General features: G+C 33.6%; 115 protein-coding genes, 1 tRNA gene, 1 other RNA gene and 2 pseudogenes. 83 read left to right on the top strand and 36 right to left on the bottom strand.

The window, feature by feature from the left end; all coding sequences use genetic code 11:
* Positions 1–256 precede the first annotated feature (256 nt).
* Complete coding sequence (locus tag J2T59_RS00595; RefSeq protein ID WP_259133064.1) at positions 257–835, top strand: hypothetical protein; 579 nt, start codon at positions 257–259, stop codon at positions 833–835.
* 227 nt (positions 836–1,062) lie between these two features.
* Complete coding sequence (locus tag J2T59_RS00590; RefSeq protein ID WP_259133062.1) at positions 1,063–2,685, top strand: methylamine methyltransferase corrinoid protein reductive activase; 1,623 nt, start codon at positions 1,063–1,065, stop codon at positions 2,683–2,685.
* Between the two features lie 47 nt (positions 2,686–2,732).
* Here J2T59_RS00590 and J2T59_RS00585 read toward each other — a convergent pair whose 3' ends face one another.
* From J2T59_RS00585 to J2T59_RS00575, 3 genes are all read right to left on the bottom strand, one after another.
* Entirely contained in the window at positions 2,733–4,664 is a 1,932-nt protein-coding gene (locus J2T59_RS00585) for a hydantoinase/oxoprolinase family protein (RefSeq protein WP_259133060.1), read from the bottom strand.
* 170 nt (positions 4,665–4,834) lie between these two features.
* Positions 4,835–5,635: a DUF1638 domain-containing protein gene (locus J2T59_RS00580; RefSeq protein ID WP_259133058.1), complete on the bottom strand. Its 801-nt coding sequence runs from the start codon at positions 5,633–5,635 to the stop codon at positions 4,835–4,837.
* Positions 5,636–5,681: 46 nt separating this feature from the next.
* Positions 5,682–7,604, bottom strand: coding sequence for a hydantoinase/oxoprolinase N-terminal domain-containing protein (locus J2T59_RS00575; RefSeq protein WP_259133057.1), 1,923 nt, complete (start codon positions 7,602–7,604; stop codon positions 5,682–5,684).
* Positions 7,605–8,182: 578 nt separating this feature from the next.
* On the opposite strand from J2T59_RS00575, the pseudogene mttB reads away from it, so the two are divergent.
* Together mttB and J2T59_RS00565 are read left to right on the top strand one after the other, a co-directional pair.
* Positions 8,183–9,670: pseudogene (mttB, locus tag J2T59_RS00570) on the top strand ([trimethylamine--corrinoid protein] Co-methyltransferase).
* 20 nt (positions 9,671–9,690) lie between these two features.
* Positions 9,691–10,341, top strand: coding sequence for a cobalamin B12-binding domain-containing protein (locus J2T59_RS00565; protein WP_259133056.1), 651 nt, complete (start codon positions 9,691–9,693; stop codon positions 10,339–10,341).
* Between the two features lie 43 nt (positions 10,342–10,384).
* On the opposite strand, the gene J2T59_RS00560 is transcribed toward J2T59_RS00565, so the two are convergent.
* The 12 genes from J2T59_RS00560 to J2T59_RS00505 form a co-directional block, all read right to left on the bottom strand.
* Positions 10,385–11,056, bottom strand: coding sequence for a PHP domain-containing protein (locus tag J2T59_RS00560; RefSeq protein ID WP_310572643.1), 672 nt, complete (start codon positions 11,054–11,056; stop codon positions 10,385–10,387).
* Between the two features lie 47 nt (positions 11,057–11,103).
* The gene (gene hflX / locus J2T59_RS00555) at positions 11,104–12,357 is read right to left on the bottom strand and encodes a GTPase HflX (protein ID WP_259133055.1); all 1,254 of its coding nucleotides are present in this window, start codon (positions 12,355–12,357) and stop codon (positions 11,104–11,106) included.
* Positions 12,358–12,421: 64 nt separating this feature from the next.
* Positions 12,422–12,826, bottom strand: coding sequence for a DUF2209 domain-containing protein (locus tag J2T59_RS00550; protein WP_259133054.1), 405 nt, complete (start codon positions 12,824–12,826; stop codon positions 12,422–12,424).
* Positions 12,827–12,829: 3 nt separating this feature from the next.
* Complete coding sequence (endA, locus tag J2T59_RS00545; protein ID WP_259133053.1) at positions 12,830–13,891, bottom strand: tRNA-intron lyase; 1,062 nt, start codon at positions 13,889–13,891, stop codon at positions 12,830–12,832.
* A 16-nt stretch (positions 13,892–13,907) separates the two neighbouring features.
* A complete protein-coding gene (gene cfbB, locus J2T59_RS00540; RefSeq protein WP_259133052.1) occupies positions 13,908–15,407 on the bottom strand; it encodes a Ni-sirohydrochlorin a,c-diamide synthase in 1,500 nt (499 codons plus the stop codon).
* A gap of 10 nt (positions 15,408–15,417) precedes the next feature.
* A complete protein-coding gene (cfbC, locus tag J2T59_RS00535) occupies positions 15,418–16,212 on the bottom strand; it encodes a Ni-sirohydrochlorin a,c-diamide reductive cyclase ATP-dependent reductase subunit (protein WP_259133051.1) in 795 nt (264 codons plus the stop codon).
* Positions 16,213–17,352, bottom strand: a complete 1,140-nt coding sequence (gene cfbD, locus J2T59_RS00530) for a Ni-sirohydrochlorin a,c-diamide reductive cyclase catalytic subunit (protein WP_259133050.1) — start codon at positions 17,350–17,352, stop codon at positions 16,213–16,215.
* A gap of 38 nt (positions 17,353–17,390) precedes the next feature.
* Entirely contained in the window at positions 17,391–18,773 is a 1,383-nt protein-coding gene (gene cfbE / locus J2T59_RS00525) for a coenzyme F430 synthase (RefSeq protein WP_259133049.1), read from the bottom strand.
* 11 nt (positions 18,774–18,784) lie between these two features.
* Complete coding sequence (cfbA, locus tag J2T59_RS00520; protein WP_259133047.1) at positions 18,785–19,180, bottom strand: sirohydrochlorin nickelochelatase; 396 nt, start codon at positions 19,178–19,180, stop codon at positions 18,785–18,787.
* 135 nt (positions 19,181–19,315) lie between these two features.
* Complete coding sequence (locus J2T59_RS00515) at positions 19,316–19,942, bottom strand: DUF2150 family protein (RefSeq protein ID WP_259133046.1); 627 nt, start codon at positions 19,940–19,942, stop codon at positions 19,316–19,318.
* 59 nt (positions 19,943–20,001) lie between these two features.
* Positions 20,002–20,451, bottom strand: a complete 450-nt coding sequence (locus J2T59_RS00510; protein ID WP_259133044.1) for a UPF0179 family protein — start codon at positions 20,449–20,451, stop codon at positions 20,002–20,004.
* Between the two features lie 27 nt (positions 20,452–20,478).
* The gene (locus J2T59_RS00505; RefSeq protein WP_374761064.1) at positions 20,479–21,555 is read right to left on the bottom strand and encodes an NAD(P)-dependent glycerol-1-phosphate dehydrogenase; all 1,077 of its coding nucleotides are present in this window, start codon (positions 21,553–21,555) and stop codon (positions 20,479–20,481) included.
* Positions 21,556–21,706: 151 nt separating this feature from the next.
* On the opposite strand from J2T59_RS00505, the gene J2T59_RS00500 reads away from it, so the two are divergent.
* From J2T59_RS00500 to J2T59_RS00445, 12 genes are all read left to right on the top strand, one after another.
* Positions 21,707–22,555, top strand: a complete 849-nt coding sequence (locus J2T59_RS00500; protein ID WP_259133042.1) for a DUF63 family protein — start codon at positions 21,707–21,709, stop codon at positions 22,553–22,555.
* Between the two features lie 2 nt (positions 22,556–22,557).
* Entirely contained in the window at positions 22,558–23,157 is a 600-nt protein-coding gene (locus J2T59_RS00495; protein WP_259133041.1) for a stage II sporulation protein M, read from the top strand.
* Between the two features lie 70 nt (positions 23,158–23,227).
* Positions 23,228–24,385, top strand: coding sequence for a formate--phosphoribosylaminoimidazolecarboxamide ligase family protein (locus J2T59_RS00490; protein WP_259133040.1), 1,158 nt, complete (start codon positions 23,228–23,230; stop codon positions 24,383–24,385).
* Positions 24,386–24,571: 186 nt separating this feature from the next.
* Positions 24,572–25,798 (top strand): translation initiation factor IF-2 subunit gamma, encoded by a 1,227-nt coding sequence (locus tag J2T59_RS00485; RefSeq protein WP_259133039.1) that lies wholly within the window; start codon positions 24,572–24,574, stop codon positions 25,796–25,798.
* Positions 25,795–26,160 (top strand): PIN domain-containing protein, encoded by a 366-nt coding sequence (locus J2T59_RS00480; protein WP_259133038.1) that lies wholly within the window; start codon positions 25,795–25,797, stop codon positions 26,158–26,160. The genes J2T59_RS00485 and J2T59_RS00480 overlap by 4 nt, the downstream gene beginning before the upstream one ends.
* A gap of 41 nt (positions 26,161–26,201) precedes the next feature.
* Positions 26,202–26,774 (top strand): DNA-directed RNA polymerase, encoded by a 573-nt coding sequence (locus tag J2T59_RS00475; RefSeq protein ID WP_259133037.1) that lies wholly within the window; start codon positions 26,202–26,204, stop codon positions 26,772–26,774.
* Between the two features lie 16 nt (positions 26,775–26,790).
* Positions 26,791–26,976, top strand: a complete 186-nt coding sequence (gene spt4 / locus J2T59_RS00470; protein WP_259133036.1) for a transcription elongation factor subunit Spt4 — start codon at positions 26,791–26,793, stop codon at positions 26,974–26,976.
* Between the two features lies 1 nt (position 26,977).
* A complete protein-coding gene (locus tag J2T59_RS00465) occupies positions 26,978–27,568 on the top strand; it encodes a GTP-dependent dephospho-CoA kinase family protein (RefSeq protein ID WP_259133035.1) in 591 nt (196 codons plus the stop codon).
* On the top strand, positions 27,552–27,863 hold the full coding sequence (locus J2T59_RS00460) for a 30S ribosomal protein S24e (RefSeq protein WP_259133033.1): 312 nt from the start codon (positions 27,552–27,554) through the stop codon (positions 27,861–27,863). Before J2T59_RS00465 ends, J2T59_RS00460 begins: the two co-directional genes overlap by 17 nt.
* An 11-nt stretch (positions 27,864–27,874) precedes the next feature.
* Entirely contained in the window at positions 27,875–28,024 is a 150-nt protein-coding gene (locus tag J2T59_RS00455; protein WP_259133031.1) for a 30S ribosomal protein S27ae, read from the top strand.
* A gap of 272 nt (positions 28,025–28,296) precedes the next feature.
* The gene (locus J2T59_RS00450) at positions 28,297–29,916 is read left to right on the top strand and encodes a bifunctional N(6)-L-threonylcarbamoyladenine synthase/serine/threonine protein kinase (protein WP_259133030.1); all 1,620 of its coding nucleotides are present in this window, start codon (positions 28,297–28,299) and stop codon (positions 29,914–29,916) included.
* A complete protein-coding gene (locus tag J2T59_RS00445; RefSeq protein ID WP_259133029.1) occupies positions 29,909–30,454 on the top strand; it encodes an XTP/dITP diphosphatase in 546 nt (181 codons plus the stop codon). Before J2T59_RS00450 ends, J2T59_RS00445 begins: the two co-directional genes overlap by 8 nt.
* A 63-nt stretch (positions 30,455–30,517) precedes the next feature.
* On the opposite strand, the gene J2T59_RS00440 is transcribed toward J2T59_RS00445, so the two are convergent.
* Both J2T59_RS00440 and J2T59_RS00435 read right to left on the bottom strand, forming a co-directional pair.
* Positions 30,518–31,153: a cyclase family protein gene (locus J2T59_RS00440; RefSeq protein ID WP_259133028.1), complete on the bottom strand. Its 636-nt coding sequence runs from the start codon at positions 31,151–31,153 to the stop codon at positions 30,518–30,520.
* Between the two features lie 12 nt (positions 31,154–31,165).
* Positions 31,166–31,804, bottom strand: coding sequence for a histidinol phosphate phosphatase domain-containing protein (locus tag J2T59_RS00435; protein ID WP_259133027.1), 639 nt, complete (start codon positions 31,802–31,804; stop codon positions 31,166–31,168).
* Between the two features lie 411 nt (positions 31,805–32,215).
* Here J2T59_RS00435 and J2T59_RS00430 point away from each other — a divergent pair, with 411 nt between their 5' ends.
* Positions 32,216–34,447 carry an amino acid permease gene (locus tag J2T59_RS00430; protein ID WP_259133026.1) on the top strand — a complete coding sequence of 744 codons (2,232 nt, stop codon included), beginning with the start codon at positions 32,216–32,218 and terminating at the stop codon, positions 34,445–34,447.
* A 6-nt stretch (positions 34,448–34,453) separates the two neighbouring features.
* Here the strand turns inward: J2T59_RS00430 and J2T59_RS00425 are convergent, their stop codons facing one another.
* The 3 genes from J2T59_RS00425 to J2T59_RS00415 are packed head-to-tail and all read right to left on the bottom strand — an operon-like array spanning position 34,454 to position 36,841.
* Positions 34,454–35,227 carry a 23S rRNA (uridine(2552)-2'-O)-methyltransferase gene (locus tag J2T59_RS00425; RefSeq protein ID WP_259133025.1) on the bottom strand — a complete coding sequence of 258 codons (774 nt, stop codon included), beginning with the start codon at positions 35,225–35,227 and terminating at the stop codon, positions 34,454–34,456.
* A 4-nt stretch (positions 35,228–35,231) separates the two neighbouring features.
* Positions 35,232–35,810, bottom strand: a complete 579-nt coding sequence (locus J2T59_RS00420; protein WP_259133024.1) for a DUF7109 family protein — start codon at positions 35,808–35,810, stop codon at positions 35,232–35,234.
* A 17-nt stretch (positions 35,811–35,827) separates the two neighbouring features.
* Positions 35,828–36,841 (bottom strand): Vms1/Ankzf1 family peptidyl-tRNA hydrolase, encoded by a 1,014-nt coding sequence (locus J2T59_RS00415; protein WP_259133022.1) that lies wholly within the window; start codon positions 36,839–36,841, stop codon positions 35,828–35,830.
* Positions 36,842–37,034: 193 nt separating this feature from the next.
* Here J2T59_RS00415 and coaBC point away from each other — a divergent pair, with 193 nt between their 5' ends.
* The 28 genes from coaBC (at position 37,035) to J2T59_RS00275 (ending at position 66,847) form a co-directional block, all read left to right on the top strand.
* Positions 37,035–38,279, top strand: a complete 1,245-nt coding sequence (gene coaBC / locus J2T59_RS00410; protein ID WP_259133020.1) for a bifunctional phosphopantothenoylcysteine decarboxylase/phosphopantothenate--cysteine ligase CoaBC — start codon at positions 37,035–37,037, stop codon at positions 38,277–38,279.
* Positions 38,272–39,162 (top strand): pantoate kinase, encoded by an 891-nt coding sequence (locus J2T59_RS00405; protein ID WP_259133301.1) that lies wholly within the window; start codon positions 38,272–38,274, stop codon positions 39,160–39,162. Before coaBC ends, J2T59_RS00405 begins: the two co-directional genes overlap by 8 nt.
* A gap of 23 nt (positions 39,163–39,185) precedes the next feature.
* A complete protein-coding gene (locus J2T59_RS00400; RefSeq protein WP_259133018.1) occupies positions 39,186–39,965 on the top strand; it encodes a 4-phosphopantoate--beta-alanine ligase in 780 nt (259 codons plus the stop codon).
* Between the two features lie 59 nt (positions 39,966–40,024).
* A complete protein-coding gene (locus J2T59_RS00395; RefSeq protein ID WP_259133016.1) occupies positions 40,025–41,332 on the top strand; it encodes an amidohydrolase family protein in 1,308 nt (435 codons plus the stop codon).
* Between the two features lie 36 nt (positions 41,333–41,368).
* Positions 41,369–42,604, top strand: coding sequence for an adenosylhomocysteinase (locus J2T59_RS00390; protein WP_259133014.1), 1,236 nt, complete (start codon positions 41,369–41,371; stop codon positions 42,602–42,604).
* Positions 42,605–42,885: 281 nt separating this feature from the next.
* Positions 42,886–42,959, top strand: a tRNA-Lys gene (locus tag J2T59_RS00385).
* A gap of 56 nt (positions 42,960–43,015) precedes the next feature.
* Entirely contained in the window at positions 43,016–43,252 is a 237-nt protein-coding gene (locus J2T59_RS00380; protein ID WP_259133012.1) for a DNA-directed RNA polymerase subunit H, read from the top strand.
* Positions 43,253–43,366: 114 nt separating this feature from the next.
* Entirely contained in the window at positions 43,367–45,034 is a 1,668-nt protein-coding gene (locus tag J2T59_RS00375) for a DNA-directed RNA polymerase subunit B'' (protein WP_510186663.1), read from the top strand.
* On the top strand, positions 45,035–46,849 hold the full coding sequence (gene rpoB / locus J2T59_RS00370; protein WP_259133011.1) for a DNA-directed RNA polymerase subunit B: 1,815 nt from the start codon (positions 45,035–45,037) through the stop codon (positions 46,847–46,849).
* A gap of 15 nt (positions 46,850–46,864) precedes the next feature.
* Complete coding sequence (locus J2T59_RS00365; protein WP_259133010.1) at positions 46,865–49,507, top strand: DNA-directed RNA polymerase subunit A'; 2,643 nt, start codon at positions 46,865–46,867, stop codon at positions 49,505–49,507.
* 30 nt (positions 49,508–49,537) lie between these two features.
* Positions 49,538–50,665, top strand: a complete 1,128-nt coding sequence (rpoA2, locus tag J2T59_RS00360; protein ID WP_374761063.1) for a DNA-directed RNA polymerase subunit A'' — start codon at positions 49,538–49,540, stop codon at positions 50,663–50,665.
* Positions 50,666–50,757: 92 nt separating this feature from the next.
* Positions 50,758–51,045 carry a 50S ribosomal protein L30e gene (locus tag J2T59_RS00355; RefSeq protein ID WP_259133008.1) on the top strand — a complete coding sequence of 96 codons (288 nt, stop codon included), beginning with the start codon at positions 50,758–50,760 and terminating at the stop codon, positions 51,043–51,045.
* 14 nt (positions 51,046–51,059) lie between these two features.
* Positions 51,060–51,485, top strand: coding sequence for a NusA-like transcription termination signal-binding factor (locus J2T59_RS00350; RefSeq protein WP_259133007.1), 426 nt, complete (start codon positions 51,060–51,062; stop codon positions 51,483–51,485).
* 56 nt (positions 51,486–51,541) lie between these two features.
* Positions 51,542–51,970 carry a 30S ribosomal protein S12 gene (locus J2T59_RS00345; RefSeq protein ID WP_259133006.1) on the top strand — a complete coding sequence of 143 codons (429 nt, stop codon included), beginning with the start codon at positions 51,542–51,544 and terminating at the stop codon, positions 51,968–51,970.
* Between the two features lie 3 nt (positions 51,971–51,973).
* Entirely contained in the window at positions 51,974–52,534 is a 561-nt protein-coding gene (locus J2T59_RS00340; RefSeq protein ID WP_259133005.1) for a 30S ribosomal protein S7, read from the top strand.
* A 36-nt stretch (positions 52,535–52,570) separates the two neighbouring features.
* Positions 52,571–54,763, top strand: a complete 2,193-nt coding sequence (locus J2T59_RS00335; RefSeq protein ID WP_259133002.1) for an elongation factor EF-2 — start codon at positions 52,571–52,573, stop codon at positions 54,761–54,763.
* 114 nt (positions 54,764–54,877) lie between these two features.
* A complete protein-coding gene (gene tuf, locus J2T59_RS00330) occupies positions 54,878–56,146 on the top strand; it encodes a translation elongation factor EF-1 subunit alpha (RefSeq protein ID WP_259133000.1) in 1,269 nt (422 codons plus the stop codon).
* A 39-nt stretch (positions 56,147–56,185) separates the two neighbouring features.
* Positions 56,186–56,497: a 30S ribosomal protein S10 gene (gene rpsJ, locus J2T59_RS00325; protein ID WP_259132999.1), complete on the top strand. Its 312-nt coding sequence runs from the start codon at positions 56,186–56,188 to the stop codon at positions 56,495–56,497.
* Positions 56,498–56,657: 160 nt separating this feature from the next.
* Complete coding sequence (locus J2T59_RS00320; protein WP_259132998.1) at positions 56,658–57,857, top strand: geranylgeranyl reductase family protein; 1,200 nt, start codon at positions 56,658–56,660, stop codon at positions 57,855–57,857.
* A 136-nt stretch (positions 57,858–57,993) separates the two neighbouring features.
* Complete coding sequence (locus J2T59_RS00315; protein WP_259132997.1) at positions 57,994–58,845, top strand: PstS family phosphate ABC transporter substrate-binding protein; 852 nt, start codon at positions 57,994–57,996, stop codon at positions 58,843–58,845.
* Positions 58,846–58,890: 45 nt separating this feature from the next.
* A complete protein-coding gene (pstC, locus tag J2T59_RS00310; RefSeq protein ID WP_259132996.1) occupies positions 58,891–59,790 on the top strand; it encodes a phosphate ABC transporter permease subunit PstC in 900 nt (299 codons plus the stop codon).
* On the top strand, positions 59,790–60,650 hold the full coding sequence (gene pstA / locus J2T59_RS00305; protein WP_259132995.1) for a phosphate ABC transporter permease PstA: 861 nt from the start codon (positions 59,790–59,792) through the stop codon (positions 60,648–60,650). Before pstC ends, pstA begins: the two co-directional genes overlap by 1 nt.
* Positions 60,651–60,685: 35 nt before the next feature.
* Positions 60,686–61,465 carry a phosphate ABC transporter ATP-binding protein PstB gene (gene pstB / locus J2T59_RS00300; RefSeq protein ID WP_259132994.1) on the top strand — a complete coding sequence of 260 codons (780 nt, stop codon included), beginning with the start codon at positions 60,686–60,688 and terminating at the stop codon, positions 61,463–61,465.
* A 4-nt stretch (positions 61,466–61,469) separates the two neighbouring features.
* Positions 61,470–62,132, top strand: coding sequence for a phosphate signaling complex protein PhoU (gene phoU, locus J2T59_RS00295; RefSeq protein ID WP_259132993.1), 663 nt, complete (start codon positions 61,470–61,472; stop codon positions 62,130–62,132).
* 113 nt (positions 62,133–62,245) lie between these two features.
* Positions 62,246–62,962 carry an ABC transporter ATP-binding protein gene (locus tag J2T59_RS00290; protein WP_259132992.1) on the top strand — a complete coding sequence of 239 codons (717 nt, stop codon included), beginning with the start codon at positions 62,246–62,248 and terminating at the stop codon, positions 62,960–62,962.
* A gap of 26 nt (positions 62,963–62,988) precedes the next feature.
* Positions 62,989–63,663, top strand: a complete 675-nt coding sequence (locus J2T59_RS00285) for a heme exporter protein CcmB (RefSeq protein WP_259132991.1) — start codon at positions 62,989–62,991, stop codon at positions 63,661–63,663.
* A 77-nt stretch (positions 63,664–63,740) separates the two neighbouring features.
* A complete protein-coding gene (locus J2T59_RS00280) occupies positions 63,741–64,499 on the top strand; it encodes a cytochrome c biogenesis protein (RefSeq protein ID WP_259132990.1) in 759 nt (252 codons plus the stop codon).
* A 41-nt stretch (positions 64,500–64,540) separates the two neighbouring features.
* Positions 64,541–66,847 carry a DNA topoisomerase gene (locus J2T59_RS00275; protein ID WP_259132988.1) on the top strand — a complete coding sequence of 769 codons (2,307 nt, stop codon included), beginning with the start codon at positions 64,541–64,543 and terminating at the stop codon, positions 66,845–66,847.
* Positions 66,848–67,032: 185 nt separating this feature from the next.
* Here J2T59_RS00275 and J2T59_RS00270 read toward each other — a convergent pair whose 3' ends face one another.
* The 6 genes from J2T59_RS00270 to J2T59_RS00245 all read right to left on the bottom strand — a co-directional run bounded on the left by J2T59_RS00270 (position 67,033) and on the right by J2T59_RS00245 (position 73,535).
* Positions 67,033–67,602 carry a nitroreductase family protein gene (locus J2T59_RS00270; protein ID WP_259132987.1) on the bottom strand — a complete coding sequence of 190 codons (570 nt, stop codon included), beginning with the start codon at positions 67,600–67,602 and terminating at the stop codon, positions 67,033–67,035.
* A 20-nt stretch (positions 67,603–67,622) separates the two neighbouring features.
* Positions 67,623–68,630: a ketol-acid reductoisomerase gene (gene ilvC, locus J2T59_RS00265; RefSeq protein ID WP_259132986.1), complete on the bottom strand. Its 1,008-nt coding sequence runs from the start codon at positions 68,628–68,630 to the stop codon at positions 67,623–67,625.
* Between the two features lie 33 nt (positions 68,631–68,663).
* The gene (gene ilvN / locus J2T59_RS00260; RefSeq protein ID WP_259132985.1) at positions 68,664–69,149 is read right to left on the bottom strand and encodes an acetolactate synthase small subunit; all 486 of its coding nucleotides are present in this window, start codon (positions 69,147–69,149) and stop codon (positions 68,664–68,666) included.
* Positions 69,146–70,834, bottom strand: coding sequence for an acetolactate synthase large subunit (locus J2T59_RS00255; protein WP_259132984.1), 1,689 nt, complete (start codon positions 70,832–70,834; stop codon positions 69,146–69,148). Before J2T59_RS00255 ends, ilvN begins: the two co-directional genes overlap by 4 nt.
* 79 nt (positions 70,835–70,913) lie before the next feature.
* Entirely contained in the window at positions 70,914–72,380 is a 1,467-nt protein-coding gene (locus J2T59_RS00250) for a (R)-citramalate synthase (RefSeq protein WP_445468599.1), read from the bottom strand.
* A 99-nt stretch (positions 72,381–72,479) separates the two neighbouring features.
* Complete coding sequence (locus J2T59_RS00245; protein WP_259132983.1) at positions 72,480–73,535, bottom strand: M42 family metallopeptidase; 1,056 nt, start codon at positions 73,533–73,535, stop codon at positions 72,480–72,482.
* 155 nt (positions 73,536–73,690) lie between these two features.
* Between J2T59_RS00245 and J2T59_RS00240 the strand changes: the two genes are divergently transcribed.
* The 11 genes from J2T59_RS00240 to ftsY all read left to right on the top strand — a co-directional run bounded on the left by J2T59_RS00240 (position 73,691) and on the right by ftsY (position 80,243).
* A complete protein-coding gene (locus J2T59_RS00240) occupies positions 73,691–74,053 on the top strand; it encodes a hypothetical protein (protein WP_259132982.1) in 363 nt (120 codons plus the stop codon).
* Positions 74,054–74,120: 67 nt separating this feature from the next.
* A complete protein-coding gene (locus J2T59_RS00235; RefSeq protein ID WP_259132981.1) occupies positions 74,121–75,395 on the top strand; it encodes an adenylosuccinate synthase in 1,275 nt (424 codons plus the stop codon).
* Between the two features lie 162 nt (positions 75,396–75,557).
* Positions 75,558–76,007, top strand: coding sequence for a 30S ribosomal protein S19e (locus J2T59_RS00230; RefSeq protein ID WP_259132980.1), 450 nt, complete (start codon positions 75,558–75,560; stop codon positions 76,005–76,007).
* 249 nt (positions 76,008–76,256) lie between these two features.
* The gene (locus J2T59_RS00225) at positions 76,257–76,610 is read left to right on the top strand and encodes a DNA-binding protein (protein ID WP_259132978.1); all 354 of its coding nucleotides are present in this window, start codon (positions 76,257–76,259) and stop codon (positions 76,608–76,610) included.
* 15 nt (positions 76,611–76,625) lie between these two features.
* A complete protein-coding gene (locus J2T59_RS00220) occupies positions 76,626–77,222 on the top strand; it encodes a DUF7411 family protein (protein WP_259132976.1) in 597 nt (198 codons plus the stop codon).
* Between the two features lie 107 nt (positions 77,223–77,329).
* Entirely contained in the window at positions 77,330–77,485 is a 156-nt protein-coding gene (locus tag J2T59_RS00215) for a 50S ribosomal protein L39e (protein ID WP_259132974.1), read from the top strand.
* Between the two features lie 12 nt (positions 77,486–77,497).
* Positions 77,498–77,770: a 50S ribosomal protein L31e gene (locus J2T59_RS00210; protein WP_259132973.1), complete on the top strand. Its 273-nt coding sequence runs from the start codon at positions 77,498–77,500 to the stop codon at positions 77,768–77,770.
* Positions 77,771–77,823: 53 nt separating this feature from the next.
* Positions 77,824–78,477 (top strand): translation initiation factor IF-6, encoded by a 654-nt coding sequence (locus J2T59_RS00205; protein ID WP_259132972.1) that lies wholly within the window; start codon positions 77,824–77,826, stop codon positions 78,475–78,477.
* A gap of 71 nt (positions 78,478–78,548) precedes the next feature.
* A complete protein-coding gene (gene rpl18a / locus J2T59_RS00200) occupies positions 78,549–78,728 on the top strand; it encodes a 50S ribosomal protein L18Ae (protein ID WP_259132971.1) in 180 nt (59 codons plus the stop codon).
* A gap of 6 nt (positions 78,729–78,734) precedes the next feature.
* Positions 78,735–79,184 (top strand): prefoldin subunit alpha, encoded by a 450-nt coding sequence (pfdA, locus tag J2T59_RS00195; RefSeq protein WP_259132970.1) that lies wholly within the window; start codon positions 78,735–78,737, stop codon positions 79,182–79,184.
* Between the two features lie 27 nt (positions 79,185–79,211).
* Positions 79,212–80,243, top strand: a complete 1,032-nt coding sequence (ftsY, locus tag J2T59_RS00190; RefSeq protein ID WP_259132969.1) for a signal recognition particle-docking protein FtsY — start codon at positions 79,212–79,214, stop codon at positions 80,241–80,243.
* A gap of 5 nt (positions 80,244–80,248) precedes the next feature.
* Here ftsY and trpA read toward each other — a convergent pair whose 3' ends face one another.
* The 3 genes from trpA to J2T59_RS00175 form a co-directional block, all read right to left on the bottom strand.
* Complete coding sequence (trpA, locus tag J2T59_RS00185) at positions 80,249–81,034, bottom strand: tryptophan synthase subunit alpha (RefSeq protein ID WP_259132968.1); 786 nt, start codon at positions 81,032–81,034, stop codon at positions 80,249–80,251.
* Positions 81,021–82,217 (bottom strand): tryptophan synthase subunit beta, encoded by a 1,197-nt coding sequence (trpB, locus tag J2T59_RS00180; protein WP_259132966.1) that lies wholly within the window; start codon positions 82,215–82,217, stop codon positions 81,021–81,023. The genes trpA and trpB overlap by 14 nt, the downstream gene beginning before the upstream one ends.
* Before the next feature lie 168 nt (positions 82,218–82,385).
* The gene (locus J2T59_RS00175; RefSeq protein ID WP_259132964.1) at positions 82,386–83,177 is read right to left on the bottom strand and encodes an indole-3-glycerol-phosphate synthase; all 792 of its coding nucleotides are present in this window, start codon (positions 83,175–83,177) and stop codon (positions 82,386–82,388) included.
* Positions 83,178–83,459: 282 nt separating this feature from the next.
* Here J2T59_RS00175 and J2T59_RS00170 point away from each other — a divergent pair, with 282 nt between their 5' ends.
* The 20 genes from J2T59_RS00170 to J2T59_RS00075 all read left to right on the top strand — a co-directional run bounded on the left by J2T59_RS00170 (position 83,460) and on the right by J2T59_RS00075 (position 103,632).
* Positions 83,460–84,824 (top strand): histone deacetylase, encoded by a 1,365-nt coding sequence (locus J2T59_RS00170; RefSeq protein WP_259132962.1) that lies wholly within the window; start codon positions 83,460–83,462, stop codon positions 84,822–84,824.
* Between the two features lie 46 nt (positions 84,825–84,870).
* Positions 84,871–85,740, top strand: a complete 870-nt coding sequence (locus J2T59_RS00165) for a GNAT family N-acetyltransferase (protein WP_259132961.1) — start codon at positions 84,871–84,873, stop codon at positions 85,738–85,740.
* Between the two features lie 549 nt (positions 85,741–86,289).
* Positions 86,290–87,189, top strand: a complete 900-nt coding sequence (locus tag J2T59_RS00160; RefSeq protein ID WP_259132960.1) for a V4R domain-containing protein — start codon at positions 86,290–86,292, stop codon at positions 87,187–87,189.
* 88 nt (positions 87,190–87,277) lie between these two features.
* On the top strand, positions 87,278–88,339 hold the full coding sequence (locus J2T59_RS00155; protein ID WP_259132959.1) for an RAD55 family ATPase: 1,062 nt from the start codon (positions 87,278–87,280) through the stop codon (positions 88,337–88,339).
* Between the two features lie 12 nt (positions 88,340–88,351).
* Positions 88,352–89,125, top strand: a complete 774-nt coding sequence (locus J2T59_RS00150; RefSeq protein WP_259132958.1) for a roadblock/LC7 domain-containing protein — start codon at positions 88,352–88,354, stop codon at positions 89,123–89,125.
* A gap of 29 nt (positions 89,126–89,154) precedes the next feature.
* Positions 89,155–90,747, top strand: a complete 1,593-nt coding sequence (locus tag J2T59_RS00145; protein ID WP_259132957.1) for a hypothetical protein — start codon at positions 89,155–89,157, stop codon at positions 90,745–90,747.
* 45 nt (positions 90,748–90,792) lie between these two features.
* Positions 90,793–91,395, top strand: coding sequence for a hypothetical protein (locus J2T59_RS00140; RefSeq protein ID WP_259132956.1), 603 nt, complete (start codon positions 90,793–90,795; stop codon positions 91,393–91,395).
* Between the two features lie 351 nt (positions 91,396–91,746).
* Positions 91,747–92,103, top strand: a complete 357-nt coding sequence (locus J2T59_RS00135; protein WP_259132955.1) for a response regulator — start codon at positions 91,747–91,749, stop codon at positions 92,101–92,103.
* 21 nt (positions 92,104–92,124) lie between these two features.
* On the top strand, positions 92,125–93,237 hold the full coding sequence (locus J2T59_RS00130) for a protein-glutamate methylesterase/protein-glutamine glutaminase (protein ID WP_259132954.1): 1,113 nt from the start codon (positions 92,125–92,127) through the stop codon (positions 93,235–93,237).
* 24 nt (positions 93,238–93,261) lie between these two features.
* On the top strand, positions 93,262–94,089 hold the full coding sequence (locus J2T59_RS00125; RefSeq protein WP_259132952.1) for a CheR family methyltransferase: 828 nt from the start codon (positions 93,262–93,264) through the stop codon (positions 94,087–94,089).
* Positions 94,090–94,109: 20 nt separating this feature from the next.
* Positions 94,110–94,724, top strand: a complete 615-nt coding sequence (locus tag J2T59_RS00120; protein WP_259132950.1) for a chemotaxis protein CheC — start codon at positions 94,110–94,112, stop codon at positions 94,722–94,724.
* 33 nt (positions 94,725–94,757) lie between these two features.
* Entirely contained in the window at positions 94,758–95,234 is a 477-nt protein-coding gene (locus tag J2T59_RS00115; protein WP_259132949.1) for a chemotaxis protein CheD, read from the top strand.
* Positions 95,235–95,254: 20 nt separating this feature from the next.
* Positions 95,255–95,914, top strand: coding sequence for a chemotaxis protein CheC (locus tag J2T59_RS00110; protein ID WP_259132948.1), 660 nt, complete (start codon positions 95,255–95,257; stop codon positions 95,912–95,914).
* 21 nt (positions 95,915–95,935) lie between these two features.
* Entirely contained in the window at positions 95,936–96,511 is a 576-nt protein-coding gene (locus J2T59_RS00105) for a hypothetical protein (RefSeq protein ID WP_259132947.1), read from the top strand.
* A 471-nt stretch (positions 96,512–96,982) separates the two neighbouring features.
* On the top strand, positions 96,983–97,612 hold the full coding sequence (locus J2T59_RS00100) for a hypothetical protein (RefSeq protein WP_259132946.1): 630 nt from the start codon (positions 96,983–96,985) through the stop codon (positions 97,610–97,612).
* Between the two features lie 11 nt (positions 97,613–97,623).
* Positions 97,624–98,229, top strand: coding sequence for a hypothetical protein (locus J2T59_RS00095; protein WP_259132945.1), 606 nt, complete (start codon positions 97,624–97,626; stop codon positions 98,227–98,229).
* A 217-nt stretch (positions 98,230–98,446) separates the two neighbouring features.
* Entirely contained in the window at positions 98,447–100,183 is a 1,737-nt protein-coding gene (gene oadA / locus J2T59_RS00090; protein ID WP_259132944.1) for a sodium-extruding oxaloacetate decarboxylase subunit alpha, read from the top strand.
* 19 nt (positions 100,184–100,202) lie between these two features.
* Positions 100,203–101,696, top strand: a complete 1,494-nt coding sequence (locus J2T59_RS00085) for an acetyl-CoA carboxylase biotin carboxylase subunit (RefSeq protein ID WP_259132943.1) — start codon at positions 100,203–100,205, stop codon at positions 101,694–101,696.
* A gap of 381 nt (positions 101,697–102,077) precedes the next feature.
* The gene (locus J2T59_RS00080; RefSeq protein WP_259132942.1) at positions 102,078–103,064 is read left to right on the top strand and encodes a biotin--[acetyl-CoA-carboxylase] ligase; all 987 of its coding nucleotides are present in this window, start codon (positions 102,078–102,080) and stop codon (positions 103,062–103,064) included.
* 43 nt (positions 103,065–103,107) lie between these two features.
* Positions 103,108–103,632, top strand: a complete 525-nt coding sequence (locus tag J2T59_RS00075) for an S-layer protein domain-containing protein (protein WP_259132941.1) — start codon at positions 103,108–103,110, stop codon at positions 103,630–103,632.
* An 84-nt stretch (positions 103,633–103,716) separates the two neighbouring features.
* Here the strand turns inward: J2T59_RS00075 and J2T59_RS00070 are convergent, their stop codons facing one another.
* Genes J2T59_RS00070 through J2T59_RS00045 form a run of 6 tightly spaced genes read right to left on the bottom strand, consistent with a single transcriptional unit; the run spans position 103,717 to position 108,744 of the window.
* Positions 103,717–104,634, bottom strand: a complete 918-nt coding sequence (locus tag J2T59_RS00070; protein ID WP_259132940.1) for a coiled-coil protein — start codon at positions 104,632–104,634, stop codon at positions 103,717–103,719.
* Positions 104,634–105,290 (bottom strand): hypothetical protein, encoded by a 657-nt coding sequence (locus J2T59_RS00065; RefSeq protein WP_259132939.1) that lies wholly within the window; start codon positions 105,288–105,290, stop codon positions 104,634–104,636. The genes J2T59_RS00070 and J2T59_RS00065 overlap by 1 nt, the downstream gene beginning before the upstream one ends.
* 44 nt (positions 105,291–105,334) lie before the next feature.
* Positions 105,335–105,625 (bottom strand): DUF424 domain-containing protein, encoded by a 291-nt coding sequence (locus J2T59_RS00060; protein ID WP_259132938.1) that lies wholly within the window; start codon positions 105,623–105,625, stop codon positions 105,335–105,337.
* Between the two features lie 32 nt (positions 105,626–105,657).
* Entirely contained in the window at positions 105,658–107,751 is a 2,094-nt protein-coding gene (locus J2T59_RS00055; protein WP_259132937.1) for a minichromosome maintenance protein MCM, read from the bottom strand.
* A 42-nt stretch (positions 107,752–107,793) separates the two neighbouring features.
* A complete protein-coding gene (locus tag J2T59_RS00050; RefSeq protein WP_259132936.1) occupies positions 107,794–108,507 on the bottom strand; it encodes an RNA methyltransferase in 714 nt (237 codons plus the stop codon).
* Positions 108,508–108,546: 39 nt separating this feature from the next.
* Positions 108,547–108,744 (bottom strand): 4Fe-4S dicluster domain-containing protein, encoded by a 198-nt coding sequence (locus tag J2T59_RS00045; RefSeq protein ID WP_259132935.1) that lies wholly within the window; start codon positions 108,742–108,744, stop codon positions 108,547–108,549.
* A 175-nt stretch (positions 108,745–108,919) separates the two neighbouring features.
* On the opposite strand from J2T59_RS00045, the gene J2T59_RS00040 reads away from it, so the two are divergent.
* The 5 genes from J2T59_RS00040 (at position 108,920) to J2T59_RS00020 (ending at position 113,343) form a co-directional block, all read left to right on the top strand.
* A complete protein-coding gene (locus J2T59_RS00040; protein ID WP_259132934.1) occupies positions 108,920–109,579 on the top strand; it encodes a ferredoxin-like domain-containing protein in 660 nt (219 codons plus the stop codon).
* Positions 109,580–109,954: 375 nt separating this feature from the next.
* Complete coding sequence (locus J2T59_RS00035; protein WP_259132933.1) at positions 109,955–110,722, top strand: disulfide reductase; 768 nt, start codon at positions 109,955–109,957, stop codon at positions 110,720–110,722.
* A 2-nt stretch (positions 110,723–110,724) separates the two neighbouring features.
* Positions 110,725–112,008: a (Fe-S)-binding protein gene (locus tag J2T59_RS00030; protein ID WP_259132931.1), complete on the top strand. Its 1,284-nt coding sequence runs from the start codon at positions 110,725–110,727 to the stop codon at positions 112,006–112,008.
* 83 nt (positions 112,009–112,091) lie between these two features.
* On the top strand, positions 112,092–112,730 hold the full coding sequence (locus J2T59_RS00025; protein ID WP_259132929.1) for a DUF116 domain-containing protein: 639 nt from the start codon (positions 112,092–112,094) through the stop codon (positions 112,728–112,730).
* Positions 112,723–113,343 (top strand): DUF116 domain-containing protein, encoded by a 621-nt coding sequence (locus J2T59_RS00020; protein WP_259132928.1) that lies wholly within the window; start codon positions 112,723–112,725, stop codon positions 113,341–113,343. Before J2T59_RS00025 ends, J2T59_RS00020 begins: the two co-directional genes overlap by 8 nt.
* Here the strand turns inward: J2T59_RS00020 and rnpB are convergent.
* An RNA gene (gene rnpB, locus J2T59_RS00015) (RNase P RNA component) lies at positions 113,338–113,705 on the bottom strand. The two genes, J2T59_RS00020 and rnpB, sit on opposite strands and share 6 nt — an antisense overlap.
* A gap of 183 nt (positions 113,706–113,888) precedes the next feature.
* On the opposite strand from rnpB, the gene J2T59_RS00010 reads away from it, so the two are divergent.
* Positions 113,889–115,013, top strand: a complete 1,125-nt coding sequence (locus J2T59_RS00010; RefSeq protein WP_259132927.1) for a methanogenesis marker 9 domain-containing protein — start codon at positions 113,889–113,891, stop codon at positions 115,011–115,013.
* 47 nt (positions 115,014–115,060) lie between these two features.
* Positions 115,061–115,343 (top strand): annotated as a pseudogene (locus J2T59_RS00005) (ISNCY-like element ISMbu2 family transposase); the annotation flags it as partial.

Here is a 115,343-nt window from a genome sequence, read left to right as displayed (position 1 = left end):
GCTATAATTTTTGAATAAGCTTATATTTGGGATGAAAATGTGTTATTTCAATATTTTGTCTCATTTGTGCCATAAAAACATTAGTAAAATATATTGCGTTGTTAGATTATACTGTTAAAGGGTTTAAATTACTCAAGTAGCAAAAATAGATTTGAGCAATCACAAGGATGGATAAATACTTGTAATGCTAACTAATGTCTATATGAATTAAAGTATTAGTAAAATTATACATAACAACTTCTATAGGGGTGTGTTTATGGAAAAAGATGATGTAATTGAGAAAGTAATGGAAGAATTAAAGAAAATAAAAGGTGTTAAAGATACTTACGTTTTAGCTGAAAAAGATAAGGATAGAATTGAAGAACTGGAAAAACAAGCATCTGAAATGACGCTTATGGGACTTGGTTATGGAGATAATCAGGGAGTCAAAGAAGTAATAAAATCAGATATTGTTATTGCATTTACAACAACAATGGAATATGAGTGGCCAGAAGGGCCGAATGTTATTCTGAAGCATTATGATGAGATTATAGGTGAAGAGGTAAATGATCCTGAAGAATTAAAAAGGTGGGAATGTGAGGAGAACACTTTAGTTATTGGTAATTTAGTTATATATGGGAAAAATACATTAAGTTCTGCAATGAAAGATCCTGAAAAAATAGCTGTAGTGATGCCCCCAAAAGATTGTCCCGAAGTTAGTAGAATAACTGAGGTTACTGATGTTAAACTTGGGTCGCCATCACCACCTTCAGATGATTTTATAAAAGATAAAATGGAAGTTACAAAAGAACAAGGTTTGGGAACTTTCATGCTTGGATTTAACTTTGATGATTAAATTAAAGTAGCTTTAATCCATTTTTTCATTTTTAGTTTTAATAAATAGTCAATCTACAGAATAATTTTAATTTAATGCATATACTTCAAAATGGTTATATAATGACAAACTAATGTAATTCTGGAAAGCATAACTGCTAGGGTCAAATAAATCATATATATAGCTAAACTTGAATTTTTCACAATGTACATTTAACACATTTGATTATCTAAATAGGAGAACACAAAATGTATGGGATTGCAATGGATCTGGGTACAAGTGGGTTTAGAGCCCAATTGATTGATTTAGAAAATAACGATATCATTAAAACGGTTATTACAATGAATCATCCATTACCAGGTGGCAATGTGATGGATCACTTAGACTTTGCTATTCAAGCGGGTCCCGACTTGGCACATGGAATTATAATTGAAACCATTGAACGCCTGCTACTAAAACTTAATGTTAACTTTTCTAAGGTTGAAAAAATAGCTGTTTGTGGGAATCCAATACAACTTTCTTTGTTTCAAAATATGGAGATTAGGGATTTAGCGTATGCTGGTAAAAGTAAACAAAAAAAACTTGGGGTAGATAATGTCAAACGTGATGCTAGAATATTATCTGCAAATAGTTTATTCACGAAAAATGTTAAGTTAGAAAATGCTAAGATTTTAATTCCACCTGCGATTAAACATGAAATAGGTGCAGATGCTCTTGCAATGATGCTGAAAACAGATTTCATGGAACAGACAGAGATATCTTTAGTTACTGATTATGGGACTAACGCAGAAATGGCTTTAAAAATAGGATCACGAATAATTACAGGCAGTGCAGCAGCTGGTCCCGCAATAGAGGGTCAAGGTATAGATTGTGGGATGCTAGCAAGTCCTGGTGCTATATCCAATGTCAATATAGAAGATGAATACTGGAGACTTGTGGTATTAGATGAAAATATGGATGAAAGAGATGGCTATCTTATAGATCCTGTAACTGGTGAGATCAAAGAAGAAGGTGAAATTAAACCAAAAGGAATTACTGGTACAGGTGTAATTGCTTCAATCTCATTGGCTTTGAGTACTGGCTTGATAAAAAAACTACCTGAACTACCTAATGGTAAATTAATTTTAGGTGAAGAAATATACATAACTAACAAGGACATTGAAGAGGCAGGAAAAGCCATTGGGGCTATAAGGGCTGCACAAATGGCACTTTTAGTCGAGTCAGGAGTTAATTACGAGGATTTGAGCTATATGTATATGTCAGGTGCTTCTGGAACTTATGTCGACTCGGATAAAGCTAGAAAGCTTGGATTAGTGCCAAACTTTGCAAAAAACATTGTTCAATTTGGTAACACATCCATATCACTTGCAAGGGATTTAGTTATGGATGAATCAAAGTTAGATGAAGTTAGTGAAATTGCTCGTAAGATTACTGCAGATCACCTAATGATGGCATCTAGCAAGGTTTTTACTGACATTTACTTATCTGAACTTTCATACTGGACACATGGAATGCCTATTGAGACATATAAAGAAATGCTTGAGATGTATAATATACCAAAACCACCAGAAATATTTGAAAATGCTGTTCTTGAAAAGAGGACTGTTAAAGATATAGCAGATGTTGGTATTGAAGGACTTGATATTGTTAAAGAAATAGGAACTACTATTACTGAGCTTACAGATGGCTGTATATTTTGTCACAAATGTGAAAAAGAATGTCCAGAAGATGCTATTATTATAGTGGAAAAAGGTGACGATTTCATTGCAGAGTATTCAACTGAAAAATGTTTAGGTACTAGCTGTAAAAGATGTGTAAGTATCTGTCCTGAGAATGCTATCCAGTTGAAAGATATTAAAATTAAATATTGAAATAAAAAAGGCATAGATATCTATTCGATATTATTGTTATTTTATTTTCAGTTATCTTCTGAACCCAATAAAGATAAAGTGCTCTCAATGGGCACGTCTTCATTTGGAAGAAATATCTCATTATTTCTGGTTTTGATAAATATATTGGAATTATCTACATTTATAGAGGACATGTATTCATATATGATGGTCTTTCCAAGTATTTCTCCATATTCCAAGGCTTTTTGATAAGTATCAAATTCTTTTCTCTCACCCTTGCTGAAGACGACCCACTTTGTGGGTCTAACTGAGTATCTCGAATCTGCTTGAATTGACTTAATCAAAATATTCACCATCTTCCGACCTTTTGCAACAGCGGCACCTACAGCATTTCCTACTTCTGCATTATTAGGTATTATAATACTAGCATTTAATAAATTAGAAACTTCTTTTTCATAAGCTTTCACAGATCCACCTATAAATACAATAGGCAACTCAAAAAAAAGATTTCCATAAAATCCACCGTAGAGCACCTTTTCAAGTTCACTTTTGTTTACATCTTTAAAAACAAATTCTGCAATATTGGTTACCATATTTTGTGCAAATCTTTTTTTGAGATCTAGACAAAAAGTAATAACCTCTTTACCTTTATATGTGGCAAGTGTTTCAGTTCCTAAAAAAGCAGCATCATAGCTCCATTCGCTAAATTCATTTAATACATGGAGGATATCAGTTGGTGTTAGTCCAATTGCTTTAATAAGTCTCTTATTTATCAATTTATCTAAAATAATTGGAGAAGGAAAGAAGTCTTTATTCCAATATATTTCATGTATCGATATAGGATTATAGGGAATTTTATTTAAAATCTCTTCTTCATGTTTTGAGATTGACATTTGTGAACTATCAACTTCTGTTCTGAGAAAGAACTTTGTTGGCTGGATATTTTCACCTAGCTGAGATTTTAATATTGTTTTTTTTCTTTTAAGTTCATTAACTAATTGAGGATATTCGTAGGCAGCTTGGCAAAGTGGGATTACTTTTTTTGGGCCGATGTTAATTTCACCATTTTTTATCCATATATGACTATCTCCTCCCATTGCAGATGTTTCTACCTCGATAGATTCAATTTTTGTTGACCAATTACCGACTTTTGCACCATTTGATGCAATAAATGGGATCTTATCTTTAATAATTGAAACATCAGTGCTAGTTCCACCCACATCAATCACAGCACAAGTTTCCTTATTTGCTAAATATGCTGCACCAATAAGGCTTGCAGCAGGGCCTGAAAAAATCAACTCAGCTGGTTTTTTGTACGCATTATCAATATTAGTTATAGATCCATCACACTTTAGGATTGAAATAGTAGCTTTAATATTTCTGCGTCTTATTTCATTAACAAGTGTTTTAATAAAATGAAATGAAATTGGTAGCAATTGAGCATTCAAATATGCAGTATTTGCTCTGTCACTAGCACCTAACGCTTCTGAAAGTTCGTAACCACATACAACAGGCACATTTGTGGCTAGTTTTAATATTCGCTTTTTTATTTCAAGTTCATGAGATGGGTTACGAACGCTAAAATAAGATGAGATTGCAAATGCAGCAACTTTATTTTTAGTCTTCAATATGAATTCATCAGCTGATTGAACATCAAGGGAATTTATTTCTCTTCCTAGGCTATCATGGCCACCATTGATTACAGTGTAAAAGTCAAATTCTGACTTATCAGATATATTATAATCTCCTATTAGTATGACTGCTACTGGGTATCCATTTTTTTCAAGAACTGTATTTGTTGATAAAGTTGTAGAAACTGTTATATTGTTTAATTGGGAAATGAATTCATTATTCAAACAGTCAAAAGTATGTTTTATTCCATCAATTAGTTTAGGATAGGTTGTTTTAGTTTTATTTTTTTGCACAATTTCCCCATAACTATCTATAATTACAGCATCTGTATAAGTACCACCGGCATCAATTCCTAATTTATATTCCATTTAATGTAAAATCTCCATCAATATATCTATCGAATTAAAAAAATAATATTTGTAATTTTTGACTTAATTCTGTTTAATTAAAAAGCAATAGATAGAATCAAAAGTAAATGTTTTATATCCTCTCAAACCACTTTTAAGAAGAGGATAAAATATTTAAGTTTATGTAGAAATCAAGTTAAGAAATTATTTAAAACATCTTCTTTTATTCTGGAATAACATTTTTCTATGAGGTTTAAGTCACCATCAAGTTCTACAATTTGGAAGTCAAACAACTCAGCAAATTCTTGTACCTTTTCATCATAATCTTTTTCGTAAGATAAACCTGTGCAAATTTTACCGACACTCTCGTAACCAGAATAGTCAAAAACAAACTTAGTCATTTCTATGTCATTGGGATCAGGTGTTACTTTTGCTATCTTTAACATTTCTCTCCAATGGGTAGCCTGAACTGGTGTTAAAAAGTAGATACCTTTTCCTTTGAAATCATTCAAAACATTTAGGTATTTATTTCTTCCACCCAAAGAGGCACATATGCAATCATCCACTACATCACCCTGATCATCTTTTAGTATGTGCACTTTGCATGAGATGTCTGCGAAATCATTTTCAACACTCCCTAGAACATTTCCACAAAGTCCATAGAAAATAAGTATTCCATTTGAAAAATCACTTAATACTTCAATTTGACGGTAGACTTCTTCTTTGAGAACATCTGGCTTTGCGTCATAAGCAAATTCCATGATACTAATTACAATAGTAAGTTTGTTAGGGTCCATTTTAGATACTATTTTTTTAATTCCATCAGAATTTTCAGCCATATATCCATAATTGATATCATTTAATTTTTGCATAAAACTATCTGAATCTTTATTATTTGCAATCAGCACATGATCAATGTTCGAATCATTTTCAAGAAGGTGTATTATTTCATCTTCAAAAACCTTGCACCCTATAAGGCTAATAGTTGGCATTTTTAATCTCCAATTTAATGTACTAATTCAGATTAATCTATTGACTTTAATTAACTATTGGTTTACCTATACCTACAAAAGTTAATGTCGTTTCAATAGGGACACCAACTCCACTGACATTGATATCATTTCTAGTTATCTTAATATCAACATCTTGCGTATCAAACCCTGAATCTTTCATATACTCAAGTATTATTTCTTTACCAAGGTTGTATGCATAATCAAGAGCTTCTTTATGATTTTTTATTTTATGTCTTCCTTTTGGTGAGAATATAAGGAAAACTTTATCAGACTTGAAATAGCCACCAGCCCTAATCATGATCTCTATTCTTTTTATTCCTTTTCCAGCTAGTGCACCTACAGCATTACCAACTTCAGCATGCTTTGGTAAAATAATCTCAGCGTCAAATATTTTATTTAATTCATTGACATATGATCTCACAGGACCACCTAAAAGTACAACGGGAACATTAACTTTGAATTCTGTAAAAAAGTCACCTTCAATTATTTTTTTAATTTCATTTTTATCAATACCTTCTAGAAGATAAGACATCAAGTTTAACCCCATATTATAACATACAAGCTCCTTCACGTGCCTACAAAACTCTGACATATTTTTTTCACATAATCTACCAAGTAAAGTAGCACCTATTTCTGAAGCTTCAGTATTCCATTCATTGTATTCGTTCAAAACATGCAATGCATCAGTAGGTGTGAAACCAATACATTGTATCAGTCTTTTTTGTATTAAAGAATCTATTATAGCACTAGATGGAAACTTATTCAACCCCCAAAAAAGATCATTAATAGAGACTGGTTCATCACCCATGAGTTTTAATATTTCTGACTCGTTTTCTGATATTTCAATAGATTCACTTGAATTTTTAACAAAGAACTTGGTGGGCTGAATATTTTCACCAAGTTCTAGGCGGGCGGGTGTTCTACCTTTTTTAACTTGTTCTATAAAACCAGGATATTTATCTGCTGCAACGCAGAGGGGAATCACTCTACGTGGTCCAATGTATACGTTTCTATTTTTGACCCATACATGTGTATCACCACCCATTGCAGAGGTTTCCATTTTTATTGCTCTGACTTTTGTTTTCCATCCACCAACTTTTGCCCCCTCATCTGTGAGTTCAGCTAATCCATCTTTCATTAATGATACATCTGTACTAGTTCCTCCAACGTCAATAACTGCACAATTGCTTTGATTAGCTAGATAAGACGCGCCTATGAGGCTTGCAGCGGGACCTGAAAAAATTGATTCAATTGGTTTTTTTAGTGCTTCTTCAATACTAACTACAGAACCATCACATCTCAACATCATTAATCGAGCATCAATACTTTTTTCTTTAATAACACTAATAACTGTATTGATAAATTGCTGAGCTATTGGGAGGAGTTGTGCATTTAAATATGCAGTATTTCCTCTTTCTAATGCTCCTAATCCTTGGGAAAGTTCATGCCCACAAACTACTGGCAAGTTACATAATTTCTCAATAGCTTCTTTTGCCTCTAATTCATGCGAAGGGTTTCTAACGCTGAAGTAGGAAGAAACTGCAAAAGCAGAAACTTTTTCTTTAGTTTCATCTACAAACTCTTTTATTGCTTCTATATCCAACTTCTCCATTTCAGCACCTGTAGTGGTGTGTCCACCTTGGACTTTTGTATAATATTGGAAAGCAGCTGAATTCTTTGCTTCATAGTCTCCTATTAGAATTAGAGCTACGGGATAGCCTGTTCTTTCAAGAATAGTATTAGTTGCAAGTGTTGTAGAGACTGATACTAATTTTACTGATTTTAATAAATCCGAATCGAGTCCATCAACAGCGCTTTTAATTCCATCGATTAGATCTGGATAGGTTGTTAAGGCTTTGTTTGAAGCCAGTACCTTTCCATTTGAATCATCCATGATTACAGTATCTGTATATGTTCCCCCAGCATCAATTCCTAAACTATATTGCATATTATCGTTTTCTCCTTTGACAATCGATTAGATCTCTTTATGTAAATGACTAAAAATTTAGTTTTTTATTTTTCAATTTAGGTAAATATATGTAAACTTGCTTTGACTTTTTACAAAATAAAGTCAATTCTTTTCTTATATATAGATAATTAATAAGGAAATAAAGTTAATATTTTTAGTAGAACACATATGGATTACAATTTAGCTTTTAGGTGAAATTAAAATAGTTCACCATTGGTGAATAGTTCAGTATTTATAGTTTCCGGTATAAGATATATTTTTAATTATATATCTCTTTGTAAACTAATGGGATAATATACCTTTACTGTTAATGAAAGATATAGCTCAAAGATGTAAATAAAGTGAAGAAGTTTATCGAAATCTATATATATAAACATACTTGAACTAATTCTAATTGGATAATACTTGTTAGCTTAATCTATAAGCAGTTGAGTGCAAGTAATTCCAAAACTGCTACTGTATTTAAGTGGCATTCAGGATATTAGGAATAAAGTTGAGAAACTATGAGTTCTTATTTCCTGATTAGAGCAAGGATTTTAGTAAGGAGGTAAAAAATTATGGCAGAAAATTTCTACCCCGGTAGAGATATTTTAGAGGGAGTTCGCTTAGAATTCTTTACGCAAGATGAACTTCGAACACTTCACTATGCAAGTATGGAGGTTCTCCAAAACCCAGGTATTGAAGTTGAAAGTGCTGAAGCTAGGCAGATATTCAAGGAAAATGGGTGTGATGTTAATGATGATACCCATGTTGTAAAGATTCCAGAATATCTAGTCAATAGGGCACTACAACTAGCTCCATCAAAATTCACATTGTGGGGCCGTGAAAAGAAAAATAATGTAGTCAAAGAGCATAAGGGTAAAGTTCATTGGACCTGTTTTGGAACAGGTGTCCAGATGTGTAATTATCTTGGCCCTGGTAAATATGAAACAGTCGATTCAACAGAACAAGACATTGCAAATACTGCAAAACTCTGTGACTGGGCAGAAAACATCGATTATTTCTCCTTATCCGTATCTGCACGTGACTGGGCAGGCAAGGGAGCACAGGATGTGCATGAAACATATACTCCACTAGTAAATACTTCTAAACACTTCCACCACATTGACCCGGTAGGAGAAAATGTAGAGTTTTATTTTGATCTTGCTAAAGCATATTATGGTGGAGATGAAGAAGAGGCAAGAAAAAAACCAATTTTCTCAATGTTATTGTGCCCAACAAGTCCTCTTGAGCTTGGTGATAACGCATGTCAAGTTATCATGAAAGGTGCAAGGCATTCAATTCCTGTTAATGTATTAAGTATGGCTATGGCAGGAGGTTCTTCACCTGTACATCTAGCTGGAACTCTTGTAACACACAATGCAGAAGTATTATCAGGTATTGTGTTAGCACAACTTACATCTCCTGGTGCTCCTGTAATGTATGGAAGTTCTACTACTACATTCGATTTGAAAAGAGGTACAGCTCCAGTAGGTTCTCCAGAACTTGGTATGATAAGTGCAGCTGTTGCGAAACTAGGACAATATTATGGTTTACCAACATTTGTTGCTGGTTCATAGGCAGACGCCAAGATACCTGACGGACAAGCAGGTCATGAAAAGACAATTACAACATTACTTCCAGCATTGTCCGGTGCAAACACCTTATATGGTGCAGGTATGCTTGAGCTTGGTATGACATTTTCTATGGAACAGCTGGTCATTGACAATGATATGATTGGAATGACAAAGAAAGTTATGGAAGGAATTCCAGTAAATGAAGAATCACTTGGTGTAAAAGCTATTCAAGAAGTAGGTATTGGAAAGAACTTCTTAGCTCACAAACAAACTAGGAAATATATTGACCTACCTTCAAATCCACAACTGATTAACAGATTGATGCTTGGAGATTGGAGAAATGCAGGTTCAAAAGACATTGCAACTGTAGCCAATGAAAAGGTTCAAGATGTAATGAAAAACCATGTAGTTACACCAATTGATGCAGATTTACTTAAAGATATGAAAGCTATTGTAGATAAAGCTGATAAGAAAGTGGCAGGTAACTAATTTTTAAGGAGATATAATTAATGGCAACAAAAGAAGAAATTATCCAAAAAGGAAAAGCTGCAGTCCTTGATTTTGATGAAGATGCAGTAAAAGAAGTAGCAAAAGAAGCAATAGATGCGGGAGTTAACCCAGCTGAGCTTATTGAAGATGGTTTCACAGCTGCAATGAATGAAATAGGGGATCAATTTGAATCAGGTACATTATTCCTTCCACATGTAATTGCAGCTTCTGAGGCAATGAGTGCAGGTGTAGAAGTTTTAACTCCAGAACTTGAAAAATTATCCGCAGAGTCAAAAGCTAGAGGAACTGTAGTTATTGGAACTATTGAAGGAGATATTCATTCAATAGGTAAAGATATTGTGGCTACAATGCTTAAAATTGCAGGCTTTGATATAATTGATTTAGGTAGAGATGTACCAGTGAAAGATTATGTAGATAAAGCAAAAGAGAAAAACGCTGATGTTGTAGCTTCTTCTGCATTAATGACAACAACCATGATTACACAAACACAAATCGAGGAACAGCTAAAAGAAGCTGGACTTAGAGATAATATTAAGACTATGGTTGGTGGTGCACCAGTAACACAAGATTGGGCAAACAAGATTGGTGCTGACATCTACGCTGAAAATTCAGGTGATGCAGTAAACAAACTCAAAGCTCTATTCCCATAATATATTTTAAATTAGATGCATCATAGAGATGTCATCTATTTTTTTATTTTTCATTAACAATTGCTTTTTTCATGTTAGCATATATTTGTCTGAGCACATAAGAACTTGGGGTTAGAGAGCCGCCAGCTTGAACTTTTCCATCTTTAATAGAGTTAAGTATAGAATCTACATCCTTATCTTTTGTGTTTATTTCAGTATAAGCCCTTCCAATCATCTCAGGGATATGTGCGTCACTACCACCAACACCTGGAATATTTAATTTGCCACTCTCGGTCTGAGCTTTCTTGTTTGCAAAATTATTTAGGCATCGCGAATTTATTACCTCAATCGCGTCTATATCGATGCCATGAATATAGCCCAATCCATGGGAGGATCGCTTAAAAGGATGAGGTATTATTATAGTGCCTCCAAGTTCCCTTGCTTTAGAAATAGTTTCATCTACGGTGAGTTTAGGCTTAATATTCTCGTATATTCCTAAGATTAATATGTGCCCACCTAAAGAAGATACTTCTATTGAAGGAATTACTATTACTTCTGAGCCCAATTCCTCTGCTCTTTCAATCGCTTTTATGCTTCCATCTATAGTGTTATGGTCACATATTGCAACACCGTCGAGTCCATTCATTTCAGAATGTTTTAATATATCGTCAATTTTGGAGTCACAATCAGATGAATAGCACGAATGGACATGTAAATCAAATTTCATTGTATTCATATTCATTTTTAAGTTATATAGTTATTTTGAGAACTTGTTTATAAATTTTAAGTCCTATAGTTATCATTAATTTTTTCAGCTTTTTTAATGATTTCGTCTCTTGCTTCAACATCAACTATAATCTTATCAGTATATTTAATCTCATGTACAATTCCCTCATCAAAGAGCCAAGATAAAATAGACATACCATAGCTAGATATTGGCAATTTTAAGGACCTTCGTTTCCATTCTGGCAATAATGATGATATCTTTTCGATTAAGGGCTTGATAGAACCAGGATTTTTAGCTGAAAGCATGATAGGATTAGGGGTTAGATAACTTATCTCAGAGATTTTGTGATTTAAACAATTCGTTGAGACTTTGTCTATTTTGTTTATAACTGTAATGATAGGGACAGCTTCAATTTCTTCCCACAAAGTATTATGGCAAGTAATTAATTTACTCTTTACATCTTCGATATCTTCACTGATATCTACAACTAAAAGAATCATATCAGCTAAGAATATTTCATCTAGAGTTGACTTGAATGAATCAACCAGCCAATGAGGAAGATTTTCAATAAATCCCACGGTATCAGTTACAAGAACTTTTCTTCCATTGACATCAAGTGAACGTGTAGTTGGTGAAAGTGTTGTGAACAGCTTATGCTCTGCTTCAACATCTTCATTAACAATATTGTTGAACAAAGTGCTCTTTCCAGCATTAGTGTATCCTGCTAATGCAATTAACGAAAAACCCTTTTCATGTCTGTGTTGTCTTAGATTTTCATAATCTTTTTGAACTTGTTTCAACTCTTTTTTTATTCTTGAGATTCTGTTTTTAAGATCAGTTTCATATGAGTCCTCATAACCTCCTAAACCCATAAAACCCGGTTTCTCAGATTTTTTAAGAAGAGAAACTATAGTTTTTGCTTTTGGAAGTTCATATTGAAGTTTTGCAAGTTCTACCTGGTATTGCGCCCTTTTAGTACGTGCCTTTAATGCAAAAATTTCTAAAATTAAGTTAAATTTATCAATGGTCTCACATTTACATTTTTCAGAAATATTGTATATTTGCATCACACTTAGCTGATTATAAAATATAATTTTATCAGGGTTGCTTTCAGAGACTAGATTAGCAAGTTCTTCAACTTTTCCAGGGCCTATATTATAATTGCGGTTAGGGTTTCTAGTTTGAGTTAATTTTCCTATAACGGAATACCCTGCAGAATAAGCAAGTTCTTCTAACTCTTTTAATTTTCTAGAGTTATGGTGTTCATTACTCTCTAGCTCATTTCTTTGAACAAGAACAACTTTTTTCATATTAATATCCGTGAAGTAAAATCTAATTATAAATATAGTGAGATTTGGTTACTGAAATATTTAATTAAATCTCTTTGTTTAGTAATAGTTTTCTTGAACTATGTGATATATGATGTGCAAACTGTATAGCTAATCTTTCACTAATAGATTCTTGATATTTGAAATTTCGATTGAACATTTTTGATACCATGTCAACCGGTTTATTGTACAAATCACCCATTTCAGCTACTATAGTACCCCACGTATCTATATTATTAACAGTTTCTTCCATTAGATGAACAACATCCATTATTTCTAAAGATTTTTCTCTAACAAAATATTTAGTATTAACGTGATGCACCCTTTCAATATGATTTGGAGAGATCGATACCGCTACTGCAGCACATACAAGATGATATTTACCGTCTGATGTTTTATGTCTTCCAGAAATATCAACTGCAATTATTTTTCTCATGTTAATTTCCATCATATATTACATCTTAATTCTACTAACTTCTATGTATTCATGAGAGTCATTATATTCAACTGCAAACAACATTTTTTTTCTTACACTATTTGCAAGCCTAACAGCCCTTGAAAGAATGGGTAGTTTGAATATATGATCTAATGATATAGCATGTACTAAGTATTCAGAATGCAATTTATTTTCAAGTGAACAAGTGTTACGATATAGCCTGAAATGTGTACCAAACTTAAATCCAGTTTTTGGTACCATATGTTTTTCTCTTAAATCACGATATACTCTGTATTTAATATTAAACTCAGGCTCAATAGATTCTGCATTCGATTTAAATGAAACATAATCCATATATTCATTAGTGTTTCGATCTTTTACTTGAATCAGATCGTTTTCAAGAAGATAGGCAGCTTCTATAAGTGATAATTGAATTCTTATTTCATCTAAAGGATTACCATAAAATCCATGATTATACAAATATTGAGCATTCTCTTGGCCCCAAACAATCACTCTATCTTCTAGAAAAGTTGAAATTATATTTGAAGAAGTAAAATGTTTTTTCAGCTTTTCTTCTCCATGAAGATGTGTTTTTTTCACTTCATAATAAGTGATATCACTTTCTTCATCAACAATTGCTAATATCATTTGTTTTCTAGCATTACTTGACATTTCTAGATTGTTCATTAACTGTTTTAGACTCATAAGCTCTCTTTCTGAACTTACAAAAATGTAGCTTTTAGCCTGAGATTTTCCAGGGTATCCTCCCCTTGGATATAATCTAAAGTCAGCTAAACTTGGTTGTAAATGATATCCTCTTTCTTTTAAATCTTTATATACAATATATTTCAGTTCAAAATAACGCTGTAGTTTAGAAGCAATTGTAAAAAACTCATTGAAGTCAAGTTGCCTTGTTTCATCTTTGATGCAGATTTTGTTTTTATACACTAAATAAGCTGCTTCAACAAGACTTAATTCTAAAAAATCTCCTTTTGGACGTCCAAAATAATTTGTTTTATAAATAGAGGTTATTGCTTCTGAGGCTAGTTTTATTTTAGTATCAACTAATTGTCCAATCAAAATATATTCTCCAAAATCATTTAATGGTATTTTTAGTGACAAAACTTACAAAAGAGGACGCAAACTCTTTATATGAAACTGCATGGAGATGGGCGTAAGAACCGACTGTATTATTTACTATCAATCCATCTTTTCCATCCATTATTCCTTCTCCTCTTGTAAGTTTAATAGTAAACTCTACATTTTGTGGAAGTCCTACAATCTCAGAATGATGAAATTCATGTCCTTTGAATACATTACCTACTGTACCTATAACATTGTCTATATCTATAATTCCAGTATTGTAACTTACTACTCTTTTATCATTCATTATTGTTTGTCCTGGTAATGCTCCAATCATTTCATATGAACCATTTTCCATATATGAGATGCCATGTGAGTTATTTTGAGGATTCATTGAAGCAGTTGTAATTTGCTCTGTCAAGTACATCAATCCTCCACATTCTGCGTATATTGGAGTACCATTTAGAGATAAGTCATATATTTTGTTCTTAAGTGATTCGTTTTGTTCAAGCTTTTCTCCAAAAAGTTCAGGATATCCTCCACCTATGTATATACCATCCAACTTTGGTATCTTTTTATCATGTAGTGGGCTAAAATACTTTATTTCTGCGCCTGCAAGCCTTAAAAGTTCAATGTTGTCATGGTAATAAAAGTTGAAGGCTTCATCAAGTGCAATCCCGATTACTACTTTTTCATTATTATTATCATCACTTATTTGAAAATTAGTATTATTTGGTCTACTAAGAGATTTTGTATTAGAGGCTATTTCAATAATTCTATCTATATCGATACTTGTAGAAATTATATTTTCAATATCACTAATTTTAGATTCATATTCAGCAACTTTCACTCTACTTTCTAGAGCAGGTATTAGACCTAGATGCCTCATTGATATTTGCATATCACTTTTTCTTGGAACAATTCCTATAACTGGTAACTTAGTGTAATATTCAATTGCATCTTTTGCTTTTTTTGCATGCTTTTCACTACCAACATTATTCAGAATAATTCCTGCAATGTTAACTTGATTATCAAAAGAATCGAATCCTTTAACAAGAGCAGCTGCAGATCGAGTAATGCTCCTTGCATTGATTATTAAGATAACTGGACAATCAAGTATTTTAGCTATTTGGGCTGTACTTCCAGTATCAGTTAAGCTTTCAAGCCCTTCATATAATCCTCTTACACCCTCTATTAATGCAATATCTGCAGTCTCATTAGTTTCATATCCATGGACAAAACAGTCAACTACATCTTCATTTTGCATTAAATACCCGTCAAGGTTTCGAGCTTTTCTTCCCGTAATTTCAGAATGGTAGCTTGGATCAATATAATCCAATCCAACTTTGTATGGCTGAACTGTATAACCTCTTGAAACAAGAGCTGAAAGCAACCCCATCATAATAGTTGTTTTTCCAGATGAGGATCTATCAGCAGAAACTAAAATACGAGGAACGTTTATATCATTGTTATTTTGACGACCTTCAAAGAAGTTTTCAGATTCTCTATTCACTATTTTCAACTCATCGGATCAATTCACGTAATTCTTCGTCTTCAAGAGCAACTGGAATAGAGGATTTCTTTGTAGACATTATTTTATTACCAAGTTCACGATAAATAGCAGCTATTTGAGATCTTGGTTCCTTTTCTATTACAGAGAAACCATCACGTTCACAATCTTGAACGAGCTGTTCTTTTGGTATAAACGCTAACATTTCACTTTTTAACTGTGTTGCAAACTTATTAACAATCTCTTTTTCTCTTGTTACAGATCTTGAGTTGCATATAACTCCACTTAGCTCAGTATTAATTTTACTTAGACCCCTACAAATATTATTTGCGGCATAGAGTGGCATATATTCACCAGAAGTTAAAACGTATGCTTCATTAACAAATCCTTTTTTTATTGGTGCAACAAAGCCTCCACATACAATGTCACCAGGTACATCATATATGATCAAATCCATATCTTTGTGAACTTTAGAGACTTCTTTAAGCTTTTGTATAGCTACAATAATACCTCTTCCAGCACAACCAATGCCAGGTTCAGGTCCACCGACCTCAACACATTTAACACCATTATATCCATTAAAAACGATATCTTTTTCTTCGATATCCTTTTCTTCTTTCAAAAGTCCCAAAATTGTAGGTATACGTTTTCCACCTAAAAGATTTATTGAAGAATCACTTTTAGGGTCACAACCTATAATCATAACTTTGTAACCTTCATCTGCACATGCTGCGGCAATGTTTGAAGCTGTACTGGATTTCCCAATACCACCTTTGCCATAAATTGCGATTATTTTTTTATCCTGCATTTAATTCAGCTCCAAACACTTCTCCATTTTATGATCTTTTGTTACTTCTCTTAAAGTTGCTCCAAATTCGGATTCAACGATTGAACTAACTCCTAATGTTTTTGGATGTAAATCAATTTCAACAATTACGTGTTCATGGCCCATTTCTTTTAGTGGTAGAACTTGTCGTGGTCCATTTGTTACTGAAAATATCTCCATACTTGAAGTAATATCATTTGGAATTGCATGAGGTACACCAACAATTATTGCAAAATCAAAATCAGAATATTTATTTTCTATTAATTTTTTGACCTTGTCACCATTTATAGCGTATTCATCAAGACCACCTATATTTTCATTTAGTTTTATATTGTGTTCAAAAAAGCCTTTTTGAATATTCTTAGCATGTTGACGAACACGTGGTAATCCAACACTGTCATCAATATTTGCGAAATTGATGATGTTTTCAAGAACTGATAGCTGTTCTGCGGCTTGATTAATTGCTAGAAGTATATCTGCGAACATATATCCAGTTTCTTTTTTAACGTTCATGATAATCAAGCCTTTTTTATTATTTGACAAAAGCTCATAAATACGCTTTGCAACTTTGTACTTTAAATCTCCTCTGGAGGGAGCCAGGTATGCTTTACTTGCAGCACCATGTTTTTTCTCAATCTCAGTTGCACTATTTAGTAGGTGCGTTTGTCTTTTCAACTCAGCTTCGGTTATAATTCCCACATTTAGCGCGGACTTAAGTGCTAATAGTACACCTTTTGTATTATCTCTATATCCTGCATGTACTTCTACCTCTACTACAGGAATATCAATATCAGCTTCAATCACCGCATCATGTAGTTCTTCGCCTATGATCATGCTTACACATGTACCAACAATGGCCATCTTTTTAGGATTAAATTGATCAGCTGCTTTCTTGATTAAATCAACAAGCTCATCATGACCACCGAATACAAATCCATTTTCATCAAGAGCTGTTGTAAGGACATGCATACCATCCTCTTCTAATAACCTAGCATGTTTAAAAGAACATCCTGCAGGCCCGTGTAATATAGCTACATCAATATCCAAATCTCTTAAAGTGTATAGAGATGCAACAATAGAACTTGGACGGGGATGAATAATAGCTGTTTTATCTTTTTCCACAGTATCACCTAGTAATTTTATCCATTATGTTATAATAATCATCTAAAACATTTTACACAAGAAAGAACAACATCTCCTGGGTTTGATGCATCATAAGCTTTAACTAATCCTTCTTCACGACAAGGAGCATAAAAAATATTTTCATGTTCTATATGTTCCATTCGAGTACCAACCAAAATCATTTTAGTTATCTTATTAATATTTTTATTTATGAATCTATCAACCTCATTTGGGTTAAGGCCTTCACACACTTGTTTTTTCTCTTCACCGAGCAACATATATATGTTTTTATTATGATACGTTTTTAATGTCGTATCTAAAGCTTTTTGTATCAAATTAAAAGTAAGTCCTGAATTAGAGTTGTCTATAATGATTCTATTATTTATTTTATGTATTTTCATTCTTCCCTCAATTCCTGAGAACTTATAGATTACATTAGCTATGCTATTATTTGGAACTCCAAGAATCAAAGAAGCTGTAATTGAACTAGATATTGCAATTTGATATGATGACAAATAAGTATTATTTTTTAAGGGAAAAGATATTTTGTGATCATTATATTTAACGAATAGAGTCATATTCGAATTATATATATTATAATCAGCATCACAATATTGCTTACTACTAAATATAACTAATTCTTGGTTTTTATTGTTTGTATATTTTGAGTGCTGGATTGCTTTTCTATCTGAACTGTTAAGCAATAAAATAGATTTATCTTTTCTGGAAGCATTTTCAATAATCTGTAACTTAGCATCACTGGCTTTTTTAAACCCATTAGCTATCGAATAATCGGCATCCAATGTAGTCAATATACTTAGATAATTATATCCTGTTACTCCGATTGAACACTCGAAAATGTATAGGTCAGGTTTTAAATTTTTTTCTTGACATTTATCTAAAGATTCCAATATACTTCCTGGAGTTATACTAAGTCCTTTTTTTAGGAGCTCAGGAACTCCTTGATACCAATATTCTAATCCACGTGAAGATAAAAGAAGTATACCTTTATTTGCAGAAACCATTTCTGCAAGTAGTGAAACTGTGCTAGTTTTAGCTTTTGTACCTGTGACCTCTATTATCTTGGATCTATCTAACCATGGATAACTTTCCAAGATTTTGGCAACCACTTGATGATGTGATAATATTCTAAGGGACTCTTTTTCTGCAAATTTTAGTATTTCATTAAAGGGGTCAAGATGTACAGGGGCAGCAATGAAATCAATATCTTTTAATATAGGTGCTTTTTTTGTAGCGTATATTTTATCATTACAATTAAGTTCATCTAATATATCTTGCTTAACCGTTTTGTAAACATCAATAGCAATTACATTATATCCGATAGAGGCCAGTTTTTTGGTGATAATAATGCCGCCATGTGTGAGATCTAACACGACGACATTCTTTTCTTTGTTACACATTTAAGAATAACTCAAAGTACTTCTTGTACTCTAGTATATACCAAATCTGCTATCAATTCATGATCACCAAGGGGTTTTCCATATAACAATGGTATTTCTTTACCATCTAATTTAACTGATCCTTCATGAGTATCAGGATTTAGTTGAAGTATTTTAGGAATATCTTTTGTGATATGGACTCCAGATGCAAGAAATACTGGCACAGCAACTATTTTATCCACACCTGTCCCTTTAAATGATTCAAGAGCCTCTTCGACAGAAGGGCCGCAGTGTTCCATAAATCCTGCTTTGACTATAACTTCTGGATATTTGTTGTCAATTAGAGTAGCAATCGATGTTACGACTTCTTTATTATATGGTAATCTGCTTCCATGACCTATAGCTAATATTCCAATTTTTTCATTCATATTAATCCTCTAAACAACCAATTAAGATAACACTTTCATAAAAATATGTGTTACTACAATTTAGATGTTAGAAGCTGTCATTTGATATAATTCTTTTGAAAAAAGAACTAATTGGTATTAGCGCAGAAAACTTAATTATACAGGGTCATAATCTCCATCATCTTCTTTATAGCTATCAGAACCTACCATAGCTGCTGCAATTGAATCAATACCGTCAATCCATTCAGCAACCAATCCATACTCGATATCTTCAATAAAAGAATCTGGTAATGTTGAGCCATTAAGCACACATGCACCAATTTCAGCTATATAAGCTAAAGCGTCCTCTATATTTTCTTCTTTCTCCGCTTCAATTGCAGAATTTAAGAGAGACTTAATGTCACAATCTTCCTCATAAGCATTATTGATGTACCATTCACAAGAAACTAAAGCACCTACTAAAGATGACTGTATAGAATCTAGTAAAAGGTCGACATCCTCGGAGATGGGTTCAATTTCATTTAAAACAATATCTCTAATTTCAGCAAGAATCTTGTTAGCGTCTTCTTGACTAACTTGTTCTTGGTCGTATTTGGCGATTAGTTTTAGACAGGCAAGTATGACATCGTCTTGCATATTAACAACTAGCAACCCAACATCTTTAAGCTCACTAGAGTCTTCTTCATTCTGATCTAAATTTAGATCAGTCTCTTTTATTTTTTCAAGCCAGTTGTTCCATCTTTTTTTAGTATAGAACTCTTGATAAGTTTGCCCTTCAATCATAAGATCACATTCATCTTAATTTTATAATAAAATGTATTAAAACATCTATAAGTTCTTATTTATAGTTGCATTTTAACAACTTTAAGTGATTTTCCTTTATTGCACTTATCTTCAACATTTTCAACTATTTCCGTTATAGTCGCTTTGTCCCCATCTTTAATACCTTTAGGATTGCAGATTTTATAAATTTCACAACTGTCATCATTGCATTTTTGCGATTCATATACAACTTTTGACCCATTTATAGCTTTACGGGACTGCAAAGTTGTTTTTATAGGAGCTTTAATGACTTCAATTGCTACAACTCCTTGATCATGTATAAAGCAGTCATGTAAAGTTTCGTTTCTTATATTAACTATTTGATACTTGCGCCCTTTTTCAAGTCGCATACAAATATTTTTTAATCTACATTTGCTACATTCAGGGCATTCACCTTCGAATATGAACTCTAGTCCCTTTTTTGCAATTCTGGTACCTATTAGTGTTATTATCGTCTCATCCTTGGCCATATCAAACACCACTCGATTATTAAGATATTATTTGATAACTTTAGTGATTTTAGCAACTTTTTCGGCTGCTGAAGGGGATAATCCTGACCCCAAGATGGTATATCTTTCAGGTCTAATTTTGTGAGCAAGAAGAAGTGCTTCTAATATATATTTATCTTCTACTCCCAAATCTTCTGCGGTTACTGGTACTTGAAGCTTCTGCAATACTTCTCTTATATTCTTCCAGTTACCACCATGTAAATACATCATCATTATTGTGCCAATAGCACACTGCTCTCCATGATGTGACGATACTGGCGAAACTACGTCAAGTGCATGACTAAACATATGTTCGGAGCCTGATGCTGGCCTAGAAGAACCTGCAGTACTCATAGCTACTCCACTCGAAACTAAAGCCTTCACTACAATCCTAGCAGAACTTTCAAGATCAGGTTTTATCGATTCAGCTGAGTCTATTAGTATTTTAGCTGTCATCCTTGAAAGAGATGCCGCATATTCACTAAAGGGAACATTCCTGAGCCTATGGGCTAACTCCCAATCCAAAACGGCAGTATAGTTTGAGATAATATCTCCACATCCAGCTGCAAGTAGCTTATAAGGTGCTTGGGAAATTATATTCGTATCTGCTATAACTGCCATAGGTGCAGATGCTTGAATAGACGTAGTGGTTTTACCATTGGAAATAGATGCTCTTGAAGATACAATTCCGTCATGAGAGGCAGCTGTTGGAATACTTAGGTAAGGAATTCCTATTCTTGTGGCAGCCAATTTTGCAACATCAATTGGTTTACCCCCACCAACACCTATTAAGTAGTTGCTCATATTGTTTTTAGCACAAGTAATAACATCTTCAACATTTTCCATTGAAGCATTATTCGATATCATCATATCTACATTATGTTTACAACTGTCTTTTAAAAGATCATGCACCAATTCACCTGCAATGTTTTTCGTAGTTTTACCTGTGACTATGGTTGCTTTAACTCCTAGCTTTAAATCTGTGCATACGTCAGGGACTTCATAAATAGCGTCATGACCTACTACAACGTCTCTTGGAAGCTGCATCCACTTTCTTTTTCTGTTATTACTTCTACTCAATTTTATACCTACAAGGGCATTTTTTACTTAATTAATTTAAAGGAACTGCATAAATAGTTGAATTGCTAGTTTCTCTAAGTCTATTCTACTTAATATCAACTTATATTCTGTTTTGTATTGATTAAATTCTTATATAAATTGATAGTATTACAAAACAATGAATGCAATTATTGATAAAATTAATCAATTCATTTTTACTTATTATATAGATCCAATTGTTTATGATTCAGGCTACAATATAGTGAATACTTTAACTTGGGCTATAATTCTAGGAATTTCTATATTTGGAATTATCAAATTACTGGAAAAGTTGAAAATAATCATAGATAATAAGTTTATACTTTCCTTAATTCCATTTATTTTCGCAGGTGCTTCTTTTAGGGTGGTTGAAGATGCTGGTGTAATTGATCCACCATATAGCTATTTGCTGATTACTCCGAATATTTACTTATTGGTTTTTATATTTACAGTTGCTTCTTTAGTTCTATGCAAAGGGCTTGAAAGCAAAGGGCTGATTGATAATTATAGAAAACTATTCATTAGTTTAGGTATAATTTGGTTTATCTTAAATATTGGTATATTGCTATCAGTTGCAACTATCTCCTTCCCAACTGCGATTGTTTTTGTACTAGCTGTATCAACTATTCTAACATATATTTTGATGAAAGCATCGTATGCATTAGGATCTGAGATTCTTTCACCAAAATTAAATATTGCGATTATTTGGTCTCATTTACTAGATGCAAGTTCAACTTATTTTGGTGTAGACTTTCTAGGTTATAGAGAAAAACATGTTGTTCCAGCTTATTTAATAGAAATTACAAATACGGCACTTGTAATGTTTCCACTAAAGATAGTATCAATTATGTTAATAATATATGTACTTGATAAATATATAAATGAACCAGAAGATATAGAATTAAAAAATGTTGTAAAATTGGTCATTATTATACTGGGTCTTTCACCAGCAATTAGAAATACTTTAAGAATAACATTTGGGATTTAAATATGTCAGAAAATAGATTTAAACTAGTAAAAGAATACTTACAGCACTTAAATGCTCAAATTCTAATAATGATAGCTTTATTTTTTATTTCAGCTATACTTGGTTATATTTACTCAGCTGCAAGTCCAGAGTTTGCAACAGAGGCACTTGGAGGCCTTGAAGAGATTGTGGAGATGATTGAAGGCTTACACCCTATTATAATAATGCTTTTCATATTTTTCAACAATGCATTTGTTGCTTTAATAGCTCTTTTGCTTGGCATTGCCTTTGGAATTATACCACTTATTATAATTGCTTATAATGGTATAATTTTAGGAGTTGTTGCAAGGCTCGTTGCTGAGGAAATTGGATTAACTTTTCTTTTAGCTGGAATATTGCCGCATGGCGTTATTGAGTTACCTGTAGTGTTTATTTCCGCAGCTATTGGATTAAAGATAGGTCAAGAAACACTTAATGCTGTACTTGGTAAAGAAGCCAATATTAAAAACGAGCTTGATAGAGGGTTAAGATTTTATATCAAGTGGATTGTCCCACTTTTGTTTATAGCTGCATTTATTGAAACTTTTATAACACCTTTACTTATATATGCAGTTGGAGTATGATTTTTGAAGATGTATAGGATAATTCTATTTACAAGTATCAAATTATAATAGAGCACTGAGGATATGTGAAATGCTTGATAGAAACGAGATAATCGATGTACTAAATGGTTATGAAACCAACAGTTTAAAAATAGGATCTATAGCCTCTCATTCAGCACTAGATATTTTTGATGGTGCTATTGAAGAAGGTTTTAGAACGGTAGCAATCTGTCAGCAAGGGAGGGAAAAGACATATTCCCACTATTTTAAAACTGAAAGAGATGGGTATGGTGCAGTTCAAAGAGGTGTGGTTGATGAGTGTTTTCAGTTCTCTAATTTCAATGAAATTATGAAAGTATCTAATCAAAGTAAACTTTCAGAAAATAATGTACTATTTATCCCCAACAGATCCTTCACATCGTACTGCGGTATTGAAGATATTGAGAATGAATTTCGTGTTCCACTTGTTGGCAGTAGGAATATGTTACGTAGTGAAGAGAGAGGTTTAGATAGAGACTATTATTGGCTATTAGAAAAAGCTGGTCTACCTTACCCAAGAAGGCTTGAAAGCGCTGAAGAGATTGATTCGTTAGTAATGGTAAAGTTACCACACGCTGTCAAAAAACTTGAAAGGGGTTTTTTCACAGCCGGTTCCTACGAGGAATATCTCGAAAAGTCTAAATCGCTATTAAAGCAAGGGATTATATCGAATGAGGAATTGCAAAAAGCTAGGATTGAAGAGTATATAATAGGTCCAGTTTTCAATTTTGATATGTTCTATTCGCCAATTGAAACAAAAATGAACAAGTTAGAATTGCTTGGTATTGATTGGAGATTTGAGACAAGTCTTGATGGTCATGTTCGTTTGCCAGCTAATCAACAGATAAACTTGTCTGAAAAACAAACAAATCCAGAATATACTGTATGTGGGCATAACACAGCAACTCTAAGAGAATCTCTTTTAGAGAAAGTATTCGAATTAAGTGAAAAATATGTAAAAGCATCTCAAAAGTATTATAGTCCTGGTATAATTGGACCATTTTGTCTTCAAACATGTGTAGATAAAGATCTTAATTTTTACATATATGATGTTGCACCAAGGGTAGGTGGAGGAACCAATGTACATATGTCCGTAGGCCATCCCTATGGGAATACTCTTTGGAGAACACCCATGAGTACTGGTAGAAGGGTATCAATGGAAATAAAACGCGCACTTGAGATGGATAAGCTCGATGAAATAGTAACATAAACAACTAAAAAGATAACATATGCAGCCAACTTTATAATATTATTTTATATAGCAGTTTCAAAACTACTTATATAATATGAATCACATGATTACACAAACTTTAAAAATGATTATCAGTGTTCTAAATTACTAGGTTCAGAGTATTAAATTAAATATGATATACCCATTAGGGAGGGAATTTAAAAATTGAGTCAACCTTGTGTTAATATAGGCATGGTAGGACATGTCGATCATGGAAAAACTACTTTAGTTAAATCATTATCAGGTGTATGGACTGATACTCACAGTGAAGAAATGAAACGTGGAATATCTATACGTCTTGGATATGCAGATACTACATTCAGAAAATGTCCAACTTGTGAAGGTACTAAAAGTTATACTGTATCAAAGGTCTGTGAAACTTGTGGTAGCAGCACAGAAGAAACTAGAACGATTTCTTTTGTTGATTCACCAGGCCATGAAACTTTAATGGCTACGATGCTTTCAGGTGCAGCTATTATGGATGGGGCTATTTTAGTAATAGCTGCAAATGAAGCTTGTCCACAACCTCAAACAAAAGAACATTTAATGGCACTTAACATAATTGGTAAAAAAAACATCGTAATAGTTCAAAATAAAATAGATTTGGTATCAAGAGATAAAATCATTGAACATTATAAACAGATAAAAGAGTTTGTTAAGGGGACAGTTGCAGAAGATGCTCCTATTATTCCAGTATCTGCTCAACAGAATACAAATATAGATGCTTTAATTGCTGCAGTTGAAGATATCATCCCAACTCCTACTTATAAACAAAATCTTCCATCTGAAATGCTGATTGCAAGATCATTTGATATAAATAAACCGGGTACCTCAATTGATCAAATTGCAGGAGGGGTAATTGGAGGCACTCTTACTGAAGGCCTGCTACATCCAAAAGATGAAATTGAAATTAGGCCAGGAAGAAAGGTAGAGAGTGAAGGTACAACTAAATGGATACCTATAACTACATACATCACTGAAATATTTGCAGGTAAGGAAGAAGTTCATGAAGCTACACCAGGAGGCCTGTTAGCTATAGGTACAAAACTTGATCCTACTTTAACAAAAAGCGACACTCTAACAGGACAGGTTGCTGGAGAGCCAGATACTCTTCCTCCAACTCATCATCAGTTTACTTTGGAGTTACATTTATTAGAAAGAGTAGTTGGTGCTGTTGATGAAGAAGATATAGGTGTAATTAAAACATCTGAACCACTTATGTTGAATGTTGGTACGGCTACTACTGTTGGTGTTGTCTCTAGTGCTAGAGGGGATATAGCTGAAGTAAAACTTAAAAGACCTGTTTGTGCAAGAATTGGCTCTACAGTAGCAATTAGTCGCCGTATCGGTGCAAGGTGGCGCTTGATTGGAATGGGAGTAATATCTGAGTGAAAGTGATTATTGACACAAATGGATTGATGGTTCCTTTTCAATTTAACGTTGATATTTTTGATGAACTTGAAAGGCTTGGTTATAATGAATTTATTGTGCCACAGGCAGTAATTGATGAACTTAATTCACTTAAAAGGAAATCAAAAGGTAAAGATAAAATCGCATCAAAAGTCGCCTTATCACTCGTTGAAAGATGCAATGTGATTAATATTAAAGGAAATGCTGATAAAATAATAGAGAGTTTATGTAAAGATATTGAGGCAGATGTATTTACAAACGATATTGAACTAAAAGAAAAATTGATAAAAAACGGCATAAAAGTTGTTTATCTACGTCAAAGAAACTGCCTTGCTACAACTTAAACAAAAAATATACTATTAATAAATTAATTGGAGAAGAATCGATGTATAAGAGGATGAAACTTATCGATACTGTCCGAATTGCGCCTCACCTATTAGGTGAAGATTTAAACTCATGTGTGAAACATGAACTACAAAATAATTTAGAGGGTAGAGTCGATAAAAAAATAGGTGCTATTGTTGCTGTAACGGATATTAATGAAGTTGGAGACGGTCACGTTTTAGTAGGTGACGGTGCAATTTATTATGATGTAACTTTTGAGGCTATTGTCTTCTTACCACAGCTACAAGAAGTTGTTGAAGGACAGGTTGTTGAAGTAGTTGAATTTGGTTCATTTGTAAGCATTGGTCCCATGGATGGTTTGCTACATGTGAGTCAGATTACTGATGAATTCATGTCCTATGATGGGAAAAATGGAAGATTAATAAGTAAAAATAGTGGAAAGGCTTTGTCTGAAGGTGATAAGGTTCGTACTAGGATTGTTGCTGTTAGCATAAATGAGAGAGAACCAAGGGATAGCAAGATAGGTTTGACTATGAGACAACATGCTTTGGGTAAACAAGAATGGCTTGAAGACGAAAGGAATAAAAACCTAAAGAATAAGCAAGAAGACTAATGGGAGCAACTATTAAATGGCTGAAATGGTATGTAGAGAATGTCATAGGATACTAAAAGGGCAAACATGTCCTATCTGCGGCACTGGTAATCTTAGTTCTGACTGGAGTGGTATGGTAATTATCATTGATCCACAAAAATCTGAAATTGCTAAAAAAATGGGTATAGAGTCAAAGGATAGATATGCTCTGAAGGTGCGGTAATTTGGGTGAACAGCTAATACTGCCAAGAAAATATCGACCACTTCTAAGGGAACCAGTTGGAGAAGTTATAACTGGTGAGGATGATGAAGCGGTAAAAAAGTTGCTGCAGGTTATTGGTGACCCCATAAAAATAATTTCAGTAGGTGATGTGACAACTTATTTTTTACTAAAGGAAGGAGTGGTTCCAGATATAAGTTTTGTGGATGATAAGACAAAGCGTGAACCTGCACCAGAAAGAGTGGTAATTGGTACTAAAGTACGCCCAGCAAAGAACGTTAAAGTTATAAATCCTGCAGGAACTATAACCGAAGAGTTAATAAATGTTATAGTAGATGCAGTTGAATCTGAGGATAAGGTAAGGATATTTGTTGATGGTGAGGAAGACTTGGCAGCCTTGCCTTCAATAGTTCTTGCTCCGATTGGATCAGCTGTACTTTATGGACAACCAAATGAAGGTATTGTATTGGTCAAAATAACAGATACAAAAAGAAAAGAGGTAAAAGACTTATTATTATCATTTACAACTCAACCTGAGAACGAAGGTAAAGATTATTTTAATATATGGAGGAAACTTAATGGAAATAGAAATTAAAAAAGACGAAAATAATGCACTTTTGCATAGAAGAGAACTCAATTTCTTGGTAAATTTTGATGGAGCTACACCAAAGAGATTGGATGTTAAAAAGAAGTTGGCTGCAACTTTTGACGTTAATCCTGAATTAGTTGTAATCCACAGACTTAACAATATGTTTGGCCAGCAGCAAGCAGTTGGGTTTGCTAAGATTTATGAAGACTCTCCACATATGCAAAAATATGAAGGAAAATATGTTCTAACACGAAATATTATTCCTGAAGCTGCTGATGCAGAAGAGACTCAATCGGAATAAGGTGTTTACCTATGGCAGTCAAAGAATATTATAAAGTAGATGGTGAAAGTATAGAAAGACTTAGACAATTTTGTCCAAGGTGCGGGCAAGGGGTTTTTTTAGCTGAACACAAAAACCGGCTAACATGTGGAAAATGTAATTATACAGAATTCAAAAAATAAATTTTAATTATGAAATTTGCATCTCTCTTGCAAAGAAATGATGCAAATTCTCATTTTTATTGTTATCATATAACTTCAAAACATGAGGCATTTGATAGCATTACTTGTAATTTTTATCATATCAGACATAAATGGTTAAATTATAATGAGTGGGTAAAAGTACTAATTATATATGTACATACAAATTTCTGTAAGCTAAAATCAATTTTTTGTCTCAAATGCAAAAAAATGTTGAGTATTAATATTGAGATAAAACTAATAAGAGGTATCTATTGGGCTTTATTGTTCTTGGGATAGAGGGAACTGCATGGAACTTAAGTGCAGCTATTGTAGACGAATCTAATATAATTAGCGAAGTTACTAAAACTTATAGTCCCGAGAAAGGCGGCATTCACCCACGGGAAGCAGCTCAGCACCATGCAAAACAAATTAATGGTTTATTGGATAACCTACTCAATAAATATGAATCAAAAGGATTCAACACCAAACAAATAGATGCAATTGCTTTTTCACAAGGTCCTGGTTTAGGCCAGTGCCTTAGAACAGTAGCTACAGCTGCAAGAGCTCTTTCATTATCACTCGAAATACCCTTGATTGGTGTAAATCATTGCATTGCCCATATTGAAATAGGTAAATGGAAAACATCATGTGTAGATCCAGTTGTACTCTATGTAAGTGGAGCCAATTCTCAACTAATAGCTTATCGTAAAAGTAAGTATAGAGTTTTTGGGGAAACTTTGGATATAGGGTTAGGTAATGCGCTAGATAAGTTTGCACGAAATGCTGGTATGGGTCACCCAGGGGGCCCTAAAATAGAAAAATATGCAAAGCTTTCGAATAATTATGTAGAGTTACCTTATGTGGTTAAGGGAATGGATTTTTCATTTTCAGGAATATCTACTGCTGCCACCCAGGCATTAGATGAGAATTCAATTGAAGATGTTTGCTATTCTTTACAAGAAACAGTTTTTAGTATGTTAGTCGAGGTCACTGAACGTGCAATAGCACATACTGAAAAAAAAGAATTTCTTTTAGCAGGTGGTGTAGGTGCTAATAAGAGATTAACAGAAATGCTAAAAAGTATGTGTCATGAAAGAGGGGTTAGTTTTTATTGTCCAGAGACGAGATTTATGGGAGATAATGGTGTCATGATTGCATATACTGGACTATTGATGTTTAAAGCTGGCAATCGTCTTAATCTTGAAGACTCTCATGTAAATCCTAATTACCGGCCCGATACAGTAAATGTGAATTGGATAGACAGTGTTAGTAAAGATGTTGTTGAATCAGACCGAATGAATCTGAAATGCAATGTTTCTTTAAAATCTGGTGCAGAAGCTGAGTTGTTTTTGGATGACAGTTCTGTTATAAAGAGAAGGAAGTCTAAAAAGTATCGGTTAAAGAGTTTAGATGACAAACTTAGAAAAAACAGAAACCGTTCAGAAGCCCGCCTTATTTATGAGGCAAGAAGGTGTGGGGTACCAACTCCTATTATAGAAGATATTACAGATTTCTCAATTAAGATGGAATTTATAGATGGCTTTATGCTAAAAGATATTATAAATCCTTATATTGCTGAAATCGCAGGAAAAGTTATTGGAAAAATGCATTCATGTGGAATAATTCATGGAGACTTAACAACGTCGAATATAATATATAATCCAGATAATGAGTTGTTATACCTAATCGACTTTGGTCTTTCTTATATTTCAAACTCTATAGAATCTCAAGGTGTTGATATTCATGTATTGTTCCAGACATTTGAAAGTACGCATAGTGACTATAAATGCTTAATTGAAGCATTTTCCAGAGGTTATATTAAAAAAAACCCTAATGCTAAAGAAGTTATATCAAGAGTTAATGAGATTAAAAGGAGGGGTAGATATGCGTAAAATAGTTTTTGTTACAACAAACAATGGAAAATTTCATGAAGTCAAAAAAATATTTGAGACGAAAAACCTAGAAGTATTACAAAACAAGGATGGTTATCCAGAATTACAACATGATGACCTTGAACCAATCGCAGCATATGGAGCTAAATGGGCAGCAGAAAAACTCAAATTACCTGTAATGGTGGATGATTCCGGCTTGTTTATTGAAGCATTAAGTGGATTTCCCGGTCCATACTCGTCTTTTGTTGAAAAACATTTGGGTAATCATGGCATCTTAAAGCTAATGTCTGAAGTGAAAAACCGAGCTGCTTTTTTTAAATCTGTTATTGGTTACTGTGAACCAGGTATTGAAGCTACGGTATTTACAGGAACTGTTGAGGGAACTATTTCTTATGAAAAAAGGGGAACTGAAGGATTTGGCTTTGATCCAATCTTTGATTATAACGGAGTGACTTTTGGTGAGATGAATGACGATGACAAAAACAAAGTTTCACATCGAAGAAAAGCACTGGATAAATTTTATGAATGGCTTGATTAATCCTAAAATGCTCATATATTCTTTCATTAAGTAAAAAATTCAGTATGTGAGAAAATTCTATATTTATCCTATTGAATTCAATTCACTTGAAATTAGTATGGCTCTGATGGGTGCACCATCACATTTGGTTATGTTTAGTGGTAATGCGATAAAGTAAAAAAGTCCTTCATATACTGAATCCAAGTTTAAATTTTCAATTATGTAAACATCTTTACTCAGGAGCACTAAATGCGCTTCTAACATAGAAGATGCTTCTATAGACATACAACTCGTACCTACGACTTTAAACCCATTATCAACTATCCACTTCAATGCTTCTTCTTTAAATCTCAGTGTTTTAGTATTAGTATGTTTTTTGATGAGTAAAATTTTAGGAGTAGCTGAATAGTTTATCTGTTTTATTTTTTTGTGGAGAATTTCTGATGTAATAGTATTCTTGTTAGTATTTGACAAATCTATTAGTACCGCATCTCCAAATAAATCATGTAACTCAATGTCACCGATGGTTTTACCATTTTTAAGGACATGGGATGGAGCATCTATATGAGTTCCTATATGGCTTCCTATACAAACAATTGATGACTTATATCCACTGTCATCTATGTTTGATTGTACAGAAATAATTGGTTGTGGATCCCCAGGGTAAACATCCATATGCTCATATATTTGGTGAGTTATATCTATTATTTTAAATTCCATAACAATACTCATTTATGAAATAAACTTTTTAGAATTATCAAGTATTTTAAGAGCTTGAAGTTCTGTTAGACCTGAACCCATAGCTATCATTTTAGCTTCACTTTTTGAAATTAAATCACTAGTAGAATGTGCATCTGTATTTACAATTAGCTTAGCTCCCGCTTCTAAACCTACACGTGCTACATGGCCATTAGTTCTGTTGTGACCACTCCTAGCAGTAATTTCTAAACAGATATCATTATCTGCTGCCATTTTAGCTTCATCTTCAGTTATGAAACCTGGATGTGATAATATATCAACATCTGGAGTTTCAACCACAGCTGCATTAGTTCCAGGATATACAGGTTCTGCAATTGTTTCTCCATGTACAACTATTATTTCAGCACCCAAATCACGAGCTTTTCTCACTAGAGGTGCTATTTTACTCGGTGGTATGTGGGTAAGTTCGACACCGGCAAATATCTTAATATCTAGTACATCTTCAAGATATTTTGCTTTTTTAACAGCTTCTATTGTGCACTCTATATTTGAATAATCTACATGGTCAGTGATTGCAATCGCTTCATAGCCTTTAACCAAAGCTCTTCTTACTAGCTCACTTGGAATTAGTTCGCCGTCGCTAAAAATAGAATGTGTGTGTAGGTCTATCATTAGATTCATCTCTTGATGTTAATATTCAATAGGCTTATTATTACTAATTGATGCTTTTAAGTTTTTAAATACTTATCTAAAAATGGTTTATTATAATGTTATAACTAATGGCAAGTATTAGCTCCATGATAGAATAATTTTTTCAGATAGGGTAGTATTTATGAAACAATAATGGAAAAACTAAAATAGAAAAATAATTATTAACAAGTTATAGTATGCCAGAATGTTAAGAGCCAAGCTGATGAGACATTGAATCTAGTTTTAATCATTTATATGGAAATTTCCAATCTAAAATAAAATTAAATGATGAATATAGATATATTGACCTAATTTAGAATTTTATTATAGCTAATTAGAACTTTGAAATAAATCCATACAAATCAAACCAATTCATAGAAAAAGGAGCTTTTGATGGCAGATTTACAACCAAAAGAAAGGCTAGGTAGGAGTCTTGGCTTTTTTCCGACTTTTGCTATTGGTACTGGAACCATGATAGGTGCTGGAATATTTGTTCTTCCAGGAATTGCTACTGCATCAGCTGGACCCGCAGCTATAATATCTTTTATATTTGGAGGTTTGATTTCTATGGCAACGGCTATCAGTATGGCAGAGTTAGCTACAGGTATGCCAAGAGCTGGAGGTAGCTATTATTTTATTAGTAGGGCTATGGGGGCAGTATTTGGTGCAATAATTGGAATTGGAGCATGGCTAGCTCTTGTATTTAAGGGATCATTTGCTTTAGTTGGGTTAGGGGATTATTTATTTGTGTTTTTTCCTATTCCGGTTCTTGTGACAGCTGTTTCTGCGGGAATTATTTTACTTTTTATCAATTATAGAGGTGCAAAAAGTAGTGGTTCACTTCAAAATGCTATAGTTATATGCTTGTTTGCTATTTTAATTCTTTTTATCATCCAAGGCGCATTAATGCTAGATACTACTAAGTTCCAACCTTTTGTGCCATATGGCTACTCTTCCATACTCGCAACTACGGGTTTGATATTTATTTCATATTTAGGAATTACACAATTAGCAGCCATATCTGAAGAGGTTAAAGATCCTTCGAAGAACTTACCAAGAGCATTTATAGCCTCTGTTGCTTCTGTAACTATTCTTTATACGGGGGTAATGATTGTTATTAATGGTATGCTGCCACTGGAAAAAGCCGTAGTTACAAGTACTCCTCTAGTTGATGTGGCTGATATTATGATGGGTAATATTGGTCAAATAATAATTGTCTTTGCAGGTCTTCTTGCTACAATTTCAACAGCTAATGCTGCAATACTAGCTTCATCAAGATTTCCATTTGCCATGGGAAGAGATGATTTAATGCCAAAATGGTTTGTTGAAATTCACAATAAATATGACACTCCTTATAAGGCAATTTTAGTGACTGGTTTTTTTATGTTAACCTTGCTCCTATTATTTAATGTGGAACAACTAGCAAAACTTGGTAGTACTTTTAATATTTTGATATTTGTTTTAATTAATTTGTCTGCAGTTATTCTTAGACGAAGCTCTCTTGAATGGTATCAACCTTCTTTTAAAGATCCTTTTTATCCTTTAACTCAAATAATTGGAATTTTAGGTAGTTTATTGCTTTTACCTTTAATTGGTCTTATGCCACTTGCATTTGCACTTACTGTTGTTGTGATTGGTATCATGTGGTATGTATATTATGGAAAAGAAAAAGCTATTCCTAAATACAATGTATTGGATTTAATTGAGAACGATGTACTACCAGTTGATTCTACAGTTGACCGAATTAAGGTTCTAGTTCCGTTAGCTAACCCAGAACATGAAAAGGATTTATTAAAACTTGCTGATAAGGTAGGTGATGAGATAGTTGGTCTACATGTTATCAGGGTACCAGGTCAAACAACCCTTCTTGCAGCACAAGAAGCTTACCATGAGAATAAACTTGAAATTGACGATAGTTTAGAAAAACAGTTTAGAGAATGTCTAAGACTTCCGAAACATAATCATCAATATATTGTTGCTTTTGATCATAGCGTTTCTAATTCTATACTAGAACAATCCGAAATCGAAGATGTTGATATTATTGTGATGGGATGGCATGAAGTTGATAGATTCCACCAAACAGTGGGTAATGTGGCTAATAAAATATTAACAACATCCAAAAGACACATATTGGTTTTGAAGGGCTACTTACCACTAGAAATAAAAAATATAACAGTTGCATATAATGAAAAAGATAATTCAAAATATAGTTTTTATTTAGCAAAAAGGTTAGCCATGAGGACAGGTTCAAGTATCAAGATTTTGCGGATAATTGATCCCGATCAAAATGATGAAGTGAAAGAAGAGATTAGGGAGCAAGTTCGAAAGGCAGCTATGAATGATGAAGGCTTCAACATTACTTATGAAATCAAAGAAAAGTACTCCACAGAGGATGCCATTTTAGAAGCTTCAAAAGAAACTGATTTGATCATGATTGGTGATTCCAGTCAGAGATTTAAGAAAGCATTTATTGGCACTTTACCTCAAAGGATTGCAAAACACAGTAATAAGCCAGTGATAATAGTTAAAAGGTATAAGCCGCTTTCTAAGGAAGGAATAAGTTCTGTTATAGCTAAGTTGAAGTTAAACAAAAATAAAATTATAAAAAAAATCAAGGATAAATAATGGTTACTATTTTAAATATTCCTCGATTTTAGCAAACGCAAAATTTTGCTTCACATCAGTAATTTTGATTTGAACTTTATCACCTTTCTTACCATTTTGTATAAAGACAATAAATCCATCTATGTGAGTGAATCCATCATTACCTTTCCCAATACCTTCGATCTCGGCTTGATAGATATTCCCAACTTTGACAGGTGTGACCAGAAACTTTTTTGCGATAATATATATTTCTGCACTTTGTGTACGTGAAGCCTTTGGATTATAGGCCTTAACATGGACGAACTCTTTTTTTATATCATCCAGGAAATTTTTAAACATATCTCCTTGGAATACCTTGAAGACAAACGTTCCACCAGGCTTCAATACCTTTTTAGCACATTCAAATGCAGATTCAGAAAGTCCAATGGAACGTGCATGATCTAAACTCCAGTTTCCAGAGAGGTTGGGTGCAGCATCACATATAACTACATCAGCTTTTTCATCTTCTAATATTGCCAATATTTTATTAATAGTAAAATCTTTTGTAATGTCTCCTTTAATAGTTTCTACGCCATCAATTGGTTTTATTCTTTTAAGATCAACTCCAACTATTGTACCATCGGAAATTTCTTTAGCAACCTGAAGCCAACCACCAGGTGCAGCGCCTAAATCTATTACATTATCATGCTCTTTTATAACATTAAATTTTGAGTTTATCTGTTGCAGTTTGTAAGATGCTCTTGACCTATATCCTTCTGATTTAGCTTTCCAATAATACTGATCTTTTTGATTTCTAGCCATTTTTTCACTTTGTTCTTATACTTTCTAGTAATTTACTTGTTATGTTTAGTTTTTCTTCAATATCTTTTAATAGCGATATTCTATTATTATCAGACCAAAAATCTAAGTCATGGTAGTTATTGAACAACTCACTATATTTTCCTTCAAGTTTTGGGATGGAGTAATCGTAGGAACTGTTTTTTGAAATATTTAATAACTCTTGATTAAACGTGTTTAATTCATTCAAGGTTGTAGTAGCATATATGGAAAATATTTTATCTTTGTTTACTTTCCTTTCATTAAGCTCTAAGACATCTATTACTTCGCTCAGCTCGGGTGGAATTTGTGGAAATGCTTTTGGACTAATAATGTAATAATATTTAGAGTTACCCAAAGAGGTCTTATGAATCTGACAAATATATTTCTCTGAGATTTTATCAACTAATTTTTCAGATTCTATTTCATTTAATAAATCTTCGAATAAAGTATTATCATAATTTTCATTTCTGATGCATTGTATTTCTATAACTATTTTTTCAATTTCTTTTTTATTTAAGGCACCTAGAGTTTCAATTATGCCACACATTTCATCCTTTGAAATCATAGTTATCATGAGAAGCTTTATAATATATATCTCCGACCACTGGTCGCTGAAAGTAAAATTCGTTCTATATTATGTTTTTCTACATTAATCTCAATACCCTTCTTGATAATTGGATATTTTATATTAACTCTTTCTAATAGAATGCTTAAAAGTTGCTCTTCACCTCCTAATATAACATAATCAAAATCAACTTTAAATTGTTCTTCAAAAGAGTAATAAGTTTCAATGACTTTGTCTACATGATGCATTATATCTTCATTTCTCAGCCTTTCGAATCGTCTTTGACTAAAACCACCCTTACTATGTTTAGATTTTACACTGCTTTTGACAATTTTAAAATTTAAAAATTCTTTAACGTCCCCAATTCCAACAAAAGACTCTCCGGCACTAATTAGCAGGATACATATATTGTATTCTTTGCCTAAAATAGTCTTAATGGGACTGGTTTCAAATACACTACGGATAGTTAACTTATCTTCATTTATTGGGAAAGGAGGTACTAGGACTTCTGAAAGGGTCTTATCAATATCATGAAATATTATTATTCCTGTAGATGACTTTATTTTAGATATGAGATTAACAATGTTTTTATCAAGCCTGGTTGTAATCTCTTGATATTTCTCGTGCTCAGTGATTATCTGACCAGCCTTGTTATATATAGTTATAAAAGAACTAGAATCAGAGGTCACAGATTCAACTTTGTTCAAAAGACTTATGAAGTGATTAAGCTTTAATTCTTCTACACTCTTGAATGTTAAGCTTGAAGATTGGTATTCTTTTAATCTAATAATCTCATTCTCTAAAGTTTCAATTTTCTTTTCACAGTAGTTCAATCTTTCTTCAGCCTTTTGTTTTGATGAGATGGCTTTCCTAGCATCATCTTCTCTTTTTAGGGCCTGTTTTTTATAACCTTCAATCAAGGATTTTGTGTTTGAAAGTTCTTCTTTCAACTTTGTTACTTGGGCTTTTAGCTCATCTTTCCCGGTAATTTTGTCAATGATGCTAAAATTATTTTCTTGCTGACTTGACAATATTGTTAACTCCATTATCTATGTAAGATATAAAGGGACTATTTCCACATTAATTATATTATTTAATTGAAGATTTGTTTTATATTATAACTTATTTATGTTATTAGCAGCTACTAACTAACATGCATATAAATGATTTATTGATTTATCATTATCTTGTTGCTACCTATAACTACTGGAAGAGAGTTTTAATATGAGGTTTCATCCCACAAATTGGATTAAAGGAAATAAAAGTAATTGTCTTGAAGGAAAGACTATTGTTATTGGAATTACGGGCAGTATAGCAGCAGTACGTGTTATCGAACTTTCTAGAGAGTTAATTAGACATGGAGCAGATGTCTATGCTGTGATGACAAAAGATGCAGAAAAAATAATACATCCTGAAGCCCTTAAGTACGCTACAGGAAATGAAGTAATATCCGAGATAACCGGTAATGTAGAACACGTAGAATTTTGTGGATTGAATGGTAATGCAGATCTTTATGTAATAGCGCCTGCAACAGCCAATACGATTTCTAAGATAGCATGTGGAATTGATGACACTCCTGTAACGACTTTTGCCACTACCGCAATAGGATCAAAAATTCCTATTTTGATAGTTCCTGCAATGCATGAGGCGATGTATTCACATCCCGGTGTAATTGAAAATATTAATAAATTAAAATCATGGGATATTACTATCCTTGAACCAAATCTTGAAGAGGGAATTGCAAAAATAGTTTCTAACCAAAATATCTTGCTGCATGCTGAAAGATTAATTTATTCAAAAGCAAAATTTTCTAGAAAACTAATAATAACAAGTGGTCCTACATTAGAGTATTTGGATCCTATTAGAGCAATTACAACACTTGCATCTGGAAAAACTGGAAATGAACTTGCAAAAGAAGCATTTAGGAGAGGTTATGAGGTTTTTTTAGTTCATAAGAACAAACTTGGATTGAATGGCATAAATGAAATAATTGTTAATACTTCAGAGGAAATGATAGAAGCTGTGATAAATGAATTAGATAAAGGAGGATATGACGCCGTCATAAGTGCAGCAGCAATCTCAGATTTCTATATTGAGAGTTATCCTAAAAAAATAAAATCAAGCAATCCAATGGAGATAAAGATGTTTCCATCCATTAAACTTATCGATAAAATCAAAAAACAATATCCTGAAATTTTTCTAGTTGCATTCAAAGCAGAAACAGGCATTCGAACAGAAGAACTAATTGATATCTCCATTAATCGAATGAAAGAGTCTAATGCTGATATGATAATTGCAAATGATGTAATTAATAAGGGAATGGGGACAAATGATAATGAAGTTTATATTATAAGTAAAGATCATACTATACAACAAGTTAATGGTTCAAAAAGAGAAATAGCTGAATCGATATTTAACTGCATTGATACTTATTTTAATGGGGAGTACGATTTGTTTGCACATGATTGAATACCCTAATGCTTGTGCTTTTGCACCGGGACATATAACAGGTTTTTTTAAAGTCCATAATTCTGATAATCCTAAATCTAAAGGTTCTGTTGGCTGTGGCCTTGTTATAAATGGAGGTATAGAATCTGAAATAACTTTAATGAAAAAAACCACAGAGACAGTTATTTTTTTAAATGAGAATAAAATAGATAGTGACATAATCCAATCAACTATAAAGCAAATGACAGATACTCCTCTTATGATAAAATGTAGGTCTGATATACCAATTGGATATGGATATGGTGCTTCAGGTGCAAGTGCTATAAGTACATCTTTTGCTCTTAATAAATTACTATCTTTAAATATGAGCCATAATGAACTTATTAATATTGCTCATGAAGCAGAAATTCAGAATAATAGTGGCCTTGGTGATGTATTTGCTCAATCAATAGGAGGCGTTGTGATACGCAAAAAACCAGGTATAGAAGGGCTAAAACATGTTGATCGCATTCCATCGCTACCTTATGATATTTTTTGTTTAACATTTGATAAAATATCAACGTCAAGTATTTTAAATGACAATGACCTTGTAAATGATATAAATGTATCTGGAGATAAAGCTATAAAGCAACTATTAAAACAAAAAACAGTAAGCAATTTCATGAAACAATCGCTAGAATTCTCTAGAGACTCAGGATTGCTTGATACTAAGGCTGGAGACGTGATTGAGAAAATAAATGATATAGGTGGTCTTGCTTCACAAGCAATGTTAGGAAATACAGTTTTTGCTATTGCCACCAATGAGCATAATAAGAAAGATATTATTGGAGTTATGGAGGAATATGGTGATATTCTGATCTATAGAATAAATCATAGTGGCCCAAAAATGGTAGAAATGATATGATATAAGTTAAAATGGTGCAATAAATGGCTGATATACCACAAAATCATCCAAGGTATGAATCACTAGTAACAAGAGACCTAATAGTAGATGGAGTTAAAAATGGAATTACTGCTATACATGGCTTAACTGCGCATGGCCGTGGGGAAGCATTCGATTACCTTATAGGTGAAAAGACAATAGAGATGGCTGTATGTGCACAAAGAGCAGCAGTAGCCATGCTTCTACTAGCCAAGAAACCTGTAATCTCGGTTAATGGAAACACAGCAGCTTTAGTGCCAGAGGGTATAATAAAACTTGCAGATTTCACTCAATCAGAAATAGAAGTTAATTTGTTTCATAGAACTGAAACTAGAGTACATAGAATTGTAAATCATTTAAAATCAAAAGGTGCACATGATGTTTTAGGCCAATATGGAGACGCTAAAATAGATTTATCACATGGAAGAGGTATTGTTGATAAAAATGGAATATTCAGTGCGGATGTTGTGCTAGTTCCGCTTGAAGATGGTGATAGATGTCAAACATTGGTAGGAATGGATAAAAAAGTAATTTCAATAGATTTGAATCCTTTATCTAGAACATCTAATTCGTCTACCATAAGCATAATTGATAATGTACTTAGGGCCATTCCTAATATGATTGAATTTGCTAAGGTGATGAAGTCCAATAATAATCACTCATTGCAAGATGTTATTGATTCTTATAATAACAGAGAAGCTTTATCCTCTGCAATCTATGAGATTGGAGAAAATCTAAAATCACATGCAATAGAAAATAATATTCCTTGGAATCACTTTAAATGAGCTGAATAATCTTGAATGGTTTTCTACCTAATTAACTTTTAGACAAAGGTGTTGAAATTATGGCAGATATTGTAATAAAAAATGGACTTGTTTTGACCATGAATCCATTAGATAATCAAAAGCTAATAAAGTCGAATGTAATCATCGAGGATGGACTTATAAAAGAAATCTCATCATCAAATGATTCTGCAAATCAGGTTATAGATGCTTCAGGTTGTGTTGTAATGCCAGGTCTAGTGAACACGCATACACATGCAGCTATGACTCTTCTTCGTGGGTATGCCGATGATTTGTCTCTCAAATCTTGGCTTGAGAATAATATGTGGCCTGTAGAGGCTCAAATGAGCTCTGATGATATTTATACAGGAACATTGTTGGCTTGTGCAGAAATGATAAAGTCTGGAACAACATCATTTGCAGACATGTATTTCGAACCTGACAGTATTGCTAAAGCAGTCGAAAAATCTGGAATGAGGGCTTCTATATCTTATGGCATGATTGAACTAGGGGATACAGAAAAAGGTAAGATTGAATTAAAAAAAGGAAAAAAATTTGTCGATGAATGGACAGGGAAAGCTGGTGGCAGAATAAATACTATGTATGGCCCCCATGCACCAAACACATGCTCAAAAGATTTTTTAGTTAAAGTAAAGAACCAAGCTAGAAAAGATGGCAAGAAGATACATATACATGTTCTCGAAACAGAAGCAGAATTAAATGAAATGAAAGAAAAATATGGTAAATGCTCAATTAATATGCTTGAAGACATCGATTTTTTTGATAAAGATATTTTAGCAGCACATTGTGTTTGGCTTTCACAAGGTGATATTGAAATACTGAATGAAAAAAATGTAAATGTATCTCATAATCCTACTAGCAATATGAAACTAGCTTCAGGGACATCACCTGTCTATGATATGTGGAGAAAGGGTGTCAATCTTTCAATTGGTACAGACGGGTGTGCTTCAAATAATAATCTAGATATGTTTAAAGAAATGAAACTAGCATCCCTTCTACAAAAAGTAACTAATAATGACCCCACAGTCCTCAAAGCTTATGACGTCATTAAAATGGCTACCTCAAATGGGGCTTCTAGTATGGATATAAAAAGTGGTATTTTAAAAGAAGGCTTTAATGCAGACTTAATTTTAGTTGACATGAACAAATTACATTTAACTCCAATATATGATCCAATATCTCATTTAGTATACTCTGCAAATGGAAGTGATGTAAAAACAACAATTGTCAATGGAAAAGTCTTGATGGACAACTATAGGTTAACAAATTTAGATGAGAAGTTAATTATGCAAGAAGCTAGTAACACATCCCAAGACCTTATAGACCGAGTAAAGTCGGTAGCACAATAATTTATTATGTATTTTTGTTTTTAAGGAGAAAAATTAATGTTAACAAACGATTTGGTAGAATCTGGAAATTTAAAAATTGAATGGGCAAGGCAGCATATGCCAGTACTTAAAATAATAAGAGAAATTTTTGAGAGGGAAAAACCTCTTAAAGGATATAAAATAGCCATGGCTTTACATGTAGAAGCAAAGACGGCTAACTTGGTTGAGACATTAGTTGCAGGTGGTGCAGAAGTAGCCATTACAGGCTGTAATCCATTAAGTACTCAAGACGATATCTCACTAGCCCTTGATGATAAAAAACATATTTGTTGCTGTGCGAAATATGCTGCAAACAATGAAGATTATTATAAATCAATAGATAAGGTTCTTGACATAAATCCTGATATTACCATTGATGATGGAGCTGATTTGATTTTTAAATTACATACTGATCGCAGAGAACTTTTATCTTCTATCAAAGGGGGTTGTGAGGAAACCACAACTGGTATCCATAGATTAAAAGCTATGGAACGTGATGGGGCATTAAATATGCCAGTAATTGCAGTTAATGATGCTTTGACAAAGTTTCTATTTGATAATAGATATGGTACAGGCCAATCAGCATGGGATGGTATTGTTAGAACAACTAACTTACTAATAGCTGGTAAGACTGTTGTTATTGGGGGTTATGGCTGGTGTGGTAAAGGAACGGCGATGAGGGCTATAGGACTTGGTGCTAATGTGATTGTTACTGAAGTAGATTCTATTAGAGCACTTGAAGCTAAAATGGATGGTCACAGGGTAATGACCATGCAAGAAGCAGCCTCATTAGGGGATATTTTTGTAACAACTACTGGAAACCGTGATATATTAACAAAGACTCATTTTAAATCAATGAAGGATGGTAGCATTTTAGCCAATTCCGGACATTTCAATATAGAGATAAGAATAGATGAACTTGAAGAAATGGCTACCTCTATAAAAACAGTAAGGAATAATATTAAAGAGTACATTGTAGATGAGAAGAAAATTTATGTGCTGGCAGATGGGCGATTAGTTAATTTGGCAGCAGGTGATGGACACCCAGCCGAAGTGATGGATATGAGCTTTGCTAACCAAGCTCTATGCGTTCGTTATATCGCAGAAAAAGACTTGGACAACGGAGTGCATGCAGTTCCAGAATCAATAGATAGATATGTTGCTGAACTTAAGCTTGAGAGTATGAATGTAAAGATTGATAAACTAACATCTAATCAACAAGATTACATGAATGGCTGGGACTGTGGGACATGATTCTCAATCAAGTATATGCAAAAATGGGGAAGATATCATCCACTTAAAAAATATATCTAATATGTTTTATTATTATGATATAAAATTTTCTACCATTTCTATTTAAATTAGTAAACTATTCTGGAAATAAAAAAATGGTTAATATCTTGACCTCAGATTAATGTTAAAAATCACTAGAAAGGAGAAAATATATATAATAAGAAATCCTTTTGAGTGCGCTACATAACTACTCGATGTCAGCTGCCAGATATTTGATATATAGCAGCTGAGATAAGCTATGTGGGCTCGTAGCTCAGTCAGGCAGAGCGTCTGGCTTTTAACCAGACGGCCTAGGGTTCAAATCCCTACGAGCCCGCTAAACACGTCACATACATAATTTTCATCAAAATATTCCCTCAGGGAGGATTTAATTTGAAGAAGTTCAGCCTGCTCAATCACGAAAGAATCCCCATGCATGAAATAATGGCTGAGGATGAAATAAGTTCTGTTTTAAAACAATATGGAATTGGAAAGGAACAGTTACCTAAAATAAAAGTAAATGATCCTGTGATTAAAGAAATTAATGCAACTGTGGGAGATGTGGTGAAAATAACTCGTATTAACCCAACCTCAGGTAAGTCATATTATTACAGACTTGTAATTGAATGAATTAAGGGGGACTTAGTTCATAAATTTTGCTTTTATTTTATATTATTTTCAGATGTACCTAACTGCGTATCGACAAAAACCAATTAATGCATTATCCAACAAAATTACTGTTAAATTCAAAAAAGGGGTGCTACTATAGCTTTAGATTTAAGAAGCGTTTCGGAAGCGTATTTTAAAAGAGATATGATTGTACAACATCATATTGACTCGTTTAACAAATTTATAGATGTCGGCCTACAAAAAATAATCGATGAACAAGGGATTATAGAAACCGATTTAGAGGATATTTATCTTGAACTTGGACGAATTAGAGTTGAGAAACCTATTGTAAAAGAAGCAGATGGTGCAATTGAAAGACTCTATCCTAATGAAGCCAGGTTAAGAAACTTGTCGTACTCTGCGCCACTATATTTAGAAATGAGTGTTGTGAAAGGAGATTCGAAGACAGACCCAGTCGAAACTAAAGTAGGACAGCTTCCAGTGATGCTCAAATCCAATATTTGTAATTTGAAAGAACTTAATGATGAAGAAATGGTGAATAATGGAGAAGATCCACTTGACCCAGGAGGATATTTTATTGTTAATGGAACTGAAAGAGTTATAATGACTCTAGAAGACTTAGCACCAAACAAAATATTGACCGAATTTAGTGAGAGATATGGTGATAAGATAGAAGTGGCTAAAGTTTTCTCACAAAGAAGGGGTTATAGGGCATTAGTCGTAGTAGAGAGGGGTAGAAAAGCGTTACTTGAAGTTTCATTTCCTTCAATATCTGGAAGACTAAATTTCATTACTTTAATGAGAACTTTGGGAGTTGAAACGGATGAGGATATTGTAAATATTGTTTCAAATGATCCTGAGATTATGAAGTTCATGCTTGAGAATTTAGAGGAAGCTGAAGTAAATACCAGAGAAGAGGCAATTGAAAAAATCGGGTCAAGAGTAGCTTCAGGGCAGGCAACTGATTATCAGATTAAGAGAGCAAACTACGTAATTGATAGGTATTTACTCCCTCATTTGGGTAACTCTCCGTCCGATAGGTTAGCAAAAGCCCACTTTTTAGGTCGTATGGCAGAATCTTGTTTTGAGTTAGCTTTGGGAAGAAGAGCGCAAGATGATAAAGATCACTATTCGAATAAACGTTTGAAACTTACAGGAGATCTTATGGAGGATTTGTTTAGAGTTGCATTTAATCGTCTATCACGTGATGTAAAATATCAACTAGAGAGGGCGAATATGAGAAACCGTGAATTAAATGTTGGGACCCTTGTCCGCTCTGATGTGCTTACTGATAGGTTACAGCATCCTTTGGCAACTGGTAACTGGGTTGGTGGAAGAACGGGTGTTTCACAATTATTGGACCGAACTGATTATATTTCTACACTTTCTCATTTAAGACGCGTAATTTCCCCACTATCTCGAGCTCAGCCCCATTTTGAAGCTCGTGATCTTCATCCGACTCAATGGGGAAGATTATGCCCATCAGAAACTCCCGAGGGACCTAACTGTGGTCTTGTGAAAAACTTTGCCCAGATGGTAGAATTATCTACAGGCACGGACGATAATCAATCAATAAAAACCATCCTGTATGATTTAGAAGTGCAACCTAATAAGATGAATATTACTATTGATAATGTTCCCGAGTACGAAGACGAAGTGGGTAATTATACAGAAGAACTTGAAAAAATATCTGTTGAAGTAGATGAAAAGAAAGATGTGGCTATTGAGGTATTTTCGAGTGAGAAGTTGGACGACTCTGATAATTTAGGCGGGGAATTATAAATGACTGTAGCTAAAGTCTTTCTAAATGGTGAACTGGTTGGAACACATGAGAACCCAGTAGAATTGGTGCATGATATCAGAAGGCAAAGAAGACAAGGTATTTTGTCAAATCAGATAAATGTTGCTTTGTTTGAAGATATTCATGAGGTAATTATTAACTCAGATATTGGAAGAGCTAGAAGGCCATTGCTTATAGTTGAAAACGGCGAGCCACTTTTAACTGAGGAACATATTAAAGCTATCAAGAATGGAGAACTTTCAACTAATGACCTTCTGACTAAAGGAATTATTGAATTTTTAGATTCTGAAGAAGAAGAAAATGCTTTTATTGCTTTAAATGAACAAGATATTACGGATAAACACACGCACCTTGAAATAGATCCGTCTTTAATTCTTGGAATATGTACGGGTATGGTTCCTTACCCTGAGCACAACGCTTCTCCAAGGAATACAATGGGGGCAGCAATGGTAAAACAATGTATTGGCGTTTCTACTTCAAACCAAAAGCTAAGGCCTGATACTAGAGCTCATGTTTTACATTATCCACAAAAAGCTTTAACAACAACTCAAGTAAGTGATGCTATTGATTTTGATATGCGGCCTGCTGGTCAGAACTTTGTAGTCGCAGTATTGTCATACGAAGGTCATAATATAGAAGATGCTTTAGTTATGAACAAAGGTTCAATAGAGAGGGGGCTTGGAAGAAGTCACTTTCTAAGAACTTTCGAAGGTGAAGAAAGAAGGTATCCAGGTGGTCAAGAGGACAAGTTTGAGATTCCTGATTCTGAATATAGAGGCGCTAGAAGTCCTGAAGCGTATGCTAATCTTGATGTAGATGGATTGGTTAATCCAGAAACGGTTGTCGGTCCGAATGATGTTCTGATAGGTAAAACAAGTCCCCCACGTTTTCTTGAAGAACAATCTGATTTTGGAATTACGGTGGAGCAAAGAAGAGAAAGCGCAATCACAATGCGTTCAAATGAAAAAGGAATTGTTGATAATGTTATTCTTACAGAATCTGTGAATGGTACTAGATTAGCTAAAGTAAAGATTCGAGATCAAAGAATTCCAGAAATAGGTGATAAGTTTGCTTCAAGACATGGGCAAAAGGGTGTAATTGGATTGATAGTTCCATATCAAGATATGCCTTTTACTGAAGAGGGCATAGTTCCAGACTTAGTTATAAATCCACATGCTATTCCATCACGTATGACTGTTGGTCATGTTCTTGAAATGATTGGTGGTAAAGTTGCTTCTATGGAAGGAAGAAGGATTAATGCTACAGCATTTTCAGGTGAAAATGAAGAAGATCTTAGAAATGGATTGAATAAACACGGTTTTTCACATACAGGAAAAGAGGTTTTCTTTGATGGTGTTACTGGTAAAAAAATACAAGCTGATGTGTTTGTAGGTGTAATTCTCTATCAAAAATTACATCATATGGTAGCTTCTAAAATACATGCACGTTCAAGAGGACCAGTGCAGGTTCTAACGAGGCAGCCAACTGAAGGTAGAGCACGTGAGGGTGGCTTGAGGTTTGGAGAGATGGAAAGAGATGTTCTTATTGGACACGGAGCAGCTATGGCACTAAAGGAAAGACTTCTTGATGAATCTGATAGGGTAGTTGAATTAGTATGCTCTAACTGTGGAATGATTGCAACATTTGACCGTAAAAGGAACATTAGATATTGTTCTACATGTGGATCAGAAACAGATATCCACCCGGTAGAGATGAGTTATGCCTTCAAACTGTTACTAGATGAAATTAAAGCTCTAGGTGTTGCGCCAAGGATGAATTTAGAGGATGCTGTATAATATTTGGTGATGCTAATGGATAAAATACATTCAATGCCCAAAAGAGTAGGTGCAATCAAATTTGGTTTGATATCACCTCGAGAAGTTAGAAAAATGAGTATTACTCCAATCATAACTGCAGATACTTATGATGATGATGGGTATCCAATTGATATGGGACTTATGGATTTGAGACTTGGAGTAATTGATCCAGGTCTAAAGTGTAAATCATGTGGGAGTAGAGCTGGCGAATGCCCAGGCCACTTCGGACATATTGAACTTGTAGCTCCTGTGATTCATATAGGGTTCAATAAAATAATTCGTAAAATATTAAGATCTACTTGCAGGAAATGTAGTAAACTTTTGCTAGAACCTGCTAAGAAAGACGAATATCTATCACAATTGAACACTTTAAAGGAAATTGGTCATTTACCTGAAACCTATGTAAATGAGATTTTTAAAGAGGCAAGAAAAGCTAAAAATTGTCCTTATTGTGGGGAAGAGCAGTTAGAAATTAAATTCGAAAAGCCAAGTGATTATATAGAAGATGGTGAAAAACTCACTCCTACTGAGATAAGAGATAGGCTTGAAAATATAACTGATGATGATGTTAGGGTTATGGGGATGAACCCTGAAACTGCCAGGCCGGAATGGATGATATTGACGGTTCTTCCAGTGCCACCCGTGACAGTAAGACCTTCAATTACTCTTGAATCAGGACAAAGAAGTGAAGATGATCTGACACATAAACTAGTAGATATTATAAGAATTAATCAACGTTTTCAAGAAAACAGAGAGGCTGGTGCCCCACAATTGATTATTGAAGATTTATGGGAACTTTTGCAATATCATGTCACCACATATTTTGATAACGAGGTTTCGGGTGTACCACCCGCTAGGCACAGGTCAGGTAGACCACTTAAGACCCTCACTCAAAGATTGAAAGGTAAGGAAGGCAGGTTTAGGGGAAGTTTGTCTGGTAAACGTGTCAATTTTTCTGCACGTACAGTTGTTTCACCAGACCCTAATCTTAGTATCAATGAAGTTGGAATTCCATATGAAATCGCAAAACATATGACAATACCACTTAAGGTAATAACGTCAAATATTGATATATTGAAAAAATATGTTTCAAACGGGCGCTTAATTTATCCAGGAGCTAATTATGTAGTTAGGGGAGATGGTAAAAGAGTAAAAATTACTGAGATCAATTCAGAGGAACTAGCCGAAAAACTTGAAATTGGTTGGACGGTAGAAAGACAATTGATCGATGGAGATATTGTGCTATTCAACCGACAACCTTCACTTCACAAAATGAGCATAATGGCACATACAGTGAAGGTTTTACCCTACAAGACATTTAGATTAAACCCATCAGTATGTCCGCCTTATAATGCTGATTTTGACGGAGATGAAATGAATCTTCATGTACTCCAGAACTATGAAGCAATGGCGGAAGCAAAAATTTTAATGCAAGTGCAAGAAAATATTTTGTCACCTCGTTTTGGAGGCCCCATTATTGGTGGTATACATGATCACATTTCTGGAATGTTTTTGCTAACTAGAAATGAAAAGAATGTCAATAAAAATGATGCTCTTGAATTGCTTAGAAAAGCTGAAGTCCGTGAGTTGCCAGAGCCAATGGGCTATGATGAAGTAGGAGACCCATTTTGGTCAGGAAAACAAATATTCAGTCAGATATTGCCTAAAGGCTTGAATCTTGAATTTTCCGCTGAAGTATGTATGAAATGTGATACCTGTAAAAAGAAGGAATGTGAACATGATTCATATGTGTTTATTGAGGATGGCGAGCTAATTTCAGGAACTATTGATGAAAGGGCTATAGGTGCTTTCAAAGGCTTAGTACTTGACAAAATAGTTAAAGAGTTTGGTACTACAAGAGGAAGTCAGTTTATTGATGATGTTACTAAACTAGCAATCCGCGGAATCATGAGGACAGGCTTGAGTTTTGGAATAAGCGACGAGGATATTCCAAAGGAAGCCCAGGTTCAAATTCAAAAGAGTTTAGTTACAGCGGAAACTGAAGTTAGTAAACTGATTGCTGCATATGAGGCTAAAGAACTTGATCCGTTCCCAGGTAGGACTCTCGACGAAACTATTGAATTGAGTATAATGCAAAAACTTGGTAAAGCACGTGACCAGGCAGGTAATATTGCAGGTAATTATTTAGGATTGGAAAATTCTGCTGTTATAATGGCACGTTCTGGTGCTCGTGGTTCAATGCTAAACTTAACACAAATGGCGGGTTGTGTTGGTCAACAAGCAGTTCGTGGAGAACGTATAAGGAGAGGATATTCGGGTAGAACACTACCTCATTTTGATAAAGGCGATCTTGGAGCTCATGCACACGGATTTGTAAAATCTAGCTATAAAAGTGGTCTAAATCCAACAGAATACTTTTTCCATGCAATTGGTGGCCGAGAGGGACTTGTAGATACTGCTGTGAGAACATCTCAATCAGGATATCTTCAGAGAAGATTGGTTAATGCATTACAAGATCTTGAAGTACAGTATGACAGAACTGTTAGGGAAACTCGTGGTGTTATAGTACAGTTCAAATATGGCGAAGATGGAATTGACAGTACAAAAAGTGATTATGGAGAACCAGAGTTTGTACATAAAGTTGTCAAGTCGGTAACTGGTAAGGAGGTGGTATAAGTGGCTATAAGTGAAGCTACAATTGATTCTATGCTAAAAGATCTCCCATTACCTGAAAAGATGGTTTCTGTTTTGAGAGAAGATGCAATAAAAGCAAAAGTCAGTAAGAAAGAACTTGAAGAGATAATTGATAGATTACTTGAAGAATACGAATATGCATGTGTTGAACCATGTGAAGCTGTAGGTGTTGTTTCCGCCCAGTCTATAGGTGAGCCAGGTACTCAGATGACAATGCGTACGTTTCACTATGCCGGTGTGGCAGAAATTAACGTAACGTTAGGTTTACCACGTCTTATTGAAATTGTTGATGCAAGAAAAGAACCTAGCACACCTATGATGACTATAGCTCTGGAAGAGGAATTTTCTAATGATAGAGATAATGCTAGAAAGCTTGCATGGGAAATTCAGTCATCTCATATAGAGCACTTAGCTGATGTCACTACCGATATGGCAAATATGCAACTTGTAATTGACCTTCATGAAAAAACATTAATCCAAAGAGATATTGGTATCGATGATATTGCTGACAAACTTCGTGATGGACTAGGGGCAACGGTGCACATACCAGAGATTCCTGATAATCAAATTGTTGTGAGGCCAAATGAACCTTCTTATAGGGAACTTCTTCAACTTGCAAAGAAAGTCCACGAAATAACTCTTAAAGGAATTGAAGGGATAAAGAGAGTTGTGATTAGGAAAGAAGGCGATGAATATACATTATACACAGAAGGCTCAAAACTACAAAAAGTTTTAGAAATTGAAGGTGTTGATGCTACAAGGATCTATACGAATAATATAGGTGAAATTTATTCAGTATTTGGTATTGAAGCAGCGAGAAATGCAATTATACATGAAGCATCAGAGACGTTACGTGAACAGGGACTAACAGTTGATGCACGACATATCATGTTAGTTGCTGATATCATGACTTGTGATGGTGAAGTCAAGCAGATTGGAAGACATGGTATTTCTGGTGAAAAAGCAAGTGTATTTGCTAGGGCAGCTTTTGAAGTGACAGTTAACCATTTATTGGACGCTGGCATGCGAGGAGATGTTGACCAATTAAACGGTGTTACTGAAAACATAATTGTAGGTCAACCTATTAAACTTGGAACTGGTAATGTTCATTTACTTGCAAAAAGGCATGGTTTGGATTGATGTGCAACCAGAAAGTAGATATAATTATTTGAGTATTAAGAATCAGATATTTGAATTTAATTGATATTTCAACTATAAATTGAGTGATATGTATGGAAATTAATATTGATAAATCTCTAATAAAGGCTATTAGGACTGGATCAGTTATAATAGGCTCTAACAGAACAATAGATGCGGCTGACAAAGCCGATGTTAAATTAGTAGTTCTAGCGTCCAATTGTCCTGAAGATGTTAGAAATAAAATTGAAAATAGCAATGTTCCAGTGCTAAACTATAAGGGTACTGGTATGGATTTAGGTCCAGTTTGTGGAAAACCATTTTCAATAGCAGCTATGGCCATATTGGATCCCGGTGAGTCTGACCTATTATCAGCACAGTAAGGAGATTGATTAAGTTGAGTGAAATTAAACTTTCCACGGATGGCATTAGATATATAGCACTATTTGAAAAAGAAACTGGAGCTTCGATAAGAGATTGCATCGTTGAGGATGATAGGATAATATATGTTGTCGATGCAGGAAACATGGGTGCAGCAATTGGTAGAAACGGAGATCATATAAATAAGATAAGAAATGCTGTTGATAAACGTGTAGAGTTAATTGAATACTCAGATGATCCATCTGCGTTTATAAAAAATTCATTTGGTTCGTTAACGATAAAATCAGTTAAGATAGTGACCAAAGGTGACAAACAGCTCGCTTATGTAGAAATTTCTAATACAGATAAAGGCCTCGCAATTGGTAGAGAAGGTCGAAATATTGAAAAGGTTAAATTACTTGCAAGTAGACATCACGGAATAGATGATGTAATCTTGCAATAAGTTTATAGTAATGAATTTCATATCAAGTAAGATATTATTATGGAGGATTTTTATTAATGCCAACAGGAAAATACGCAGCAAGAAGATTAAAACAAATACGTAAAGAATCTAGGTGGAAAGATAGACGGTATAGTAGACGTACCCTTAGGTTAGATGTTAAAGCTGACCCTCTGAGCGGTGCACCACAAGGAAGGGGCATTGTCCTTGAAAAAGTAGGAGTTGAAGCAAAACAACCAAATTCAGCTATAAGGAAATGTGTTAGAATTCAGCTTATTAAAAATGGTCGTCAAGCTACAGCTTTCTGCCCCGGAGATGGAGCAATTAACTTTATTGATGAACATGATGAAGTTACAGTAGAAAGAATTGGTGGACGAATGGGTGGTGCCATGGGTGATATTCCAGGTGTAAGATTTAAAGTTACAGCTGTGAATAATGTTTCCTTAAATGAAATGGTTATTGGAAGAAAAGAAAAACCAAGGAGATAACTTATGTATAAACTATTTGGAAAATGGGACATGGAAGAAGTTGAAGTAACAGATCCTGGAATTAGAAGATATGTTAACATAGACCCAGTAATCATTCCACACACTAGCGGTAAACACGCCAGGCAACAGTTCAATAAATCTGAAATATCAATTGTTGAAAGACTTATCAATAATATGATGAGGAAAGAAAATAATACTGGCAAAAAACAACTCACAATGCGCACAGTAGAAGACGCGTTTGATATAATTAATCAAAAAACAAAAAAGAATCCAGTACAAGTTTTAGTAGAAGCTATTGCAAATGCAGGTCCGCGTGAAGAAGTTGTTAGATTGAAGTACGGTGGGATTTCTGTACCTAAAGCTGTTGACACAGCTCCTCAAAGAAGAATTGATAATGCATTAAGGTATATTTCAATTGGTGCAAGCCAAGCAGCTTTCAAATCCAAGAAAACACTTGCAGAATGTCTGGCAAGTGAACTCATTTCAGCTTCAAACCATGATGCAAAATGCTTCTCTATAAATAGAAAAGACTCAAAGGAAAGAGTTGCAAAAGCAGCACGTTGATATTTATGTTTAATTAATGAGTTTCAAGGTATTACAATGGGAAGAAGAAAAAAAATGGTAGAGCGTGTAAAAACGCTCATGAAAAATCCAGAGAATGTCAGGAATATAGGAATAGTTGCACATATAGACCATGGAAAAACAACTCTTTCAGATAACTTGCTTGCAGGCGCTGGAATGATTTCTAATGAGCTTGCGGGTAAACAACTATTCATGGACTCAGATGAAGAAGAACAGGAAAGGGGAATTACAATTGACTCATCTAATGTGTCAATGGTTCACGAATACGATGACAACGAATACTTGATTAATTTGATTGACACTCCCGGCCACGTTGATTTTGGCGGTGATGTTACTCGTGCAATGCGTGCAGTAGATGGTGCAGTTGTTGTAATTGATGCTGTTGAAGGAACAATGCCACAAACCGAAACTGTTCTTAGACAAGCATTAAAAGAACATGTAAAACCAGTTCTTTTTATAAACAAAGTTGATCGTTTGATTAATGAACTACAAGTAGATTCTCAAGAAATGCAAATTAGGCTTGGAAAACTTATTGATCATGTGAACAAACTAATTAAAGGAATGAATGAAGAAAAGTATAAAGCGGGCTGGAAAGTAGATGCTTCAGAAGGAACAGTTGCTTTTGGATCAGCTTTGTATAACTGGGCAATTAGTGTTCCAATGATGAAAAAGACACAAATAAGCTTCAATGATGTTTATGAATATTGTAAACAAGAGGATATGAAAACATTAGCAGAAAAGTGTCCACTTCATGAAGCTGTAAATGATATGGTTATTTATTTCCTACCAAGCCCAATTGATGCGCAGGAGGGGCGTGTGAATACGATTTGGCATGGAGATGTTTCTACAGAAATTGGTCATGCCATGATGAAAGCAGATGCAAGTGCACCCATTGCTTTTATGGTAACTGATATTTCAATGGACCCTCATGCAGGAGAAGTTGCGACAGGTAGATTGTTTAGTGGCACACTTTCAAGAGGAATGGAAGTAAGTGTTTCTGGAACAGCCCAAAAAAACAGAATTCAACAAGTAGGAGTTTTCATGGGTCCTGAGAGGATTGAAGTGGAAAATATTCCTGCAGGTAACATTGCTGCGGTAACGGGATTAAAAGATGCAGTTGTTGGTTCAACGGTTACTACAATGGAAGGGATGACTCCTTTTGAAAGCATTAGACATGCAAGTGAGCCCGTCGTAACTGTTGCTGTTGAAGCTAAACATATGCGTGACTTACCAAAGCTTGTTGAAGTTCTTAGACAGGTGTCAAAAGAAGATCCAACACTTAAGATAACACTTGATGAAGAAACAGGTGAACACCTTATGGCTGGAATGGGTGAGCTTCATTTAGAAGTCATAGCACATCGTATCCGCAGAGATAAAGGTGTTGAAATTTCCACAACTCCTCCTATTGTGGTTTATAGGGAAACAATCCAAGGTACTGCAGGTCCTGTTGAAGGAAAATCGCCTAACAGACATAATCGCTTTTACATTGAAGTGGAACCATTAGATAAAGAAATTGTAGCTGCTATAAAAGAAGGTGAGATTTCTATGGATATGCCTGAACTAGAGCGTCGAGAAAAGCTTATGGAAAAAGGTATGTCCAAAGAGGAAGCAAAAGGAATAACCGAAATTCATGAAAGCAATATATTTATTGATGTGACCAAAGGAATTCAACACCTGAATGAAACTATGGAATTGATTTTAGAAGGCTTTGAGGAGGTAATGAAAGGTGGTCCTCTTTCAAGAGAGCCTTGTATGGGTGTAAAAGTAAGGCTAGTTGATGCAAAGCTCCATGAAGATGCTATACACCGTGGTCCTGCTCAAGTCATACCTGCTTCAAGGCAAGCTATCCAAGCCGCAATGTTGATGGCAAATGACACATTGATGGAACCCTATCAGAAACTTTTCATCCAGGTCCCACAAGAACAGATGGGTGGAGCAACTAAAGAAATTCAAGGTAGGCGTGGTATTATTTTAGATATGGTTAGTGAAGGTGACATGACAACTATTAGCTCTAAAGTTCCTGTGGCAGAGATGTTTGGATTTGCAGGCGATATTAGGTCTGCTACTGAAGGCCGATCGATGTGGAGTACCGAGTTTTTAGGGTTTGAACCACTTCCTGCAAGTTTAATCAATGAGATAGTTTCATCAATTAGAGAGAGAAAAGGACTTAAAAAAGATCTACCTCAACCATCTGATTTTATTAGTGCTTGAATAGATTAATATATATGTTAATATATTGAGTAGACAAAATTCAGAAAGGTTTAAACCTAAAAAGAACAATTAGGCAAAAACACATAAAAATGAAGTAAAATGGAGGAAAAATAAATGGCACAAAAACCCCATATGAATTTAGCAGTTATTGGTCATATTGACCATGGAAAGTCAACACTAGTTGGAAGACTGATGTTTGAAACAGGTGCAATTCCTGAACACTTGATTGAGAAATATAAGAATGAAGCAAGAGAAAAAGGAAAAGAAAGCTTTGCATTTGCTTGGGTAATGGACTCCCTCAAAGAAGAAAGAGAGAGGGGAATAACAATTGATATTGCTCACAAAAGATTTGATACTGACAAGTACTACTTTACTATCGTAGATTGCCCAGGTCACCGTGATTTTGTCAAAAATATGATTACAGGTGCGTCACAGGCAGATGCAGCAGTACTAGTCGTGGCAGGTACGGATGGTGTAATGGCCCAAACAAAAGAGCACGTTTTCCTTTCTAGAACTCTTGGTATTAATCAACTGATAATTGCTGTTAACAAAATGGACGATACACAATACAGTGAAGAGAAGTTCAATAAAGTCAAGGAAGACGTATCTCAACTATTAGGAATGGTAGGATTTAAAGCATCTGAAATTCCATTTATTCCAATATCTGCATATGTAGGAGATAACATATCTAAGAAGAGTGACAATACTCCATGGTATAATGGTGAAACTATCCTAGAAGCTCTTGATAACTTGAAACAACCAGAAGTACCGGATAACTTACCGCTACGTGTTCCTGTACAAGACGCTTATACGATTTCAGGTATTGGAACTGTTCCAGTGGGACGTGTAGAAACTGGCGTTATGAAGAAAGGAGATAAGGTTACATTCATGCCAACAGGTGCTAGTGGTGAAGTCAAAACAATTGAAATGCATCATGAGGAAGCAAACGAGGCAAGGCCTGGTGACAATATAGGATGGAATGTTCGTGGTGTAGGCAAATCTGATGTAAGAAGAGGAGATGTTTGTGGTGAAAGCAAGAATCCACCAACTGTAGCAGAAGAATTTACAGCACAAATAGTTGTTTTACAGCACCCATCTGCAATTACAGTAGGTTACACACCAGTGTTCCATTGCCATACAGCTCAAACAGCATGTACTTTCATGTCACTTGACAAAAAATTAGATCCAAAATCAGGTCAAGTCAAAGAAGAAAACCCAACATTCATTAAAGCAGGAGATGCAGCAATCATTACTGTAAAACCTACAAGACCAATGGTAATTGAACCTGTAAAGGAAATACCACATTTAGGTAGGTTTGCTATACGAGATATGGGAATGACAATTGCTGCTGGTATGTGTATGAGTGTTAAACAGAAAGAGTAACACTCCTCTTTTCTATTTTTAAAATGAGGAGGAGAAATCATGGCACAGAAAGCAAGAATTAGATTATCGGGAATAAGTCCAAAAAACTTGGATGGTGTTTGTGAGCAAGTGAAATCCATCGCTGAACGAACTGGCGTTAGTGTATCGGGTCCTGTTCCCTTACCAACAAAAAAGTTAGTGGTTCCAGCAAGAAAAAGTCCAAGTGGTGATGGTACAGCCACATGGGACCATTGGGAAATGCGTGTACACAAAAGATTAATAGATATTGCAGCAGATGAACGCGCACTAAGACAGCTCATGAGAATACAGGTTCCTCGTGACATAAATATTGAAATAGTTTTACAAAACTAAACATGTGGTCTATAGTTATTTGAAATAACTATAGAGTCACTAATGCTTTCCTTTACTTACAATTCAGATGTTGCACTGTTGCTGACATCATAACTTTATTCAGTAATATTGATTTATATAGCTAAAATATTTTATATAAAGTCAATTATAGCAAAACCCGATGATATATGATGTTGTTGTAGTTGGTGCAGGTCCAACCGGCAGTCTTGCAGCAAAATATGTTGCTCTGAACGGTGCAAAAGTTCTTTTAATTGAGGAGCATTCTTCAATTGGATCACCTGTAGAATGTACAGGACTCCTTAGCACTAAAGCTATTTATGAATGTGATTTGTCACCCTCTGATAGTTTCATTCTTAACAAAATATCAAGTGCATATGTTTATTCTCCAAACGGTAATTTTATTGATGTTCAAGGTAAAGATATAAAAGCTTATGTAGTGTCGAGGAAAAGCTTTGATCAAACCCTTACATATGAGGCTATTAAATCAGGTGTCACTTTATTGCTGAATACAAAACTAGTAGATATTTGTTCTAAAAATGAATATCAACATATTTTAGTAATAAAAAATGGAACTACTAAATCTATCAAGACTAAAATAATCATTGGTGCAGATGGGATTAAATCCAATGTTGCAAAACTATCAGGTCTTGGGAATGTTAAAAAAGTTTTATCAGGTATACAGATTGAAACACAATATATGTCAAGATGTCCTGACCATGTAGAACTTTTTTTAGGTTCATGTGCACCAGGCTTTTTTGCATGGACGGTTCCAATCAATGAAAAACTATCTAGAATTGGACTAGCAATCGATTCTAACTCGGATATTAACGCCCTTGAATATTTAAATAACTTTTGTGAACAAAATTCTACTATAAAAGGTAATAGAATAGGCTCAGTACTTGATTTATCTGTAGGTTGTATTCCATTAGGAACTTTAAAGAGCACTGTTTCACATAGGACATTAATAGTTGGGGATGCTGCTGGCCAAGTGAAACCTACATCAGGTGGTGGTATTTATCCAGGTGCTGTATGTGCAAAAATAGCTGGCGAGGTTGCAGCAAATGCAGCTTTGAATAACAATTTAGCTAACAATCACTTAATTCAGTATGAAACTAAATGGAGAAAATCTATTGGTAAAGAATTAGATATAGGTTTTAGGTTTAGAAAAATTAGCAATAACTTCTCAGATAATGATTGGAACGAGATAATATCAGCTCTAAATAATGATAAGGTAAGGGATATTATAACTGAATATGGGGATATTGACCACCCATCGGTTTTAATGAAAAAATTAATATCTTTGAAAACGTCTTCTTCTTTGATTAAATTGCTGAAAGTATTTACTAGAAATATTAGATGATAATACAATTTATTTAAATATTAATTAAAGTCTATCATTTTACTATATAGGTCTATATAGAATATATAGATAATATCTAAATATAGTCTTTTATGTTAAATAGCTTGCAGAAAAAATCAATTATAGGCTTGATTAAATGAACCATTCAAAAAAGATACCTATATTAATAGTTTTTTTGGGATTGATAATCTCATTGTCCTTTGTTGGCTGCTTAGAGAGGCCCGATAAAGAAAAGATGGTTCTTATAAAAGGATCTGATACTGTTTTACCATTGACTCAGTATGCAGCTGAAGAGTTCATGCTCAGAAACCCCGATTTTACTGTGACCGTTATTGGAGGAGGCTCAGGTGTAGGAATAGCAGCGCTTATTGATGATGAGATTGAGATTGCTATGTCATCAAGACAAATGAGTTCTTCAGAACTAGACAATGCTAGGAAAAAGGGCATAGAACTCGATGAACATGAAGTTGCACTAGATGGAATTGTAACAATTGTGCATCCTGAAAACGAAGTCACAAACCTAACATCTAACGAGCTTAGAGGGATTTATAATGGCTCCATTACTAATTGGAAAGAAGTGGGCGGTGAAGATAGGAGAATAAGTGCAATAACTAGAGATAGTGGCTCTGGAACGTATCAATTTTTTAGAGATAAAGCTCTTCAAGGTGACAATTTCAGATCAGATGCATTATCTATGTCAGCTACTGGTGGTGTTGTACAAGAAGTATCACAAAACCGTGGTTCTATAGGTTATGTTGGTTTTGCATATGCAACTAATAATGTACAGATACTTAGTTTGGACTTTGATGATGGACCAATAAAACCAACTGTAGAATCAATTGAAACGGAAACATATCCACTTGTAAGACCTCTTTATTATTATATTCAAAAAGATGCATCAATAGCATCAGAAAAGTTTTTGGACTTCTTGCTGAGTGATGAAGGGCAAAAATTGGTATTAGATATAGGGTACTTCCGTGTTAATTAAAATTTAAAATTAAATGTAATATTGTAAAAATGAATGGAGATAACTATGGTTTTTAAGAGGAGGCACAAAGAAAAGTTAATTGAAGCTACTTTGTTTTGGATTGGTTCTTTAACCATCATTATATTAATCTTAATATGCCTTTTTTTGTTTAGGGATGCTTTAACTCTTTTTAGTACACATTCATTTTATTCTTTTGTAACAGGATCCTTATGGTATCCTACAGCAGACCCTCCATTATATGGTTTAATTCCGCTACTTTTGGGCTCAGTTTTAGTAACTTTTGGTGCAATATGTATTTCGGTTCCTTTAGGAATAACTTCAGCAATATATATTTCTGAAATAGCAAGTCCAAGAGTTGCTTCCTTTTTAAAACCATTTATTGAAATTCTCGCAGGTATACCATCTGTAGTTTATGGTTTTTTTGGTTTAGTGGTATTAGCACCGTATCTGCAGTTGTGGTTAGATTTGTCAACAGGTCAAGTAGCTCTTACAGGCTCGGTGATGCTTGCAGTCATGGCTTTACCCACAATAATTTCTATTTCCGAAGATGCGATTAGCTCGATACCCTCATCAATTAGAGAAGGATCTTTAGCTATGGGAGCAACGAATTGGCAAACAATTTATAAAGTGGTTCTACCAGCAGCGTTGTCGGGAATCTCGGCAGCTGTTATGCTTGGTATGGGTCGGGCAATAGGTGAAACTATGACTGTGATGATGGTAACAGGGAATGCTGCGGTAATACCAGGAATGCCTGAAGGAATTGTAGAATCAGTTAGGACGATGACAGCAACAATTGCACTTGAAATGGGTGAAGTACCTATAGGCAGTGAACATTATCATGCCTTGTTTGCTGTTGGATCGGTGTTGTTTATTATGACATTTCTCATTAATCTTGCTGCCGACATTATAAAGAAAAAATATAGATTCAAGTTGGAGGGCTCCTAATGAATGTTAATGCAAAGTTGACAGAGAAAATTGCATTTGGTTTTATTGGAGCATCTATTTTTACTGTTGTTCTATTTGTGTGTATAATATTATACTATATTATCTCAAATGGCTATCCTGCTTTAAGCTGGGAATTTTTCACAAGTATGCCCAGAAATAGGATGATGGAAGGTGGAATATATCCAGCATTGATTGGTACCATATCTCTAATAATAGGCTCAATGCTTGCTGCACTTCCTTTTGGTATACTAGCAGCAGTTTATCTTAATGAATATGCTAAACCTGGTAAAATAAAGTGGGTCATTGAAATGGCTATAAATAATCTAGCAGGGACTCCATCAGTTGTTTTTGGCTTATTCGGGCTTGCCCTTTTTGTGAGGTACTTTGGGTTTGGGCCATCTGTTATTGCGGCATCGTTAACTTTAGGGATACTTGTTTTGCCTATAGTAATTCGTTCAAGTCAAGAAGCACTACTTGCAGTTCCAATGGAGTATAGACAAGCATCACTTGCTCTTGGTGTAACACGCTGGCAGACAACAAAAAGCATGGTATTACCAGCAGCTTTACCTGGCATAGTAACAGGATCTATTTTAAGTATAGGTAGGGTTGCTGGAGAAACTGCCCCTATTTTATTCACAGGTGCAGCCTATTTTTTACCACGGGTACCCAACTCAATATTTGACCAGTTTATGGCACTTCCATATCACTTATATGTTTTAGCAACTTCTGGAATTGATATAGAAGGAACTAGACATATTCAGTATGGAACTGCATTAGTTTTATTGCTAGTAGTTTTAGGTGTAAATTCGATTGCTATACTTATAAGGCGGCATTATAAGAAAAAATTAAGGTTAAACTAATATTTGAACAATCAAAAATGTGATGAGGTTAATAAATGGGTGAAGATTTTCTTCAAAATTTTGAAATTGCAATTAAAGTAAATAACTTAAATCTTTGGTATGGAGATAACAATGCACTGAAAGAAATCTCTATTGACATTCCAAAAAATAAAGTCACATCCCTGATAGGTCCTTCAGGATGTGGTAAATCTACATTTATACGTTGCATTAATAGAATGAATGATTTAGTTAGAACATGCAGCATAGAAGGCGAAGTTCTAGTCTATGATGAGGACATATATAATGAAGATATTGATGTTGTAGAATTAAGAAAAAAAGTTGGCATGGTTTTCCAAAAGCCTAATCCATTTCCAATGTCAATAGCAGAGAACATAACTTATGGTCCAAAAATCCATGGTATTAAGAATAAGAATGAATTAAATCGAATAGTTGAACAATCCCTTAAAGCTGCAGCATTATGGGATGAAGTTTCTGATAGATTAGATAAGTCCGCTTTAGATTTAAGTGGAGGTCAACAGCAAAGATTATGTATTGCACGAACGTTGGCTGTCAACCCAGAAATCATTTTATTCGATGAACCCTGTAGTGCCCTAGACCCAATTTCAACTGCTAAGATTGAAGAATTGATAATGAATTTGAAAAAGGACTACACTATTGTTATTGTTACACATAATATGCAACAAGCTGCTAGGATCTCAAACTATACGGCGTACTTCCTACATGGTAAAATAATGGAGTATGGAGATACTGAACAGATTTTTGAGAATCCACGAGTTAAAAGTACTGAAGATTATATTACTGGTAGATTTGGGTGATTTAATGGTAAGAGAGAGATATGAGAATGAACTTTTAAAGTTGAAGAAGAAAATTGTTGAAATGGGTGACATGTCGAATGAAATTATTGAGAATGGCATGCGGTCATTTATCGATCTAGATTATGAACTAGCCAAATCTACAGTTGCTATGGATGATCTTATAGATAATAAGGAAATGGAGGTCGAGGCCTCAGCTTTAAGACTGATCGCGTTACAACAACCAATGGCTGGTGACCTTAGGTTAATTACATCTTGTCTTAAGATATCACTTGATCTCGAGAGAATGAGTGACCTTGCTGTAAACATTGCAATATTATCGGAACGTATTGAGAATTCTCATATCAAACCATTGATTGATACTGAGAAAATGGGTAATATTGCTTACTCTATGTTAAAGGATTCAATAATAGCGTTTGAAACTTCTGATATAGAATTAGCAAAACAAACCGCAAAAAAAGATGAGGGGATAGATAAACTATTTTATTCTGTATGGATGGAATTAATTGAAATGATGACATCTGACTGCAAAGAGGGATCAAGCATCATTACAAATGCTTCTAATCTTTTGTTTGTTATCAGGTATCTTGAGCGTATTGGTGACCATGCATGTAACATTTGTGAAAGTGTTGTTTACATGGTTACAGGAGAAAGAACTGAGTTAAACTAATATATTAAAATAAAATCTAATTGACTAACATCTAACATATGGCCATATGTTAGAACATTGTTCTCACCTAACTTTTCAATAATAGATTAAAAGATAAGACGGCTGTAATTTAAATGAAACCTTACATTTCAATCAAAGGTCTATTTAAAAAGTTTGAAGGCCGATATGCAGTAAGCAATATTAGTTTTGATATCTTTAACGATGAGTTTATTGTTCTGTTTGGCCCTAACGGTGCTGGCAAGACAACCATCCTTAAAATGATAGCTAGCCTATTGAAACCTACTGACGGAGTTATATCTATAAATGGAACTAATATGGAAAAAAACTTAATTGAAGCTAGACAACTCATTGGTTTTGTTTCCCATGAAACTTTTATTTATGAAAACCTTACAGTTGAGGAAAACCTTCGTTTCTTTGGTAAAATGTTTGATATTGACTCTGTAGAACTAGAAACAAGGATAAATAAAATGATTGAAGAAGCTGGGCTATGTATATACAGAAAAGAAAGAGCCGGCACTCTATCTAGAGGAATGAAACAACGATTGTCTATCATTAGAGCTCTTATTCATAAACCTTCTATATTACTTCTTGATGAACCTTACACAGGACTGGATTTAAATGCTATTGAAGTATTTGAAAACTTAGTATTGAATAATAGTCATACCAAAGTAAAAATAATGGTATCACACAACTTAGAAAGAGGTTTCAACGTTTGTAATAGGGCAATAATAATAAAGAATGGAAAAATAACTTTTGATAAAAAGAAAAATGAGATTGGAAGCTATGCTGATTTTAAAACTTTATGTGAGTTTAATTTTCAATCTAACTAGCTTAATGATAATGGTTTACAATTAACATGTTTAAAAGTTTGAATATCTGTCTTAAAGACCTTCAGTCAGAATTTAGGTCAAAAAAAAAGCTAAATTCAATGATTATATTTTCTTTACTTGTAGTATTAATCTTTAGTATATCTTTTGGAAATTTTATAGGCAAATCATCATTTATTGATTCTCTTGTTCCAGGTGTACTCTGGGTCTCTTTTACTTTTGTTTCTACAATTGCCATATTTCAATCATTTTCTGATGAGATTGAAAATGGCTGCATTAATGCTCTAAAGCTATGTCCTGCTCAGTGGAATGCAATTTATACAGGAAAGATATTATCTACATTAACTCTACTTTATTTGGTACAATTATTTATCATACCTATTTTCGCTTTAATGTTTAACTATTCGTTTCAAGGAATATTTTTACTTGCAGTTGTTGTACTTGTAGGTACATCTGGAATTGTGAGTGTTGGTGTTCTATTGGCGGCAATAACAATGAATACACGTAGCGGGGAGCTACTACTTCCAGTACTTCTTTTTCCTTTAATTGTACCTGTGATAATACCATCCGTACTTGCAACAGGAAAAATCATTTCTGGCTCTACTTTTGTGGATATTTTAGATGAGTTAAGGTTATTGGTAGTATATGTAATAATGTTTTATACAACATCTAGGCTTTTATTTGAATGGACTATACAAGATTAAGAATTTTAAATTATATCGAAAAAGTGTTAACATTCCTACGAGCTCCTTAGAAGACAAAATGTTTATCTAATTAGTTAATGCTTAACAATAATACTATATTAGCAGGTGTAGAATTGATGATAGAATTTAACAAGCAAATATTAAGGTTATTGCCTTATTTAATATTAGTTTCATTGATAATTTCACTAGGAGCAATTTTCATATATACTCCCCCCATGTATGATGGAGCAGGGACTCTTCTCAATGAAAGCTTTAATATCTTCTTTATCCATCTTCCAATTGCATTAATATCATATTTTGCTTTTATGCTAGTTTTTGTATCAAGTATTTTATATTTACATACATTTAATAATAAATGGGACAAATTTGCGGCATCTTCTGCAGAAATAGGTGCCATTTTTGCATTTTTAGTATTGTTAACTGGATCAATATGGGCAAATGATGTTTGGGGCTGGTATTGGGTATGGGAACCCAGGCTAACTACGTCACTAGTACTTTTTTTAGTTTATGTTGGCTATATTATGGTTCGCCAATCAGTGGACGAACCCGAAAAAGGTGCAAGATTATCAGCAATTTTTGGAATAGTGGGATTTATTTCAGTCCCACTGAGCTTTTTTTCAATTAGACTTTGGAGATCAGTTCATCCTGTAATGTTTGGTGATACTTTTTATGGTACCACCGGTGGTGGAATTGGTGGAATTGAAATAATTGTTACACTATTCATTAATTTAATTACATTTTTCCTATTATTTGTTGGCCTGCTAATATTTAGGTATGATAATGAAAAGCTTAAATCCAAGGTTTACACGCTCAAAAGGAAACTTATGAACAACTAAACTTATAATAAGTAAATAAAGAACTCAATGGACTTAATTACATGTCAACTTTGATCATAGCTGAAAAGAATAAAGCAGCTGAAAAGATTGCTAGTATATTGGGCAATCATAAATACTGTAAAAAATATGCTTATTCAGTTCCATACTATGAATTTGAATTAAAGAACGAATCCTATGTCATAATTGGTTTAGCTGGACATATTATGGGATATGATTTTCCAGAAAAATATAAAGATTGGAATTCAATAGATCCTAAATTTCTAATTAACATTACTCCTGAAAAATATATCACAAAAAAAAAATATGCTGATGCTATTCAAAAACTTGCTACTTCTGCTCATAAGGTAATTTTAGCTTGTGATTTTGATAGAGAGGGAGAAAATATAGGCTTTGAAGCGAAAAAAATCATTGAAAGCGTGTCTAATATTCCATTCAAACGTGCTAAGTTTTCTTCTCTGTCTTCTAATGAGATTTTGAATTCATTTAATTCTTTGACTGAAATTAACGAAAATATGGCTATGGCAGCTGAAGCCCGGCAAATATTAGACCTAAAGATGGGTGTTATTTTCACTCGTTATTTAACAATTTCAGTTCAATCAAAAATCAGAACAAGGCGTATGTTTTCTATCGGCCCATGTCAAACTCCAACATGTGGTTTTGTTTATGAGAGGGAGAAAAGAATTAAAAACTTTGAATCAACTGATTTTTGGAAGTTGGAAGCTATATTTAGTTTTGATAAAATTAAATTTAATGGAATTCATAGGAAGGGGAAAATAACCGAAAAAGAAGAGGCTGTTCAAGAGTTTAATGAAATTAAAAAGTTAAATAAGGCAAAAGTCATAAATAAAACGACAAAAGAAAACACAATGAACCCCCCATTGCCACTGAACACAACAGAGTTACTAAAAAAAATATCAATTTATTTTGGTTTGAGCCCAGAAGAAGCCCTAACTATTGCAGAAGATTTATACCTAGCAGGATTTATAAGCTATCCTCGGACGGAAACAAATCAATATAGCACGGATTTCAATTTTAAAGAAATTGTCGAGGCTTTTAAGAACAGCGAATATTCTAGTTATATTAAGAAGCTACCTAAAAGCATATCTCCTAATAATGGGAAAAATAATGCACAAGACCATCCTCCTATTCACCCAATAAAAGCAGTATCAAATAAAAAAATACTTAATAATTATAAGGATTCATCTTACTGGAATGTATATAACTATATAGTTTTACATTTTTTTTCAAACTTAATGCCTCCAGCTATATTCGAAAAAACTAAATTGACATTATCCATAAAGAACTCTATTTTTGATTCAAAGGGCTCTGTCCTAAAAGAAATTGGCTGGTTAGAAATGTATCCTTTTGAAGATAAGAAAGATAAGACACTTCCATTATGTGCAAAAGGAGATGTTGTTGAAGTAATTGATATTTCCTGTGAAAATTCCCAGACAACTCCACCTAGAAAAATGACAGAAGCAGAATTGTTAACTCTCATGGAAAAAAATAATATCGGAACAAAAGCGACATCTTCTGGTCATATAGAAACTAATAAAATCCGTGGGTATCTTGAGAAAAAAGGTAGGACCATTTCTATCTCAGACCAAGGCTATATTTTAATGGACTCTTTAAACGCTGCTGCACCTATTATTGTTAAACCAGAAGTAAGAGCAAATATAGAGACACTTATTCAGAATGTTGAATCAGGAAAAGATGATTTTAATCAGGTTATTTTGAAAGGAATCGATGAAATTAAAAGTATGTTTAACCAACTTGTTGCAAAAAAAGAAATAGTAATTGATCAACTAGCAGATTCTATTTATGATGAATATGTAAGCAGAGATGAAAAGAATGTTGTAGGAAAGTGCACAAAATGCAACCGAATTTTAAGAATTATTAAAACTGAGAATGGCAGGTTTGTTGGATGCACGGGTTTTCCTTCATGTAAAAACACATTTAGTTTACCAAAAAAAGGATCTATTGTGGTTGCAAAAAAAGCTTTATGCAAAAAGGGGGCTCCTGCGGTTTTAAAGGTAGGAAGAAAGTTTCACTGGGCTTTGAGTATAGGACCCTGTTTTAAATGTGAGTTAGAAAAAGAATGTTTTCCTCCTGATATAGTAGGAGCCTGCTTAAATTGCGATGGTTATTTGTTTGTAATTAATACTGAATCTGGTAGGTTTTTAGGCTGTAGCAATAAGTGTGGCTTTACTCATTCACTTCCAAAAAAAGGTAGATTAAGCATAACCTCAGATTTTTGTAAGATCTGTAACTGGAAAATTGTTAGGGTTAAAGAATCAAAAACAGACCCTTTTGTTGGATGTATAAACCGTAAGTGTATAAAAAAGTAGATATTTACCGATCGGAGCAAAATATTTATCTATCATAAGAACGAAAATTTGTTCGTATAAAGACGAAGAGATGTAGATGTTATTACTAGCCATTTTCACCCAAAGTGAGCAAACTCTCCTTTTCCTCCTACACCCCATACATACTTTCTCTTCGTCTTAAATATAAATCTCATGAATAGATACAATTAAACAACTTTACTTTGATAGTGCTCATAATATACTACCTCATGCAGATTTTTCCTTGTAGACTTCTGCTCCTTATTTACTGGATAACCTAATGCTACTATTGCCATAAGTTCAAAATTTTCAGGTGTATCTAGTAGTTTATGAACTTCATATTTATTATTGAGTATTTCACCTAACCAAACTGACCCTAATTCCATTTCAAAAGAAGCAAGTAACATGTTTTGAATAGATGCCCCAATTGCTTGTACATCTTTAACAAAATTATAACTTTCATCACTGTCAAGAAATACTGCTATCAATAGAGGGGAATTTTTGACTACTTTTTCGTAATGAGTTAACTTTGATAAACTTTGTATCGTGTTTTCATTCTCTATAACTATAAATTTCCAAGGTTGATTATTTAGTCCAGAGGGAGCCCATATAGCTGCTTTGAGTATGCTATTTATTTTATCATCTTCTACCTTTTTTTTGGTAAAATTGCGAATGCTTCTTCTTGAAATAATAGCTTCTAGAATCGAGTTCAAATTATACACGCCCTTTTTACTATAGTTATATGTAGCTACTTCCAAAGCAGCTACATGAAACCTGATTATTTCTCATTCAACTCACTATTCAACCACGGCATTTTGGCTCTTAATTCTCTACCAACCTCTTCAATTGCGTGTTCTCGTTCTTTTCTTTCCATTGATTTTAGTACAGGATTATTAACTCTTCCTTCTAGGACAAACTCTCTGGCAAACTCTCCATTTTGGATTCTTTCTAGAGCTTCATACATAGCTTCTCTTGATAACTCATTTATGATTTTAGGCCCTACAGTCAAGCCTCCATACTCTGCTGTATTTGAGACAGAGTACCACATTTTTTCAAGACCCCCTTCATGAATTAAGTCAACAATTAGTTTTAATTCATGCAAAGTTTCAAAGTAAGCCATTTCTGGTTGGTAACCCGCTTCAACAAGTACTTCAAAAGAAGTTTTAATTAATGAAGCAACACCACCGCATAAATCTACCTGCTCTCCAAAAAGATCAGTTTCAGTTTCTTCTCTAAAAGTAGTTTCAAACACACCAGCTCTTGTGCACCCAACGCCTTTAGAATGCGCTAATGCAAGATCGTGAGCTTTGCCAGTGGCGTTTTGATATATTGCGATTAGTCCTGGTACTCCGGTATTATCTTTAAAAGTTCTTCTAACTAAATGCCCAGGACTTTTTGGTGCTACCATATAGACATCTACATCACTAGGTGGAACTATTTGATTATAATGGATATTAAATCCATGTGAAAACACTAGTGCGTTGCCTGGATCGAGATTTGGTTCTATTTTTTCTTCATATACTTTTGCTTGGACTTCATCAGGTAAAAGGATTTGAATTATATCTGCATCTTTAACAGCTTCAGAAACAGTATTAACGCTCATACCGTCATTTTCAGCTTGTTGCCACCTTTTACTTCCTTTTCTAAGTCCTACAATAACATTTAATCCCGAATCTTTAAGGTTTTGTGACTGTGCATGTCCCTGACTTCCATATCCTAAGACTGCTATAGTTTTATTTTTCAAAATCTCAAAGCTTGCATCTTTATCATAATACATTTCAACCATAATTTTAAAAACCTCCATGAATTAAGTGAATAGTTAAACTTTCTTTGCTCCTCTTGTAAGTGCTATTTTACCTGTTCTTGCTAGTTCTTTTATACCAAATGGTCTTAAAAGTTTTTCAAGTGCTAATATTTTATCTTCATTTCCTGTGATTTCAATTATAAGAGATTTAGTTGATACATCTACAATCCTAGCTCTAAAGATATCAACAATTTGAATAATTTCTGCTCTAGTATTAACATCAGATGCAACTTTGATCAGTACAAGTTCTCTATCTACCGAATCCTCAGATTCAATATCTGTAACACGTATAACATCAATTAGCTTATTCAATTGTTTTACAACCTGTTCAAGAACCCTGTCATCACCTCTAACCACAATTGTCATTCTCGAAATCGTCGGATCCTCTGTAACACCTACCGCAAGACTATCTATATTGTACCCACGTCTTGAGAACAAACCAGCAACCCTTGAAAGAACACCATGTCTATTCTCTACCAATACTGCCAATGTATGCTTCATTTTTTTACCTCCAAGTCTAAAATTTCATTGATGGCAGCACCAGCAGGTACCATGGGAGACACATTCTCTTCACATTCTACGATAAAATCTATTAAAGTAGGTCTTTTTGATGCAATTGCTTTTTCTATTGCAGGCTTAACTTCTTCTTGCTTTTGGACTCTTATTCCTAAAGCACCATAAGCTTCAGCCAATTTAACAAAATCAACACTATCTTTTATACAAGTTGATGAATATCTTTTACTGAAAAATAATTCTTGCCACTGCCGCACCATTCCTAAATATCCATTATTTAAGATTGCGATAATAACGGGAATGTCACTGGATACAACAGTAGCTAACTCTTGAGAACTCATTTGAAATGATCCATCTCCTGCAATATCAAAAACATCCTTTTCAGGCATACCAACTTTGGCACCAATTGCAGCTGGAAATCCATATCCCATAGTACCTAATCCACCTGAAGTTATAAAAGTGCGAGGTTTAGTGTATTGGAAATATTGGGAAGCCCACATTTGATGTTGTCCAACTTCAGTAACTATAATTGCATCTTTTGAGCTTTCACATATTTGCTCAATTATAAACTGAGGTTTTAATTTATCATTTTTCACATAATGGAGGCAGCAATCCTTTTTCCATCGATTGATTTTGGCAAGCCATTCACTATGCTGTTTATGCTCAGTTTCTTTAATTAATTCTTTCAATATCCAATTAGCATCTCCAACAATTGGAATCATGACTTCAATATTCTTTGAAATTTCAGCTGGATCAATGTCAATATGTATGATATTTGCGTTTGGTGCAAAAGATTCTACTTTACCGGTAACCCTATCATCAAACCTGGCACCGATTGCAATAATTAGATCTGCTTCCTGTATTGAATAATTAGCATATTTTGTTCCATGCATTCCTAGCATTCCCAAGTACAAAGGATGATTCCCAGGAAAAGCTCCCATTCCTGTTAAAGTTGAAGTTACAGGAGCATTAATTTTTTCAGCAAATGCTAAAAGGGATTCACTTGAGTTTGATGAAATTACACCACCTCCTACATAAATGACAGGCTGTGATGCTTTTTTAATTTCTTCTACGGCCTTTTTTATTTGCTGTTTATTCCCTTTATATGTTGGCTTATAACTTCTTAGCTCAACTTTTTCAGGGTAATAAAACTCAAATTCTTCAGTAGTTATGTCTTTAGGTATATCTATTAGTACGGGTCCAGGTCTTCCAGTGGAAGCTATATGGAATGCTTCTTTTATAATCTTCGGCAACTCTTTAACATCTTGTACTAAGTAGTTATGCTTTGTAATTGGTAATGTAATACCGGTTATGTTAGCTTCTTGGAATGCATCGTTGCCTATAAGTGAACTTGGAACTTGACCTGTAAATGCTACTATTGGAACTGAATCCATATACGCCGTTGCAATCCCAGTTACTAAATTAGTTGCACCAGGGCCAGATGTAGATAGACAGACACCTGTTTTCCCTGTAGCTCTAGCATAACCATCAGCTGCGTGTGCTGCGGACTGTTCATGTCTTACCAAAATATGTTTTATTTTTGAATGATACAATTCATCATATATGGGGAGTACAGCTCCACCAGGATAACCAAATATTGTATCTACGCCTTCTCTATATAAACATTCTATTAAGGCTCTGGCTCCTGTCATCTTGTTAGTAAATTCTGACATACAAATCTTACCTGTATTCATTTAATGATTATAATGTAATTATTTTTGCAGAACAAATCTATAAAATATAGTTCCTGATTTACTCTTTCATCAACTGATTGATTCCATTTAAAACTGCTTCTACAGATGCCATAATTATGTCAGTTCTTGCACCTTTTGAAGTAATCATTTTTCCATCCTTTGATAATTTTACTATTACTTCAACAAGTGCATCTGTGCCACCTGTAATAGCATCTACATGATATTCTTCAAGTTGTATATCTGCAACACCTGAAATTGCTTTTTTTATGGCATTAATTGCTGCATCAACGGGTCCATCACCTATACCTGCTTCAACAATCGATTTATTGTTGACATTAAGTTTTATAGATGCAGTTGGAGTTATTTTGTTACCTGATACAACAGTAAATTCTTCAATACTTACCATTGATTCACGATATATGTCAAGAACAGTTTCTGCTATTGATTGCAAATCGGAATCTGTTATTTTTTTACCATGGTCTCCTAATTCTTTAACACGGGATACAATTTCATCTAATTGAGCTGCATCTGTATCCAATCCTAATTCTTTTAAGGCCAATGTAACTGAGCTTTTTCCAGCATGTTTTCCTAAAACTACTTTTCTCTCTCTCCCTATTATTTCTGGACTGATTGGTTCATATGTAGACGTATCAGCGATCAGACCATGTACATGAATTCCAGCTTCATGAGTAAATGCATTTGCTCCAACTAATGATTTGTTAACTGAAACAGCTATACCTGTTAACCTGCTCACCAACCTTGATGTGCGATATATTTCTTCACAGTTGATACCTGTGTTATATTTGTATAGCCACTCCAAAGCCATAATCACTTCTTCAAAAGAAGTGTTTCCTGCTCTTTCACCAATTCCATTTATAGTCATATGAGCTTCTTTTGCACCTGCTCTTAAAGCAGCTAAAGTGTTAGAAACCGCTAAACCAAAATCATTATGACAATGAATTGCAACCGGTACTTGTATTGAGCTAGCTAAATGGTTGAATATCTGCTCTGTCTTTTCAGGTACAAGCATACCTACTGTGTCGCAAAAACATATTCTATCAGCACCAGCTTCTATTCCACTAGAATATAAGGATTCTAAAAAGTCTAAATCGGCTCTTGAAGCATCCTCTCCACTAAGCTCTACTGTTAGTCCATGATCTTTTGCATATTCAGTTACTTCAACTGCCATCTGCCTAACAGCTTCACGATCTTTCCTGAGTTTAACATTAATATGTAAATCAGAAACTGGAACAACTAGGTGAACAGAGTCAACATTACAATCTATAGCATAATTAATATCTTGTTTCATAATACGTGCATAGCTACAAATTTCTGCACTTAAATTCTCAGCTGTAATTGCTTTTATAGATTGACGTTCGCCAACAGATGTGATTGCAGACCCTGCTTCAATTATATTGACTCCTAGTTCGTCAATTTTTTTGGCTATAAACACTTTATCATCAGTTGATAGGGCAACGCCTGGGGTTTGTTCACCATCTCTTAATGTAGTATCTAGAAATTGAATATCATTGAATAATATAATCCCTCACATATTTGCTTTATATAACCTTACTGTTTGATACTCTTATGTTAGATATATCTAACGATTTTTTAAACCAGGAACCTAAAAAAACTTTTCAATATTATCAAATGATTTTAAAATCAAATCTATGCATGAGTCAATATCGTCTAAGCTTAGTACTTCTACTGGTGAATGTATGTATCTAGTAGGTATGCTTAGGACACCAGATGGAATTCCTTCTTTTGTAATATGAATAGCTGTTGCATCTGTAGTACCGCCATCAGCAACATCCATCTGATAGTTTATATTGTTTTCATCAGCTGTTGTTCTTAGCCATTCAATAATCTTTTGATTGGCAATCAGCCCACGGCCAGCAGCGTCTACTATAGTTATTGCACTACCTTTTCCTACTTCAATTGCAGAATCTTTTTTGTCTATACCTGGATAATCACCCGCAATAGTTGTTTCTGTAATAAGTGCAATATCAGGATTCAATCCAAATGCAGCCACTCGAGCTCCCTTTAATCCAACTTCTTCTTGAACGGTACCAACTCCATGGATGGTTAATCCTATGTTTTTAGTAGAAAGTTCTTTCAGTACTTGTATTAGAATAACCAATCCTACTCTATCATCAAATGCTTTACCTGTAACTATATTATTGGCTAACTTAGAATAATGTCTATCAAGTGATATTGGGGAACCCACCTCAACTCCCAAACCTTCAGCTTCTTCTTTAGTAGTGACTCCTATATCTATGAACATGTCTTCAGCCTTTGGTGGTTTTTTCCTATCTTCTTCTTTCATTACATGTGGAGGCTTAGAACCAATTACACCTTTTATTTCTCCTTTTTTAGAGTGGATAATAACCCTCTGGCTATGGATGGTAGGATCAAACCATCCTCCTATCTTGACAAATCTCAAAAAACCATTCTCATCAATATATTTAACCATAAGGCCGATTTCATCCATATGAGCAGCAATCATTACACTGGGGCCTGACCCTTTTTTAGTTGCTACAATATTACCCATTTTATCAGTAGTTATAGAGTCTACATATGGAGTTAATTCATCCTCAAAAATTTTTCTAATATTACCTTCAAATCCCGATATTCCATGTGCATTTGAAAGTTTTTCTAGTAATTCTTCTGTATGTTTCATTGTAATCACTTATTTTAGGCTAGTAACTTATGTAGTGAGTCTATAAATGGTTAAAATAATGTTATATATTTCGGTGCTGATATTTTGTTGGTTTACAATAATTAAAGCATAGGTACAGATATATATTTATTTTTATAAATAAGATAGAGGATATTATGGTAAAACAATTAAACAGAACCAAATCTACTATTTATGGAATTAAAGGGAAGAACAACATTTTCACATGGAAAGGTCTTGCAATTCATCTTAAAAACAGAGATCGTGTAGGTAGATGTAAAAATTATGATACCTGCCAGTTCGATAGAAAATCTATAAATTGTCTCCACACAATTAAAAAACAAGATGCAATGTCTTTGCTAGAATCAGAATTTAATATAAGTACAGATATTTCAGAAAAGATGATTTTTACACTGATGGATTATGGGTGGCTTAATATTATCTTGTGTAATATTGATAAAGAACCGGGAAGTGACTACTATCAGGGGAATCAAACTATTTTGTTTGACTCTGATCTATAAAAAAAGTGCTTATAACTCTCATTATTAAAACAAAAACTTATAAGTTATAAAACAAATCCATCAAACCATGTTCACAATTCTTACAGGAGCACAATTTGGAGATGAAGGAAAGGGTAAAATCGTCGATCTCATGGCGGAAAACTATGATTTGGTAGTAAGGTTCCAAGGTGGAGACAATGCGGGTCATACTGTAAAAGTTGCAGACCAGGTCTATAAACTTCACCTAATTCCTTCTGCATTTCTTTTGGATTCCAGAGTACTTATTGGACCAGGTACTGTTTTAAATCCCAAAGTCTTGCTAGAAGAAATCGATATGCTCAAAAAAGGTGGAATTGAAATAACACCTCAAAAGCTTGGAATTGATGGTAAAACAAGTATAATTATGCCGCATCATATAGAACTAGACACCCTGCGTGAATCTGCAGTATCAGAAAAGATTGGGACGACTAAAAGAGGAATAGGCTTTGCTTATATTGATAAAATATCAAGGGAAGAAATTCAACTGTTTGATATTGCAAATGAAGAAACATTTTACAGTAAGTTAGAGGATATTCGTGAACAGAAACAAAAAATGCTTGAATCTTATGATAACCAAGACTCTAAAGCTTTTGATGTTTCGGTTTTAGATGAGTATTTAGCAGCTGGAAAAGTACTTAGTTCTTATATCACTGATGTATCTTCAGAGATAAATGATGCAATAAAGAAAGGTAAAAATGTAATGGCTGAAGGTGCTCAAGGTTCACACTTGGATGTTGTCCATGGAACTCAAAAATATGTTACATCTTCTAGTACTATAGCTGGATCAGCATGTTCTAATTTAGGCGTTGGACCAACAAAAGTTGATGAAGTTATAGGTATTGTGAAAGCCTATATTACACGAGTAGGCGAAGGCCCACTACCAACAGAGCTGCATGATGATATTGGAAGAAAAATTCAGGAACAGGGTGGAGAATTTGGCACTACCACAGGAAGAGCCCGAAGATGTGGATGGTTTGACTTACCTTTAGCTAAAAAAGCTATAAATTTAAACGGATATAGTAGCCTTGCTTTAACTAAATTAGATGTTCTTACTAACATAGACCCAATTAAGATATGTGTGGGATATAGTTTTCAGGGAGAAACATATGAGTATCCACCTGCTAAAACATCGCAATTATTTGAATGCGCACCAATATACAAAGAACTAAGTGGTTGGGATGAGAACCTTTCAAATGTTAACAAATATGGTGATTTACCTGAATCTGCTAAAAAATATGTTGATTTGCTAGAAAATATGATGGATGTACCAATTAAATATGTTTCTGTGGGTCCAGGTAGGGAGCAGACATTTAGAAAATTATGATTTTCGATAGTTTTTGATAATTGGAAAATACTAACCGATAGATTAATGAATCAGATTTCACATGCATATAGCTACATTTTACTTTTAACCAGCAAAACTAATCTGAACTACTAAAAAATAGATTTTAAGTATAATTGATAAATTTATAATCGGAGGAACAAAATGACAACAGCATATGACGTTCCTGCAACTAATCTAATCAATAAAGTTGCAGAAAAGCTAAAAGAAAACGATAATGTAAAACCCCCAACTTGGGCTGATTACGTGAAGACAGGAGTACATAAAGAACTACCTCCAAATGAAGGTGATTGGTGGTATATACGGTGTGCAGCTGTTTTAAGGAAGGTATACCAAGATGGACCCATTGGTGTAGAAAGACTTAGATCAGTTTATGGTGGAAAGAAAGATAAAGGTACAAACCCTTATAAAAAAATGAAAGGAAGTGGGTCAGTAGCACGTAAAGCAATCCAACAGCTTGAAAAAGCAGGATATGTGCGCAAATTGAAAACGGGACGTGTTATGTCTCCTGAAGGTCAATCACTTCTTGATAATGCTGCATATGAAGTAAAAGGGGAATTAGTTGAGGAAGTCCCAGAGTTGGCTAAATATTAATTAGTCTATAATATAGCAGTTTTAGTTTGAACATATTAATTGTATAAAAGATTCAAATCTAAAATTGATTAAGAGCATAAGATAACCCATTACCAACATGGGACTTATCATTGCTCTATTTTAGTAAGGGAAGCTTCTATATAGCTATTCTTTGTTTCTTTTAAGGAACATAAGCATTAATTATATGACTGTTGTTATTAGTAACATATTGATTAATGAAAATCTATATAACTAGATGGGTGAGAATTTATGGAAGATGATTTAGAGCAAATAAGAAGAAAAAAACTGCAACAGTTACAAGAACAACAAGGTTCTCAATATTCGAGTGAAAATCTCCAAGCGGCATACCAACAAGAACAGGCAAATGCTGAAAGGGAAGCCCAAAAACAAGCTATAATGCGCCAAATCCTAACACCTGAAGCCAGAGAACGACTTACAACACTGAAGATGTCAAGAACTGAACTTGCAGAACAACTAGAATCTCAACTTGTGATGCTAGCTCAGAATGGACGGATACAATCCAGAATAGATGATGAACAATTAAAGCATCTGTTACAAAAAATGATGCCTAAAAAGAAAGATCAAAAAATCACTCATATCTAACATTTTATTTGAGCTATGAAAGTTTCAGTTCTTTTCAGTGGAGGAAAAGATAGTGCTCTTGCAGCTATACTTTTAGAGCCATTATTTGAAGTAGAATTAGTTACATGTACTTTTTCTTTATTATCTAATGGTTCAATAGGATCTGAAGCGGCCGAGAAATTAGAGATGAGGCATAGAATAGTTTGTTTAGAGAACAGTATTTTAGATGATGCTTATCAAATCATAGTTCAAGATGGTTTTCCCAAAAATGCTTTAAATTATATCCATTTAAGTGCGTTGAAAACCCTAGCTGAGGAGAAGAATACAAAATTTATTGCTGATGGGGTAAGAAGGGATGATAGGGTACCACGCTTAAACAACTCTCAAATACGCAGTCTAGAAGACAAATATTCTATAAGCTACATATCTCCTCTTGGTGGTTATGGTAGATCAGCAGTAAATGCCCTTGTTGATAAACATTTACTTATTCATGAAGATAAGAGCGAAAATCTTGCAAAAGCAGATTATGAAGCAGAACTAAGGGAAAAAATTGCATGTGAAATAGGTGGAGACGCTGTAAAAGAACTTTTTCCTCCACATGTTCAATCAAGAATTATAGAAAGAATAAAATAGTTAATATGCAGTTAAGTGCAAATGGTTCTAGATCATAAGTAAAAATTTATATGATAATTTTCATTAATGTTCTTACTTTAGTTAATAGATATATAGAGGTAATTTTTATGAGTCATAATACAAAAGGACAAAAAATGAGATTGGCTAAAGCTCATAGGCAAAACCAAAGAGTTCCAATGTGGGCTATTGTGAAGACTAATAGAAATGTTGTAACTCATCCAAAAAGGAGAAATTGGAGAAGAAGTAGTCTTAAACTCAAATAAAGGTGATTGAAAATGGCAGATACAGTTGTAGCACCAACGGAACAAATTTACACAATTCCTTTAAGGGTTGTAAAAGGGACATCAAAACCAAACCGAGCTAACAAAGCTATGAACGAGATAAAAAAGTATCTTGTTCGACATATGAAAAGTGAAGAAAACTTAATTAAAATAGATAAATCAGTAAACGAAAAAATATGGGAGAAGGGAAGAGAAAAACCACCTTCTTCTATTAGAGTTAGAGCAGCTAGATTTGAAGATGGTGAGATTCAAGTAGAATTAGCTTAAATCCTTAATTATTTAATATCTTCATTTAACCTAAATAATCATGGCTGAATACAATGAACTATACAACTGAAATATATGAAAGTCCTCTAATTGGTGTGTTTGCTACTTGTACGGAAGAAGTAGCTCTTGTGCCCACAGGTACAAATGAGAGTGAAATTAAAATAATAGAAGATGTTCTCGATGTAGATGTATATTCAACTTTGGCAGATGGATGTACAGTTATAGGTTCACTTATAAGAGGAAATTCTAATGGATTCGTTATTCCAAAAAACATGAGTGATAAATATCTTGTTGATTTGGGATTAAAGGCAACTTCACTTCCTCATAAAATAAATGCTATTGGTAATATTGTGCTTGCCAATGACTATGCAGCCCTAGTCCACCCTGATTTATCAGATAAAGCTGTTGAATTAATTTCTAATGCACTAGGAGTTGAAACTTTCAGAGGAACTATAGCAGGCATTAAAACCGTTGGTATGGCAGGAGTTGTAACGAGTAAGGGTTTGCTAGTAAACCCAAGAGTTTCTAACGATGAGATTGAAAAACTAAGAGAAGTATTTAATCTTGAAGTTCTAACCGGAACTATTAATTATGGAACACATATGGTAGGATCGGGAATATTAGCTAACTCGAAAGGATTTTTAGCAGGTTCACAAACAACTGGTCATGAGCTGGGTAGAGTTGAAGAAATACTTGGATTTATCTGAAAGATTGAATAAATAAAGCTAACGAAATATAGTAATTAATTTTCTTTAACTAAGAATATAGGTGATTATTTGTGAATAATTTTGTTGTCAAAGGAACATTTAAAGCAGGACAAAACTGGGAAACATTTACAAAAATTGTAGCCAGTCAGAATGAAAAAAATGCATATGAGAAGGTTTATTCATTGATAGGTAGTGAACACGGTCTAAAGAGGAACTTAATAAAAATAGATAGTGTTCATCAAGAGGCTTGATATAAAATGTCTCAAATGAATGAACAAGATGCGAGGAATTTATTAGCACAGCATAGAGAGTATAAAGCCCGTGTTGAAACTCTTTATCAACAAATTAATGCAGTGCAATCGCAGATAGATGAATGTACAAGTGCTCTTAACACTATAAATGAACTCAAAGAAATAAATGATGAGTTAGATACTATGGTACCTATAGGAGCAGGTTCTTACTTACATGCTAAACTGACTAAACCAGATACAGTTGTTGTAAATATAGGTGCAGGTATAAGTGTCGAAAAGACGGTTGAAAACGCAATTAAAACTTTAAATAGACGAAAAGACGACTTGACTAAAACCGTTGAACAGTTACAAAGTAGCATGAATCAATTGACTAAGAGTATCGAAGAAATCGAAAATAAATTTCAAGATTATTCACAGTCCCAGCAAAGGCAGCCTCCACAATATTCAGGGCAATAAGCAAATAAATATCAGCTAGAGATTTACATGTTTAACAAACTTAAGGATAGATTAAAAAACTTTAAAACTAACTTAGGAACCAAAATCGATGAAAAAGCAGTATCTATAGAGCAAGAAGAATCAGACTGTAGTATAAATACAAATGAAGAAATATCTGTAGGTCAAAAAAAGAACAGTAGTATAACTCAGAGAGCTAAAGCATTTGTATTTGAGAGAGAAGTAATTCTTTCTGAAAAAGACATAGAAGATTCTTTATGGGAACTTGAAATTGCTCTAATGGAAAGCGATATTGCTATATCTGTTTCTGAGGCAATAATAGATTCTGTGAAAGAAGATTTAGTTGGTAGCCGAAAACGTATTGGAAAGAACACAGAAGAAGTTGTTGAAACAGCTATAAGAAATGCAATTCTTAATATAATGTCAGCTAACACCTTAGACTTTGACAAATTTGTTCGAAATGCAGAAAAACCTGTAAATATAGTTTTTGTAGGGATTAACGGAACAGGAAAAACTACCACAATAGCAAAAATGGCTCATTATTTAAAAGAGAATGACTTTATTCCACTATTAGCAGCAGGCGACACATTTAGAGCAGGTGCAATTGATCAGTTAGATATCCATGCTAAAAGACTTGGTACTAAAATAATAAAACATCAAGAGGGAGGCGATCCTGCAGCAGTAATCTATGATGCGATGCAATACGCAAAATCTCATAATATTGATGTTGTACTTTCGGATACAGCCGGTAGAATGCATACAAACGTAAATCTTATGGCTCAGCTCAAAAAAATTTGTCGGGTTTCACCTCCAGATTTAATTATATTTGTAGATGAAGCTGTTGCTGGTAATGATGCAGTAGAAAGAGCATCACAGTTTAATGATTCAGTTCCTATAGATGGATCCATTTTAACCAAAATTGATGCTGATGCAAAGGGTGGTGCAGCGATTTCAATTGCATATATTACTAACAAGCCAATTCTGTTTTTAGGCGTTGGGCAAGAGTACAATGAAATCGAAAAGTTTGACCCAGAATGGTTTGTAGATAAAATATTTGAATAAGCAATTTAATCATGCCTTGTTCCCATTTTCAATTCTTTTGCGATTTGAAGAAGTTCATGCTCCATGTTTTTTCCTGAAGCAATGGTTTTTACGAATACTGACCCCGCAATCACACCATCAGCCCCATAGGATATAATATTTCTTACTTGGCTTAGGTTTGAGATTCCAAAACCTACAGCTACTGGTGTATCAGTATATTTTTTTATTTTTTTAATCAATGATTCTAAACCAGAATCAATATTACTATCACTACCAGTAACGCCGGTTTGAGATATTAAATAAAGGAAACCAGAACTATTATTTAAAATTTTTTTAAGCCTTTCATCGTTGGTGATAGGTGAAATTAGGTGTATCAAATCTATATTATTATTTTCGCAGCATTGTTTTAATTCAGTTGATTCTTCTATTGGAAGGTCAGGGACTATAATCCCAGAGATTCTCGCTTCAATACAACTATCAACAAAAGATCTAATACCATACTTATGAATTATGTTATAATATGTCATGCAAATAAGTGGTACTTTAACACTCAATGATTTTACCAGTTCAAAATATTTATCGGGGTTCATACCCTTACGAATTGCTCTATCACTAGCTTCTTGTATTGTAGGTCCATCTGCAATTGGGTCAGAAAATGGTAATCCTAGCTCTACTATATCAGCTCCACCTTCTACAAGTGTTTCAACTGCGGATTTAGTAACGTGTGAATCAGGATCTCCTGCGCATATGTAAGCTATTAGAGCACTCTCTTTGTTTTCTCTTAACTCCTCAAATTTTTCAGCAATTTTCATATGAATCTCCTGTAATATTTATGACAGTGTTTAGGTCCTTGTCTCCTCTGCCAGACAAGTTTACTACTACTAAATCTCCAAGAAGACCTGATTTAGCATTTTTCATAACATATGCAAGTGCATGAGAAGATTCTAATGCTGGAATAATACCTTCAGTAAAACAGAGCTCATGAAATGCATTTAAAGCCTCATTATCTGTTACATTGCATGGACTAACTCTGCCATTTTCTGCAAAATATGCAAGTTCTGGACCTACACCCGAATAATCTAGGCCAGCTGAAATTGAATGTGACTCCAAGATCTGACCCTCTCTATTTTGCAATACTTTGGTACAGGCCCCATGTAAAATTCCAATCTCGCCTGAACACATTGAAGCTGAATGCATTGCAGCTTTATCTGTAACTTGCATACTATTACCACCAGCCTCTACTGCAAAAAGCTTCACATTATTTTCATTAATGAATGGATAAAATATTCCTATCGCATTACTTCCACCACCTGCACAAGCAACAATAGAATCGGGGAACCTTCCTTCCTTTTCAAGTATCTGTTTCTTCACCTCGTTTCCAATAACACTTTGAAAATCTCTCACAATCATAGGATAAGGATGAGGACCCACAACGGATCCTATTAAATAATGGGTTGTTTCTATGTTTGTAACCCAATCACGTAAAGCTTCGTTAATTGCATCTTTTAGGGTTTTTGATCCAGTTTCAACAGCTTTAACACCAGAGCCAAGCATTTTCATACGTTGAACGTTTGTCATTTGCCTTTTAACATCTTTTGAACCCATGTATATTAGTGTATCAAGCTCAAGGGTTGCACCAGCCATAGAGGTTGCAGTACCATGCTGTCCAGCTCCAGTTTCAGCAACAATTCTTTTTTTACCCATATACTTAGCAAGCAATGCTTGGCCTATAGTGTTGTTTAACTTGTGAGCTCCACCATGAACAAGGTCTTCTCTCTTCAAATATATTTTAATGCCATACTTCTTGCTTAAATTTCTTGCATAATACAATGGGGTTTTTCTGCCTGCAAAGTCAGTTAAATAATAAGTTAAGTCTTTTAAAAAATCAGGGTTTTTGCTGAATTTATTATATTCACTTTCTAAGTCTTCTAATGCAGGCATTAGAAGTTCAGGTACGAACTGGCCTCCATAAATGCCATACTTTTTCGTGTGCATATATTTTCCTCTTTTAAATCTAATATAAAATTCAATAGAAACTTTTTGACAAATCAAATAAAAATCAAATATATAGCATTTTAGTCTAAAATGCCGTAAAAACCTTCTTGTTGAGTTAAGAAACCTAAATTTTTTGCAATCCATTCATTTTTTTAGAATTTGATGAACTCAAGAATGTAAACAGTCCACCAATTCTTTTGTTTTTTCATATATGTCTACACTCTTCATAATTGAAGTTCCTATAAGGAAAGCATCAACTCCTATAGACATTAATTTTTGAATGTCTGTTGTATCGCGTATCCCACTTTCACTTATAATAATATGGTTAGTTTTATTTTTTTTGTCATACTCTTTTATTAAAGGCGCAATTTTTTCTGTATTGTTAAGATCTACTTCTAAAGTAGAAAAATTTCTATTATTTATTCCAATAAAAGTTGCTTTAGTATTTAGTGCAAGCTTTAATTCATCTGGACTTTGCACCTCAACTAGTGGTTCGATTCCCCTAAGTAGTGCTTCATTAACAAAAGTTTCGAGGTTTTGTTTAAGAATGCTGGTGATCAACAAAATCATTTCTGCTGATGTTTCATCAATTTGCCTAATGTCAAGTATAAAATCCTTTCTAAGGATTGGTATTGAAACAGCTTTTGATACAGCAAATAAGTTTTCTTTAGAACCTTTGAAATAATCGGGTTCAGTGAGAACTGATATTGCTACAGCACCTGCACGCTCCATATCTTTACCTATAACTGAAGCTTCATTAGGTGATATTGATCTCAACTTTTCTTTAGGAGAACTAGGCTTAACTTCAGCTATTATAGGAACTCTATTTTCTAACTTCTTATCGTAAATAGAGTTAGATATTTGTGTTTTATTTTTTTTAGTTTGATAGCTATCATGCTTTACTAGAGTGCGATTTCTTTTTTTTGTAGAGCTAATAATGTCTTCAATTAGTATGTGCATCTAAAACCTCATATGTACATTATAGTACATATGTATACATGAGCACATATTTATTTGTTTCGAACAAAACTTTAACATTAGGAATTAGTTTTTTAAGAGGATTTTCTTTAATTCTTTATTCTGGAGTTTGGATTACTATTATATAAAAATAATAAAATTGAATTCTAAATTAAATGATGTAGGATTATAATATAGCACATGGTTCTGTTTCAGGATTTATGAATATCGACAATTCTATATGCTTTAAAGCGAATCTTAAATTGTTAACTTAGGAGCCATTTTATGGTTAAAAAATCAAATTTTAAGAAAGATAACATTAAAAAACTCAATGATTTTGTAGCTTCGAAATTTGATGACCATGATTATGAGTCAATTGAGATGGAAGATCTAGATATTAATGACGAACATGTATTAACCACAAACATAAGTTTAGCTGATCAATATCACCATCAATCTTCTTCAAAGTGTGGAAATAATGGCTCAACATCTAAAAATCTTGCAGAAACCTTTCAGAAAAAAATTAACTCGGTGGGTGATGATAATAAAATTTGCTCAAATGAGTCTTTTTTAGAAAAAATTCCAAAAATTGCCATTGTATATGATGAATATCACAGCACCCATACTTCTTCTTTGTTAGGTATAGAAAGCCCAGAAAACCCCCAAAGATTGTTTGAAGCCTACTGGTACTTAAAAAAAAATAGAGTCTTTGAGGATAAAATGATAGACTTGTTTAATGATTTTGAAAAAGCTAATGAAAAAGATATAATGCTTGTACACTCAAAGACCTATTTAGACTTCTTAAAATCATATGCTTCAAAAGGTGGTGGCTTTTTAGGTGATAGTACTTATATTACTGAATCATCTTATAATGTAGCCTTAAAAGCAGTAGGGGGTTCCATAAAAGCCGCCGAACTTGTGATAGAAGGCAGCTATTATTCTTCATTTGCTTTAGTAAGACCACCTGGACATCATGCAGGTGTTGACAAATACAGTGGTTTTTGTTTATTGAACAATGGCGCAATACTTGCTAGATATCTCCAAAAATACCATAAATATAAAAAAATTCTAATACTGGACTGGGATGCACATTCAGGTAATGGAACTATGGACATCTTTTATCAGGATCCTACGGTAATGACTGTTTCAATTCACCATGATCCACGAAACTATTACCCAAGAACTGGGTTCAGCGATCAACTTGGAGATGGTAAAGGAAAAGGATATACATTAAACATTGAAATGGCTAAAGGGGCAGGGGATAAAGATTATCAACTAGTTTTTAATGAAATAATTTCACATGTATTAATCACTTATTCTCCTGATTTTATTATTTGTTGCTGTGGTTTTGATGGTTATTATAAAGAAAAAAATAATAAGTTAAACATGACATCAGAAGGTTATTATGAAATTGGCTACTGGCTGAAGTCAAATTCTTCTGTTCCATTTGTAGTTTTATTAGAGGGTGGCTACCATAAGTATAACGGTCAACTATGTCATAGTTTCATATCAGGCATATTAGGCAGAAAAAATCCATTTATTGAAAAAAATATATTTTCACAATATGAAAAAAATATGCAAAAGAATATTTACATAGACACTCAGAAAAATCTAAGTAAGCTAAAAAAACTAACGTCATTTGGAAAATAAATATATTATTTATACTGCCACTAACTAACATTTAAGGTAGGTTAAGATGAAACAACTCGCTAAATCAGAAAATGGCATTTTCTTTTATCGCTTAGAGGATCCTACAGAAGTTGATAAACTAAGAATTGGCGAGTATGTATATTTTAAACATCACCTTGGTATGTCTGATTATCTGCTTAACTTTAAAAGCTGGCTAAAAAGAAAAAATATCCTTTTCATAGTTGCTGTTTTTAAATTTAATATAATTGGTTGGGTTATGAATGAAAGATGGAATGACTGCTCATCACAAGAAAAACCAATATTTGTATTAAGAGGAATTGAAGTACATCCAAATATTAAAAGAAAAGGTATAGGTAAAGCACTTTTCACTCTGTCTTCAATGGTGTTAATAGGCTATATTATCACAAAACCAGTAAATAAAGATGCTAAAAATTTCTTTTCATCACTAAATTTCAGCTCTTCTCAAAAAGATGTTCCAATTGAGCTAGGTAATTACCCTGGATATATGGCACTTGATGTAAGCAAAATGAATATTAATAGACCAATACACGGTATTAGCTTGAATTGTAAAAACATATCTGAATGCACAGAAAGTCTTTTTGATACTCACAATATTCAAAAAAAGGATAAAAAAGACAAATTTAGTAGTGATAATTGTACAAAATCAACTAAATCAAGTATGAATGAATTAAATAATGTTCAAAATGAACAGGATTTAGTAGATATTAAAAAGAAGTCTTTAAATTCTTGTAACAAACCAAGGTATAATGGAACATTTCAAATGAAATCTCCTTGTACTTGTGGAAATTTTCATGGGAAAAAATATATCATTTCGGGTAAAAGAAATGGTATTTTAATACTGTGTTCGGAATGTGGAAAGCAAAGGTATTTTATTAAAGGAACGCAGAGAAGATAATTTTAAAATAAGCAAAAAAAAGATAATTGTAGACATAAAATATTTAAACATACAAAATATTCCTTGGATTATAAAGAAGGAAGGTATAAAATAGTTAAATAATATAGTAGTACCAAAAGAAATAGAAATGCTAACAATATTCTATTGTTGATTTATCTAGTATGATGTGTTTACTTGAGAAATAAGTATTGTATTTCAAAATTTTCTTTTTAATATTCTAAGTGATGTAAGATTTTAATTGTATATTGATACTATCAATGAGTTTAAAAATGCATGGTAAAACAAAAATATTTGTTAATATTTCTAATATTAGATGAAAAATCCATATGAAAATAAATTAATTTAATATATTGCTTAATTTAAAACTTATAGTTAATAGAGAATATATTGTTTAGACATCAATAAGTAAATAAATACGTGTATTAATAAATAAGGAGATTGAGGGATGGTTCCTATCTATGAAATTGTAAACTGGAGGCTGATAAAATAACTGACAATCACACAGATTCTCCTCCTTTTGAGGATATAACATCATCTACCCCCCCTTCAATGGAAGGTACTGGTTTCGCACAGTCAATGGGTGCTTTTGGTAAGATGCTGAAAATACAAGAAGCTATTACAGAAAATTTGCCAAAGTCGAAAGTACCATGGAATGAATCTAGAAAATTTTTAAAATCTATCACAATCGATGATATTAAGGCAACGTCTCTATATAAATTCCATGTTGGCCTGTTCAAAAAATTTGGTCTTGGTAACCTTCAACTAATCGGCTTTGCTCCTATGAATTATATATACGGAGTAGCTAAGTGCCCAGTCTGTAGTCTATACCCCGCTTTAAATAATCAAAAGGTTTGTACAGCAACTACTGATGCATTATATAGATTTTTCACAGAAGCTCTTGAAATTGAATGCAATGTCGAAGAAATAGAATGTGTAAAGAATGGTGATTCGGCATGTAAATTTAAGGTTGGCTTGCAACCAATATCTGCATACAAAATTTTGATTGATGAGATTGATAAAAATATATTAACCGGACAAAGTCCACTAGATATTGATTCTACAGAATACAAAAAAAGAATTGAACTATTATCAATTTACAAGTTAATTGAAGAAAATAAAATGTCTGAAATAGGGAAGACCTATATGCAATATGCAGGAAATTTATCCTACCAAGAAAAAGTATTTGATCCTCCTTGGAAAAAACATGAAGAGTTAGAATCAATAGCTAAAGAAAAAGGAACATTTGGGGCAGCTTTTGGTGCAATGAAAGATAAGTCTACAAATAAAGAGGGCAACAGTCAGAAAATTCCCTCAGAGGAAAATCTCTTTACAAAGGCCAAACCCACAAATAATGGAAATGACAGTGCAAAAAACAGTGAACCCAACACATCAACATCAAAAGGGGATAGTTTTTCAGATTTACTTTCAAAGATGAAAAAGAAAAAATAAGTTCTAAATAATTGGTTATTCTGTGAAAATTGAATTTTAGGATAACTTGGTGATTATTTAATCACAATAGGAACTTTGAGGTAAAAAAATGAATGTAGAAAGAATTCCAACAGGAATTACTGGACTTGACAGAGTAATTGAAGGAGGGGTACTTGATAATACAACATTATTAGTTGTGGGATCAAGTGGAACTGGAAAATCAACATTTTCGATGCAGTATATAATGTATGGCCTTGAAAGAGGTGAAAATGCTCTTTATATAAGTTTAGAAGAACCCCCTGAGCAAATAATGCGTGAAGCCAAAATGCTTGGTTTTGACATGGATGAATATTATGAAAATGAGCTCTTTTTTTTCCATTCAAAAGGGGAAGACTTTAGGAACTTAGTAGAAGAACAACTTCCTTCATTAGTTGAAGCAAGTCAGGAACTTGATGTGAATACTCGTGTTGTAATTGATCCACTTACTCCTATGATTTGGTCAGTTAAAGATAAACAAGAACAAAGAGAATTAATAACTAAGTTATTTTATACATTAAAGCAAATAGGTCCGGTCTTGGTAACTACTGAAGAACACGCATCACCAGGTGAAACTATGGGTGAAGATGTTCTTATACCTGTTTATCTATCGGATGGTGCTGTTCACTTGACATATCGTCCTATAGGTGGAGCCTTTAATCGTGCTCTTGAGATAATCAAAATGAGAGCTACTAGGCACGGTGAAGAGGTTTATCCATATATTTTTGTAAGAGGATTAGGTGTTGTGGTACGAACAACTCCAATGGTATCTGCAGAAGATATTAACAAATATGATGATGTTTTTGACAAAGCTATAAAGACAGCTACTGAATTAGGTGCACCTCGATCTCTACAAGATAAACTAAAGAAAATCAAACAAGGCTGGTCATATAGTTTTTCTCCTAAAGAAACACTACAACTAATGTTTGAGATGCATGATCTCACTGGAACTGCTCCAAAAGCCCGAAATGACACTGAAGTCGACTCATCCATAAGTGAAGATAATACTGAATATAAAGATACCAAATCAGAAGAGGATGTAACAACTGATAATAGAACTGATAGTACTGAGATGGAATCTGATTCTTTGATTGACATGGAAGATTTAAGTGAACTCGAAGAGATTGTAAATTAAAGAAGTGATAATGTGTCAGTTAAAAAGACAAAAGAGGATTTAGAAGATGTATCTCTTCTTAAATTTGCACTTACTAGACAACTACAACGAATGTATGAAACAACAGATGTTGATGTTGTGATGTTTTCAGGAATTGATGGTAAGATCTACTCTTCATATATTCCTGAAAATATAGGCTCGAAAATATTTGAACTGACAAATTTAATCACTAATAATATGCACCATATCGCCCAACAACTTGAACTAGGTTTAAATCAAGCTGTAATTGAATATGATATGGGAACTACTGCAATTTTTTCTTCAGTAGGTAAAGGAGCTCTTTTGATTTCACTTTTCACTGGGAAAACAGATTTAGGAGCAAATGTACATAAAATTGAAATCTCAAGAAAAGTTATTAAACATATATTTGAACAAAAACCAATGACTAGTGATCAACTTGATCAATATTCATCTGAAGTTTCTAAAGAATTACGTATTTTAAGCAGAAATGTTTTTGAAGAAATGTATACACACTCATCAGAATATAAGAAAAACATGGAGATACTTGCAGATATTAAAACCAAGATCTCAACAGTCATGGGAAAAACTGAAGTTGATCAAGTTCTTGCAATGGCTTTTTATGAAGTTGCGTCATCTCCTAAATGGATGAATGAAGATCTTTGGATAATGCTGTTAGATCTTGTTATAAATGAGCAAATAAGGCCAATACATGGTGACTATGTTGCTGATCTATGTGAAAGTGATTGGATTCCTGATATAAAACGCAAACTTGAAGCATTTGTTTAAAATTATATTATGTAGATTGGAGCCTAATAATGAAAGAATCTATTGATTGTAGTACAAATAGCCAAGATACATGTAACTGTTCCCATGAACCAAAAAAAGATTCTAGTACATATAATGAGCAAGAAGAACTTGAATCAAATATAGATTATGACAATGAAGAAACTAATAAGTTAATGTTACCAGAAAAAAGTCCTCATGACTATCGTCCAGAAGTAAATAAAATAGAATCGAATAATGAGGATATTTTAAGTCAACCTCAACCTGAATTAGGTAACAAAAAAGATGTGGATGAAAACCTAATAGCAAGTATCCAAAATCAACTTTTAAAATTAACTGATGAAATAACTGAACTTGAAAATTCCTTGGAAGATCAAAAGGAAACATCTTCTAGAAGGTTATCTGAAGTAAATGAAAGACTTCAAAATAAAACGGAAGAAGAAGATTTTATAAGTGTTAAAAATGAGTTTAATTTATTTTCTAAAAGATTACGTAGGGTTGCAAAAGAAGCTGATGCTTCTCACAATGAAGTTCTAGACGCTTCAAAAATACCTCCTGATGTTCTTGAAATAGCTTATAAAAAAACACTGAATAATATTTTTACAGAACTTGTTACTTTTGTGGGTGAAAAAGATGCACATGATATCGTATTTAAGGTTATAAAAAAGGTTAGGTCTTCAAGTGCAGGTGTTGATTTTTTTAGGTTTGAAACTGGAAGATTCACAGTATACAAACTCGCAGAAGCCATAGAGAACAAACTTGTTTCCCCAAAACAAATCCATGCTACATATTTAGAACTTGTACGTAATTTAATGGAGTATATTCCGGGATATGAAACAAGAGACTTCAAATCATTTGTTGAAACAGGAAGTATGGAATATGTTATTGATAAAGTAAGACTTCACGAAGACCTCTATGTTGACATACTGGAAAAAATGAATTATTTTGAAGATATTGCTGATAAAATATCTGAACAAATGGAAAATATTTCAAACAAGCAAGAAGAACTTGAAAATAACATACAAGAAATAAATCATAAATCTAGCGAAAATTCATCTTTTGAAGAGGAAGGTGCAAACCAAGTTGCACATGCAATTAATATTCACACAAAAACACTCAAAAAATTAAGCGAAAATATAAAAGCTATTGAAAAAGAAATTGAAACTCAAAAATCAGATAATAAAGATGAAATTAATGAATTACAATTTCAATTAAACACATTAAAAGAAAATCAAATGAAGAAGGGAAGAGAAGAACTGCAGGAACTTTTAGAAGAACAATTAAATTCTGTAAACAACAAAATTGACGTTGCTATTAAATCTAATAACAATAAGATTGAATCTGACCTATCTCAACTTAATGAAGAAGTAATAAGCATCAAAGATGAACTTGGGTTGCTAAAAGAGCATTTCAGTACTGAACTATCTTTGTTTGATAAGAATGTCTTAAAATGTATTGAAGAAGAAAATAGTGGCATGACCTTAAAACAGATTAAAAAAAAATTACCGTCCAATGATGTGGATGAAAATGTGCTAGAAAAGATCTTAGAAAAGCTTTTAGAAACAGAATATATCGAGAAATACAAGAAAGGTCGATATGTATATTATACTAGGTCAAAGAATTAACAGAATTTGTATATGATTATCAATAGAATAAATTGAGCTGATACATTGGTTAACATAGATAATCAAAAGTTGCGCACAAGATTGTTAAAATATGTTGCAAAGTACAATGCTGACCCAGTTAATGTTCATAGTATTAGTCAAGAGCCCACAGTAGATATGTGTGCGGATGATATTGAGAAAATAACTAGCTATTTAATAGGTCCCATTGAAATCAATATTAAAAAAGAACTAAAACAACTGTTTAAGGAGTGCGAAAATCCTGAAATTCCGTATTATGAGGTAGTAATGGACATTATGCATTATATGAATGAATTTGTTGGTGACCCACACACTGTTGAAATGATGTTCAGTAGAATTAACAGTGAAGTTGCTCGAAAAAAAATAGAAATCGAAGATAAGGTCTTTTATTCAGATGCTGAATGGAATGGTGAAATAATTGAGCAGTCGATACAAAAACTTCGAAATACAGGTACAGAAAGAGATTATCAGCTAATGGTTGAAAAAACATTGGAATCTTTAGTTAATTCAACTAACAAAAAAGAATTAAACGCTGTACGTATGAGATTAAATGATATTATTAAAAAACATAGTGAACATGAACTTGATAAGCTTGATACTAAGTTATTTTTTGAGACTGGTAAAATATAAAGAAAAAACTATTATATATTTTCTATAAAGGGTTGTAAAACGATTAATAATAATGACATTTAAGTTGTATTTTATAGTCTATCTAAGAAACAATGCAAACAAATTAATATACATAAATAGCAATTAATAATAGCAATAAAAAGGTAAAAGATTCTTTCATTTTTAGATAACTTAGAATACTAAACTCAAATTGAATAATATATGAAGCTATAATAAAATTCTAACATCTAATCACGTAACTATAGGATAATTTTAGGTATAATTAAACTATGTTTTAAAGTTGAAAATATAATATGTTAAAATGTCTAAAGTAAAGAAAATAATTTATTATAATACAAAGGAGAATAATTTATGGCAAAAATAATGGTTGTAGATGATGCAGCATTCATGCGTATGGTAATAAAAGACATACTCACTAAGAACGGGCATGATGTTGTAGCTGAAGCTGGTGATGGTCTTGATGCAATTGAAAAGTATAAAGAAAGTAAACCAGACTTAGTTTTCTTGGATATAGTTATGCCTAACATGGAAGGTACTGATGCATTGAAACGTATCATGGAAATCGATGAGAACGCTAAAGTGGTGATGTGTTCATCTATTGGTCAACAGTCTATTGTTACTGAAGCAATCAATAATGGTGCTCAGGACTTTATTGTGAAACCCTTCGATGCAAATAAAGTGCTAGAAGTCATATCAAAAGTCATGTAAAATTCATTTTAAAATGATATTATGACAATAAAGGCCATTGTTGTTGATGATTCTGCATTTATGAGAAAAGTGATATCAGATATACTTGATAATGATTCTGAGATTGATGTTATAGCCACCGCAAGAAATGGGAAAGATGCTATCGAAAAAATTGAAAGGTATCGACCGGATGTTGTTACTTTAGATATAGAAATGCCTGTTTTGAATGGGCTGGAAGCACTTGGATATATTATGAGCGAATGTCCAACACCTGTGGTTATGCTAAGCTCTTTAGACGAAAAAGGCGCAGAAACAACACTAACAGCCTTTGAATACGGAGCAGTTGATTTTGTGCATAAAACATCTGGAAGTATAAGTCTTGACATATCTTCTTTGGCCAATGAAATTTGCTCAAAAGTAAAGATTGCAGCCAGTGTTGATGTTAAAAAGTTAAACTTCATGGAAGAACATGTCTGCAAGAATATCCAGCAAAACTCACAAAAAACTGTTGTTAAAGGAATACCAGTTGAAAAAAAAGTACAAGTTATCGAGAAAGCACATATTAATAAAAAAATTTTAGCTATCGGGTCTTCAACTGGTGGTCCTCGGGCTCTTGAAAAAATCATACCTAACTTACCAAAAAATTTCCCAGCAGCTGTTTTAGTTGTACAACATATGCCCGCTAGTTTTACAGCATCATTCTCTAAAAGACTGGATTTACATTCTAATTTAAAAGTTAAGGAGGCTGAAGAAGGCGATATTGTAAAGGAAGGATTAGTTTTAATTGCTCCTGGGGATTTCCATATGGAAGTAATTGAAGAGAAAATAAAAGGGAAATTAGAAGGTGTGATTAGGCTTAATAAAAATCCAAAGGAGAAGGGAGTTAGGCCAGCTGTAAATGTTCTTTTTAGATCAATAGCTCCTATTTATGGTTCCAACATACTTTCTCTTGTTCTTACAGGAATGGGAAGTGATGGCTTGGACGGAGTGAATGAAATTAAAAGAATGGGTGGTATAACTTATGCTGAACATAAAGAAACATGTGTAGTATATGGGATGCCAAAAGTAATAGTAGATAACAACCTTGCAGAAAAAGTAATACCTTTGGACAAAATTCCATATGAAGTGATTGAATTTTACAAGAATATGACTTAATCGGAACAATTCAGTGGTGTAGAAATGGATAGAAATACAGAGATTAAAACTTTAAATGAAGATTCTGATTTTATTGAACTTAAAAAAACAATCAATAAAAAAATAGGTTTCAACTGTGATCAATATAAACCATCTCACTTTAAAAGGAGAATTGACATCCGATTGCGTGCTAATAACTGTACAGAATATTCTCAATATGTAAAAGTTCTTAAAAATGAACCCAAGGAACTGGAAAAATTAATTGATACACTAACAGTAAATGTAACTGAATTTTTTCGAAATAAAGAAACATACGAACTAATTGAACAAAAAGTCCTACCCGAAATACTCAAAAAGAAAAATGTTAGCTCAGTAAATGTGTGGAGCGCTGGTTCTTCAATAGGGGTAGAAGCCTATTCGGTTGCAATCCTTTTGAATAAAGCACTAGGTAGTAAAATTAATAGATATAATATAAAAATCTTGGGAACTGATATCGATAATAAGAGCCTTAATAGAGCTACAGAAGGGATATATACTTCAATGGAAGTTAGAAATATAGATTCTAATACATTGGAAACTTATTTTACATTCCAAGATAACAAATATCATGTAAAAGATAAACTTAAAAATCTAGTTAAATTCAAACACCATGATTTGATTTCAGGGGGGAATGTTGGAAATTTTGATTTAATTTTATGCAGAAATGTGACAATCTATTTTGAAAGGGAATTACAAGAAAAACTTTATCACAAATTTCATTCTTCTTTGGTTAAAGAAGGATTTTTAGTAATAGGCAAAACAGAAACATTAGTAGGCGATGTTAAAGATTTATTTGTCCCTTTTAATTTAAAAGAGAGAGTATATCGGAAATAATTATAATGGTAGGGTTTAAATTGAACAAAACTAACAATTTGACTGAGTTTCAACATGATTCTCTATGCGAAATAGCAAATATTGGGTTTGGGAATGCTGCAACTTCTTTATCAAAGTTAGTTGGTGATGAGGTAGCAATAAAAGTTCCATCTTTGCAATTGCAACGTATAGAAAAAATACCACAAGTAATTGGTGGTGAAGAATCCGTTGTTTATGGTATAGTCATGCAAATATATGGTGATTTGAATGGATATATGACAATATTATTACCAGTTGAGAGTGTAAACTCAATATCTTCAAAACTTTTATCGAATTTCGATGAAGAGACTAAGAATGAAATGATTATGTCTATGATGGAAGAAATTGGACATATCTTAGGTGGCACATATGTAACTTCTCTTTCAAATTTTCTTAACATGAATATTTCAATAGATACACCTTCTGCAACTTATGACATGGCCGGTGCTATATTAGACCTCGTTTTAATAGAAATGAGCAAGGACTTTGAACACTCTCTTGTTCTTGATACAGAAATGAAAGTAAAAAATGATATTGTTGAAGGAAATATTTTAGTACTGGTTGATACGGCCTCACTTAAAATCATTATGGATATAATTGATGGAATGGTTAGTTGACTTAAGTAGTTACAATGTTGGATGTAATAGTTAATGAATATAATTACCGTTGGAATGGCAGATTATGCTATAGGTACATCACCTATAAGCTTGACAACATTAGGCTTAGGGTCATGTGTAGGAATTACATTATATGATTCAAAAACTAAATTGGGTGGACTTTTACATATCATGCTCCCATCTGTTGATCAAGCAAGGTCTAAAGAAAATTTAGCTAAGTTTGCAGATACTGGAATACCACTATTAATAGATGATATTATTGAAAGGGGCGCATCTAAAAGGAGATTAGAGGCTAAGATTGTAGGTGGAGCCAGCATGTTCAGTTCAAAAAATGGTAACCTAAAAATAGGCGAAAGGAACATTAGTTCCACTAAAGAAGTATTATATAAATTAAACATCCCAATAAAAGGTCAGGATACTGGCAAGAATTATGGGCGAACGATCAAACTTGATACTAATACTGGTAATTTGACAGTTAAAAGTGCACTTTATGGAACTATCATTATATGATATAGGGAGAGAATAACTTTATGGACGAGAACATCCAAGACAATCAAAAGCTAAAATCTTTTCATGTTGATGCTATAAAAGAAATTGCTACCATTGGTATGGGAAATGCAACCACATCTCTTTCAAACATGATTGGAAAAAGGGTAAAACTGAACCTTGCTAATGTATATACTCTTGATATCAGGCAAATGGCCACTTCGATTCCTGAATCAATAACAATGGTTGGAATTATATCTAGGCTAAAAGGAGATATTGATGGATTTTCATTAATGCTGATGGATGTAAATAATGCTATTCTACTGAGAGATGTTGTTTTAGATAATGTTGAAGATGAAGATTTTACATATAGTGAATCATCAATTAATGAAACAACGAATATATTAATAGGTTCTTATTTTAATGCTGTTTCCCAATTTTTAGGTATAAATGTAACACATTCATCTCCATATAGTGTTTCTGGAACTATATTTAATGTCCTAGAAAATTTAATTGAATTTTCAAATGATAATGATGATGGTTTAATAGATAATGATACCTTAGTGCTTGAAACTATGTTTATGGTTGAGTCAGTGTCAGGCTCTTCGGGACTTAATACCCTATATTCCGATATGTTTTTATTTCTCAACAATGAGTCAAAAGAAAGTCTCATAAATTCGTTGGATCAAATCTTGATGAGCTAATGTTTATGGGTATATACTTAAATGATTCATTTAATAATCTCAACACGACATGGTGATTACATGAACAATAGGTGGATACAATTTATTCAAGAAAATCCATCAAATAGAAACAATAATAAAAAATCTATAGTCGATGAGTTTAAAAAATTTCATGCTATGAAAAACACAAACTCTTATAAGACCCAACCAAAAAAAGAGAATGTTTCAGAAAAATCAACTGAAAAACCTATTGACGGTTCATTAAGTACTTTATCGAGAGATGAAAATAAACCTCATGATACAACCCCTCCAGAAGATGATAACGTTTCATTAAGTGAAAATGATACCATCTTTACAATGTGGTATTCTAAAAGCCACAAATCATTTGAAAAAAAGAAGAAAAATGATGAATCTATGGATTTTGCTGATCTAATAAAATCTAAGGATGGGAATTTATTTTTGAGATATCGAATTAATGGAAAAAAAGACGAGTTTGTTAAAGTAGAATCTATATCAGAAGCAAAATCAATCATTGAGGAAGATAATTTCACGACAACAGAACTATATCCAAAAAACCGTGAGCTTTTGTGGGCTTTAGCCTATGATAAGAGTAAATGAGGAAACTGTATAAATTTTTAGACACTCTCATGCTATTTTATTTACTAGATTTATTCAGCATATTTTAATTTAATAACAGTAAAAAATGTTTCTGTCAGATTAATTAAATGGTAGAGTTGTTTAGGTTAATTTATTAGAGAAAATATGATTTTACAGAGCTTGAAAAAATATTTTCAAACAACAAACTTAATATTTATAGAACATAGTTTTAATTTAGCGGCATTTTTGCATTGATATATCAAAAATTAATATCATAAAAAAGTAAAATAGAATGATATAGCATAAATAAGTACTAATATCTGGTAACATTAGTAATAAGCTATTTGAGTAAACTATCATTATATATCGGTAAGTATACTAAAAACTAACTGCAATAATGCTAAACCTAATTCAAAAAAAGTTCAAATAAAATTAAACAAGTTATATGACTTATAGTTCATGAAAAAATAGCTAGAATAGGAGCGTACAAAAATGATGGATATTGCATTATACTCGCTTGTTGACGATATGGTCGGCAAGGCAGGTACAGAAGGAGTTGTAGAATATTGGCTTCGCGTCGGTGAATCATATGCTGAAAGAATGGGGAAAGAAGCGTATGTGGGTTGGCCTGCATTCAATGTTGCTATGAAAGAAGGGCGTACAGCTCTTACTATGGAAGGCAGCGTTAATGTACTTACTGATTTAGCTATAACAGATCGCGATGGTGATGTAATAGGGTATGTTTATGCTTTGAAGGTATGTACAATGGCCCCTACTATGCACCGTTATATTCAAAAGATCGGTCCACTTCCAGAATCTGATAATGATGTTTCAGATAGCTTTAATGTAAGAGTTCATGATTCATCTGTATGTAACTACTGCATAACACATCAAAAGTTTAGAGAAGTTGCATCCAATAATATAACTGTTGCAAAACAAGAACTTGATTGTCTTCAACTTGCAAATAAGGGGCGTTTAGGTGAAGTGAAAATGCTACCTGAAAATCTCTCAAAAATAAATGTTGACGAGAGACATATCAAAAGTATATTAAGAAGTGCTTCTTGTGTTTATGCATTAGTTATTAAAGGAAAAACTAGTTCAGATGGAGATATTGAGTTGTAAAGGTGATTATTGTGGCAGAAGATATAAAATCAAACCCATTTATTGATGTTTCAGTATTCTTGTTTTTTGAGGATATAGCTGATAAACAAGGAGTTGAAGGTTTCACTAATTATATGATTAGCCAGGCAGAGTCTTTAGCAAAAGCAGTCCCAGAAGAAGAATATGAAACTTGGGAAGATTTTGCAAATGCAGTATCTGCAGGCGAATCCGTTTTCTCTTCTTTTGAAGGGATAAAGCAAATTAGTCCAAACGGTTTTGTAACTGAGATTTGTCCATTTTCAAATGCTATACGTGAATATATAAAAAGGCTAGGGAACTTCAACCAAGTTCACAGGGAAGCAACTGACCACTATAACAATACTGTACAACCATCAGCTGCATTTAGCGCATGTATGATGCATCAAACATATCGACAAGAAGTTGCAAAAAGAATAAAGATTGCGGGTAAACCATTAAATTATGCACAAATAGCTGCAAAATCATATACAGGGCATGTTGCAATGCCTCCAGAAGCTTGGAAAAAAGTACTTTTGTCAAAAGCCGGAGTTTCTGAAACACAAGGTTATATGGAAATGCGTGAAAATGCATGTCTCTATGTACTATATCCTGAAGATTGATTTTATGTAGTACATATTTATTGCAAAAATATGATATTTCACCTTTTTCTATACTTTTATTTTTTTATCTACTATTTGTTTCATTAGTTAATATATAAATGAAACCATAATATTAATAAATTAAGCTGTACTATATGGTACAATTTATTTATAGTTTTTAACTAGGTAAATTTACTTTTACATTTAAAAAACCTATATCATTTCCAGAGGTTAAAATATGAAAGTTAAAATAACAGAAACTGTTCTACGAGATGCACATCAATCTCTACTAGCAACTAGAATGCGTACAGAAGATATGCTTCCAGTAATAGACAAGTTAGATGAGGCTGGCTATTTTTCACTTGAGATGTGGGGGGGTGCAACATTTGATACATGTATAAGGTATCTTAATGAGGATCCGTGGGTTAGGTTAAGAGAAATTAAGCAACATATGAGAAAGACTAAGGCACAGATGTTGCTAAGAGGCCAAAATCTTGTAGGATACAGACACTACTCAGATGATGTAGTTGAAAAATTTGTGTCTAAAGCTTTTGAAAATGGTATTGATATATTTAGGATATTTGATGCTGTGAATGATGTTAGAAACATGCAAACTTCAATTAAGACAGCAACTGATATAGGAGCACATGTCCAGGGTGCTATATCTTATACAATTAGCCCGGTACATACCACTGAAAAATATGTTGAGTTTGCAAAAGAACTTGAACATATGGGTTGTGATTCATTGTGCATTAAAGATATGGCCGGACTGATATCCCCACATAATGCAAAAAGTTTGATTCAATCGCTTAAAGATGAAATATCATTACCAATTGCACTCCACTCACACTGTACATCTGGCATGGCTCCAATGAGCTATATGGCAGCTTGTGAGGCAGGAGTAGATATATTAGATACGGCTTTATCTCCTCTTTCGTGGGGAACTTCCCAACCCCCTTCTGAATCTATAGTGGCGGGTTTGCAAGGTACACCTTATGAAACAGGCCTGGATCTAAAATGTATGACCGAAGCAGCCCTCTATTTTAGAAACCTGAAATCAAAATATCAATGTATTCTTGACCCAATATCTGAACAAATTGATACAAATGTTCTCTTATACCAAATTCCAGGTGGTATGCTATCAAATCTAGTATCTCAATTAAAGGAACAAAATGCACTTGACAAATATGAAGAAGTCCTTGAAGAGATGCCACGTGTAAGAGCTGAACTTGGATATCCACCACTTGTAACCCCAACTAGCCAAATAGTGGGAACTCAAGCTGTTTTAAATGTATTAATGGGAGAGAGATACAAAGTCGTGCCAAAGGAAGTTAAAGATTATGTGAGAGGTCTCTATGGGCGACCCCCAAAACCAATGGATCAAGATTTTGTTGCTATGATTATTGGGGAAGAAACTCCTATCACATCTCGACCGGCTGACCTATTATCACCAGAATACGATAAAATGAAGCTTCAAGCTGAAGAAATGGGTATAATTAAAAAAGAAGAAGATATTTTAACTTATATTCTTTATCCTTCGGTAGCACCCAAGTTTTTAAAAGGTGAACTTGAACCAGAAGTTCTTACGCCTGTAATGGCTAACGATTGTAAAGATATTATTTCTCAGAATACCAGTTATCCAACTGAATTTAAAGTTGAAGTAGAAGGAGACGTTTTCAACGTAAAAGTGGAACCAAAATCAGGAACTTTGAATATTTCAGAGAACAGTGAAAAAGATAAGCCACAAAATCCTATAGAAAGTAAAGGTAGTGTTAAATGTGATATGCAAGGTGTGGTTCTCTCAGTTGATGTTGATACAGGGGATCAAGTAGAAGCTGGCGACACTTTATGTGTTATTGAAGCAATGAAAATGGAAAATTCAGTAAGTGCATCACAGAGTGGCACAGTTAAAGAAATATATGTGTCAAATGGCGATTCTGTTAGCACAGGCGATATACTAATGTTAATTGAATAAATGGCTGGTGTGATTCTTTATGTTTGATAAAGTTCTTGTTGCGAACAGAGGAGAAATTGCTATTAGAGTTATGCGTGCTTGTAAAGAACTTGGTATCTCTACGGTAGGTGTTTATTCCGATGCTGATAGCAATGCTCTATTTACAAAATATGCAGATGAAGCTTATGCTATAGGTGAGCCACCTGCAAGTAAAAGCTATTTGAATATAGATAAAATCCTTGATGTTGCTGAGAAAAGCGGTGTAGATGCCATACATCCAGGCTATGGTTTTCTCTCAGAGAATGCTAATTTTGCGGATGCTTGTGACAAAGCGGGTATTACATTCATAGGCCCTCCAAGCGAAGCAATTAGGAAAATGGGAAGCAAAATTTCTGCACGTGAGATTATGGAAAAAGCTGGTGTTCCAGTCGTTCCTGGTACCGGTGAACCTATAGATAATGTAGATGAAGCTATGGAAATAGCTGATTCGATTGGCTATCCTGTAATGATAAAAGCTTCTGCAGGGGGTGGTGGTATTGGGATGAAAGTGGTGCATTCAAAAGAAAAGTTTGCAGCATCTGTTCGTTCAATACAATCAGTAGCTAAATCTACCTTTGGTGATCCAACGGTTTTCATTGAGAAATATCTCCCGGAACCAAGACATATTGAGTTTCAAATTTTAGCTGACAAATATGGGAATACTATATATGTATCTGATAGAGAGTGTTCTATTCAACGAAGACATCAAAAATTGATCGAAGAAGCTCCTTCTCCAGTAATGACACCAGAATTCAGGGAAACTATGGGTGAAGCAGCTGTTAAAGCTGCAAAAACAATTAACTATGAAAATGCAGGAACTGTTGAGTTTTTATACTCGAAAGGTGATTTTTATTTCTTGGAAGTTAATACAAGATTGCAGGTAGAACACCCAATAACTGAACTAATAACTGGTATAGACCTCGCTAAAGACCAATTAAAAATAGCATACGGTGAAGAATTACCATATAAGCAAGATGATATTAAAATAAACGGCTGTGCAATTGAATGCAGAATTAATGCAGAAGATCCATTGAATGATTTTGCTCCTTCACCAGGAAAAATCCGAAGATATAGGTCAGCCGGTGGACCTGGTGTGAGGGTGGATAGTGGAGTTCATGTTGGATACACAATATCGCCTTACTATGATTCTATGATTTCAAAACTTTCTGTATGGGGACGTGATAGGGACGAAGCAATAAATCGAATGAAACGTGCACTTTATGAATATGTGGTAGTAGGTGTCACTACAAATCTTCCATTTCATAGAGCTGTTCTTTCAAATTCAGAATTCAAAGAAGGTAACTTGACAACTCACTTTATAGAAGATAACAATATACTTGAAGAAGTAAAAAAGATTGTAGATGCGGATTCAAAGGCAAGCCGAACTTTAGCTTCTGCACTTGACGACTATAATCCAAAAGTAGCAGCAGTGGCAGCTGCAGTAAAATCCTACATGGAATCTACCCAAGAACTAGATCGTCGTAAGCCTAAATAATCTTATTAGGCTTATTTGGTTTTAAAAAATTGGTTCAATCTAGGCTGTCAATAGAAATATTCAGCTAATTACTTTATTATTCTATACTATAGCTATCGCCAACAAGATAGCGATATCAACTTTTTTATTAACAACTATGAAAATGTATAAATATCAAATAAGTAAGTTTGTTCTTAGAGTTTTGCTGAATGTTTTTTCTAATATCACTATCATATAATGATTATAAAGAGAGTTACTTTATATGGACTGTTATAGAATAATTGGTTCTTTAAAACGTTTTAAATAATTATTTTAGATTAAAATATTAATAATTATAATGTATACATATTGTTCAAAGCAATATAATAATTCACATATAAAATAAAATTATGTGGGGATATTTTGGAAGATCAAAAAACAAGTATACTTAAAATCCTCAAAAAAGCTGAGGAGGATGCTGTATCTGGAGAGTATATAGGTACAGTCCTTAAGATTTCTAGGACAATGGTCTGGAAACATATTAAATTATTACAGAAACAAGGATATCCTATATCCTCTAAGCCCAAACTTGGCTATTCTTTAGAGTATACACCAGACAATCTCTATGCGGAAAACTTATTATCTGAGCTTGAAACTGAAATACTTGGTAAAAAAATATTATACTATAAGGAGACTAATTCGACTAATGATGTTGCTAAAAAAATTGCTAATATTGAAAAGGAAGGTACAGTTATAGTCTCTGAAACTCAAAAGAAGGGTCGAGGGAGAATGGGGAAAGTTTGGTACTCTGACTTAGGTGGAATGTGGCTTTCAGTTATATTAAAGCCAAGGACATCGATAGTAAATTCATCTCGAATTACTCTTATATCAGGTATAGCAGTTGCAAGGACTATAAGAAGTTTTGGTTTAGATGCTTCTATAAAATGGCCAAATGACATTTTAATTAATGGAAAAAAAGTATGTGGAATTCTAACAGAAATTGGTGCAGAACTGGATCAGCTAGAATTTGTAGTGGTTGGTATTGGCATAAATGTAAACAATGATATACAGGATCTTGGAGATGAGGAGCTAAGAAAAAATAGCACAACTCTAAAAAAAGAACTTGGTTACCCAATAAAGAAAATAGATTTATTCCGAGTCCTTCTGAACAATCTTGACCAATACTACATTAAGTTTAAGTCCCAACCCTTTCAGTCAATTCTTCAAGAGTGGACTGAACTTTCAGATACTATTGGCAAAGAAGTATCAATTAGTGCACCAAATATGTCTATTGTAGGAAAAGCTATAAATATTACTGAAAGAGGCTCTCTTGTTGTGCAAACAAAAGACTCTGGGACACAAGAAGTGATTGCAGGAAGATGTAATTATGAGACTAAACAAAGAAAATAAAAATCTAATATTTATATTTATTATAACTTTAACAATCATTTTTTTGCAACCATTTGTAGTATCTACAAGTCCAAACAGTTTTGATGATAACAACTCTGTTCAGATAGAATTACCTGTTGAATCAAGTTTCTTTCTTGAAACTGGAGAAACATGGACTAGGTTTTATCAAGGTTATGAATTAAAAGTTACTTATGTCAACCTAGAACAACAAAATATTTGGCTTCAATTAACTCAAAACGGTGAACTTGTTGAAGAAGATATTCTTTCTGAAGGTGATTCGCTGATTTATAAGAAAAATTCTGAAAAAATATTTAATATAACAGTGGATGGAATACATATAGGCCCAGATGGTGAACTTGTTACTTTCAATCCAGTATATCAATATCAAGATCCAACACTCCCCCCTCCAGAAGTGAATAATGATCAATATAATTCAAACATGAATAATGACAACGTTAATCATGATAATGATACTATTCCAGAATCAGGTGTAAATGGTACCATATTTGTATTTTCGCTTATATTAATGTGGTTCCTTTTAGTAAATAACTTCAAGAGCAGGAAATAAATCATTTATTTGACTAACTTGAGTTAAATTTCTGAGGAAGACAATAAGTTGGTGCTAGAGCCTATGTAAAAAGTTTGTTTAACTTTAAAGCTCTAAATCACCTTTTTCCATAAGAACCTTCAAATCTTCTAAACTCATTTTACCTGTATTCTCTAATTTTTCTTTTGCCTGGATATGCTTGTCTTCCATTTTCTTTTTATCTTTTTCAGCTTGTATTTCATTTAGTTTTTCTAGGTAAACATCAAGTTCCGCTCTCAGCTTATTTATAGATTCTTTAAGAGGATCAATCTTTGCTCTTATTGGATCAGTTGTAGCATATATCTCTTTTATTTGAGCATGATATGTATCAGCTTCTTTCCTTAATTCATCAACTTCTTTAAATTGAGCAATCATTTGCTCATGATAAAGTTGGGATTTCTCAGCCAAAGATTTTATTTTTGTGCTTAAATCATTGCTTTGCTCGTATATATCTTTGGACGACACATAACTTTCGATAATCTGTTCATGAACGTCATCTGCATTAGAAGCAGTTTTCAACCTGTATCCTAAATCTTTAAGCCTTGCAAATAAATTTATTTCATGGTTTAAAGGTATATCTTCTTTTAGAAAGACATCAAGTTCATCTTTATAGGCTTTAGATAAGGAATCTACACTACCTTTAGATTCTTGGTTTAAGCCATTTCTTTTACTTTTTAATTTAGAAATAGTTTCAATTTTATTATCATTTTCACTTTTCAAACGATCTCTTTCTTCTTTAATTTGTGCAATTTCTTTATTTATGCGATCTCTTTCTTCTTTTAGTTTCTTGGCTTCAGCTACTTTTTGTTTAACTCGTGCGTTAAGATCATCCCTTTTTTGTTTAATTTCATCAACATTTGTGCGATGCATTCTTAAATCGTTAAAAGCTGATTTCAAAGCTCTTTCGTTATGATTTAATTGTGTTCTCAGCTCATTGACTTTATTTTTTAGTTCTTTCTCTGAGAGCGGTGAAGTATTATCCATCAAACCACCACATCTGTTTTTTCTGCATTGTATTGATTACTCCAGTAATTAAGAGCTTCTTCATGACTTTTTATTCTTTTCTCTAACCACTCATGTCGAGGCCCTATCTCATTGATTATCTTATCAGTTTTATGAATATCTTCTAGTATCTTGATATCAGTTCCATCAATGGAAAAAAACTCTTCACTTGCTATTCTAGCTTCATTAACTTTTACTTGAATCAATGAAATTATTTTACTTAATGATTTATCTTTGGAGTTAATCTCATTTAAATAACTATTTAAATTGTCAATTGCTTCCTTTTCATCAGCAATATTTTTTGTTTTTCTTACTTTCTTGAAAGATGCCATCAAATCATCTTGAACTTTTCTATCCACTTGATCAGACTTATGAATAAAATCCCATAGAGCTTGTTCTGCTTGATGGTAAAGTTGCTGTCTTTTTTCTTTTAAAACATCGCATCTTTCTATTATTCTATCCTTTTCTTTCTTTTGGGAGTAATAATTATCTTTCAACGATTTCAACCTATTGTCAAGTTCCTCAAACTCTTGTTTATAGTTTTCCAAAAGCTTTTCATGTTTTTTTATTACTCCCTCCAATAGTTTATTGGTAGTTAGTATTTCAATTTCAGAATTATCTGTACTAGCATTGTTCATTCATTCACCCTTATTCTATATGTGCAAATAAAAATTATATTGATTCAAACTCTAAATAACTGAGCATGTGGTACTCCATCAATCTCAATTATGTTATTTTGGTTAATAACCTTACACTTAATCGCACAATTGATTGCTTTTTCCCCAAATATATTAGCAGTTGTTGCGGATTTTAATGCATCAATAACTACATTTTCATCCACTAAGTCTCCCTTGTAAAACTCTTCATTTAATTTTACAGCAAAACTACCATCAACTAGTTTAGCTCCTAGTATTTCTTTGTCACACACAGCAACTAAAATTTCTCTTTCAGATCTATGGATTTTTAAGTACATTTATACTTACCCTTTTCATGATGCTATACTTATTATACTATTCTTACATGGTCTTTCTTAGGTTTTAAAAGATCACCTTGACGACTCATTTTATTAATAAGATCTTCTACATGTTCTCTATCAATTTCTTCAAGTTCGGCTTCTTCATATATCTCATGAAGTGGAGCATTGCCTCCAGCATGACGTTCACCAACCTTTCGAATTATTTCTTTCACAACTTTTATTTTATCTCTTTGACTTTTAGTTGTTCCAGATTCTATAAAATCTACATCAAAAGTACCTGTGTCTGGATCAACGCCTACTTGCTTTAAACATGAAAAAACAGTTGTAGTGGTTCTTTTAGCATCTTCTAAGCTAACAGTATTGCTTAATCTTAACCTTGCACTCGCCTCTGCCAATCTAACAAGTGCTTCTAATTGCCTTGCAGTTACTGGAACAGGTGCATCTTTCGTTTCTCCCATTTTTCTAAGGTCAAGATAAAAATCAATCAAATGCTGCCTGGCATTTTCGTCCATAATTGGGAAAATTTTTTTTCTAGAATATGCTACATACTTTCTCATAAGTTCTGGATCAATTGGTGGCAAAATGGGTTCCATCTGTGTATGAACATCTGAATCAGTTATTAAGGATCCAGCTAATTTTCTTTTCTGTTCCGACATTTCTCCTGCAAAATGAGATTTTAGTATATGCTTTGCAATCCTGTTATCCATCTCTTCATTTGGTGTATCTAACATTACAAAAATCAAATCAAATCGAGACATTAAGGCAGGTGGCATATTTATCTGTTGTGCAATCCCCTCATATCGATCAAATCTTCCATATTTAGGATTAGCAGCCCCAAGAAGTGCACATCTTGATCGAAGTGTTGCAATAATTCCCGCTTTGGCTACAGATATTGTTTGTTGTTCCATAGCTTCATGCAAAGCACTCTTATCTTCAGACCTCATTTTATCCATCTCATCAACCGCGGCTACCCCCATATCTGCCATAACGAGTGCACCTGCTTCTAAGGTCCATCTTCCATCACCCATTTCATCTCTTACAGCAGCTGCTGTTAAACCACTTGATGATGCACTTTTACCTGAAGCAAAAACTCCCCGGGGTGCAAGCTTAACCATATATCTCAACAGTTGGCTTTTAGCAATACCGGGATCACCAACAAATAGAATGTGAATATCACCTCTTACCCTTGAACCGTCTGGTAAGTACTTTGCAACCCCAGAGAAAAGTTGCATCGCCAAAGCTTCTTTTATCTCTTCGTATCCATATATTGAAGGTGCTATTGATTTTGTAACTAAACTGTAAATATTTGGATTTCGACTAAGTTCTAAGATTTTATCTTCATCTTCAGGTGTAATTTCAAGCTCATCAAACTCTTTGTCAACATATTCTATTGAGTTAGCATGTAGTACCAAGTCATAAAATGGAGATTTCCCATCGCGTAATGTTCTTTGGTGTGACCTTAAAATACCGTTAATGATAATCCTATCGCCAGGCTTAGCGATACCAGCAAGATCATTCTCGACATCAACGTCAAGACTTTGTGGTTGAGTCCCACCTTTTAGGTTTTCCGGTGATTCTTGTATCTGCAATTTTTGAGCATCGACAAAAGTAGATTTTTCAACAAGTATCTTAAAAGGTCCTCTTTTACCACATGTATCGTTTTCACATTCATGGGGTTCCGTAAATTTTGGACCTGACTGAGGAAGCATTGTGACATGCTCACATCGCATGCAATAAAAAGCAGCATTGGTTATTTTGGGTCTTACCTCGGTTGCTTTTCTAATCATACCTTCAATAGCAAGCAATTTTAAGAGGTGCTTACTTCTAAGTTCCCTGTTAGGAATTTTAGTAGGGATGTGAATAAACCTAACATATAGATCACTTACTTCTTTTTCTATTTGCAGTTCCAATAATTCTTTCAGTGCGTTATTTGCGGAAGGTAAAACTTCATCAGGTTCATATAATAGATAATCACCCAGCTTTCTATCAAAGTTGTCTAAGTCAGAAAAGTCTACAACCACATTTTTTCTATCAGGGTATTCATTTGCGAGTTCTAGTATATCATCCCAATAATATCTGCGAAAAAATATTTTAAACTTATCTATCCATTTATTTTCTGTCATTTGTTGTACCTTTTAATAATGTATCAGCAATTATTGTTTATGCTATAATAGTCTCATTTTTCTTTGTATGTTCCTAATTATACCTCTAAGAGTTTGCACTTCTCGAGATGTTAAGTTAGCTCTTCCAATAATTCTCCGTATCATTAAACATGTTTTATCAAATTTATGCTCGGGATAATTTATAGATGTAAGAAGCATAACTATATGATCAATTAACAAATCTTTATCAAATTTATCGGCTGGAACAAAATTACCAATATCCGTATCACTTAATTCATAAAACAAAATGCTTGCTGCATGTGATAAGTTCATAATAGGATATTCTTGCGAGGTTGGTATAGTAACTAAAAGATCACAAAGTTTTAATTCATCATTAGTAAATCCGATATTTTCTCTCCCAAACATTAGAGTGATCTGAGAACTATTTTTGCAAAAACCATTAATTTTATACTTTAGTTCTTTTGGACTCAAAGCTGGAAATCTTAGATGTTCATCTTTTTTAGCAGTTTTAATTCCAGTAGTCGCAACTACAATACTAGAATCATCGCTAAGAGCATCATTTAAAGTTTCATAGATAGTAGCTTTATTTAATATATCTTTAGCATGCGACGCCATTGCTTTTGCAGCACCTTCAAGTTTACAGGGATTTACTAGAACTAAATCTTTTAAACCAAAATTTTTCATGGCCCTGGCAACTGAACCTACATTACCTTCATATAAAGGTTCTACAAGTACGACTTTAATTTTAATGGACATATCAACAACGTTTGTAAAATAATTTACTAATAGCTCATTTCATTCTATAAGTGTGATTGCATTTGGTTTACATACAGTTGTACACATCTTACATCCCAAACAATAACTCGGATCTTTTACAACAGCAACCTGTTTGTTATTAACATCTTCTATAGAGTATATACGTGGCCCTTTTGGACAAGCTCTTCTGCAAGCACCACAACCATTACACTTATTTTCGTCTATATAGATTTTCATGATTACTACTCTTATCCCATACTAAATAATTATATTTTTCTACTAATGAAAACATTTTAAGAAAAACGGGTGAAACCTTTGTTTATAGAAAGATTCTTTATAGTAGAGCTATGCAATTACTAAAGTGTATACAGATAGAATTACGTGATTCTATCTTCTAAATGGAGTAATAAAAATGAGTTCAGATATACTTGAAAAAGGTGCTATTTTACAAAGGGACAAAGAAACATATGCAATTGCGCCCCACATACCCGGTGGAATTGCTTCTTCAGAACTTTTAAGAAAACTGGCCGATGTTGCTGATAAATATGATGCAGCTGCTATAAAAGTAACCTCTGCCCAAAGAATAGCTATAGTAGGGGTAAAAGAAGAAGACCTTGACAATATTTGGAACGATTTGGGGATGAAACCAGGAGCAGCCATAGGTATTTGTATAAGGAGCATAAAAATCTGTCCAGGTACAACATTTTGTAAAAGAGGCAAGCAGGATGCAGTAGGTCTTGGCTTGAAACTTGATGAAATCTACCATGGAATGGAACTACCAGGTAAACTTAAGATAGGAGTAGCAGGCTGCGTAAATTCTTGTTCAGAACCAGCTGTTAAGGACATTGGACTCTTGGGTACATCCAAAGGATATAATCTTTTTATTGGTGGTAGTGCAGGAATAAAGCCACGAATAGGTGAGATTGTAGCTAAAGATTTATCTGAAGAAGAAGCCATGTCAACCATTGAAAGAATAATTTCTTTCTACAAAGAGAATGCAAAACGTAAAAGACTTGGAGAATATGTAGAAAGCATTGGTATGGATAAGTTTAAGGAAGAAGTTGGGTTATAATCTTCTATTATTTTTTTATTTCATTAACAGTTTCAATATTGTAAATATTTTCACGTGTTAGAATTGAACTACTAGCAATGAAAATATTTATATACAATAGATTCGTCCACTATCCAAATTAACCATAGTTAGCTCTAATTATGGTTCAATATCTTTATGTTACTAGTACAGGTTTCTAAGGTGAAAGGTAACTAATTTAATTCCAAACTTACTGGTATGTTATTATAAACTTATATGATCTAAATCGTCAAAAACTACTCTAATAAGATGACTAAGACAATATATTTGAGTAGTATTCAACTAAAAAACAGCTTACATAAGTATTTGATAATTGTCATAAAACACTGTGTATAAACAATAGGAGGAATCGTTTACATGGAATATTTCTCAGGGTTCACACCTGAATGGAAGATAACATTTGGACAGATGATGGTGCTATCTACAATAGCTATTTTGATATTTCTTTATGGGATGTATCTAAATCTCAAAAAATGGAGCTATGGCTCAGAAGGCTATGGACTGGAACCATCAAATGGCAATGTACTAGCATTTATTAAAACGTTTATTATTCAACTTGGTCAAGCATCACACGCACCCCATGCACAACCATTATGGAAGGTAATTATATTAGATATTTTACTACAAAGAAGAATTTGGCGCAAACACCCTATAAGGTGGTTTATGCATATGGCTATTTTTGTTGGGTGGATGACACTTTTCCTACTCTCAGTTGCGATGTTTGTAGTTGAATTAATGCACTTAGCAGGTATCAATGTAGACCCAATGGCATTTAGAGAGAGTGCACAATGGGCTTTCCATTGGTTTAGTATACTTTTAACTGTTGGTGTCTTAATAGCGATTTTCAGAAGGATTTTCATACCAAAAATTAGAGAAGCTACAATTGCTTATGATACTATCTTATTAGCAGGTCTAACTTTAATCATAGTTACTGGTTTTGTTGCAAATGGAATTAGAATAGACCAAGTATGGGGTCTTGGAATTGATCCTTTCTATGCACCTATAGTTGCACTGTTCCATTCAGTAATTTCATTGCTATTCTGTATTGCATATATTCCATTTAGTAAATATATACATGTGATAGCAACACCTCTTGCGCTCATAGCAAACAAAGGGGGCGAATAATAATGACTAAAGAACAACCCTCAGTTAACACCCAAAATTTAACAGCAGTACAACTAATGGAACTCGATGCATGTACAAGATGTGGTCAATGTGACGAATGGTGCCCAACTTATGAAGGATCTGGCTATGAGCCTGGAATATCTCCACGATTTAAGGTTAGGAGATGGAAAGAATACATAGACCGATCATTTGGATTTAGAGCACAATTATTTGGACCTAAGGAGTTTACAGATGAAGAACTCCAGCAGTTTAATGATGATCTATATCATTGCACTACATGCGGCAGATGCGCAACCAATTGTGAATCTGGCATGAACCTTGTTGAACTTTGGGAATCTCTTCGTGCAAATTTAGTAAAAAGAGGTAATGGTCCTGTTGGTAAACAAGGCCTTTTCCCAAAACTGATTGGTGAATACAAAAATCCTTACATGAAAGATCAAGAGGCAAGGTTAGATTGGGTTCCAAAAGATGTAGAGATTGAAGATAAAGCAGAAATTGTTTATTATACAGGATGTACTGCAGGATATAATCAACTTGCAGTTGCAATTGGCACAGCTCGCATTCTAAACAAACTTGGAATTAAATTTACTATGTTAGGTGAAGATGAATGGTGCTGTGGATCTGCATTGATTAGGACGGGTCAAGCTCATATAGATGACAATCCAAAAAAATTAGCTCGCCATAATGTTGATGCAATTGTAGAAAAGGGCGCAAAGAGAGTTGTAATGGCCTGTTCTGGATGTTTCCGTGCAGCAACAATTGATTGGCCCCGTCAGCTTGGTGAAGAACTTCCATTTGAAGTTCTACATATGACTGAATTCTTGGCCGAACTTATAGATGAAGGTAAAATTAATTGGGAAAAATCTATTGATAAGAAAGTGACATACCATGACCCTTGTCACCTTGGTAGGCATATAGGAGTATTTGAAGCTCCTAGAAAAGTACTATCTGATATACCAGGGATTGAACTTGTAGAAATGAACGAAGTTAAAGACAAACAAAGATGCTGTGGTGCTGGCGGTGGTGTTAAAGCGGGCTTGCCTGATCTTGCACTTAGTGTAGGAACTGCACGTGTCAAAGATGCTCTGGAAGTGAATGCGGACATTCTTTCAAGTGCATGTCCATTCTGCAAAAGAAACCTTTCAGATGGAAGGGATGAATTAAATGCAAGCGATTTAGAAGTCGAAGATGTAGTTATTCTTTCAGCTAGGGCTCTTGACTTAAGTGTTGAACCCGATCCAGAAGAACCCCAAGAAGAGACAGAAGAACAAAATAATGAGGCATGAGAATTACACTCTTGCCCACCACTTCTCTATTTTTTTAGTCAATTTATAGTTAAATTTAAAATTAAAGGTATTGTTTATAATTCATGGTTTTTTCATATGAGCTGTTTGGTAGATTATTTGTATATCTGGCAATAGCTATTTTTTCAATTACTGGTTTTACTTTACTTATTGGATTATATAGTTTTAAAAGAAATACAATGATATTTCCTAATTTAATTTTATTTGTTCTTTATCTGTTTTATTCACCTGCAAAATGGATATGCCATGTATTTTCAATTAAAGATACACTTGTTGATGAAATACTTGTTGAAGTAAGAAACGCGGTAATGATAGATAAGTTCAAAAAAATATGTGATAAAAAAGTCTTAATTTTGCCCCAATGTATGAGGCATTCTTCTTGTCAGGCAAGGTGTGATCCAATTGTAGGTTACCAGTGCAAAGAATGTGGTAAGTGTGATATTGGTCTATTGTGCCAAGAAGCTAGAAAATATAATTTCAAGGTTTTTGTTATACCAGGCGATAGTTTTGTAAAGAAAATCATGCGTAGTTATAAACCAAATTCATGTATTGGTGTAGCTTGTTTTCAGGAGCTTACGGAATCGATGCAATCAGTATCAAAGCACATACCTGTCCAAGGGGTTTTTCTATTGAAAGATGGATGTTACATGACTACTGTGGACATTGAAGAAGTGGTTACCAAAATGGAGATGTGTGATGTATAGCTTAATTGGTTTAATTCTTTTTGTGATTATTGTATTATCTGTTAGCTTATCCATTATAGCTTTGTTCGCAAGCAAGATGAGTGTTAATAGACATGTATCACTTGCAAGTTTTTTTGCTAATATATTAGATTTTTTTTATCTCCCAATAAAGTCTATTTTTGATAGATTTCATGATGTAACTAAACTCGATATGTGGATGGTTTCTTTAAAGAATATGGCCAATTTTTCACGATTTAAAAATACAAAAAATCGTTTAATCTTAGCCCCTCATTGTATGAGGTCTCTTAACTGTCCAGCACATTCTACACAATTTGGTATAATGTGCGAAGAATGTGGTAGATGCATGTTTGATAACTTAAAAAAAGATGCTAAAAAATATAACTATAAACTATATATTGTTGCAGGTTCTTCTTATATAAGACATATTGTTAAAAAAGAATCTGCTGATGCTGCATTATTAATAGCTTGTTATTATGAACTAAATAAAGTGATGATGTCTCTTAAAAATAAGGGCATTGTAACATATGGAATTCCACTAATGAATGATGGGTGTTATGCTACTCAGGTAGATTATGTAAATGTGAAAAAAACATTACAATTTTTAGATGAGTGAGAATAATAAGCTCCCTTCTGTTATTGCATTGGCCCTGTTTATTATATTTACAAGGCAGTTCTTTGAACATAGCAAAGACGGCATTCAGCTAAGCGTCATTTATAGTAGAACTGTTTTTAGTTCTTTGACTTGCACCCACGAGGATTCGCCGTTCCATCCAATAATATGCGACCTCAGCTATTTGCATCATAGCATAAACATACATTGGTTCCGTTTCTGTGCCATCATGTGAGTAATCTCACATGAGTTAATTAATAATTAACTGCCCGAGCTCTCGCCCGGCACCCTTTACAGGCGCTCGTGATTTGTGGTGGGGAGACTTTCCTCAGGTTAAACAACCCGGTAGCCGTCCATTCTCTCTCATCATTTGTCATGTTACTAAATTATCATTATTTAAATATTTTTGTTCAATACATATATATCTTGAATGAATTAGTGATTATGTATATAAAAAAAAGTTACTTTTAAGTACTTTGAAAAAATGGCCAATTTAGGATATTGCAAAAAACAAACTTTAATTTGAAAATTGATAAAGAGGAACAAACGTGGGCAATCAATCATTCGATTTAGAAATAGGTGATATTAAGTTCAAAAATCCTGTGGTGTTATCTGCAATGGGTGGAATTAATGATAGTAATTTCATAAACCAACATGCAAATAAAGCTGGTCTAGCATTTCTAGGTGGATATAGTATAGATCAAAAAACTAAAGATGCTTCTAAAAAAATCATCAACAGGGGAAGGGAAGAGTTCATCTTAGATTCACCACTTGATGAGATATTGAGTGAAATAAGTAACATAAAAACAGGAAATGCTATTGGTGTAAACCTTCGTAGCACTACATTGGATCCTATTTTAGATATTGCTTCTGTATTCTATTCTAAAAAAATTGTGCTAGAACTAGATGCTCATTGTAGACAAAAAGAAATTGTTGATGTTGGTGCAGGCGAAGCGCTATTATCTGATATAAAAAAACTTACTTATTGGATTAAAAAAATAAAAGAAACTGGGGTAGTTTTATCAATAAAATTTAGAGTAAATATCATTGATGATATTAATTTTGTGAAAGCAGTAGAAAATGCTGGTGTAGACATCATTCATGTAGATGCAATGATTCCAGATGAGGGAAGTGACCTTGATGCTCTTAAAAAAATACGTGACATAACGGACTTAACCATCATTGGAAATAATTCAATCACCGATTTCAACACAGCAAAAGAAATGCTTTCACGTGGTTGTGATTTTATATCCGTTGCAAGAGGAGTAGCTGAAAATCCTTCACTTATCTCAGAATTAGTTGACGATATAACACAATTTCAAGAAGAGTTAGGTTGGTATAATTCTCCCAAGCATCTTTGCTCTGGTAAAGGAGACTTAAGAAGTCTCACTTTTTGTTGTGTACCGGTAAAACCATGTGCACTTCTATATAAGCTAAAAAAATTGGGTTTAGCTCCCCAAGACTTTGTTGAAATCAAAAAAGAATTTGGAAAAGGGACTATGCTAGAGTATGGAGATAGTACATGCTTTGGAAGTCTTCTTTGGTGCTGTAAGATATCTAAACCATGTTTTTTGAGAGACGGTGTCCTTGATCTTCTTGAGCTAAGTCCCCAAGAATACATGACTCTAAAAAAAGAACGGGGCTGTCAAAAACTTTGGGGTTGCAAAGCCTGAGCTAATTAATAACAATAAATATATATTATTAAAGTGAATATGGTTTTGTGAAAAATCATATCATATCCACTTTCAAATCTCATATTAGCTCAATTCAGCTTAAACTAAGCGACTGTTTTTCAGGTATTACAAGCTTTGAAGATGCTATCATATCCCAATTGTCTTCAACTGAAAATAGGAATATTCACAATGAGAAGGAGCTTGTTATGCATGCAGACAATCATTTTGATCTCCATCATCCTTACTGTCCTGTTTGTGGTTCCAGGAAAGTAATCAAACAAGAATATTACAAACGCAAGCTAAAATTAGCAGAATTTGGAAGTCAGGTTA

This window comes from Methanosalsum natronophilum (assembly GCF_024808815.1).
Taxonomy (GTDB): domain Archaea; phylum Halobacteriota; class Methanosarcinia; order Methanosarcinales; family Methanosarcinaceae; genus Methanosalsum; species Methanosalsum natronophilum.
This window is presented reverse-complemented; position numbering and strand designations above follow the sequence as displayed.

Coding starts and splice junctions, on each gene's coding strand:
- J2T59_RS00595 (WP_259133064.1), top strand. CDS start 257: ATGGAAAAAGATGATGTAATTGAGAAAGTAATGGAAGAATTAAAGAAA.
- J2T59_RS00590 (WP_259133062.1), top strand. CDS start 1,063: ATGTATGGGATTGCAATGGATCTGGGTACAAGTGGGTTTAGAGCCCAA.
- J2T59_RS00585 (WP_259133060.1), bottom strand. CDS start 4,664: ATGGAATATAAATTAGGAATTGATGCCGGTGGTACTTATACAGATGCT.
- J2T59_RS00580 (WP_259133058.1), bottom strand. CDS start 5,635: ATGCCAACTATTAGCCTTATAGGGTGCAAGGTTTTTGAAGATGAAATA.
- J2T59_RS00575 (WP_259133057.1), bottom strand. CDS start 7,604: ATGCAATATAGTTTAGGAATTGATGCTGGGGGAACATATACAGATACT.
- J2T59_RS00565 (WP_259133056.1), top strand. CDS start 9,691: ATGGCAACAAAAGAAGAAATTATCCAAAAAGGAAAAGCTGCAGTCCTT.
- J2T59_RS00560 (WP_310572643.1), bottom strand. CDS start 11,056: ATGAATACAATGAAATTTGATTTACATGTCCATTCGTGCTATTCATCT.
- hflX (WP_259133055.1), bottom strand. CDS start 12,357: ATGAAAAAAGTTGTTCTTGTTCAAAGAAATGAGCTAGAGAGTAATGAA.
- J2T59_RS00550 (WP_259133054.1), bottom strand. CDS start 12,826: ATGATGGAAATTAACATGAGAAAAATAATTGCAGTTGATATTTCTGGA.
- cfbC (WP_259133051.1), bottom strand. CDS start 16,212: ATGCAGGATAAAAAAATAATCGCAATTTATGGCAAAGGTGGTATTGGG.
- cfbE (WP_259133049.1), bottom strand. CDS start 18,773: ATGTGTAACAAAGAAAAGAATGTCGTCGTGTTAGATCTCACACATGGC.
- cfbA (WP_259133047.1), bottom strand. CDS start 19,180: ATGAATGAAAAAATTGGAATATTAGCTATAGGTCATGGAAGCAGATTA.
- J2T59_RS00515 (WP_259133046.1), bottom strand. CDS start 19,942: ATGATTGAAGGGCAAACTTATCAAGAGTTCTATACTAAAAAAAGATGG.
- J2T59_RS00510 (WP_259133044.1), bottom strand. CDS start 20,451: ATGGCCAAGGATGAGACGATAATAACACTAATAGGTACCAGAATTGCA.
- J2T59_RS00500 (WP_259133042.1), top strand. CDS start 21,707: ATGAATGCAATTATTGATAAAATTAATCAATTCATTTTTACTTATTAT.
- J2T59_RS00495 (WP_259133041.1), top strand. CDS start 22,558: ATGTCAGAAAATAGATTTAAACTAGTAAAAGAATACTTACAGCACTTA.
- J2T59_RS00490 (WP_259133040.1), top strand. CDS start 23,228: ATGCTTGATAGAAACGAGATAATCGATGTACTAAATGGTTATGAAACC.
- J2T59_RS00475 (WP_259133037.1), top strand. CDS start 26,202: ATGTATAAGAGGATGAAACTTATCGATACTGTCCGAATTGCGCCTCAC.
- spt4 (WP_259133036.1), top strand. CDS start 26,791: ATGGCTGAAATGGTATGTAGAGAATGTCATAGGATACTAAAAGGGCAA.
- J2T59_RS00460 (WP_259133033.1), top strand. CDS start 27,552: ATGGAAATAGAAATTAAAAAAGACGAAAATAATGCACTTTTGCATAGA.
- J2T59_RS00455 (WP_259133031.1), top strand. CDS start 27,875: ATGGCAGTCAAAGAATATTATAAAGTAGATGGTGAAAGTATAGAAAGA.
- J2T59_RS00445 (WP_259133029.1), top strand. CDS start 29,909: ATGCGTAAAATAGTTTTTGTTACAACAAACAATGGAAAATTTCATGAA.
- J2T59_RS00440 (WP_259133028.1), bottom strand. CDS start 31,153: ATGGAATTTAAAATAATAGATATAACTCACCAAATATATGAGCATATG.
- J2T59_RS00435 (WP_259133027.1), bottom strand. CDS start 31,804: ATGATAGACCTACACACACATTCTATTTTTAGCGACGGCGAACTAATT.
- J2T59_RS00430 (WP_259133026.1), top strand. CDS start 32,216: ATGGCAGATTTACAACCAAAAGAAAGGCTAGGTAGGAGTCTTGGCTTT.
- J2T59_RS00425 (WP_259133025.1), bottom strand. CDS start 35,227: ATGGCTAGAAATCAAAAAGATCAGTATTATTGGAAAGCTAAATCAGAA.
- J2T59_RS00420 (WP_259133024.1), bottom strand. CDS start 35,810: ATGATTTCAAAGGATGAAATGTGTGGCATAATTGAAACTCTAGGTGCC.
- coaBC (WP_259133020.1), top strand. CDS start 37,035: ATGAGGTTTCATCCCACAAATTGGATTAAAGGAAATAAAAGTAATTGT.
- J2T59_RS00405 (WP_259133301.1), top strand. CDS start 38,272: ATGATTGAATACCCTAATGCTTGTGCTTTTGCACCGGGACATATAACA.
- J2T59_RS00400 (WP_259133018.1), top strand. CDS start 39,186: ATGGCTGATATACCACAAAATCATCCAAGGTATGAATCACTAGTAACA.
- J2T59_RS00395 (WP_259133016.1), top strand. CDS start 40,025: ATGGCAGATATTGTAATAAAAAATGGACTTGTTTTGACCATGAATCCA.
- J2T59_RS00390 (WP_259133014.1), top strand. CDS start 41,369: ATGTTAACAAACGATTTGGTAGAATCTGGAAATTTAAAAATTGAATGG.
- rpoB (WP_259133011.1), top strand. CDS start 45,035: ATGACTGTAGCTAAAGTCTTTCTAAATGGTGAACTGGTTGGAACACAT.
- J2T59_RS00365 (WP_259133010.1), top strand. CDS start 46,865: ATGGATAAAATACATTCAATGCCCAAAAGAGTAGGTGCAATCAAATTT.
- rpoA2 (WP_374761063.1), top strand. CDS start 49,538: ATGCTAAAAGATCTCCCATTACCTGAAAAGATGGTTTCTGTTTTGAGA.
- J2T59_RS00355 (WP_259133008.1), top strand. CDS start 50,758: ATGGAAATTAATATTGATAAATCTCTAATAAAGGCTATTAGGACTGGA.
- J2T59_RS00345 (WP_259133006.1), top strand. CDS start 51,542: ATGCCAACAGGAAAATACGCAGCAAGAAGATTAAAACAAATACGTAAA.
- J2T59_RS00340 (WP_259133005.1), top strand. CDS start 51,974: ATGTATAAACTATTTGGAAAATGGGACATGGAAGAAGTTGAAGTAACA.
- J2T59_RS00335 (WP_259133002.1), top strand. CDS start 52,571: ATGGGAAGAAGAAAAAAAATGGTAGAGCGTGTAAAAACGCTCATGAAA.
- tuf (WP_259133000.1), top strand. CDS start 54,878: ATGGCACAAAAACCCCATATGAATTTAGCAGTTATTGGTCATATTGAC.
- rpsJ (WP_259132999.1), top strand. CDS start 56,186: ATGGCACAGAAAGCAAGAATTAGATTATCGGGAATAAGTCCAAAAAAC.
- J2T59_RS00320 (WP_259132998.1), top strand. CDS start 56,658: ATGATATATGATGTTGTTGTAGTTGGTGCAGGTCCAACCGGCAGTCTT.
- J2T59_RS00315 (WP_259132997.1), top strand. CDS start 57,994: ATGAACCATTCAAAAAAGATACCTATATTAATAGTTTTTTTGGGATTG.
- pstC (WP_259132996.1), top strand. CDS start 58,891: ATGGTTTTTAAGAGGAGGCACAAAGAAAAGTTAATTGAAGCTACTTTG.
- pstA (WP_259132995.1), top strand. CDS start 59,790: ATGAATGTTAATGCAAAGTTGACAGAGAAAATTGCATTTGGTTTTATT.
- pstB (WP_259132994.1), top strand. CDS start 60,686: ATGGGTGAAGATTTTCTTCAAAATTTTGAAATTGCAATTAAAGTAAAT.
- phoU (WP_259132993.1), top strand. CDS start 61,470: ATGGTAAGAGAGAGATATGAGAATGAACTTTTAAAGTTGAAGAAGAAA.
- J2T59_RS00290 (WP_259132992.1), top strand. CDS start 62,246: ATGAAACCTTACATTTCAATCAAAGGTCTATTTAAAAAGTTTGAAGGC.
- J2T59_RS00285 (WP_259132991.1), top strand. CDS start 62,989: ATGTTTAAAAGTTTGAATATCTGTCTTAAAGACCTTCAGTCAGAATTT.
- J2T59_RS00280 (WP_259132990.1), top strand. CDS start 63,741: ATGCTTAACAATAATACTATATTAGCAGGTGTAGAATTGATGATAGAA.
- J2T59_RS00275 (WP_259132988.1), top strand. CDS start 64,541: ATGTCAACTTTGATCATAGCTGAAAAGAATAAAGCAGCTGAAAAGATT.
- ilvC (WP_259132986.1), bottom strand. CDS start 68,630: ATGGTTGAAATGTATTATGATAAAGATGCAAGCTTTGAGATTTTGAAA.
- ilvN (WP_259132985.1), bottom strand. CDS start 69,149: ATGAAGCATACATTGGCAGTATTGGTAGAGAATAGACATGGTGTTCTT.
- J2T59_RS00255 (WP_259132984.1), bottom strand. CDS start 70,834: ATGTCAGAATTTACTAACAAGATGACAGGAGCCAGAGCCTTAATAGAA.
- J2T59_RS00245 (WP_259132983.1), bottom strand. CDS start 73,535: ATGAAACATACAGAAGAATTACTAGAAAAACTTTCAAATGCACATGGA.
- J2T59_RS00240 (WP_259132982.1), top strand. CDS start 73,691: ATGGTAAAACAATTAAACAGAACCAAATCTACTATTTATGGAATTAAA.
- J2T59_RS00235 (WP_259132981.1), top strand. CDS start 74,121: ATGTTCACAATTCTTACAGGAGCACAATTTGGAGATGAAGGAAAGGGT.
- J2T59_RS00230 (WP_259132980.1), top strand. CDS start 75,558: ATGACAACAGCATATGACGTTCCTGCAACTAATCTAATCAATAAAGTT.
- J2T59_RS00225 (WP_259132978.1), top strand. CDS start 76,257: ATGGAAGATGATTTAGAGCAAATAAGAAGAAAAAAACTGCAACAGTTA.
- J2T59_RS00220 (WP_259132976.1), top strand. CDS start 76,626: ATGAAAGTTTCAGTTCTTTTCAGTGGAGGAAAAGATAGTGCTCTTGCA.
- J2T59_RS00215 (WP_259132974.1), top strand. CDS start 77,330: ATGAGTCATAATACAAAAGGACAAAAAATGAGATTGGCTAAAGCTCAT.
- J2T59_RS00210 (WP_259132973.1), top strand. CDS start 77,498: ATGGCAGATACAGTTGTAGCACCAACGGAACAAATTTACACAATTCCT.
- J2T59_RS00205 (WP_259132972.1), top strand. CDS start 77,824: ATGAACTATACAACTGAAATATATGAAAGTCCTCTAATTGGTGTGTTT.
- pfdA (WP_259132970.1), top strand. CDS start 78,735: ATGTCTCAAATGAATGAACAAGATGCGAGGAATTTATTAGCACAGCAT.
- ftsY (WP_259132969.1), top strand. CDS start 79,212: ATGTTTAACAAACTTAAGGATAGATTAAAAAACTTTAAAACTAACTTA.
- trpA (WP_259132968.1), bottom strand. CDS start 81,034: ATGAAAATTGCTGAAAAATTTGAGGAGTTAAGAGAAAACAAAGAGAGT.
- trpB (WP_259132966.1), bottom strand. CDS start 82,217: ATGCACACGAAAAAGTATGGCATTTATGGAGGCCAGTTCGTACCTGAA.
- J2T59_RS00175 (WP_259132964.1), bottom strand. CDS start 83,177: ATGCACATACTAATTGAAGACATTATTAGCTCTACAAAAAAAAGAAAT.
- J2T59_RS00170 (WP_259132962.1), top strand. CDS start 83,460: ATGGTTAAAAAATCAAATTTTAAGAAAGATAACATTAAAAAACTCAAT.
- J2T59_RS00165 (WP_259132961.1), top strand. CDS start 84,871: ATGAAACAACTCGCTAAATCAGAAAATGGCATTTTCTTTTATCGCTTA.
- J2T59_RS00160 (WP_259132960.1), top strand. CDS start 86,290: ATGGAAGGTACTGGTTTCGCACAGTCAATGGGTGCTTTTGGTAAGATG.
- J2T59_RS00155 (WP_259132959.1), top strand. CDS start 87,278: ATGAATGTAGAAAGAATTCCAACAGGAATTACTGGACTTGACAGAGTA.
- J2T59_RS00145 (WP_259132957.1), top strand. CDS start 89,155: ATGAAAGAATCTATTGATTGTAGTACAAATAGCCAAGATACATGTAAC.
- J2T59_RS00135 (WP_259132955.1), top strand. CDS start 91,747: ATGGCAAAAATAATGGTTGTAGATGATGCAGCATTCATGCGTATGGTA.
- J2T59_RS00130 (WP_259132954.1), top strand. CDS start 92,125: ATGACAATAAAGGCCATTGTTGTTGATGATTCTGCATTTATGAGAAAA.
- J2T59_RS00125 (WP_259132952.1), top strand. CDS start 93,262: ATGGATAGAAATACAGAGATTAAAACTTTAAATGAAGATTCTGATTTT.
- J2T59_RS00115 (WP_259132949.1), top strand. CDS start 94,758: ATGAATATAATTACCGTTGGAATGGCAGATTATGCTATAGGTACATCA.
- J2T59_RS00110 (WP_259132948.1), top strand. CDS start 95,255: ATGGACGAGAACATCCAAGACAATCAAAAGCTAAAATCTTTTCATGTT.
- J2T59_RS00105 (WP_259132947.1), top strand. CDS start 95,936: ATGATTCATTTAATAATCTCAACACGACATGGTGATTACATGAACAAT.
- J2T59_RS00100 (WP_259132946.1), top strand. CDS start 96,983: ATGATGGATATTGCATTATACTCGCTTGTTGACGATATGGTCGGCAAG.
- oadA (WP_259132944.1), top strand. CDS start 98,447: ATGAAAGTTAAAATAACAGAAACTGTTCTACGAGATGCACATCAATCT.
- J2T59_RS00085 (WP_259132943.1), top strand. CDS start 100,203: ATGTTTGATAAAGTTCTTGTTGCGAACAGAGGAGAAATTGCTATTAGA.
- J2T59_RS00070 (WP_259132940.1), bottom strand. CDS start 104,634: ATGGATAATACTTCACCGCTCTCAGAGAAAGAACTAAAAAATAAAGTC.
- J2T59_RS00065 (WP_259132939.1), bottom strand. CDS start 105,290: ATGAACAATGCTAGTACAGATAATTCTGAAATTGAAATACTAACTACC.
- J2T59_RS00060 (WP_259132938.1), bottom strand. CDS start 105,625: ATGTACTTAAAAATCCATAGATCTGAAAGAGAAATTTTAGTTGCTGTG.
- J2T59_RS00055 (WP_259132937.1), bottom strand. CDS start 107,751: ATGACAGAAAATAAATGGATAGATAAGTTTAAAATATTTTTTCGCAGA.
- J2T59_RS00050 (WP_259132936.1), bottom strand. CDS start 108,507: ATGTCCATTAAAATTAAAGTCGTACTTGTAGAACCTTTATATGAAGGT.
- J2T59_RS00045 (WP_259132935.1), bottom strand. CDS start 108,744: ATGAAAATCTATATAGACGAAAATAAGTGTAATGGTTGTGGTGCTTGC.
- J2T59_RS00040 (WP_259132934.1), top strand. CDS start 108,920: ATGAGTTCAGATATACTTGAAAAAGGTGCTATTTTACAAAGGGACAAA.
- J2T59_RS00035 (WP_259132933.1), top strand. CDS start 109,955: ATGGAATATTTCTCAGGGTTCACACCTGAATGGAAGATAACATTTGGA.
- J2T59_RS00030 (WP_259132931.1), top strand. CDS start 110,725: ATGACTAAAGAACAACCCTCAGTTAACACCCAAAATTTAACAGCAGTA.
- J2T59_RS00025 (WP_259132929.1), top strand. CDS start 112,092: ATGGTTTTTTCATATGAGCTGTTTGGTAGATTATTTGTATATCTGGCA.
- J2T59_RS00020 (WP_259132928.1), top strand. CDS start 112,723: ATGTATAGCTTAATTGGTTTAATTCTTTTTGTGATTATTGTATTATCT.